The sequence below is a fragment of the Pseudomonas sp. SJZ078 genome (assembly GCF_007828255.1).
Classification (GTDB): domain Bacteria; phylum Pseudomonadota; class Gammaproteobacteria; order Pseudomonadales; family Pseudomonadaceae; genus Aquipseudomonas.
On the sequence record NZ_VIUG01000027.1, the window covers coordinates 1 to 91,121 of the forward strand.

Below are 91,121 nucleotides of genomic sequence, written 5' to 3' on the forward strand. Positions count from 1 at the left end.
GCCCAGTTTGATGTAGAGCTTGACCGCTCGGATACGGTCTTCGTATGAATACATGAACTACCTCCAGGTAGTCCAAGATTTCCGCCGCATCCCCCATCCGGAGCCACAAGCTGATCATCAATGACAGCAAGGCCAAAATCCACACGGTGAGCGGTACTGCGTTTCTGGTAACACCCGGTATCTTTCAACGATATGTCCAGGAGTTTCCTGGCATTGCCAATGGTGCTACTCAAGAGATTGAAGAATGGCGTTGGGTGCAGAAGCAATTCGAAAGTTTAAAAATACATAAAAAACGCGATAACGGACTAAATATTTGGAGCTGTAAAATCCAAGGACCTAGAAAAACCTCAAAACTTAAAGGTTATTTGATAGAAGACACAAAAATAATTTTTGATGAGCACCCTAGCGACAACTCATATCTGTCATTTGAATATGACTAGCACCCCACATCACCATCACACCACGCAGTAAAAAGATGTACTTTCCCTACACCACTGGACCGTCCCTGAGAACGACGTGGATAATCATATCTAACGGAAACGCCACGATGTTCAGCTGCAAATAAAGCGGATGCGATTGCTGCAGGCTTAGTGCCAAGCGGAGCAACTTCAAATGAAGAGCTATAATCCCTAGCCTTATAAAGCATCAACAATACCTCATAGCATGAGTATGGATTATTAGCGCCTGCATAAAGAATCTCTTCGACCTGCTGATCCAACAGGATTGACGCATTTTCCATCAAGGAATGAGTTTCCCATTCCGTTTTAAATGGCGGAATACCAAAAACAACATTAAACCGTTTCAAAACCTCAGGCTCTGAATCAGCGATTAAATTCCGCAAACGTGCACCTTCAAAACCGACAAATACAGTGACACTCCCCACACTATTAGGCATCTTCTGTGAAACAACTGACCTCCACCCGAAGCGCAGGATCGGTAGCGATTGTAGCAGCGAACGCAATCGCTCCGGCAACAGGTTGGCTGGAATGGGGAATGCCGCGAGGTAGTCGATCATCTGTACGCGTCCTTGCTATGTCGAAGCCAACTCGATCGTTTCGCCAAGGTTCAACCAAAGCCAGAAGTGGAAATTGGTGTAAGTCAATGTGCTTGAGCTCAAGTTGATCAGCCGTCAGGAGCTGCTCACTCCACCCAGCATATTAACGATATCGCCGTGTATTCAGGTAGCTGCGAATACTTCTCTACCCAATCTTGTATTGAGCGATTCCAATGCCCTTGCTACCCACCAGGCGCTGCCTGCCGTTGGTGGGCAGCCAGAGCTGGCGCAAAGCAGTGCCAAAGCTATCGCTAGCTCACAGCTACCTAGATCCAGGATATTCGTGGGAGTAAATGTGGGAGTATTCTTTCAGGCATGAAAAAGCCCAATCTTTTCGGATTGGGCTAAGTCATTGAAAAATATGGTCGGGACGGAGTGATTCGAACACTCGACCCCTAGCACCCCATGCTAGTGCGCTACCGGACTGCGCTACGCCCCGACTAGGCGTGAATCATGTTCCGCTTCTCAGCGGAACGCTCAGGAATATAACGCAAGCTTTTGAAAACTGGAAGTATTTAAAAGCAGAATTTTATTTCTTGAGCACCACCAGCACATCTTCAAGCTCGGCGATCATCTGGCGGATCATCTGTTTGTACTGGGTGGTATCGTCTTTGGCTTCGTCACCGGAGAGGCGCAGGCGTGCGCCGCCGATGGTGAAGCCCTGGTCGTACAGCAGCGCCCGGATCTGCCGGATCATCAACACGTCTTGTCGTTGATAGTACCGGCGGTTTCCGCGGCGCTTGACCGGGTTGAGTTGAGGAAACTCCTGCTCCCAATAGCGCAGCACGTGTGGTTTTACCGCACACAGCTCGCTGACTTCACCAATGGTGAAGTAGCGTTTGCCCGGGATGACGGGTAGCTCGTCGTTATGACTTGGTTCCAGCATAAGCCTCAACTCGGGCCTTCAACTTCTGCCCTGGACGAAAGGTGACCACACGGCGAGCCGTGATCGGGATTTCTTCTCCCGTTTTCGGATTGCGGCCAGGCCGCTGGCGTTTGTCCCGAAGGTCAAAATTGCCGAAACCGGACAATTTGACCTGCTCGTTGTCTTCGAGAGCGTGCCTGATTTCTTCGAAAAACAGTTCGACCAGTTCTTTGGCCTCCCGTTTATTCAGGCCCAGCTCCTCGTATAGACGTTCCGCCATCTCAGCTTTCGTCAGAGCCCCCATACGTCACTTCCTTAACGTGGCGTTCAACCTGTTTTCGAGCGAGGTGAGGATATTCTGCGTTGCGGTATTCACCTCATCGTCATTAAGAGTGCGCGATGGATGCTGCCAGGTCAAGCCGACTGCAAGGCTTTTTCTATGCGGATCAATGCCTTTACCCTGATACACGTCAAATAGCCTGAGGTCCGTCAGCCACTCGCCTGCATTTTCACGGATTACGTCCAGCACGGCGCTCGAGGCAACGTCGCGGTCAGCCAGCAACGCCAGGTCACGGCGCACTTCAGGAAAGCGCGATAACTCCTGGAATTTCGGCATTTTCCCCTGCGCCACTTCGGCCAGAACCAGCTCGAAAACGAAGACTGGACGATCGAGGCCCAAGGTTTTCGACAATTCCGGGTGGATGGCACCGACATAGCCGACTTCACGCCCGTCTCGCTCGATGCGCGCAGTTTGCCCAGGGTGCAGGGCTGGATGTTTGCCCGGCACGAAGGTGAATGCATCCAGCGCACCGGCGAAGCCGAGTACCGCCTCCACGTCAGCCTTGACGTCGAAGAAGTCGACGACGTCGCGACCCTGCGCCCAGCCTTCCGGCAGGCGGCTGCCGCAGACGACACCGGCGAGCATCGGCTCTTGCTTCAAGCCGTCCAACTGGCCGACGAAGCGCAGGCCGCTTTCGAACAGGCGCACGCGGTCCTGCTGACGGTTCAGGTTGTGCTGCAGCGACTTGACCAGACCAGGCCACAAGGACGAACGCATGGCCGCCATGTCGTTGGAGATCGGATTGGCCAGCAACAGCGGCTCGACGCCTGGGTTGAACAGTTCGAACTGGCGTGGATCGATGAAGCTGTAGGTGATCGCTTCCTGATACCCACGGGCCACCAGCAGGCGGCGCAGTTCCGGCAGGTCGCTGCGGGCTTCAGCCTTGGCTTGTGGGGCCAGGCGAGCCTGCGGGTAGCGAACCGGCAGACGGTTGTAGCCGTACAGGCGGGCCAGCTCTTCGATCAGGTCGACTTCCAGGCTGATGTCGAAACGATGACTTGGCACTTCGACGCGCCACTGCCCTGCTCCATCGGCACGGATGTTCAAACCCAAGGCGCTGAGCAGACGCTCGACTTCGGCCGCGTCCATGTCCATGCCCAGCATCTGGGAAATACGCTGGGCACGCAGGGTGACCGGTGCGATCTTGGGCAGGTGCTGTTCGTTGACGGTTTCGATGATCGGCCCGGCTTCGCCGCCAGTGATTTCCAGCAGCAGGCCGGTGGCGCGCTCCATGGCTTCACGGGCCAGTTGCCAGTCCACGCCACGCTCGTAGCGGTGCGAGGCATCGGTGTGCAGGCCGTAGGAACGGGCCTTGCCAGCGACGGCGATCTGATCAAAGAACGCGCTTTCGAGGAATACGTCGCGAGTCGACACGGAAACGCCGCTGTGCTCGCCGCCCATCACACCGGCAATGGCCAGGGCGCGGGAGTGGTCGGCGATCACCAGGGTATCGCTGCGCAGGGTGACTTCCTGGCCGTCGAGCAGAACCAGCTTCTCGCCTTCCTCGGCCATGCGCACGCGGATGCCGCCATTGATTTCGGCGAGATCGAACGCGTGCAGGGGCTGACCCAGTTCCAGCATCACGTAGTTGGTAATGTCGACGGCAGCGTCGATGCTGCGCACGTCGGCACGACGCAGGCGCTCGACCATCCACAACGGCGTCGGCTTCGACAGGTCGACATTACGGATCACACGGCCCAGATAACGCGGGCACGCTGTCGGGGCCAGGACCTCGACCGAACGCACTTCGTCATGCATTGCCGGAACCGGCGCGACCGTCGGGCGAGCCACCGGAGTGTCGTACAAGGCGCCCACTTCACGGGCCAGACCGGCCAGGGACAGGCAGTCACCACGGTTCGGCGTCAGGTCGACCTCGATGCTGGCATCGTCCAGGTCCAGGTATTCACGAATGTCCTGTCCCACTGGCGCATCGGCCGGGAGTTCCATCAGACCATCGTTGCCTTCGCCGATCTGCAATTCGGCCTGGGAGCACAACATGCCGTTGGATTCGACGCCACGCAGCTTGGCCTTCTTGATCTTGAAGTCGCCCGGCAGCTCGGCGCCGATCATCGCGAACGGGATCTTCAGGCCCGGGCGCACGTTTGGCGCGCCACAGACCACCTGAAAGGTTTCCCCGCCATTGCTGACCTGGCAAACCCGCAATTTGTCCGCGTCCGGGTGTTGTTCGGTGCTCAGCACCTCGCCCACCACCACACCGCTGAATTCACCGGCGGCCGGCGTCACGCTATCGACCTCAAGACCAGCCATAGACAGACGAGCAACCAGCTCGTCCCGGCTTACCTGCGGACTGACCCAGCCGCGCAGCCATTGTTCACTGAATTTCATCCTGTTCTCCTAATAAGTTCGTGACGGCTAGCGAAATTGCGCAAGGAACCGCAAGTCGTTGTCGAAGAACAGGCGCAAGTCATTCACACCGTAACGCAGCATGGCCAGGCGCTCGACGCCCATGCCGAAAGCAAATCCCGAAAACTCTTCCGGATCGATCCCGGACATGCGCAGCACGTTCGGGTGAACCATGCCGCAGCCCATGACTTCCAGCCAGCCAGTCTGCTTGCAGACCCGGCAGCCCTTGCCGCTGCACATCACGCATTCCATGTCGACTTCAGCCGATGGCTCGGTGAATGGAAAGTACGAGGGGCGGAAACGCACCGCCAGTTCTTTCTCGAAGAACACCCGCAGGAACTCTTCGATGGTGCCTTTGAGGTCGGCGAAATTGATGTCGCGATCGACCAGCAGGCCTTCGACCTGGTGGAACATCGGTGAGTGGGTGATATCCGAGTCGCTACGGTACACACGGCCTGGGCAGACGATGCGGATCGGCGGCTTTTTCGATTCCATGGTGCGGACCTGTACCGGCGAGGTATGGGTGCGCAGCAGCATGTTAGCGTTGAAATAGAAGGTATCGTGCATCGACCGGGCCGGGTGGTGGCCTGGGATGTTGAGCGCTTCGAAGTTGTGGTAGTCGTCTTCGACCTCAGGGCCCTCGGCGATGCCGTAGCCGATGCGGGTAAAGAACTGTTCGACGCGTTCCAGGGTCCGGGTCACCGGGTGCAGGCCACCGGAGGTCTGGCCACGGCCAGGCAGGGTCACGTCGATGGACTCGGCGGCGAGCTTGGCGGCCAGGTCCGCCTCCTCGAACAACGCCTTGCGCGCATTGAGGACTTCTGTGACACGTTCCTTGGCGACGTTGATCAGCGCACCGACTTGCGGACGCTCTTCGGCCGGCAGGTTCCCCAGGGTCTTCATCACCTGGGTCAACTCGCCCTTCTTGCCAAGGTAGTGAACCCGGATTTGCTCCAGGGCATTGATATCTTCAGCGCTTTGCACAGCCTCTAGTGCTTGAGAGACCAGCGCATCCAGGTTTTCCATGTACAGACTCCAGATACGAAATAGGGGAAGAGCTTTTAAGGCTCTTCCCCTATTCATGACGTTTAACACCCGGGCCCACAGAGGTGGACCCCGGTGACTGCCGGGGGTACTTAGGCCAAAGTGGCTTTAGCTTTCTCGACAATCGCAGCAAACGCTGCTTTTTCGTTCACTGCCAGATCAGCCAGAACCTTACGGTCGATCTCGATGGACGCCTTTTTCAGGCCAGCGATCAAACGGCTGTAGGACAGACCGTTGGTACGAGCACCAGCATTGATACGAGCGATCCACAGAGCGCGGAACTGACGTTTTTTCTGACGACGGTCACGGTAGGCGTATTGGCCTGCCTTGATTACGGCTTGCTTGGCAACACGGAATACGCGGGAACGCGCACCGTAGTAGCCTTTAGCAAGTTTCATAATTTTCTTGTGACGCTTACGGGCAATGACGCCACGCTTTACACGAGCCATGAGTTACTTCCTCTATTCTTGATCCAAAAATTAACGAAGGCGCAGCATGCGCTCGACTTTTGCCACGTCAGACGGATGCAGCAAGCTGCTACCGCGCAGTTGACGCTTACGCTTGGTCGACATTTTGGTCAGGATGTGGCTCTTGAAAGCGTGCTTGTGCTTGATGCCGTTAGCAGTTTTCAGAAACCGCTTGGCAGCACCACTTTTGGTTTTCATCTTTGGCATGTTCGGATACTCCGCATTCAGTTGATAAACATAATCGCAAGGCCTGCCGTGCCCTGGTGATTACTTCTTCTTTTTCGGGGCGATGACCATGATCAGCTGGCGTCCTTCCATCTTAGGATGCTGTTCGACCGAACCGTACTCGAGCAGGTCTTGTTCAACCCGCTTGAGGAGTTCCATCCCCAGCTCCTGGTGGGCCATCTCACGGCCGCGGAATCGCAAGGATACCTTGGCCCTGTCCCCGTCACTCAGGAAACGTACCAGGTTGCGCAGTTTTACCTGGTAATCCCCTTCCTCCGTCCCTGGACGAAACTTGATTTCTTTTACCTGAATCTGCTTCTGGTTTTTCTTCGCCGCGGCAATCTGCTTCTTCTTCTCGAAGATCGACTTGCCGTAGTCCATCACCCGGCAAACGGGTGGGACTGCGTCCGCGGAAATTTCCACCAGATCAAGCTTGGCTTCTTCAGCAATACGAAGCGCTTCATCAATCGAGACGATGCCAATCTGCTCGCCGTCAGCGCCAATTAACCGAACCTCGCGTGCCGAGATATTCTCGTTGATCGGGGCCTTCGGTGCAGCTCGTTTATCTTGTCTCATTTCACGCTTAATAATAATTACTCCGAATCTGGGCGACCACGCCGGGAAACCGCTTGCGCGAGGAACTCGGCGAATTCGGCGACGGGCATCGAGCCCAGGTCAGCACCTTCACGAGTACGCACAGCGACAGTCTGCATCTCGACTTCCCGATCTCCAATAACCAGAAGATAGGGAACCTTGAGCAAGGTATGCTCGCGGATTTTAAAGCCGATCTTTTCATTTCTCAAGTCAGACTTGGCACGAAATCCGCTTTGGTTGAGAGTTTTTTCGACCTCGGCGGCAAAATCTGCCTGTTTATCAGTGATATTCATGATCACTGCCTGGGTCGGCGCCAGCCACGCAGGGAACGCGCCCTCGTAGTGTTCGATCAGGATGCCGACGAACCGCTCGAAGGAACCGAGGATCGCGCGGTGAAGCATGACCGGGTGCTTGCGGCTGTTGTCTTCGGACACGTATTCGGCGCCCAGACGGATCGGCAGGTTGAAATCGAGCTGCAGGGTACCACACTGCCAGACACGACCCAGGCAATCTTTCAGCGAGAACTCGATCTTCGGACCGTAGAAGGCACCCTCGCCCGGCTGCAGGTCATACGCAAGGCCCGCGCTATCGAGGGCGGCCGCCAGTGCGGCTTCGGCGCGATCCCACAGCTCGTCGGAGCCAACGCGCTTTTCCGGACGAGTGGACAGCTTCATCTCGACTTCGGTGAAGCCGAAGTCCCGGTAGACGTCCATGGTCAGCTTGATGAACGCAGCCGATTCGGCCTGCATCTGCTCTTCGGTGCAGAAGATGTGAGCATCGTCCTGGGTAAACGCGCGCACGCGCATGATGCCGTGCAGCGCCCCCGACGGCTCGTTACGGTGGCATGCACCAAACTCGGCCAGACGCATCGGCAGCTCGCGGTAGCTTTTCAGGCCCTGGTTGAACACCTGCACGTGGCATGGGCAGTTCATCGGCTTGATGGCGTAGTCGCGGTTTTCCGACTGGGTGGTGAACATGTTGTCGGCGTAGTTGGCCCAGTGCCCGGATTTCTCCCACAGACTGCGGTCCACCACTTGCGGCGTCTTGATTTCCAGATAGCCGTTTTCACGCTGGACCTGACGCATGTACTGCTCGAGCACCTGGTACATCGTCCAGCCGTTCGGGTGCCAGAACACCATGCCCGGCGATTCTTCCTGGGTATGGAACAGGCCCAGGCGCTTGCCGATCTTGCGGTGATCGCGCTTCTCGGCTTCCTCGATGCGCTGGATGTAGGCCGCCAGCTGCTTCTTGTCCGCCCAGGCAGTGCCGTAGACGCGCTGCAACTGCTCGTTCTTCGCATCGCCGCGCCAGTAGGCACCGGACAGTTTGGTCAGCTTGAAAGACTTCAGGAAATGGGTGTTCGGCACGTGCGGACCGCGGCACATGTCGACGTATTCTTCGTGGTAGTACAGGCCCATGGCCTGCTCGTCCGGCATATCTTCCACCAGACGCAGCTTGTAATCCTCGCCACGGGCCTTGAAGACTTCGATGACTTCGGCGCGCGGGGTGACTTTCTTGATGACGTCGTAGTCCTTCTCGATCAGCTGTTGCATACGCTGTTCGATGGCAGCCATGTCGTCCGGGGTAAAAGGACGCTCGAAGGCGATGTCGTAATAGAAGCCTTCGTCGATGACCGGCCCGATGACCATCTTCGCGCTCGGGTACAACTGCTTGACCGCATGGCCGACCAGGTGCGCGCAGGAGTGGCGAATGATCTCCAGTCCCTCTTCATCCTTGGGGGTGATGATTTGCAGCGTGGCGTCGCTGTCGATGACATCGCTGGCATCTACCAGTTTGCCGTTGACCTTGCCGGCCAGGGTGGCCTTGGCCAGGCCTGCACCGATGGATGCGGCGACCTCGGCTACGGATACCGGATGATCGAATGAACGTTGACTGCCGTCGGGAAGAGTAATAGTTGGCATGGCGCCTCCTCTCCTAGTGGTGACCCCTACCAAAGGTCACGTGGGTTGGGATGAGCCAGTACAAGATCCAGTCCAGGCCATTCAATCATGAACGCCTGCCTTACAGCGGCAGGAGCCTCGCGGCCAACCGGGAAACCGAACCAGAGTGACTGGGATTCAAATCAGGGTTATTCGAACATTTGCCGCTGCCGGGACCTGTCGTCATCCGGTGCCTGAAAATACCCGAGCCCGGCATGCTAGCACAGATGAACGGTCATCGCCGTGCTCTAATTGCAACCTGAACAAGCGTAAACCCCTGGTTTTTATGCCAGAGTGCTGAACTGAAACGCCCCGCAATACCTCTGATAACAAGACATCGACCCAAAGGAGCATCCCAGCATGCGTCTGAACACGTTACTGGCAGCAGTCGCCCCCTTCGCCCTGCTGCTCCCTCTGACCGCCCACGCCGACTGGCCAAAAGGCGAGCGTGAGAAATACATGGCCCAGTGCACTCAGGCGGCCACACCGCAGATCGGCGCGGCGGCGGCCAAATCCCACTGCGCCTGTGGCGCCGATGCGATCAAATCCTACCCGGCCGCCGACATCCAGGCCCTGATGGACAACAAAGCGCCCGTGGAACTGCAGCAAAAGGCGCTCGGACAGATCGCCAAATGCAAGGCCGCCCCTTCGAAGAAAAAATGAGCGGACAGGCTTTTCAAGACTGGCTTGAGCCCATGAAAAACCCCGAATTTGCCTTTTTTCAGACGAATTTTGCAGGTTTTACAGCTTTTTTTATCGCCTTTACTTTCCGCCAAAACCCTTTAAAACCGGGGCTTACAGCAGGATGAGGCGGTAAAGAAAAGACGACTGTTCGGCAAACAGCACGTCCGGGGGGCTCCCAAATCGAACATTTCGACTATGATACCCAGGTGTGCCCAGTTGGCCTGAGCAGCACAGCACTACTGAAAATATATGTTTCTTGGAGATACACCATGTCTAATCGCCAAACCGGCACCGTTAAATGGTTCAACGATGAAAAAGGCTTCGGCTTCATCACTCCTCAAGGTGGCGGTGACGACCTGTTCGTACACTTCAAAGCTATCGAAAGCGACGGTTTCAAAAGCCTGAAAGAAGGCCAAACCGTTTCCTTCGTGGCTGAGAAAGGCCAAAAGGGTATGCAAGCTGCACAAGTTCGCCCAGAGTAATTTCTTGGCGCGCTAAAAAACCCCGTCCATGTGACGGGGTTTTTTATGGGCGGTTGAAAACTGCGACTCAGCCGCAGTTCACCCGATTGACCACCAGATTGGCGTCGGTATTGAGATTCAGGCGATCGGAGCGATACTCAAGCGTCACCATGTCGTTGGGCTTGAGGATCCGGGCAATCTGCGCGCCGGAACGGGTGCGGGCCTGTTCCAGCAGTTGCGGCGAGGCCTGTTTGCCGATGGCAAACTCGGCGGCCTTCGCTTCGCAGCGGTCGTAATGGGTCTGGGCGGCAACCGGATCAGGGGACGATTCAGCGCTGCTGCAACCGTGCAAGAACCCGGCGGCCAGCAAAATACTCAATGACGCGAGCTTCCAAGGCATGAAGCCTCCTTTCGTTGATCAATAAACAGAGAGCGTGCGACAACCCAAACGAAGCTTGGTTTCCGTAGAAGGGCCACCGCCCCGCTCTTCCACCTTGAAAACCGCCAGTTTGCCTGAGCCCAGCACCGCCAGTCAGACATGAATCGTGACTGAATATGTTCAGCGTTCAATAAACATCAATGTAGTCGAAGGGCGGATTCGGCCAATTGTCTTTCAGGGCGTTGTAGATCTGCATCACCCAGACCTCATCACTGGCAGCGACTCGTCCGACATAACCCGAGCCCTTTGCCCACGTCTCAAGTCGAAACAGCAAGCCATTGATGTCGGCTCCCCCCACCACGCCCGAAGACAGATAGGCGATACCACCCTTGGTCACGCGTAATTGGGTGTGCTCGTCATCGCTGGCCGATGCCAGCAACTGGCGAACGGCGTCGAGGGTCAGCCCGTCAGGCGCATTCAAATCGATCTGCACGGCAGGGGTTCCTTGAACAATCAAAGAAGCAAGTGTCGCACAGCCCTCCCCCGATGCCTAAGTCGCAGTGCCAAACCCTGGGCAAAAGTGGTTAACTCAGCCTAGGCTCTGTACGAAAAGCCTTGATACTCGTTCATGCTGTGTTGAAAACAGCCTCGCAATGCTCATGTACTCCAGTCCACTGCGCTTGCTCGGCTGTTTCGCCTTGCCTGACCTTCGTCTCAAGGCTTCTCGTACAGAGCCTACAGACCTCTCAACCCGCGAGCCCTGCCATGAGCATCATCAGCATCGAAGCCACCATCAATGCCAAATGGTCGGAGGGCCACAGCTCCTACAGCCCTGGCAGCCCCGAGGAACTGGCGATCATCGGTATAGAGCTGTTGGTGAAGGAATTGGGCACGGAGGTGGCCCGAAACTTCATCCAGCAGGCATTCGAACGCTACCCGAGTGTCATCGAAGCTGCCGATTGAGGCTACAGCAGGAGCCTGGCTTGCTCGCGATGGCGGTGGGTCAGCTTGATTGATGTCGCCAAGCAGTCCGCTATCGCGAGCAGGCTCGCTTCCACAGGTCTTGCGTTGCGAAGGCAGCTTACTTGAGACGTGCCAGACGCTCGGTCAGCAGGTCGAAGAAACCCTGGGCATCGCCGTTTTCCACCCAGAATGCATTCTTGGGTGCCTTCAGGCCGTCGTACCAGTCCACGATGGTCTGCCCGAAGGTCGGCCCCTCGCGGCTGTCCACCACGACGTTGACCGAACGACCGGTGAACAGCTGCGGCTTGAGCAGGTAGGCAATCACTGTCGCGTCATGCACCGGCCCGCCCGACATGCCGTAGTGCTCCATATCGCCCTTGACGTACTCGTTGAGGATATCGCCGACCAGCTTGCTGGCATTGTTGTTCACGGCCGCGATCTGCTTGAGGCGAGCTTCGCTGGTGAGGATCTTGTGGGTCACGTCCAGCGGCAGGTAGGTCAGCTTCACACCGCTCTTGGCGACTACCTCCGCCGCCTGTGGGTCGGCGAACAGATTGAATTCAGCCACCGGCGTGATATTCCCGCCATTGAAGTGCGCACCGCCCATGATCACCACTTCCTTGATGCCCTGGACGATGTCCGGCTCCTGGATCAGCGCCAGGGCCAGGTTGGTCTGCGGACCAAGCATGGCAATGGTGATGCTGTGGGGCTTGGCCGCCTTGAGGGTCTCGATCAGGTAGTTGACGGCGTTGCCCTTGGCCAGGCCCTTTTTCGGCTCATGGACGGTGACACCCGACAGGCCTTCCTTGCCATGGATGTTTTCCGCATAGATCGGCGTACGCATCATCGGCTTCGGCGCGCCGGCGTACACCGGCACATCCTCGCGCCCTGCCCATTCCCGGGCCAGGCGAGCGTTGCGGGAGGTCTTGTCCAGGCGCACGTTGCCGGCGACGGTGGTCAGCGCGCGGATCTGCAGTTCTTCAGGAGATGCCAGGGCGAACAACAAGGCGACCACATCGTCGGCCCCGGGATCGGTGTCGATGATCAGATCGATTTTTTCCGCCGCCTGGGCGCTCGTAGCGGTGATCAGTGACAACAGCAACAGACTCCGGAACAGTTGATGCATTTTCTGAGCATAGCGGTGCATGGTGCACTCCTTGTGCGGGGGTTTAGAAGGTTACTCCAGCAATCAGCACAACGTTGCAGTACGGAGAGCATTCTCCTGTGCGAATAATCGCTCGAGCTTGTCGGCTGAGGACCTTGAATTGCTCATGACTGACCAACTCACGCGCCCCCATTGCACCTTCGGCCTGCAACGACTCAAGCGTCGACAGGGCCGCTGGCTGTTTATCGAATATTTCAGTGGCCAGCACATGGCGTTCCACCTGCATTTCAGTGAGCACCACTTTCAGGGTACTGACGAAATCGGGAATGCCGTGGGTCAGGGCCAGGTCGATCAACTCGACGCCAGGAGGGACCGGTAGCCCGGCGTCACCAATGACCACCTTATCGCCATGACCGAGGGAGGCGATCAGCCGTGAAAGGGCCACATTCAACAAGGGTGTCTTTTTCATGGTTTGAAAGCCTGTACTTCCAGCAATGTGGGGATGGAGGGCTGGGCCCCGACGCGGGTGACCGACAGCGCCGCGGCGACCTGACCGAAACGAATCGCGTCGACTTCGCTTTTTCCATTGGCGAGGGCAGCCGCGAAACCACCGACAAAGGTATCCCCCGCCGCCGTGGTGTCCACAGCCTTGACCCGCGGCGCCGGGAAGTGTTCGAAACTCGAGCCGTTGGCGAACATCAGCCCCTGGGCGCCCAGCGTCACGACCACCTTGCCGGCACCGGCGGCGATCAATTGCGCCGCGGCCGCTTCGGCGGTTTCCAGGGAATCCACCGCCAAGCCGCTCAGCATGGCGGCCTCGCTCTCGTTGGGAATCAGGTAGTCGACACACGCGTACCAGTCGGCCGGCAGCGCACGGGAAGCCGGTGCCGGATTGAGAATGACGATCTTGCCCAGCTCGCGGCCGCGCTTGAGCGCATGGCCGACCGTGGCGTCGGGCACTTCAAGCTGGCAGATGATGACATCGGCGTCTTGCAGCGCCTTGTCGAAACCGTCCAGTACCTCGGGCGTGAGCGCACCATTGGCACCGGCGACGATGACAATCGCATTCTGGCTGTTGTCATCGACCACGATCAGCGCCACGCCGCTGGCCCCCTCCACGACACTGACGGCTTGGCAATCGATGCCTTCGGCCAGCAGCGCGCCTCGCAATGCCTGGCCATAGGCATCGCTGCCCACACAACCGACCATGGAGACCCGAGCCCCCAGGCGCGCCGCAGCCACCGCCTGGTTGGCACCCTTGCCCCCGGCAATCGTGGAGAACGACTCGCCGATCAGCGTTTCACCGCCCCGGGGCAAACGCGGCGCGCGGGTCACCAGGTCCATGTTCAGGCTGCCTATTACCACTACTTTTGCAGACATACGTCACTACTCATCCATTCGGTTCAGCGGTACTGGGCGAATGCGCCGGACAGTGGCGCGGTCGACTCCCGCAAGACAATGCTGGGCGTCACGATCCGTTGATCGGTGACCAGCCCGGGCGTGGCGATCCGCCGCAACAAAACTTCCGCCGCCATCTCGCCAAGTTGCAGAATCGATTGCCCCACCGTGGTCAGCGCCGGGTAGACATAACGACTCATCTGGATGTCGTCGAAACCGATGACCGACAGCTCGCTGGGCACCCGCACGTTGCGCTCGGCGGCGGCTCGCAGCACACCGATGCCGATCATGTCGTTGGCCGCAAAGATCGCACTGGGTGGCTGCTGTTCAAGCAATTCGGCTGCGGCGCGGTAGCCGCCGGTGCTGGTGAAATCGCTTTCGAGCTTACGCTCGACGGGCAACTCGATCCCCGCCTCTTTCAACGCGCGGCAGTAACCGGCCAGGCGCATCTGCGCCACACTGGTGTCCGCCGGCCCACCGATAAAGGCAATATCGCGGTGCCCCAGCTCCAGCAGGTGTCGGGTGGCCAGGTACGCGCCGTATTCGTGATCGATGCGCACCAGGTCCGCGTCGACGCCGTCCAGCCCGCGGTCGACGATGACCATGGGCGTGCGAACACCCTTCAGGCCTTGCGCCAGGCCGACGTCGCCACCGGCGGAAGCGACGATCAGGCCGTCAATGCGTTTTTCCAGCAGCACCCGCAGGTAACTGCGCTGCTTGTCCGGGTTGTCGTCGGAGTTGCACAGGATCACGCAATAACCGTTGCGCTCGCAGTAATCCTCGATTCCCCGGGCCAGCTCGGCAAAGTAAGGGTTGAGGCTGTTGGGCACCAGCAGGCCGATGGTCGCCGTGGTCTTGGCCTTGAGCGAACGGGCCACCGCGCTGGGCACATAGTCGAGACGCTGGATCGCCGCCTCGACCTTGAGTCGCACCTCTTCGCTGACCGGCCGGGTCTTGTTTACGACATGGGACACTGTCGTGTAGGAAATCCCCGCAAGCGCCGCTACATCCTTGATCGTCGCCATGGCTCAGGACCGCCGGCTGGCGCGCTGGCTGCGGTAGGTATCCAGCACCACCGCCACCACGATCACCGCACCGGTAATGATGCGCTTGGTCGGCTCTGTCGCGCCGATCTGCGCCAGGCCTGCCGCCAGCACGGAGATGATCAACACGCCAAAGAAGGTACTGATGACCGAACCGCGCCCGCCCATCAGGCTGGTACCACCGATCACCACGGCGGCAATGACCTGCAGTTCGAGCCCTGCCCCCGCATTCGGGTCCGCCGCCTCCAGGCGGGAAATCTGGAACAACGCCGCCACGCCGGCCAGCAAGCCCATCAGGCTGAATACCAGGATCTTGTAGGGCTTCGGATTGATACCGGCCAGGCGCACCGCTTCTTCGTTGGTGCCGATGCCGATCAGGTAGCGACCGAACACCGTACGGGTCAGCACGGCCTGGGCAATGAAGATCACCAGCAAGGCAATGATGAAGGACGGTGAAATACCGAACGCAATCGGATTGGACAGCCAGGCGAAGGAGTCACCGATATAAGCCGTCCGGGACCCGGTCATCTGGTACGCGAGGCCGCGAGCCATCTCCAGCACGCCCAGGGAGACGATGAACGATGGAATCCGCCACGCCACCGTGATCGAACCAGTGACGGTCCCCGCCAGCGCCGCCACGGCCATGCCCAGCAAGGCCGAGGGCCAGACGCTCCAGCCCCAGCCGAGCACCGCGACACTGACCGTCGAGGCCGCCAGCGCCAGCACCGAGCCCACCGACAGGTCGATGCCACCGATGATCAGGATGAACGTCATGCCGACCGCCAGCACCATGAGGTCGGGAATCTGGTTCGCCAGGGTGCTGAACGTGTCATAGGAAAGGAAGTGGCTGCTCAGGACCGAGAACAGCGCGACCATGGCCAGCAGCGCGCCGGCCAGCCCCAGATAAGTGCCGAGGCCGTAGAAGTTGCCACTCGGCTTGCTGACGGCAGATGCGGTTTTCATGAAAATTCCCTAGGCGCCGCTTCGTTGAGCAACGCGTCACGTTTCTGGTAGCCGGCGAATGCGGCGGCAAGCAAGTCATCCTGGGTCCAGCTGGCACGCTCGAAGGTGTCGATCAGGCGACCGGCGGACAGCACGCCGATCCGGTCACAGATCAACATCAGTTCCCGCAGGTCGCTGGACACCACGACCAGCGCCTTGCCCTGGCGGGTCAATTCGCCGAGCAGCGCGTAGATGTCGAACTTCGCGCCGACGTCGATACCACGGGTCGGCTCGTCGAACAACAGCACCGAGCAATCGCGTTCGAGCCAGCGGCCGATCACCACTTTCTGCTGGTTGCCACCCGACAACTCGGACACCAGCTGTGCCGGGCTGGAGCTGCGGATGCGCATGGCATCGATCTGCCGCCGAGCCAGGGATAGTTCGTCATTGCCGTTGACGATACCGGCACTGGAAATCTCCGGCATGTTACCCAAGGCAATGTTGGCGGCAATGGATTGGGTCAACAACAGGCCTTCACCCTTGCGGTCCTCAGTGATCAAGGCGATGCCATGGGCCACCGCATCGGCCGGCGAACGGATGTTGGCGACGGTGGCCGGGGAACCCAACGCCACGGTGCCGCTATCGGCCGCATCGGCGCCGAAGATCAGCCGCAGCAATTCGGTACGCCCTGCCCCGATCAGGCCGGAGATGCCGAATATTTCGCCACTGCGGACTTCGAAGGACACATCACGAACCTTGTCGGAACGGCTCAGGCCCTTGACGGTCAGGGCCGGCGCGCCGATCTGCCGCGGTCCCAGGTCGATGTGCTCGCCCAGTTCCCGACCGACCATCAGCGTCACCAACTGCTCGCTGTTGTAATTGGCCATCGGCTCGACGCAGACCAGGTTACCGTCGCGCAGCACCGCAATGCGTTGGGCAACCCGTGCCAGTTCTTCGAGGCGATGGGAAATGTAGATGATCGAAACGCCCCGGGCCTGCAGGCGGGTGATCTGTTCGAACAGCATCTCGACCTCGCGCGCCGTCAGCATGGCGGTCGGTTCGTCGAGAATCAGCACATGGCAATCGCCAATCAGGTTACGGGCGATCTCGACCATCTGCTGGTGACCGATGCCCAGCTCGCCGACCAGGGTGTCGGGATCGATTGCGTCGAGCCCCACCTGGGCCATGGCTTCCATGGCGGCCTTGCGCAACTGCTTGCGGCTGATCCAGCCGCCGCGGCTGGGCAGGTTGTCGAGGAACAGGTTTTCGGCCACGGACAGGGTCGGCAGCAGGTTGAGTTCCTGCATCACCATCCGCACGCCCAGCTCTTCGGCCTGGGTACGGCTGCCGGGGCGATAATCCTGCCCCTGGAATTGCATCTGCCCTGTCGTCGGTGTCACCAGCCCACCGATGATCTTGGACAGGGTACTTTTACCGGCGCCATTTTCACCGGTCAGTGCCAGCACTTCACCGCGCCTCAACGTCAGGTCGATGTCGGTCAGTACCGGCTGGGCATAGGTTTTACCGATGCCACTGACAGTCAGGACAGCGTTCGGGTCGAAAACGGACATAAAGACTCTCCACGTGCTCGCCCGGATGGGCGAGCACCACTACATCGTCAGGACGATTACTTCGTAACCAGCTCGACCGGCGTTTCGATCACGCCGTTGGCACCGCTGTCGACTTTCTCGCCCTTGAGGATCTTCAGGGCCGTCTCGATACCGAAGACCGCCTGTTTGGCAGCAAACTGGTCGGCGGTCGCCAGGACACGGCCGTCCTTGAGCATCGGTTTGATGGCATTGATGTTGTCGTAGCCGACCACTTGCACCTTGCCGGCCTTGCCGGCAGCGCGCACGGCGGATACCGCGCCGACTGCCATGCTGTCGTTACCGGCCAGCAACGCCTTGATGTTCGGGTATTCGCTGAGCATCGACGCAGCGACCTGATTGCCCTTGTTGATCTCCCAATCGCCCGATTGCAGGGACACGACCTTGACCTGCGCCGCTTCCATTGCATCCTTGAAGCCCGCGGTGCGCGCCTGGGCATTGGTGGTGGTGGACACGCCTTCGATGATGCCGACCTCATCACCGGCCTTGAGTTGCTTGGCCAGGTATTCACCGACCAGGCGCGCACCCTTGCGGTTGTCCGGGCCTACGAACGGCACATTGATGTTCTTGCTCTTGACCACGGCAGGATCGAGCTGGTTGTCTATGTTGATCACCGTGATACCGGCATCGACGGCTTTCTTGATCACCGGCACCATGGCCTTGGAATCGGCGGGCGCAATGATGAGAGCATCAACCTTGGACACGATCATCTGCTCGACGATGCGGATCTGGTTGGCGGTGTCGGTTTCATCCTTGATCCCGTTGGAGATCAGGTCGAAATCGGCGGAGTGTTCCTTCTGATAGGCCTTGGCGCCATCTTCCATGGTCAGGAAGAATTCGTTGGCCAGGGATTTCATGACCAGGGCGACCTTGGGTTTTTCAGCGGCCTGGGCGGATACCGAGGAGAACGGCAATGCAGTGGATGCAGCCGCGAGCACGGCGACAGCGAGAAGGCGTCCAGCGAATGGCAACTTCATGGGTTCACTCCGATCTTATGATTATTGTGGGCAAATCAGTGCACGGAACGCCGCGCAAACGTTTGCGTGAAGTGAACTATGGTAAGGCTTCGGGGATTTGTCAACGTTGCGGTTGTGTTCGCAGGGTCTCGGATCATGCCGCCGCTTCGATGCCATCGGGTTGAACAGATAAACTCGAAGCCACAGCGGTCAGCTTCTCGGTCCCAGCGATAAATAATCATTTTTTTCCCACACCAAAACGTCAAACGTGCTGTCAGACGATTTTCTTGAATTTTAAGCAGTTGCGTAAATGCCTACGGTTAAATACTGTATGCACGTACAGCTTAATAAGGATAATCCTGTGGCCACGCCCTCCGCTGCAACTACCCCCTTAGACTCCTATACAAAACTCGGCCTGCGGGTCTCGAAAATCATCAATGCCCCTACTGCGCAAAAAGCCAAGGCAGCCCTGATCTTTCGCCTTCCCGACGAACCCGTGGAGGAATGGGAGCGCCTGCTGGAAGAAATCGACGAGAACGACAACGTGACCCTCGCCTATCGCGACGATGGTGGCGTGCAGGTTTTCTGGGTTGTGCCGAAGGAAGATTGAGTCCGATGAAAGTCCGCTGTGTTGCTTTACTGCTTGTGCTTATCGCCACAGGCGCCCAGGCCGGGGCTCCTCGTACCTTCAACGAAGCCAAGAAAGTCGCCTGGAAACTCTACGCCCCGCAGTCCACCGAGTTCTATTGCGGCTGCAAGTACACCGGCAATCGCGTCAACCTGGCGGCCTGCGGTTATGTGCCCCGCAAGAATGCCAGTCGCGCCGCCCGTATCGAGTGGGAGCATATCGTTCCGGCGTGGCAGATCGGTCATCAGCGCCAGTGCTGGCAACAAGGTGGGCGCAAGAACTGCACCCGCTACGATCCGGTCTATCAACGGGCCGAAGCCGACCTTCACAACCTGGTGCCCAGCATCGGCGAAGTGAATGGTGACCGGAACAACTTCAGCTTCGGCTGGCTACCGGTGCAGAAGGGCCAGTACGGCTCGTGCCTGACCCAGGTGGATTTCAAGGCGAAGAAAGTCATGCCTCGCCCTTCCATCCGGGGAATGATCGCCCGAACGTATTTCTACATGAGCAAGCAATATGGCCTGCAGCTTTCGAAACAGGACCGACGTCTGTACGAAGCCTGGGATAAAACCTATCCAGTGGAAAGCTGGGAGCGCCAGCGCAACCAGAGCGTGGCCTGCGTCATGGGACGGGGTAACGAGTTCGTGGGGCCGGTGGATCTGAAAGCCTGCGGCTGACCTCGCATTGTGAACAGCACAAAGCAACTGTGGGAGCGAGCCTGCTCCCACAGGCGTTGTTTTGCTCGATCATTGAGCCGTCGGAAAATCCACCACCTGCGTCTCGATGTTGCGTTTCTTGGCCCGAACCAGGGCGGCAGTGACTTGCTCTTGCTTGGCCTCGGCCTCCGCCCTGGAGCTTAACGGTCCGACCAGGACCCGCTCCTTGCCATTTTCCCGAACCACGCTCGACATGAAGCTGTGCTCGATCAGCCATCCGGTCAGGTCGCTGACAGCCTGCGGCGTCTCGCCCCGAACCTCGACCCCCCATTGCGGCGCAGCAGCGACTGCCGGTGCGGAGGTCACCGATGGCTTCGGCTTCGGCGCTTCGACTTCACGCCCTTCGCCACATCCGGCCAGCATCAACACCGCGATAACCCAAGCCAATTTACGCACAACGTTTCCTCAGGAAGACATGAAGGAAGGATTTTAGCACTCACATCCACCAAGAACCCCGCAAACAGTACGCAAAACACGAGAATCCTGCCCGGTCTCTCTGTATAGTCGCACCCTGGGAATTAATGCTGCATCTGCACGTCAGAAAGAGGCACCCACATTGTGACACTTAGCACTAATCTATAAGCAGTACCGACATCTGCACTGTCTGAATCAGGTGCCCTAATAAAGTAATCAAGGAGAACACCATGCTGATACTCACCCGCAAAGTCGGTGAAAGCATAAACATTGGTGACGACATCACGATCACCATTCTGGGCGTCAGCGGCCAACAGGTCCGTATCGGCATCAATGCCCCGAAAAACGTCGCCGTGCATCGCGAAGAGATCTATCAGCGCATTCAGGCGGGCCTGACTGCCCCCGACAAGCCGCAAACTCCCTGAGCCTTGCAACGGTCCGTAGCCAGCCCGTTTGCATCATCGCAATGGCTGGCTAAAGATTCAGGCCGCCCGCGCCTTCCCCGCATCACCCCGCCCCTGCTTTTCCGTCCAACCCTTGAAACCGATATTAATGCCATGACTCGTAGCATGGCTGTCGGACGTTTCGTTTTAATGGCGGTGAAGCGAGCGTTCGTGCTGGTCAGCGGAAGCTCACGCCTCGGGCCATGCCAGTGGCGGCGATCACCATCAACATCAGCAGCAAGGCTTCGATGTGGCTGATCCGGGCCAGGCGGCCGGCCCTTGAAGCATCGATTGTCGTCTCTTTGCCCAGCGCCACCCGCCATTTGATCAAGGCGATCATCGGCATGAGCTCAAGCAGCAGGATCAGCAGGAGCAAAGTCATCTTCAGGTGGAACAGGGGCTGATGCAGGTAATAGTCCGTGCCCTTTTCATAGCCGCCGAAAGCGCGCATCCCTCCGGTCACCAGCAGGACCAGGGCCGACAGGCCCCACACGTTATCCGCCATCAATACGTTTCGAACCGCATCCGCACCACCGGCCAGGCGTCGCAACGCCGTGCCGCGCGTGAGCACTGCCCACAAGCCGAGGGCGAACGCCAAAAGATGAATTGCCGCGAGAGACCAATGAGCCAACATGGAAGGTACCCGTCAGAGAGAACGTCGAATCGACCTGACAGTACTAGCTCATAAAAGAAAGATCGGTGGGCTGGACACGAAAAATTGTGGGAGCGGGCTTGCTCGCGAAAGCGTCACGACAGTCAACATCACTTTGACTGATACACCGCCTTCGCGAGCAAACCCGCTCCCACATTGTTCCGGGGTGACTCCTGCACCGAAGTACATCCCCTTCCCACAGGATGTTGCAAAATGCCGTCGGCCTTAATCAGCCAAGCGCCAGGTCGTGCCGCCCTTCCCGTCTTCCAGCACCACGCCCATGGCGGTGAGCTGGTCGCGGATGCGGTCGGATTCGGCCCAGTCCTTATTGGCGCGCGCGTTCAGGCGCGCCTGGATCAATGCCTCGACCTCGGCAGCGTCCACACGGCCTTCGGCACCGGCCTGGAGGAAGTCGTCCGCCTCGAGCTGCAACACGCCCAGGACGCTGGCCAGTTCCTTCAAACGCGCTGCCAGGCCGGCCGCCGCATTGAGATCGCTCTCACGCAGGCGGTTGATCTCGCGCACCATCTCGAACAGCACCGCGCATGCTTCCGGCGTACCGAAGTCGTCGTTCATCACCTCGGTAAACCGCGCCACGAACGCCTCACCACCGGCGGCCGGTACGGTCGGCAGGCCTTTCAATGCGTGGTAGAAACGCTCCAGGGCGCCCTTGGCGTCCTTGAGGTTGTCTTCGGAGTAGTTGATGGCGCTGCGGTAGTGACTCGACACCAGCAAATAACGCACGACCTCGGGGTGGTACTTGTCGAGCACGTCGCGGATGGTGAAGAAGTTGTTCAAGGACTTGGACATCTTCTCGCCGTTGATCCGGATCATGCCGCAATGCATCCACGCGTTGGCGTAAGTCTTGCCGGTGGCCGCTTCGCTTTGGGCAATCTCGTTTTCGTGGTGCGGGAACTCCAGGTCGCTGCCGCCACCATGGATGTCGAAGGTCTCGCCCAGGCAGCAGGTGGACATCACCGAGCACTCGATGTGCCAGCCCGGACGGCCCTTGCCCCACGGCGAATCCCAGCTCGGCTCACCCGGCTTGGCGGCTTTCCACAGCACGAAATCCAGCGGGTCCTGTTTCGACTCACCGACTTCGATCCGTGCGCCGATGCGCAGGTCTTCGATCTTCTTGCGCGACAGCTTGCCGTAACCCATGAACTTGCCGACGCGGTAGTACACGTCGCCATTGCCCGGTGCGTAGGCATAGCCCTTGTCGATCAGGGTCTGGATCATCGCGTGCATGCCGGGGATATGATCGGTGGCCCGCGGTTCCATATCCGGCTTGAGGATATTGAGGCGCGCCTCGTCTTCGTGCATCGCCGCGATCATGCGCTCGGTCAACGCCTCGAACGACTCGCCGTTCTCGTTGGCGCGGTTGATGATCTTGTCGTCGATGTCGGTGATGTTGCGCACATACGTCAGGTCATAACCGCTGAAACGCAGCCAGCGGGTCACGAGGTCGAAGGCGACCATGCTGCGGCCGTGGCCCAGGTGGCAATAGTCATACACGGTCATGCCGCACACGTACATGCGCACCTTGTTGCCATCCAGCGGCTTGAAAACTTCTTTGCTCTTGGTGAGCGTGTTGTAGATCGTAAGCACAGGGTTTCCCTTAAGACTTGATCACTGACCCCAGGAATCGCGCAAGGTCACGGTACGGTTGAATACCGGGCTACCTGGTTTCGAGTCCTTGATATCCGCGCAGAAGTAACCTTCGCGCTCGAACTGGAAACGGTCTTCCGGCTGTGCGTTGCCCAGCGAGGGTTCGGCACGACAACCGGTGAGTACTTGCAGGGAGTCAGGGTTGATGTTGTCCAGGAAGCTGGCGCTGTCCTCGGCCTTTTCCGGGTTCGGCGAACGGAACAGGCGATCGTACAGGCGCACTTCGCACTCGACGCTGGCCGCGGCCGGCACCCAGTGGATCACACCCTTGACCTTGCGACCCTCCGGGTTCTTGCCCAGGGTGTCGGGATCGTACGAGCAACGCAGCTCGACGATATTGCCGTCAGCGTCCTTGATGGCTTCGTCGGCACGGATCACGTAGCTGCCGCGCAAGCGAACTTCACCGGCCGGCTCCAGGCGCTTGTAGCCTTTTGGCGGCTCTTCCATGAAGTCTTCACGGTCGATGTAGATTTCCCGGGCGAACGGCAGGACGCGCACGCCCATGTCTTCTTTCGGGTGGCAAGGCAGCTCGAGGTTCTCGACCTGGCCTTCCGGGTAATTGGTGATGACGACTTTCAGCGGACGCAGCACGCACATGGCACGCGGGGCATTCTGATCCAGGTCTTCGCGGATGCTGAACTCCAGCATGCCGAAGTCCACCACGCCGTCGGAACGGTTGGTGCCGACCATCTCGCAGAAATTACGGATCGATTTCGGCGTGTAGCCACGACGGCGGAAGCCCGACAGCGTCGACATGCGCGGATCGTCCCAGCCGTTGACATGCTTTTCATCCACCAGTTGCTTGAGCTTGCGCTTGCTGGTGATGGTGTAGTTCAGGTTCAGGCGGCTGAATTCGTACTGGCGCGGGGTGGCCGGCACCGGCAGGTGCTCGAGGAACCACTCGTACAACGGACGATGGCTTTCGAACTCCAGGGTGCAGATCGAGTGGGTGATGCCTTCGATGGCGTCCGACTGACCATGGGTGAAGTCATAGTTCGGGTAGATGCACCACTTGTCACCGGTCTGGTGGTGATGGGCGTGACGGATGCGGTACATGATCGGGTCACGCAGATTCATGTTCGGCGAGGCCATGTCGATCTTGGCCCGCAGCACCCGTGCGCCGTCCGGGAACTCGCCGGCGCGCATGCGGGCGAACAGGTCCAGGTTCTCCTCCACGCTGCGCTCACGGAACGGGCTGTTGCGGCCCGGCTCGGTCAGGCTGCCACGGTATTCCCGGGCCTGCTCGGGCGTCAGGTCGCAGACATAGGCCTTGCCGGCCTTGATCAGCTCGACCGCCCAGTCGTGCAATTGGTCGAAATACTGCGAGGCATAGCGCACTTCACCGGACCATTGGAAACCCAGCCACTTGACGTCGCTTTCGATCGCGTCGATGTATTCCTGGTCTTCCTTGGCCGGGTTGGTGTCATCGAAACGCAGGTGCGTGACGCCACCGAACTCCTCGGCCAGACCGAAGTTCACGCAGATCGACTTGGCGTGGCCGATATGCAGGTAGCCGTTGGGCTCCGGCGGGAAACGGGTGACGATCTGTGTGTGCTTACCCGAATCCAGGTCCGCCTGGATGATCGGGCGCAGGAAATTGACCGGTACGGCCGGGCCGGTCTTGGAATTCGAGGTAGGGTCGACAGTGGGCTTGCTCATAGGATCCTTGAACTTACAAGTGCGCGGCCGGGTGCGGCCTGATAAATCAAAGCCCGTATCATAGCCGATGCTGTCAAGCCGCTGACAGGCCAGGCCGGCAAACGATTGAATTTAATCGGCCGCCGGATGAAAAACCGCCTCGAATTTCGTGCCTGGCACGCTAAACTGCCCAGCCTGGCCGATTGCAGCCGGACCGGTTGCGGGCTTTCGAGCCCCGAAACCCACGAATTCATAAAAGAGTAGTCATCATGAGCAAAGTCAAACTGACCACCAACCACGGCGACATCGTCCTGGCACTGAACGCCGAGAAAGCACCGAAGACCGTTGAGAACTTCCTTGAGTACGTCAAGAAAGGTCACTACGAGAACGTCGTGTTCCACCGGGTGATCAAGGGCTTCATGATCCAGGGCGGTGGTTTCGAGCCTGGCATGCAGGAAAAGAAAGACAAGCGCCCGAGCATTCAGAACGAAGCCGACAACGGCCTGCCGAACAAGAAATACTCCATCGCCATGGCACGCACCATGGATCCGCATTCGGCATCGGCCCAGTTCTTCATCAATGCCAGCGACAACAGCTTCCTCAACCACACCGCCAAGACCGCCCAGGGCTGGGGTTATGCAGTGTTCGGTGAAGTGATCGAAGGCCAGGACGTGGTCGACAAGATCGAAGGCGTTGCCACCACCTCCAAGGCGGGCCACCAGGACGTTCCGAAGGACGACGTGATCATCGAGAAAGCCGAGATCATTGAGTGATCCTACTGATTTCAGATCTGCATCTGGAAGAGGAGCGCCCGGACATCACCCGGGCGTTTCTGGATCTACTCGCCGCCCGCGCCCGCTCGGCGCAGGCTTTGTACATTCTCGGCGACTTTTTCGAAGCGTGGATCGGCGACGATGCCATGACGCCGTTCCAGCGCTCCATCTGCCAGGCCCTGCGCGAACTCAGCGACAGCGGCACGGCCATTTTCCTGATGCATGGCAATCGCGACTTCATGCTGGGGCAAGCCTTCTGCAAAGCGGCCGGCTGCACCCTGATCAAGGACCCGAGTGTCGTGCAGTTCAATGGCGAACCGGTGTTGCTGATGCATGGCGACAGCCTCTGCACCCGTGACGAAGGCTACATGAAGCTGCGGCGTTGGCTGCGCAACCCGGTCACGCTGTTCATCCTGCGACACCTGCCGCTGGGCAGTCGCCAGAAGCTGGCGCGCAAGCTGCGCAGTGAAAGCACGACCCAGGTGCGGATGAAAGCCAACGACATCGTCGACGTCACCCCCGAAGAAATTCCGCGGATCATGCAGCACTATGGCGTGAAGACCTTGATCCACGGCCACACCCACCGCCCCGCCATCCATAAACTGCAACTCGGCGAACACGCAGCCCGGCGCATCGTGCTGGGGGATTGGGACAAGCAGGGTTGGGCGTTGCAGGTGGATGAACAGGGGTTTGCGCTGGCGCCGTTTGGGTTTGGCAATTCGCAACTGGCATTGCCTAGTACTTAAAGCATACGCCGCCCCTGTGGGAGCGGGCTTGCTCGCGAAGGCGGTGTATCAGTCGCCACAAAAGTGACTGTCACGACGCCTTCGCGAGCAAGCCCGCTCCCACAGGGATCTCATTTTCAATGCTCGGTCAGTGCCCGCTGGCCGCTGGTCCTGCCTTCGCCGCAAACGGCGGCTTCGCCAGCCACACCAGCACGATCAGGCCCATGAACGCCCAGCCCAGCAACGTGAAGTAGTCCACGGTGGAGAGCATGTAGGCCTGGTTGGTGAGGATGTGGTCGAGTTGGGCATAAGCCGGCGGGGTCGCGCCGCCGAGCTGGTTGAGCACCTCGCGGGTGGCCGGGTCGAAGGTGCTGATGCTCTCGCTCAGGTAGGCATGATGCTGGTCCGCCCGGCGAATCCAGATCCAGGTGGTCAGGGACGCGGCAAAGCTGCCCCCCAGGGTCCGCAGGAATGTCGCCAATCCCGCGCCATCGGCAATCTGCTGCGGTGGCAGGTCGGACATCAGGATGCTCAGGGTCGGCATGAAGAACAGCGCCACCCCGATGCCCATGAACAGCTGTACCAGGGCAATGTGCTGGAAGTCCACTTCGTTGGTGAACCCGGCGCGCATGAAACAGCTCAGGCCGATGGCCAGGAACGCCAAGCCGGCCAGCAGCCGCAGGTCGAATTTATGCGCGTACTTGCCGACGAAGGGCGACATCAACACCGGCAAGATGCCGATCGGTGCTACGGCCAGCCCGGCCCAGGTGGCGGTGTAGCCCATCTGGGTCTGCAACCATTGCGGCAGGATCAGGTTGATGCCGAAAAAACCAGCATAGCCGCCCACCAGCACGATAGTACCGATGCGGAAGTTGCGATAAGCGAACAAGCGCAGATTGACCACCGGATGACGGTCGGTCATTTCCCAGATCACGAACACCGCCAGGGCAATCAGCGAAATCAACGCACCAATAATGATGAAATTCGACTCGAACCAATCCAGGTCGTTGCCCTTGTCGAGAATCACCTGGAGCGCGCCGACGCCGATGATCAGCGTGATCAATCCGACGTAGTCCATCGGCTGATAGCTGGTCACCACCGGCCGCGCCTTGAGCTGTTGGCGCACCACCATCACCGCGAAGACGCCGATGGGCACGTTGATGAAGAAGATCCACGGCCAGCTGTAGCTGTCGGTGATCCAGCCCCCCAGGATCGGCCCGGCAATCGGCGCCACCACCGTGACCATCGCCAGCAACGCCAGGGCCATCCCCCGCCTGGCGGGCGGATACACGGCAATCAGCAAGGTCTGGGTCATCGGATACAGAGGCCCGGCCACCAGGCCCTGGAGCACGCGGAAACCGATCAACTCCGGCATCGACGTGGAAATGCCGCACAGGAACGACGCCAGCACGAACAACATGGTTGCCCACAGAAACAACTTCACCTCGCCAAACCGGCGGCTCAACCAGCCGGTCAGCGGGAGCGCGATGGCGTTACTCACCGCGAACGACGTGATCACCCAGGTGCCCTGCTCCGAACTGACGCCCAGGTTGCCGGAAATGGTCGGCAAGGCGACGTTGGCAATGGTGGTGTCGAGCACTTGCATGAACGTCGCCAGCGACAGCCCGATGGTACTGAGCAACAGGCTGGGCGGCGAGAAGGATGCGTTATTGCTCATTGCGAAATCCTAGGAAGCGAAGGTGATGAGATCGTCCAGGCCAACATATTGACCTGTGGGAGCGGGCTTGCTCGCGAAAGCGGTGTAACTGTCACGTTGATATTGAATGTGCCGCCGTCTTCGCGAGCAAGCCCGCTCCCACACTGGACTTTGGTGTTCACGGATCCGGTGTCCACCACAGCTCCCACAGGCTCAAGCCATTAATGACTAGCGCTGTGCAGTCTTGCTCGCGGCAGCGCTGTTTTCGTGGATCAGGCGTGTGATCATCGCGTCGGCATCGGCCAATTGGCGGTCGTAGACCTGGGTGCTGAACGAGGCTTTCTGCGGAGGTTGCTGGGCCAGGACCGGACCGCTCTGATCCCGCAGGTTGACGCTGACCTCGGTGGACAGCCCGACCCGCAACGGATGCTTGGCCAGTTCCTGGGCATTGACATGAATGCGCACCGGCACCCGCTGGACGATCTTGATCCAGTTACCGGTGGCGTTCTGTGCCGGCAGCAAGGCAAACGCGCTACCCGTCCCCGCGCCGAGGCTGTCGACGGTGCCGCTGTACTTCACATCGCTGCCGTAGAGGTCGGTTTCGATCTCCACCGGCTGGCCGATGCGCATCTCACGCAGCTGGGTTTCCTTGAAGTTGGCGTCGATCCACAACTGATCCAGTGGAATCACCGCCATCAGCGCCGTGCCCGGTTGCACCCGTTGTCCCAACTGCACGGTGCGCTTGGCGACGTAACCGGTGACCGGCGCGATCAGGGTGCTGCGGGCATTGTTCAGGTAGGCCTGGCGCAATTGCGCGGCGGCCGATTGCACGTCGGGATGGGACGAAACCACGGTGTCGTCCACCAGCGCGCTGGAGGTCTTGAGTTGTTGCCGGGCATTGGCGAGGGCGTTCTGCGCCGAGGTCAGGTCATCCCGGGCGTGGGACAGTTCTTCCTTGGAAATCGCCCCGCCGGCTGCCAGGTTCTTGCGCCGGTTGTAATTCTCCTGGGCCTTCTGCACTTCGGCCTCCTGCGCATTGACTTGCGCACGCATGCCATCGACGTTGCTGTACAAACCACGCACCTGGCGGACCGTGCGGGCCAGGTTGGCCTGGGCACTTTGCAGGCCGACCTCGGCGTCGTTCGGGTCGAACTGCACCAGCACCTGACCTTCGCGCACCAGGTCGCCATCGTCGGCGCCGATGCTCACCACGGTGCCGGTGACCTGCGGCGTGATTTCCACTACGTTGCCGTTCACATAGGCATCGTCGGTGCTCTCGCTCCAGCGGCCGTACAGTTCATGCCAGGCCCAGACACCCAGGCCGGCGAGAATGACGATCACCGCCAGCGCCAGCAGCATCACCTTGCGCTTGCGTGGGTTGTTGTCCTGTTGGTTTTCGGGCGCTTGAGTATTTTCTGCGGTGGCCATGACAAATACCTCGAATCAGTTATGCGGCGCGGCGGAAACCGCCGCGGCCGAAGCCAGGGTGTCGGTCTCGAAACCGCCGCCCAGGGCCTGCATCAATTGGATCGACAAATCGATCTGCTCGGCGTTCAGGGTCGCCAGTTGGCGCTGGGCCTGGAGCAGTTGCTGCTCGATGCTCAGCACGTCCAGGTAATTGCCGATGCCCGAGCCGTAGCGCTGGACCACGGTGTCGTAGGAACTCTGGGCAATATCGGTGGCGTGCTGCTGGGCACCGATCTGCCGGGAGATATCGCGCAATTGGTTGATGGTGTCGCTGACATCCCCAAGGGCCGTGACCAGGCTCTTGTTGTATTGCGCCACCGCCAGGTCATAGTCGGCATCCCGGGCATCCAGGTCCGCCCGCAGGCGTCCGCCGTCGAAAATCGGCAATGACACCGTCGGCGCCACGTTGAAGAAGCGGCTGGCCGACCCGAACATCGCGTCACCCAACAAGGACTGCACGCCCGCCGCCGCGCTCAGGTTGAGGTTGGGGTAGAAGTTGGTCTTGCCGGCTTCGATGCTCTTGCTCGCCGCCTCGACTCGCCAGCGTGCCGCCACCAGGTCCGGGCGGCGCCCCAGCAATTCGGCCGGCAGGTTCGACGGCAACGCGACGGCACTGGCTTGCAGTACGTTGGGCCGGGCGATTTCATTGCCGCGATCCGGGCCCTTGCCCAACAGCACCGCCAAGGCGATCTTGGCGCTTTGCAGGCGTTTTTCCGTGTCGATCAGCGTCGCGCTCGCGCTGGCTTCCAGGCTTTCGGTCTGTTGGAACTGGTATTCGCTGTCAATCCCGGCAGTCAGACGACGCTTGCTCAGGTCGAGCATCTGCCGGGTGCGCTTGAGGTCTTCAACCGCCAGGTCATGAATGATGTGCGCTTGCCCCAGGTCGCTGTAGGCCCGGGCCACATCGGCAGCCAAGGTCAATTGCGCGGCCTGGCGGTCGATTTCCGCCGCACGGGCCTGGCCCAGTGCAGACTCCCAGGCCGCCCGCTGGCCGCCCCAGAGGTCGAAGTTGTAATTGAAATCCACGCTCAGCGAACGCAGGGTGCTGTACGCCCCGCCCTGCCCCGCCGGGTCCTGGTCACGGGCCAGTCGCGAACGGCTGACGCTGCCGCTGGCATCCAGGGTCGGCATGCGCGCGGCGTTGGCGGCATAGGCGGCGGCACTGGCCTGATGCACCCGGGCACTGGCGATCTGCATGTCCGGGCTGTCGCGCAGGGCTTCACGGATCAGGCCGTCGAGTTGCGGATCGCCCAGGCTGGACCACCAGTCGCTTTTCGGCCATGACGCCGGCGACAGCTTGACGCCATTGAGGGATTGTCCAGCCTTGAGGTTCTGGGCCTCAAGGCTGACGCCTTCGGTTTTCAGGCCGCTGTAGCTGGCACAGCCCGCGAGGCTCATGGCCAGCAGCACCAGGCTCAACCGGGTACGCAAGGTTTTACGCTTCATTTGTCCCCCAGTCGCAACACGGTGATGGGATCACCGGCAGCGAGCAGTATTTTCTTGAGGATCTGTTCGAGGGTTTGCAACTCCTCGCGGCTGATGGCGCCAGCCAGTTGATTCATGGCGTCGGCGCCGATGTAAGGCAGGCGATCGGCGAGCCCCTGGCCGGCCTCGGTCAGTACCAACTGCACCTGCCTGCGGTCCTCGGCCGAGCGCTGGCGAACCAGGAAGCCCTTCTGTTCCAGGCGGTCGAGCATGCGTGTCATCGAGCCGCTGTCCAGGGACAGGTAGCGACACAGTTCGGCCGGTGTATCGATGCCGTGCTGGGCCATGATGATCAGCACCTTGAACTGCGCAGCGGTGATGCCGACCGGTTCCATGTGCGTGTCGATGATCCGGTCTTTGAGCAGCGCGGCCCGTCCGAGCAGCATGCCGAGGTGACAGTTATGGAATTCGTCTGGGGTGAAATGCTTCATCAGGACACCGTTTGCTGCCTAGGCAGTGAATGTATGTCGAGATATTACTGCTTAGGCAGCAAATGTCAAACGAATCGTTAGCAGGCTACATACAATCGGATAAGCGCATCCCGCCTGTGGGAGCGGGCTTGCTCGCGAAGGCGGCGTTTCAGGCAACATTGAGTCGTCTGACACACCGCTTTCGCGAGCAAGCCCGCTCCCACCGGGGATTTGGAGGGGGGTCAGAAATCGCGCTTGTAGAAGATGTCCAGCGAGCTGGCGACGCCGCTGGCGGCTTCGAGGTAGACCTTTTTGCTGAGTTTGTAGCGCAGGGCGATGGTGTTGGCCGGCTCGAACACCCCTACGCCATAGCGCAGGCTGAGTTTTTCCGACAGGTTGCCGCTGGCGACCACGCTGGTGGTGTTGCCACTGCCTTGGGTGTCGAGCTGGAAATCATCGATCCCCAGGTTGCTGGCAAGGCTGGTGGTCACCCCTGAACTGCCCATCAACCCCAAGCCCAGCGCTGCCTGGGCGAGCATATTGTTATCCTCGCCGGTGGTGCTGAGCGGTCGCCCCAGCACCAGATAGGACAGCGCCTGCTCCTGGCTCATGGCTGGTTCCGAGAAGATTTGCGTGACCGGCTGTTCGGCGCTCCCGCTCAAGCGGATGCCGGCGATCACGTCATCGGTCTGGCGAATCGCCTCGACGTCCAGGTAGGGCTGGTCGATGGGCCCGGCGAACAGCAGCCGCGCCCGACGTACCGTCAGCCGTTGCCCGTAGGCCCGGTAACGACCGTCGTTGAGCCAGAGTTCGCCACGGGTATCCATGTTGTCGCCGATGTGTACCTGGCCCTGGACGTTGGCCGTCAGGCCGAAACCGGAAAACGCGAGCTTCTCCTGGCCCACGATCACATCGACGTCCATTGCCATGGCCAGCGGCGCCTTGCCCTCTTCGGTCTGGTGGCCGACGATCACCGTGTCGTCCGAGACCTTGACGGTGGAGGGCGGCAATTCGCGGACGGTGATCTCGCCCTTGGGCACCAGCACCTTGCCGGCAATCGACAATCGCTCGCCATGCAGCGTGATGTTGAGGTCCGGCGCCACCTCCAGCAGCGCATAGGGCTCCACGGTGACCGGCAATTGCGCGCCCTTGAGCGCCAGGTTCATGCTCAAGGCCTCGCCCCATCCCAGGTTGCCGCTCAGGCTGCCGAGTCCGCCCTTGCCACTTTTCCAACTACCGTCGAGGCGTACCGTTTCTCCCGCGATCATCGCCCGCACCTGCAAGGCTTCGAGGCTGACCGGCAACTCCGGGCCGGACACCTCGCCCTCGTTGAGCACAAGATTGCCGTTCACCTGGGGCGCCAGCAAGCCACCGGACAACGTGCCACTGCCGTTCAGATGCCCGGTGAGGGTTTCCACCATCGGCACGAACGGCCGGGCCACGGACAGGTCCAGGCCGGTCAGGCGGAACGAACCGCTGAGGGGTTTGCTGGCGGGCAACGGGTTGATCTGTGCCTGAAGCATCAGTTCGCCGAGCCGGGCGCCGACAAAATTCAGGTTGGTGTCGATGCGCTTGGGAGTCAGGCGGCTGTCCAGCTTCAGGGTCTGGTAGGGAAAGTCCAGCCACTGTTCCTTGTCTCGAATACGTAGCGTGCCGCCACTGGCATCTACCAGAACCCGCCCGTTCGGACCGCTGGCCGGCAGATCCAACTGCAGATCGGCATTGAGCCGGCCCTGCCAGGCAAAATCCTTGGGCATCCATTGGGCGAGGCTTTCAATGGGGAACTGCTTGAGGTGATAGCTCAGCTTCGGTTCCGGCATCAGGCGCTGGTCCTCGCCACACAGGCTGGCCTGGCCGGAACGCCAGCAATGGGCGCCGAAATTGAGCGTGCCGTTGGCCAGGCGCTCCAGCTTCGCCGGACCTTGCAGGCGCCAGTCCTGGCCACCGACCTGCAGGTCGCCACTGTTCAGGCGCCCACGCCAGTTACCTTGATCCAGCGCGCCATCGAAGCCCAGGGCGGTCTTCAGTTGCGGCCCTTGCAGATCCAGGTTGAGTTTTTGCTGCTTGATATCCCCCTGGCCGCTGACCGTCAGCACGCCCAACGCGGTGTCGCCGGCGCGGATGTCGCTGGCCTTCAGATCGACCTTGCCCCGCTGCGCGCTGTCGAGGGTGGCGCCCAGGTTCAGGTTTTGCAGGCGATTGTCCTGAAAGGCAAGCCGGGTGCCTTGCAGGCCGAGCTTGCCTTGGGGGGCTTGGAGGGTCCCAGCCACATCGATACGACCGTTGAGCTGGCCGCGCAGTTGCGGCCAGAGCTGCGCCAGCCGCGCGAGCTTGATGTCGATCTGGCCAGTCAATTTCTGTTGCAGGCTGCCGCTGCCGTTGATGCGGTTATCCCCCAGGCGGATGTCCAGCGCACCAAGATTCCATTGCTCACCGCTGCCGCTGGCCTTGACCTGGAACAGCGCCGGCTGGCCGCGCAACTTGCCCTTGAGGTCCAGGTCCGCGTCGAGGTCGAGGGTGTCGTTTTTCAGCGACCCTTTACTGCGCAGCGGTCCAGCCAGGGTGCCGGGCAGTTCGCCAAGCCAATAGGCCGGATTGATGGCCGACAGGTCCAGCGCCGTATCCCAGGCAATGCCCTCGGCAAATTGCAGGTCCAGGTGCCCTTCGGCCTTGCCTTGCCCCGCCGTGAACTGGAGCTGCGGCAAATGGATCTGCGTCAGGTCGCCGCTGAGCGGGCTGCCCAGGCTGAAAGCGCCTGCGGGACCGTCTAATGCGGCCTGGAAATAACCCAGGTACTGACCGTCGGTATAGGAGACTTCGCCGTTGAAGCTGCGCAACGTCACCTGTGGCTCGTCGATCAGCGGATAGAGACGATGCCAGGGGAAATCCAACCAGGCGATTTTCACGTCGGCGCTCAGGCCTTCGCGCCAGTCCACCTGCCCGCTCACGTTCAAGCTCTGCCGGTCACCGGCGTTCAGGTCCACGCCAGCGATCTGTGCGCCGCCGGCGTCTACCTTGCCTTGCAGCGACAACGCCACCGGTCCCTGCTCGGCGGGCAGCGTGGCCTTGCCAAGCAGTTGATAGCCGTTTTTCAGGTCGCCTTCACCGGTCAGTTCCAGTTGATTGAGCAACAGCGTGTCCGGCAGATCGGCGCTGGCCTTGAAGCCGTCGGCGGTGATACGCACCTTGGCCGGCAGGTTGTCCGCCAACGGTTGCAGCTCGCCGACCAGCCGGCCTTGCAGGTAGCCGCTGCTGTCGGCATTGAGGTTGAGCGTGTCGAGCAGGTTGCCGTCGACGGTCAGGTCCAGCGCCCACGGCGTGTCGCCCGGGGCCGGCAAGGTCAACTGACCCTGGGCCTTCAGCGGCCAGTTGCCTGCGGGCTTCAATAACCCGGAAAGCTTCAGGCTCAGCTCGTCACGCTGCAATTGTACCGAGTCGATCTGCAGGCCCGCAGCGGCCCAATGGGCAACCAGTTGCAACCCCTTGAGCTGCTCGCTGCCGTTGAACAGCAGGTTGCCGATCTGCACATCGCCCAGTTCGATGGCAACCGGCAAGTCCAGGTCCGGCAACGCGATCGGACCACTGCTCGGCGCGTCGACAGAAGGAGGCAATTGCACGCTGGCCTTATCGACCTTGAGCTGCTCGATGCACAGGGTCATGCGCGCCAGGCACAACGGCGACCACGCGAAGATCAGCCCATCGAGCTCCACGCGGCGGCTGTCCTGTTGCCACAAGAGATGATCGGCGCTCCACTGTCCGCCCAACCGCCCCTGGAAGTTTTCCACGCTCAAACCCGGCGCCAGGCCAAGCGTCCAGCGGCTACCCGGCTGCGTACCCAACATGACGCCCAATGTCAGCACGACCAACGCCAGCCCTCCAGCGAGCGCCAGCAGTATTCTCTTCAAACCACGCCTCACAACTCAGGCCCCATGGAAAAGTGCAATCGGATGCCGCCCTCTTCGTCCAGCGCATGGGCCAGGTCGAGGCGGATCGGGCCGACCGGCGACACCCAGCGCACGCCAACCCCCACGCCGGTCTTGAGGCTCGGCAATTCAAGGCTGTTGAAGGCGTTCCCCTGATCGACGAAGGTCGCGACCCGCCATTTTTCCGCAATCGAATACTGGTATTCGAGGCTGCCGGCGATCATGTAACGGCCACCGATGCGATCGCCTTCGTTGTTTTCCGGCGACAGACTCTGATAATCGTAGCCGCGCACGCTCTGGTCGCCGCCGGCGAAAAAGCGCAGGGACGGCGGAATGGATTTGTAGCCATTGGTGGCACTGCCGCCCACCTGGGCCCGGGCCAACAGGCGATGCTTGTTGAACACCGTGGTCAGGCCCTTGACCATGGCCGTGCCGTAGAGCACGTTGTTGTCCGAGCCCAGCCCTTCCTTGGCGACCTTGGTGTCGAACTGCAAGCGATAGCCGTTGTGCGGATCGATGCGGTTGTCGCTGCGCAGGTACGAGTAGCTGACGCCCGGCATCAACAGCGTGCTCAGGCCCGAATCGTCACCCAGGCGATACTCCTCGCGCTGCCACTTGAGCGATATCACCCGCTGCCAGCCACTGGGCAACTTGCTGTGCCACTCGGGCCCCACGGTCAACAGCTTGCTGAGGCTGTCGGTGTCGGCCAGCTCTTCATACTGGTAACCGCCGGCGTAGCGCAGCTTGTCAGTCAGCGGCGGGTCCAGCGGCACGTCATACCACAGGCCGACGTTCTGTCGGGGGGCCGACACTTCCGTCTCCCAGCCGTAGCTGTGGCCTTGGGAGTTGACCCAATGGCGCGTCCAATTGGCCTTGGCCCGCGGGCCGACGTCGGTGGAGAACCCCAGGCCCAGGCCCATGGTGCGCGGCTTGCGGGTGTCGAGCTTGACGGCGACCGGTATCACGTTGTCGGTCGCAGCGGTGGGCGCCGCCTCCACGCGCACGCCTTCGAAGTACCCGCTCGATTGGAGGGCCTGGTTCAGTTCGGCGATCAGCTCTGAGTCGTAGGCCGTACCGGCCTTGAAGGGCACCATGCGTCGCAGCAGGTCTTCGTCGAAGGGCGTATCGCCCTCGAAACTCACCGCCCCCAGGGTGTAGCGTGGCCCACTGTCGTAGATCAGCTCGATATCGGCGATGCCGGCCTGGGGGTCCACCTGCAGTTTCTGGCTGACGAATCGACCGCTGAAAAAGCCATAGCGCGAAGCCTGGTTCTGGATAGTCCGCTTGACGTCTTCATAGCGACCATGGTTGAGCACCGCGCCCGGCTTGAGGGCCGTGTTGTCGGGTACCCGAAAGGCCTTGAGCGAGGCAGCCGGGCCATCGACGCGCACGGTGACGTTGCGCAAATGCACGGGCTCGCCAGGGTCGATGCTCAGGATCAGGCGCGGCTGCTTGCCGCCCTTGACCTCGCTGTCGATCCGCGGCTGATAGTAGCCCAGTGCCTGGGCGGCTTTGCGCGCCTGCTCCTCGGCACCACGACTGAAGCGCAGCAAGGCCTCCTCGTCACGATCGCCCAGGCCACCGATGTAGCCTTCGACGTTGGCCTTGAGTGCGTCATTGGAGGGTTTGACCCGTACATCCAATTCACTTTGTGCCAGTGCCGCGCAGCTGAGGGACAGCAGGAGCGCGCCACGGGTTATTCGTCCTGGGAGTTTCATGGCGCGGATGCTAACACGGGCTTGGGAGCCTGATAGGACCGGACATGTCGCAAAAGTTCGCAGACCGGGAGTAGGTTCAGGCCGTTGCGCTTTGCAAAACCTGGGGATTGGGGTGAAAGAACACGTGTTCGCGGATCGGTCCTACCGCAATCTCGCCGATTTCCTCATACCCCTGGCGCTTATAGAACTCCAGGTAGCGTGGGTTACCGGTGTCCAGGACCACCCCCTGAGAATGTTCATCCACCGCACACCAGTTGTGCACTGCCTGGAGCAACTGTTCGCCGAAATGCTTGCCTTGAAACTGTGGATGCACCCCCAGCAGCGGCAGCACATGGACCGCATCCGACGGCAGGCAGGCCGTCACCGCCGCGTGGTATTCCAGGTAGCGCCGGGTGCAACGAAAACCGGTACTCAACACCATGCGCAGGCGCCAGGCCCAGCTTTCGGTGATGCCCAGCCGGCGTTGGGGTGGAGCGATCAGGGCGATGCCGATCAGCCGGTCGTTGACCAGCAGGCCGATGGCCGGCAACTCCTGGAGAAAATGCTGCTTGACCAACTCCCGTACCGTCGCCCTCACCCGCTGCTCATAACCCGGGCGCTCGGACTCGAACAAGTAGCTGAACGTCGGCTCATGGCGATAGGCCTGGTACAGCAATGAACGGGCTTCGCGGGAGTAGCCGCTGTCGAGCATGTGGATATCGGCGATGGCGGTAGCGGTTTCAGGCATGGTGGGAGATCTCCTGGGCGGGCTCGGGAGGCCCTGCTCTTATTGAGTACGAACCCGATAGGGCTGCGATCGTTCCTACATGCACAGGACATTAGCAGTGCATTTGTCCTACTGCCACGCTAGTGGCCTGTGTGGCTAATTCGCTTACTCAACTTCGGCGCCAGGACTTGCCAGCCTGCGTTGCCATTCCTCGCCGTAGCGGGGCTACGACTCGTCATGGCGCCTTGCCTGGCAAGCCCTGGCACTCGAATTTGAGTACTCGAATTAACCGTACAGGCCACTAGCTCCTCTCCGACATGTCAGCTAGCATCGCAGTTTTGCCAGGACAGCCGACCATGAAGATCGTCTCCTTCAACATCAACGGGCTGCGCGCCCGCCCCCATCAGCTGGCGGCGCTGATCGAGAAGCATCAGCCGGACGTGATCGGCCTGCAGGAAACCAAAGTCCACGACGAACAGTTCCCCCTGGCCGAAGTGCAAGCCCTGGGTTACCACGTGCATTACCACGGACAGAAAGGCCATTACGGCGTCGCCCTGCTCTCCCGCCAGGCGCCGCTGAGTTTGTACAAAGGCTTCGAGAGCGACGATGAAGACGCCCAGCGGCGCTTTATCTGGGGCACCTTCGCCGACGCCAATGGTGTGCCGGTGACCATCATGAACGGGTATTTCCCACAAGGCGAAAGCCGCGATCATCCAACCAAGTTCCCGGCCAAGGAACGTTTCTACAGCGATTTGCAGCACCTGCTGGAAAGCCGCTTCAGCAACGACCAGCCCGTGGTGGTAATGGGCGATGTGAACATTTCCCCGGAAGACTGCGACATCGGCATCGGCCCGGACAACATGAAGCGCTGGCTGAAAACCGGAAAATGCAGCTTCCTGCCGGAAGAACGCGAATGGATGGCCCGCCTGAAGAACTGGGGCCTGGTGGACAGCTTCCGCCACCTGAACCCGGACGTCACCGATCGCTTCAGCTGGTTCGACTACCGTAGCCGCGGCTTCGAGGACGAACCCAAGCGCGGCCTGCGCATCGACCTGATCCTGACCTCCCACGGCCTGCTGCCACAGGTCAAGGATGCCGGTGTGGATTATGAACTGCGGGGCATGGAGAAACCTTCGGACCATGCGCCGATCTGGCTGCAATTGAGCTGATCCCAAGACCTGCACCCCCCTGTGGGAGCGAGCCTGCTCGCGATGACGGTGGCACATTCAACATCAATGCAAGCTGACCCACCGCTATCGCGAGCAGGCTCGCTCCCACAGGGGTCGAGGGTGATTGTCATCTCACAGTCACCTGCCTGACTTAATCTTCCGGCATTTCTCTGGGTTCAGAAGGTGCCGAGATGCGGCTTCGGGTGGGTTGTTTCGTGGTGCTGTGGCTGCCGCTCACGGCCTGGGCCACCGATCTGCCGGTTCCCGAGCAGGGTCTTGCCTTGCGCATACAGGGTTCGAACACCATTGGCGCGACACTCGGTCCGGCCCTGGCCAAGGGGCTGATGGAAGATCAGGGCCTGCTCAAGGTCAGCACTGAAATCACCGGTCATGACAACGAGCAGCGCATCGTTGGCCAGACCGCCGGTGGCCGGCGGGTGGAGATCGACATCGCCGCCCATGGCTCCAGCACCGGATTCGCCGCCCTCAAGCAGGGCGGCGCCGACCTGGCCGCCTCTTCCCGGCCGATCAAGAACAACGAGCTGGAGGAACTGCTGCCCCTGGGTGATCTGAAAAGTCCTACGGCCGAGCAGGTCATCGCCATCGATGGCCTGGCGATTATCCTTCACCCAAGCAACCCGCTGCGTCAGTTGAACACTGTGCAACTGGCGAAGATCTTCAGCGGTGAAGCGAAGACCTGGGAGTCGGTGGGCAGCGTCGGCGGACCGATACGGCTCTACGCCCGGGATGACCAGTCCGGCACGTACGACACCTTCAAGGAACTGGTGCTCAACCGTCAGGGCAAACGGCTGGATCCTGCCGCCCTGCGCTTCGAATCCAGCGAACAGTTGTCCGACGCCGTCAGCCAGGATCCCCAAGGCATCGGTTTCATCGGTTTGCCCTACGTGCGCCAGGCCAAGGCGCTGGCGATTGCCGACGGCGACTCCCAACCGATGTTGCCGTTGAACAACCTGATTGCCACGGAGGACTATCCGTTGTCCCGGCGGTTGTTCTTCTACCTGCCGCCCCAGGCGGGCACTCCATGGGCCGAGGCGTTGGTGGCGTTCACCCAAAGCGACAAGGGCCAGGCCATCGTCGCGGCAAACGGGTTCATCGCCCAGACCGTGCGGGCCATGGCTGTCACGCCGAATGCGTTGATGCCGGAGGGCTACCAGTCCTTGAGCCGCCACGCCCAACGCCTGACCGTCAACTTCCGCTTCGCCGAAGGCAGCGCCAGCCTCGACAACAAGGCCCGCCAGGACCTGAGCCGCGTGCTCGACTACCTCCGGCAACACGGCAAAACCGAACGGCACGTCACGCTGGTGGGGTTCGGCGACGCCAAGGACGACCCGGCGCGAGCGGATTTGTTGTCCAAACTACGGGCCATGGCGGTGCGACGTGAGCTGGTCAGGAACGGCGTGACGCTGCGGGAAGTACGCGGGTTCGGCGCACTGATGCCGGTGGCGGCCAATAGCGAGGATGAAGGCCGGATCAGGAATCGGCGGGTGGAGGTTTGGGTGTACTGAAATCTCCTGGCTGGCACCAAACTCTTGTGGCGAGGGGATTTATCCCCGCTCGGCTGCGAAGCAGTCGTAAACCGGCTGACACGGTGCATCTGTTGCACCCCGGTGACTGGTTTTGGGGCTGCTGCGCAGCCCAGCGGGGATAAATCCCCTCGCCACAAAAGCCATGTGTTTACTTTGCTCATCGTGGTGTAGGTCGCAACTACATCGCCTTGCGCCATTGCCTACAACTACGCCAGAATCCGCCGGCTTGTGCGCTTTGGGCCCCTGGCTTTATCGTTTTCCGGTCGCTGACGAATCAGCGACCGGGTTTGGTAGCCCGGGTAAACTAAGGCGCACAGCTTCGGCAAATATCCGTTGACGATTTTCGTTGGCTGATTGTTATGGCGGCTGTGCGCGGGGCACCCTTGTGGTGCGCTGGGTTGCCTTGGTACCCGGTCTACCAACCTGCGTATAGCCGCCACCTAATGTTTGGTAGCAATAGGTTGCGGCTCCATTTACCAAGGAGTTTCAAGCATGTTCAAAGTACCCCCCAACCCACCAGACACCGATCCCAACGCATCGGAACTCGACAAAGCCGCCAAGCGCGCCCTCGATTTCTACCTCAAGCCCCACCCGACCGAAGCCAAGATCGATCCGGGTCCACTCTTCACCGTGGTCAACGGCGTCGACACCGAATGCCTGCTCGCCAACCTCAGCGAAACCCTCTCCTCGGCCAATGCCATGGTCAGCGATCTGGCGTTCGAGCTGGATGGCTCGCGGCGGCATGTGGCTCTGGGCATCCTGCAATTGATCGAGCTGGGTGGATTGCTGGCAAACCGGGCGCTGGATAACGTCGACCCACGCTAGCCGCTTCACCCAATGAAACTGGCCTCTGGAAAACACTTCCAGAGGCCACAGGGGGTATGCCTTAACCCACTGGGAGCGCCCCTACACAGGACTCAGTGCTGGGCCTGATGACTACCGTCCCGCCAACTCCATGATCATCCGCGACAGCAGATAGACCCGTGGCACGACGCTTTCCACTTCCGCGTATTCCTCGGGTGTATGGATGTTGCCGCCGACGATCCCGAAACCGTCCAGCGTCGGCGTGCCGACCTCGGCCGACAGGCTGGCATCCGCCGCTCCGCCGCTGCCCTCCTCGGTAAGCTTGCGCCCCAGCTCGCCATAGATCCCCTGGGCCATGGCCATCAGACGATCCGATTCCGCCGTCTGCGGCATTGGCGGCAGGCCGCGTTTCAGGCTGGTGGTGACTTCGGTGTCGGAGATCAGTTTGTCCTGGGACACACGGGCCAGGTCTTTTTCGATACGGTCGAATTCTTCCGGCACCGCGGCCCGCACGTCAGCCTTGGCGGTGGCCTTGTCGGGAATCACATTGGTCCGGTCGCCCGCGTTGAGCACCGTGAAGTTGATGGTGGTTTTCTTGTCCGCGTCGCCGAGCTTGCCGAGCTGAAGGATCTGGTGCGCCGCTTCCATCGCCGCATTGCGCCCCAGTTCTGGCGCCACACCGGCGTGGGACGCCTTGCCCTTGACCTCCACCAGCGCCGTGGCACTGCCCTTGCGCCACACCACCAGGCCATCGGCCGGGCGCCCCGGTTCCAGGTTGAGGGTCACGTCATGGGCCTTGGCGGTTTTCTTGATCAGGTCGGTGGCGACGTCCGAGCCGGTTTCTTCGCTGGCATCGAGCAGGAAGGTGATCTGTGCATAGTTCTTGAAGTCCAGGTTCTTGAGCACCTTCAACGCATAGATGCCGGCGACGATGCCGCCCTTGTCGTCCATCACGCCAGGCCCATAGGCGCGGCCGTCCTTGATGTGGAACGGACGCTCGGCAGCCGAGCCTTCCTTGAACACCGTGTCCATGTGGGCCATCAACAGAATCTTCGCTTTCCCAGTGCCCTTGAGGGTCGCCAGGATGTGCTGACTGCCATCGGAGTTCGGCACCTTTTCAATGCTGGCGCCCAGCTTCTTCAACTCATCGATGGCAATGTCGCCGACCTGGGTCAGCCCCGGCACATAGCCGGAGCCGGAGTCAATGTTCACCAGTTTTTCGAGCAGCTTCAGGGCCTCGCCCTTGTACTGTTCGGCGCCGGCGAGGACCTGTTGATCGGGTTGTGCAAAAGCGGCGGGAGCCAAGGCACCGAGGGCCAGGCTCAAGCCGAGACTCACGGCCAGACGGGAGCGCAGAGCGGTAATCATCATGATTTCATCCTTGTTCCGCGGAGAATGCCTTGGCACCCTACCCGACAATGAGGTAGCGCTCCAGTCTCTCCGTAGAGCGCTGTCCATGACCTGATTGGCGGCCCCCGCAACAGCCATGTTGCTAATAACGCAGCTAGGCAACAGAGCATCAGTAGTGTGGAAAAATACCTGACCTCACACACTATCAAGAATTTTCCGACGAGTTTTTCAGGTTGCCGATCAGAAGCCATATAAATAGCCTGCTTATCATGCAAGACAACACCCTTAGCCCCAATCATGCAAGACATGTTAGTTAACGGCGATCAACTGAATCTCATCTTGAATCGTTATCGCCAGAAAATCGAACATCCATAATTCTCACAACGACTATCCTTCGTCCCCAACGAATAATTCGACGTTTTACGTACCAGACTCATTGCCAAGGAGGCATCATGAAAAACACGCCCCCCCTCAAACAATCAATCTCCCCCCCATCATCATAAAATCTGACCCTCCATTGCCACGTCTGCCGTACGCGCCATTCCCACCCAGACAATATATTGCAAAGCCGCTCCCATGGAATGGAAAAATCGTTGAGTCCACAGAGTTAAAAACTCTCTTCAGCAAAAAAAACATCAAACATCCGGATCAGTCAATAACCATCATCATAGCTATCGCTACTCAACAGGACAGGATAGACAAAGCCTACAAGGCACATATCCCGTTCTTTAAGCCTGAGCTTGACGAAGAAATTTCAAAGAAATCAGAGCCGGGCAAACCAGGCATGCTGGAGCGATACAAGCACGAAAAATCTGTCGTCGACGAAGTTCTTCGATTTAAAAAAAACGAACTACAAAAAATTACTGCAACAGCAAGCCAATTTTATGGAAGAGACCCTCTCAACAACACCATTAAAAAAAATGCAGTTGAGTTTCTAAATATTTTTCATAAAAGCAGAGCCCCTTCACTGACCACCTACAACAAATGGCTCACATCCATCACCGCCGCCTATACAGCCAAAATGCTTGCGGTAAAAACAAAAATGCTGACGGAAAAATCCAGGCAACTTACTTCAACTATTGCAACCACAGAAGCCGATGAAAAAAAAAGACACATCGCTACCTGGACCAATCGATACAATCTGAAAAAAAACGCCATCGTCAGCCAATATCAGTTGGACAAGACCAGTTTGGAAAAAAGAATCCAGGCCGAACTGGATTCTGCCAGCAACGCCGAAGACTCGACAGCGGAGCTGTCACCAGAGCAAGGAATGAACAAAGCCATTCTCTTGATCAAACAACTGAGAGATACAAAACAAAAAGAGCTGCAGCAACATCTTTCACTTCTGGCGACCTATGCGGGCACAGATTTCATAGCCCGGGACAGCAAAGCCTTTCTTGAGCGCATACAAACTAATCATCTTGACACTGAAATATCTTTTGAAGAAGAATTCTCAGCCATTCATGCAACCTATCGCAGCGATATATTAAATGCCGAAATCAATAACCTTGAAGATCGACTTATTAAATTGATCCCTGCATATGAACAGCTCATTGAGGAACGGGCCAACTCAGGAATACTCCCCCTTGCGCCACCAGATGTCCTTCTGACTGAAAACATGAAGGAGGCAAAAAAACTGAGGGATGCCTCAAAACTTATCGTAGGAGGGGATGCTGTTCTTCTGGGAATTTTTTATACAAAAGTCAGAAACAAGGGCGAATGGGACTACAAGCAACGCGGAAGGGAATTTGAGGAATTCGGTAATTTCAATTACGGCGCCACCGGTACGGCAGCAGGGCTTCCAGAGCACGTTCTACTTAGGGCGGCAGGCGCGGCTCAATCCATTGCAGGAACATCAAAAGAGGAGTTTGGAAAGTGGTGGGCGGACTCGCCCTACGGCGATGACAGCATAGACCAGATATGGATAAGAGCAGGTATACGACATGCTAAAACCAAAGATTTCTAAGTGGATCAGCGTCACCCTATTAACAATATGCCTTATACAAACAATATACATCTACACGCTGTCGCGGCCTTCACCAGAACCGTCAGAGATAGTATCCATAATACCCATCGACTCTACAGGTGCAGTTTACGAAGTTCTATACAACTCAGGCGGGGCCACCGTCCCATTTAGCTATAGATATTTTGTCCTGGAAAAAATCACCGACCCCAATGAAGCGCTTAATCGAATAAAATCGTCCCATCCATTTCTTGTCACCAGAAGCTCTGGTGCAGTTCGAGGCACCTCACCTGGCAGGGTAAAACTTAGAACATTGGACACAATCTACGATTACAGAAACACCGCGTACTATAGAACCAATGGGGAACTGAAACGAGTCAAGTTGGACCTGACTTCAGATATGCCTTGATCATTGCTGCGACGGTGCCCGGTCACACAGATAAAGAAACACTATGTTTGATGCTGCTCACGTCCAGCTCAGCAAGCATCAGGCACCGTATCGCTGAATGGAAATAACACACATAAAAAGAACGCGCCGTCAATAACCTCACGCTTTCACAGCACCCTTCAACGCACAAGCTACGCTGTCGTCGCGATGTCCCCACGTTTGAGCTTCACTTATCACTACGCCCTGTCGCCCAAGGCTGACCGATCAAATTTTGTCGTGACTCATGGAGGTAAAAAATGCTGGTGCTGTGGGTAATACTCGCCGTGTTTGTCGTCTGGAGCTGGCTGACCTATCCGGCCATCGGCCAGGTGCTGTTCGACCTGAGCATGGCGGTGGAAACCCGTCTTTCCCGGTTGCACAAGATCACTGTGCCCATCAGCGAAATGACGGTGTCGACCCTGCAAGGCGGACCTTATGAAGCCTCTGGCTGCATCCTGATGCTGCATGGCTACAGTGCCGATAAAAACCTCTGGCTGCGGTTCGCCCGGCCCTTCGTCCGTGACTACCGGGTGCTGATTCCCGACCTGCCCGGCCATGGTGAAACCGGCTTCAAGGCCGGTGGCGGCTATGACATTCCGACCCAGGCCCGGCGGATAATCGAGTTGCTCGACGCCTGCGGCCTGGACAAGGTCCATGTGATCGGCAACTCCATGGGCGGTTACCTGGCCGCCTGGCTGGCAGCCACTTCGCCGGAGCGGGTGCTGACCCTGACACTGCTCAATCCGGCCGGCGTGACGTCGCCCCAGCCCAGCGACATGGACCGCCAGGTGGCCGCCGGGCGGAACCCCTCCCTCATGCGTTCGCGTAACGATTTCCCACCCTTCTATGCAATGACCATGGACTCACCGCCCTGGGTGCCCAAGGTGGTGTTGGCGGCGGTGGCCGATAAGTACGTCAAGTGCCGGGAAGAACTGGCGGAGATCTACACGGATTTCAACGCCAGCCCGCCGATGGAGCCGCGCCTGTCCGACATCCGCGCGCCGTCGCTGCTGCTCTGGGGCCGCCAGGACCGGATGATCGACGTCAGCTGCGTGCCGGTGTGGAGCAAGGGCATCGCCGATCTGCGGGTGGAGATCTGGGATGGGCTGGGTCACTTGCCGCCGCTTGAAAAACCGGAACGGACGGCGGCGCTGTATCGAGGGTTCCTCAAGGGGTTGGGACAGTGAACGAGCGGTGGGATCAGTCCCTGGCAGAATGAAGTCCTGAAGATTCTTCGTTTGCGAGGGCTGGAGAAGGCTGCGATCTTTCGTTCCACTTTCATTCCCAATTCCCACAGTCCGAACCAGGAATTCTCACCATGAGCTTCGTCAGTCCCGACCTGATCCGCCAATGCTTCTCCAGGGCGATGTCCGACATGTACCGCGACGAAGTGCCCCTGTACGGCACGCTGATGAAGCTGGTGGAACAGACCAATGCCCAGGTGCTGGGCAACGATCGGCAACTGGCCGAACACCTGGACAGCACCGGCGAGCGTGAGCGCCTGGACCTCGAACGCCACGGCGCGATCCGCGTCGGCACCGCCGCGGAGCTGGCGACCCTGAGCCGGCTGTTCGCGGTCATGGGCATGCAGCCGGTGGGCTATTACGACCTCACGCCCGCCGGGGTACCGGTGCACTCCACAGCCTTTCGCGCCGTGCACGAAAGCGCCTTGCAGGTCAGTCCGTTCCGGGTGTTTACCTCCTTACTACGCCTGGAACTGATCGACAACGCCGAGCTCCGGGCATTTGCCGAATCGGTGCTGGCTAAACGGCAGATCTTCACGCCGAAGGCGCTTGAGCTCATCGACCTCGCTGAACGCCAGGGGGGCCTGACACAAGCCCAGGCCGACGACTTCGTCCTACAGGCCCTGGAAACGTTTCGCTGGCACCACAGCGCCACCGTCACCGCCGAACAGTACCGACAACTCAGTGCCCAGCACCGTCTGATTGCTGACGTGGTCGCCTTCAAGGGCCCGCACATCAATCACCTGACACCGCGCACCCTGGACATCGACATTGTCCAGGCGCAGATGCCCGTGCATGGCATCACCCCCAAGGCGGTGATCGAAGGCCCGCCCCGCCGCCAGTGCCCGATCCTGTTGCGCCAGACCAGTTTCAAGGCACTCGACGAGCCTGTCGCGTTCATCGACCAGCCCCACACCCAAGGCAGTCACAGCGCGCGCTTCGGTGAAATCGAACAACGGGGCGCCGCCCTCACGCCCAAGGGCCGTGCGCTCTACGATCAGTTGCTCAACGCGGCGCGGGATGCCTTGGGGGAATTTCCCAACGAGGCCAATGCCGCGCGTTACAACACCTTGATGACCGAACACTTTGCGCCGTTCCCGGACAGCCACGATGAGTTGCGCCGGCAGGCACTGGCGTACTTCCGTTATTTCGTGACGCAAAAGGGCCTGGCCGCCAAAGGCACTCTCGAGCCATCGACGGCGCTGGAGCAGCTGGTTGAACAGCAATACCTGCGCGCCGAACCGCTGGTGTATGAAGATTTCCTGCCAGTCAGCGCCGCCGGTATCTTCCAGTCGAACCTCGGTGATGACGCCCAGAGCCGTTACGCCGGGCAGTCCAATCGCCAGGCCTTCGAAGCGGCGTTGGGACGAACGACGATCGATGAGCTGGGGTTGTACGCCGAGACGCAGCAGCGCTCCATTGAGGAGTGCAGGGTGGCGTTGGGTTTGTAAGGACAAGCTGAGAAACACCGTTCACTTAAGGTCTGGAATGATTTTGTGGCGAGGGGATTTATCCCCTCGCCACAGGGTGGTGCTGGATGGGATTTAGGGGTTCACGCTGAAATAACCGTAGCGAGGGTCAGGCAAAAAGCTGCGCACCTGCTTTCGTCATGAGGCTCATCAATCTGATCGTTCTGCCTGTACTCAGGGGTTCAAAACCGTTGCGCAAGAAACTGCGCGACACTGTGCAGGCCGTTGCGCAGTTCGCGTCAAAATGGTCGGAAACACACTCGACAGTTGCTCAAAAAAATAAATAACCACTTGAAATAAAACAACTTTTAAGAAAATGGCATAGCTCTTGATAACCCTTCCGGCACCTCGGGACGATTCCTTCCCAGGTCCTTTAGTTATCCAGCAAGGAGAGCATCCATTGGCTACCCCCGCGTACATGTCCATCGAAGGCACCAAACAAGGTCTGATCACGGCCGGCGCGTTTACCGCCGACTCGGTGGGCAACACCTATCAGGAAGGTCATGAAGACCAGGTCATGGTCCAGGGCTTCCAGCATCAGGTCATCATTCCGCGCGATCCGCAGTCCGGCCAGCCAACCGGCCAGCGCGTGCATAAACCCTTGGTCATCACCAAGGTCTTCGACAAGGCTTCGCCGCTGCTGCTGGCGGCCCTGACCTGCGGTGAACGCCTGACCAAGGTTGAAATCCAGTGGTACCGCACTTCTGCCGCCGGCACTCAGGAGCATTACTACACCACCACCTTGGAAGACGCGATCATCGTCGATATCAAGGACTACATGCTCAACTGCCAAGACCCGGCGAACTCGCACTTCACCCATCTGGAAGATGTGCATTTCACCTATCGCAAGATTACCTGGACTCACGAAGTGAGCGGAACGTCGGGCTCCGATGATTGGCGCTCGCCGGTTGCCGGTTAATACAGGGACAACCGTTCAAGCATCGGCCGGCGCTGCTGGTCGATGCAGATGAATAAGGGGAAATGTTTCAGACGGTGTTCGCCCAGTGCGACGGCCTCGGCATTCCATGCACTGGTAAAGAGCCAGACACTGGGCGAACGGGCTCAATAATAGTGGAACTTTCGAGCCATGTCCGCCTCACCGCTATAAATAATTATTCACTTCCAGCTTATTTAACTTTGGTCGGCGGCGTTCACCCATTCGCTCAATTAATCGTTTGATTGAGTACAAAACCTGGATCCGATAATAGTTGGCCAACGTGTTACACAAACGCAACACCTCAGTACAGCAATTCCATTTAACAAAAGCATGTAATGCGTCACAAAACCTGACAGTCGTTATACATCGTCCTTTCCATGGGATCGATATGACGAAGTTGCGTCATGGCGTCCGGTTTTTTTGTGCATCGGTCTCTCCCGCTCCGGGGTTACCCTCCTGCTGCTTGCGCTTGGCCGGATCATTCGGGCGCAGGGCATCGTTGTCGCGCTCCACTTCACCGGGCAACGCCGGTTCGTCGGGGTTTTGGGTGGCGTGTTCGGGGTTGTCCTTCATGGCTACTCCTGGCGTGTTCAGGCTTGCGCATCAAGCATCGGGGTCGGCGACTTCCTCGGCGACGTTGGCATCCGGGGAACGCTGGTGGAGCTGTTCGGCCCGGGCCTTGAGCTCCTGCCACTGCGCCAGGTCGATAGCCCCTTGGCCGAACAGGTCATTGGCCAGCTGCATCAACTCGGTGAAATGAGCATCGGGCGACTGCTGCCAGTAGGCCTTGTCGTCGAACAGTCGCTGCCAATCGGCCAGCGACGGGGGTTTGAGGTCATCGCTCATGACGGGGCTCCTATCAGGCCTTGTCCGGGCATTCATAACGTATGAGGGAGCCGCTCCCCGGGAGTTCCGATGAGTCTCAATAACCGGTCATTTCCAGATAGCCACTGCCGCCATGACTGCCGCTCACTTGTACCGGGCCTTCCCAATAGGGGATGCGCAGGGCCATCCAGGCGTTGGGGTTCAAGGCGCGGGTGCTGATCTCGACTTGCTTGCCGGGGATCTTGATGGACCAGCGCACCGGCATCGAGCGTCCGGCAACCTGGGCCATTTGCGCAGGCACCAGCTCGATGTCCGCGGCATGCAGGGGCTGCGCCTGGCCACGGGCATCGATCCAGGTGCCGGTGAGATACGGCGCTCCGTCCTTGTGGCGCATGCGGTAGAGCATCACCTGCTCGCCACTGTCCAGGTGCAGGGAGAACCAGTCCCATCCGGTCTGGTTGGCGGTCAGCGGCTGGCTGCTCCATTCGCGATCGAGCCAGGCCGGGCCACTGACCGTATAACGCTGACCGTCGATTTCCAGCTGACCACTGGCCTGGAAGAACGGCTGGCTGTAGTAGTAAGACGCCTGTCCCTGTTCGGATTTCTGACTGAAGCCCTTGTCGCCCTGCAACACCAGCGGACGAGTCGACGTGAGTCGCAGCTCATAGCGAAAGTGTGGGTCGCGGGCCTTCAATAGCATATCGGTCAAGGGGTCGGTGCCGCTCGCTTGGGTCGTGAATTGCCAATCGTCGATCCAGGCCTCGAAGGGCACCGTCTGCACCCCGGCCTGCCCCACCCCGCCCCGTGCGTAGCGCTCGGCGGCATGATGGACCGTCGCAGAAGTGACGGCGGCGTGGCCGAGCCAGATCGTTTGGTTGCGCCAGCCATCCGCTTGGGGGCCGGCGCTCAAGGCGCTGCGAAACAGTGTCCATTGCACACCGAATTCACGTCCCTCGGCATCCTTGAGATTGGCGGTGACGTACCACCACTCGATGCGATAGCCCTGGTGAACGCCGTGATCCGCCGGAAAGTCGAACACCCGCCCTGACACTACCGGGGTGAAGGCGACGGCTTCGCCACCCAGGCCGGCAAAGCCTTTCTGGGTTTCAGGCGGGCGGTCACAACCGCAAAGCAGCGCCAACAGCAGCAGGCCGATCCTGACTTTCATGAACGGTCCTCCTGGGAAAAGCGCCTGAGCAGGTCCGCAGGCTGGGTACGGTACAAGGCGTACAACGGCCAAGCGGACGCAAGCAATGTAGCGAACATCGCCAACGCCAGCAGTTGCGCCAATTGCAGCGGGAACACCCGCAACGGCAAGCGCCAACCGAACGCCTGCACATTGATCACCGCATCCAGGCACCAGGCCAGGGCGATGCCCAGCGGCACGGCGAGCACCAGGGTCAGCAACGACAGCAGCCAGGTCTGGCCGAGGTTGAGCAGCATCAGTTGCCGGCGCGTCACGCCCAGCGCCCATAGCGGCGCCAGCTGGCCGAGACGACTCTGGCTCTGGGTCAGCAGGCTGATGAACAGCGCCACTCCGGCCACGGCCAGCGTCAGACCGTTCAGCGCGGCGGTGGCAGCAAAGGTGCGTTCGAACACCTGGGTCGACCAGCCCTTGAGCCGGGCTTGATCGACGATCCGGCTGTCATCCAGGTCGAATCGACTTTGCAATGCCGCCAGCAGTGTCGGCATGGCGGAAGGCTCGATCCGCAGATTGAAGCGATACGGTGTCAGTTCCGGCCATTGGGCAAGCAGATGGTCGGCGTTGACCAGCACATGGCCCTTGGGATTGCCGTAATCGGCGTAGATGCCGACGATACGCGGCGTCCATGGCCCCTGCGGGGTTGGCAACGTCAGTTGATCGCCAACCCGGACCTTGAGGCGCCGGGCCAGCTGTTCGCTGAGCATCAGCGTGTCGGCGGCCGCCAGTTGCTCCCAGGGTGTATCGGCAGATTCCAACAGCGGCCAATGCTGGCGATAGAGGGGGTGATCGATGACGCCGAAGACGTCCGTCGGCCAGCCTTGTAACGGCACCGAAACCTGCCAGTTGGGCAGTATGGCGGTCACGGTTGGTTGCTGCTTGAGCCAGGCGTGCAGCTCGCCGGCCTGGGCCGGGGTCTGCGGGCTGACGTAGAGTTCTGCGGTCAGACGCTGTTCGAGCCAGTGGGTGAAGGTCTGGCGGAAACCGGCGGTCATGCTGCCGGCGCCGATATTCGCCGCCAACGCCAGCAGCAAGGCCATCAACGCCAGGCTCAACGTCGGCAGTTGCTGTCGACAGTCGGCGAGGAACCATTGTCCGAGCACTGAACGGCTGCGACGCAGCAACAGGTTCAACACACGGTTGAGCAACACCGGCAAGGCCAGGGCCGCGCCCAGCAGCAAGGCGGTCATCAAGACAAAACCACTGGCCAGGCTGTCGCCTCGGAGCAACGCAAACACGGCAATCAGCGCCGCCAATGTCGCCACCCAACCCTGACGACGCAGCCAACGTGCATGGGCCTGATGCCAGGCCTGGGGATTGGCCAGCGCCAGCAACGGCAAGCGCGCCGCCCGCAGCAAACTGTCGGCGCCGGCCAGCAGCGCACCGAGCAGGCTCAGGCCAACACCGCTCAGCCACCACCACGGGCTGAGATTCAACTGCCCAGGTACCTCGGCGCCGTATAACCCTCGCAGGCTCGCCGCGACATCCGGCAACAGCAGGCCCGCCAGCCAGTAGCCGCTCAGCACCCCGGCAACGCCGCCCGACACAGCCAGTACCCCCAGCTCGACCGACAGGCTGGTGACCAGCATCCGCGCACTGACGCCGCAGGCCCGCAGGGTTCGCAGCAGGTGGCGGCGCTGCTCCAGGGCCAGGCCGATTGCCGCGTGAACGATGAACAACCCCACCACAAACGACAGGAAGCCCAGGGCATCGAGGTTCAGGTGAAAGCTTTCGGTCAGGCGCGATAGATTATTTTCTTCATCGGCGCGCTTGAACTGCAACCGACCGTTGAACGCCTCCGGCAACCCCGCGGTGAACGTGGCGGGCAGCAGCAATCGCGACAACCGCTCCGGCTGCCCGAGCACTTGCTGGGCGAAGCCGATGTCCATCAGCAGCATGCCCGGTGCCATGTCCGCCTGGGTGTGCAGGGGCGGCAAGATATGTCCATCGACGGTCAGGGGCCGGTCGCCCTCGCCCAGCCCCAAGGCTTGCAGGGTTTGCGGGGCCACCCAGGTGCGGCCGGGCTCGCTGAAAAACGCCACCACCTCGCTCATCTCCCGCGCCTGCCCCGCCAGCGCCGCACCGGCGGGCAGCGACACCGGTTCGATGCCCATCAGTTGCAGGCGCTGATCCTCATGCCCCTTGAGCGTCACCCTGGCCTGCAACACCGGCGACACCGGCCAACCCTGGCGACGCAAATCGACAAACCATTGCTGAGGGAAGGTACCGCCGCCGGGGGCATTGAGGCTGGCCTGGGGTTCGCCGCCAATGAGCCGGCTGGCCCGGGCGTAGCTGTCCCGGGCCTGACTGTTCAAGGCCTGCACACCGCTCAGCAGGCTAGTGGCGAGCCAGAGCCCGGTCAACACACTGAAAAACTGCACCGGGTGCAGACGCCAATGGCTGAGCAAGGCCTTGAGGGTCTGGCGAAAGATCATCAGCCCTGACCCACCTGCGCCAGCCGCCCACCGTGCAACACCACGCGTTCAGCCAGACGGGCCGCCACCCGTGGGCTATGGGTAACCATCAGCAGGCTGGTGGAGCTGCCGTCCAACAGCTCCAGCAACAGGTGCAGCACTTCATCGCTGGTGGCTTCATCGAGGCTGCCGGTGGGTTCGTCGGCCAGTAGCAGAGGCGGACGCGAAGCCAGCGCCCGGCCCAGGGCGACCCGTTGCTGTTGGCCGCCGGAAAGCTGTTCGGGATAACGTCGCAGCAGCTCCCCAAGACCGAGTCGCTGTATCAGATGGGTCTGCCAGGCAGGGTCATGGCGACCACACAATCGCGCCTGGAACGCCAGGTTGTCCGCCACCGACAAGCTGCTGATGAGATTGAACTGCTGGAACACCAGGCCGATTTCCGTTCGCCGCCAACTCGCCAACTGGCTTTCGCTCATGCCGTCGAGCCGGTACTCGCCACTGCGGATGCTGCCACGATCGACCTTGTCCAACCCGGCGACCAAGTGCAGCAAGGTACTTTTGCCACTGCCGGACTCTCCCATCAGCGCCAGGCTGCTGCCCGGCGCCAATGTCAGGTCGACGCCTTGCAGCACCGGCAACGGACCTTGAGGGGTGACGTAGCTTTTGAACACATCGCGGACTTCAAGCATTGAAAGGCTCAATGGATAAACGTCGGGTCAGGATAGCGGAGTCAGATGAAGGAGCGCTCCCGGGACTTTACGTGGGATCGGATCGTACCGTTGGTCATCTGCTGTTTTTTTGAGATCCTATACTCTTGCGTGTTGTCAGTTTCCGGCTATGAATCAATGAATAGCAAATGCCGTTTGTATGCTGTCGGCGCAATCGTCATCGATATGACGCCCGGGATTGCCCCCTCTCAAGGATCCTCGCCGACATGTCCCACAGCCAATATCGCCCCGATATCGATGGGCTTCGCTCAATTGCCGTCCTGGCCGTTTTCGTCCATCACCTTAACGCCAGCCTGCTGCCCGGCGGGTTTGTTGGCGTCGACCTGTTTTTCGTCATTTCGGGATTCTTGATTACTTCACAGGTGTACGCCGAGATACGCAGCCATACCTTTTCGTTCAAACATTTTTACCAACGTCGCATCAACCGCATCCTGCCGGCGTTGGTAACGGTATTGCTGGTGACTGTGATCGCAGGAGGCTTCATCCTTTCCCCGGCCGACCTGACGCAATTGAACCTCAGTGCACTGTTCTCCCTGTTGGGTGTCTCGAACATCTACATCGCGATGAAGCATGGCAACTATTTCGCCACGGACGCCCACGAAGCCCCCTTGGTACACTCTTGGTCGCTGGGTATCGAAGAGCAGTTCTATCTGATCTGGCCATTGTTCATCCTTGGGCTTTATCGTCTCGCGCCCCGTTATGTCCTGCCTCTACTGGGCGTCGGCTTGGTGGTAGCACTGAGCGCTTCCGAATACGCCACGTCTCTCTTCCCCACAGCCTCTTACTACTTGTTACCCACGCGTTTTTTCGAGCTGATGTTGGGTGGAGCATTGGGTGTCTATCTGTCTCAACCACGCCAGCTCTACAAACAAGTGGTCGTGGTTTACGCAGCGACTGGATACGGGCTGATCATTTTTTCCCTGTTTGCCCTGAATCCCGACACTCCCTTCCCCGGGCTCATCGCCTTCATACCTTGCCTGGGCGCTGCGCTGTTGATCCTCGCTGGCCATAGTGACCGCTCCCGCTTGCTGACCAACCGCCCCATGGTGTTAATCGGCCTGATTTCCTATTCGCTTTATCTTTGGCATTGGCCGCTGATTGCTTACCTGAATTACCTGGACGTCGACATCACGCTCCCGGTGGGGATATCGCTGATGGGGGTGGCAATCTCGTTGTCCTGGTGCTCGTGGCGTTACATCGAGGTTCCTTTTCGACGGAGCGGACTGCGGCTGCCCTTTAGCCGTGTGGTGGCGCGTCGATTCCTGGCGCCAGCGCTTGGGCTGGCCGTGCTGACAGGGCTGAGCGTGCAGTTCCAGGGGTTTCCGCAACGCTTTGTGCCGCAAGTTGCCACACTTGAGGCCATGACGAAGGTCGAACCGCACAAGCTACGCAGCGGCTGCCACATGCCCAATGAGCGATCCAGCGCCGAGCCCGATCCGGATTGCCGCCTCGGTGCACACAAGGCACAACTCGACGGGATCATGGTCGGTGACTCGTTCGCCAACCATTTCACCGGCATGGTGGATATTCTGGCCGAATCCGATGACATCAGGTTGATGGACTACACCCTGGATTCCTGTCCGCCGATCTTTGGTCACACCGTAGAGGTGTCGGCGATGTATGGTGATCGTTGCATGAGGCGCAACCAGCGGGTGTTTGAGTTGATCGAGCAGAATCACTATGCCTATGTGGTATTGGCCGGGGTCTGGCCAAGGGGCGCCACAGACGGCGCTCTTGTCGAAGCGAGTATCAAACAAGTAACGGACCATGCCGGCAAGGTCATTGTGATTTTAAGCAACCAGAACATCACCCACGCCGCGACCTGCCCTGTGCGCCGCCTGATGTTCGGCGCCCATGGCTCCTGCTCGGCCCCGCTGGACATCACGGCGCCCTACTGGAGCGCGGTACGAGCCAAATTACCTCAAGTGCACTTCATCGACCCCAATCGGGTGATCTGCCCGGTGGGTCTGTGCAGCCCTATCATCGATGGACAGTTGTTGTATCGCGATGATGCACACCTGAACGATGTAGGCTCCCGCTTCATCGGCCGCACATTGCGCAACCAGGGTTTCTCGCTTCTGCAAGACCCGGTAGAACCGGGGCCGATCGCCACAATGAGATAGGAATTGGACTGGCCTCAATGGTGGTATATCCAGCACCGATGCAAGCTGGCCCACCGCAATCGCGAGCAGGCTCGCTCCCACAGGGGATTGGCGGTGGGCATGGGTGGTGTGTTTATCCCGGACCAGGGTGGGAGCGAGCCTGCTCGCGATGGAGGCAGCACAGGCAACATCAATGCAAGCTGACCCACCGTCATCGCGCCGTTCAGTGCCCTACTGCCATCTCTACCTGGGCCGGTAGCGGGGTCACGATGCTGTTCAGGTCAATGTGTTTCCACGCCGGTTTGGCGCCCAGGCGTGCATTGAATCGATAGTTGAAGGTGAAGTCGTCTTCGGTCGGTTGGTCCAGGGATTTCCCATACAGGGATTCGACTCCGGCACGGTCATAACCCATCAGCCGCAACAGCGTCGGGAAGATGTTGTAGTGGCTGGAACGGTCCTTGTTGCCGGCCCAGGCCTGCCGCCAATCGAGGGTCTGCAGGTGACTCCCTTGGATCACCACCAACGGCACCAACCCCTCCTCCTCCACCGGATCTCCGCCGCAGTGAGTGTTGAGCCCCGGGTTACCGCGTTCATGCAGGTCCTGGCCATGATCGGAGGTGTAGATCAGCACGGCATTGGCCAAGGCCGCCTGGTTGAAGATCCGTCGGAAAAACTCGCCGACATTCCACAGCAGCGTGTTCTGGTAGGCGTTGCGGTAGAGCACCCAATCATCCTTCTGGCCATTGAAACCGTCACGCCGGCCGGTGTCGGCCACGTCCTGATACTGCCCGCGCGGCAAGGCGGGGCGGTAGCTCATGAAATCGTCGGGGTATTTGTCGTGCACCGGGAAATGCGCGCCGACCTTGTTGATGACCACCAGCTCCGGTTGCCCGTCGCCCAACAGCTCGATCAATTTGTCCGCCGCCGCCATGTCGCGGTCGCGCACGCTGGTCTGATCGAATTGGACAAACACATCGATGTCCTTTTTCTCCAGATCGGTCATCAGGTTCTGCAGGTTGCCCCCCGTGCGCTGGGCGTCGATGTAGACGGTGCGCAAGCCCGCCCCCTTGGCGTATTGCCAGATCGACGGCTGGGTGCTGTTGATGCGCATGTAGTCGGCGCGGGTACCGCCATAGCGCAGGGTGACGTTGGTGTCGGCGCTGCAATTGGCAATGGACGCGGCGTAGCCGAAATTGAAAATTGCCACCCCCGACGGCGGTGTCTTGAGCCCGGTGTGCACACCCGACGACGTGTTGATATCCAAGTAGTTGCCGGAGATGCTTTCATCGATGATCAGCACTATGTCATGCCCGATCGGCGGCGTTTGCCGCACCAGCCGTACCGGTTCCCGAGGGCCGACCGTGTTGTGCAAGGCCTCGTAGGCGAACAGGTTCAAATAGGCCAGCGGGGTATACATCACCGGTAGACCACGGGCGCCCTCACCTGCCCGCACGAAGAGCACGCCGCTGAGCAACAGCACCCCCAGCAGCGGTGCGGCGATGGGGAGATAACCTGGCATCGCTAGCCGTCGGCGAGGCTGGAGGCCGATCCCCAACAGTAGCAACAGCCCGGCAAGCATCGCGTGGACGATCACCTCGCGGTACTGCCAGGCCGCCTCCTGGATAAAACCACCGGAGTACACCAGCGACACGAACTGACTGTAGGTCAGGTAACTGTCGGTCACCCGGGTGTACACCTCGAAGAACACCGCCGACGCAAACATCGCCAACGCAAACAGGTGCCGCACAAGGGTCTGGCGGATATACGCGGTCATCCACAACGCCACCACCAGTGCCACGAACATCGCGCCGAACAACACCGTCGCCAAGCCAAAACCCAGCGCCGTCAGACGGTCAAGGTAGTAGTCATACCCCCTGATCAGGTACAGCGCCAACAGCAATTCCTTGAGGTATCGGGCCATGTTTTTCTCGACGCAATCTTGACGTTGCAAAGGGCTCTGTTCCTGGACACTAGCAGCGGCTTTCCAAAGCGCAAGAAAGCCAATGAATCAAATGTGCGTCAAAAAAAAGTTAGCCCAAAAATGACACGAATACCCCCTGAAAAAACGAAAAATCTATGAATAAATACCGTTCATCGATTTTTTTGACGCGCCTTTCAGCCTTTAAAACAGGCACTTTTCCAAGACTGTCAATAACTTGATATCAAAAAGCCGGACTCTTTCTAGTTTTGCCAACAGTGACAACTGTCATTTTGCTGACACGCTTTTCTGAGGCTGCGCTATACCCCCCTAAACAGTTTCATCCGAGTTACATAAAAACGATCTTCGAGGCACGCCAGAATGGACGTGAGCGTATTTGGGACGGGGTATGTGGGGCTGATCCAGGCGGCAGCATTGGCCGACGTCGGGCATCGTGTGTTGTGCATCGACATCGACCCGAACAAGATCCGGCAACTGCAGCAAGCGGTCCCCCCGATCAGCGAACCGGGGCTCTCCGGATTGCTCGAAGACAACATCAAGGCCGGGCGCTTGTCGTTCAGCTCCCAGGCCAGCGATGCGGTCAATCATGGCGAACTCATTTTCATTGCCGTCGGCACCCCCGCCGATGAAGACGGCTCGGCAGACCTGAGCCACGTACTGGCGGTGACCCGGCAGATCGCCGACTTCATGGACAGCGATCGCACCCTGATCATCAAGTCCACCGTGCCCGTGGGTACGGCCGACAAGGTCACCGAATGCGCCCGCCAGGTGCTGGCCCGGCGCGGCCTGAAACGGTTGAACGTGCGGGTGGTGTCCAACCCCGAATTTCTCAAGGAAGGCAGCGCCCTGGCCGATTGCATGCGTCCGGACCGGATCATCGTCGGCACCGCCGATACCCTGGCCCGCGACCAGATGAGCGAGCTCTACGCGCCCTTCTGCCGCAACCACGAAAAGCTGATGTTCATGGATAACCGCAGCGCCGAGCTGACCAAGTACGCCGCCAACGCCATGCTCGCCACCCGCATCAGTTTCATAAACGAACTGGCCAACCTCACCGAACGACTGGGGGCCGACATCGAAGCGGTGCGCAAGGGTATCGGGTCTGACCCACGCATCGGTTACCACTTCATTTATCCCGGTTGCGGCTTCGGCGGATCGTGCTTCCCCAAGGACCTGCGAGCCCTGCTGCACACCGCTGAACAGAGCGGCATGCCGCTGCACCTGTTGCGCAGCGTCACCGACGTCAACGACCGCCAGCGGCACATCCTGTTCGAGAAACTCGCCAAGCAGTTTCCCGATGGCCTGGCCGGTAAATCGATTGCCGTCTGGGGCCTGGCCTTCAAGCCCAATACCGACGACATGCGCGAAGCGCCCAGCCGCTACCTGATGGAAGCGCTGTGGCGCGAAGGCGCCCGGGTCCAGGCCTACGACCCGGAAGCCATGTCTGAATGCCGGCGGCTCTACGGCTACCGTAAGGACCTGAACCTGTGTGCCACCCGTGACGATACCCTGGAAGACGCCGACGCGCTGGTGATCTGCACCGAGTGGAAGAACTTCCGCGTGGTGGATTTCGACCTGCTGGCCAGCAAACTGCGCGCCCGGGTCATCATTGACGGCCGCAACCTGTACAACCCGGAACACCTCGCTGCCGCCGGGCTGCTGTATCGCGGCATCGGGCTGCGGCACACCGTGCCGGCCGGCTCGGCACCAGGGCCGCAAGCGTGAATATCCTGGTAACCGGCGCGGCCGGTTTCATCGGCGCCCACTGCGTGCGGCGACTGCTGTGCGATGGCCATCGGGTGTGCGGGCTGGACAATTTCAACGACTACTACGACCCCCGGCTCAAGCATGACCGCATCGCCTGGGTGAAGGCTCAGGCTGGCGATTTTCCCCTGGCACGGCTGGACCTGACCGACGCCGGCGCCATCGACGAGCTGTTCCAATCGTACCGCCCGGAGGTGGTGATCCACCTCGCCGCACAGGCGGGGGTGCGCTACTCCCTGGAGAATCCAAGGGCCTACGTCGACAGCAACCTCACCGGGTTCCTGAACATCCTCGAAAGCTGCCGCCGTCATCCGGTCAGGCACCTGATCTACGCCTCCTCAAGCTCCGTGTATGGCGCTAACCCGCGCACGCCTTATTCAGAGCAGGACAATGTCGATCATCCGCTGTCGCTGTACGCGGCCAGCAAAAAAGCCAACGAACTGATGGCCCACAGCTACAGCCACCTGTTCGGCATCCCTTGCACCGGCTTGCGCTTTTTTACCGTGTATGGCCCCTGGGGGCGGCCGGACATGTCGCCGATCCAGTTCGCCCGTGCCATCGCCGAAGGTCGGGTGCTGCAGTTGTTCAACCATGGCGAGCACCAGCGTGATTTCACCTACATCGACGACATCGTCGAAAGCATCGCCCGGCTGATCGAGCGTCCGCCCCGCGTCACTGCCGCACGGGATCTGGACCCCTTGGACCCGTCCACCAGCCGCGCGCCCTGGCGCATCTACAACATCGGCGGACAGCACCCGGTGGCCCTGCGGACCTACGTCGCGCTGCTGGAAAAACACCTGGGGCTGAGCGCCCGTATCGAGCTGTTGCCCCTGCAACCGGGTGATGTGCTCAACACCTGCGCCGACGCCAGCGACCTGGCGCGGGCCACTGGTTTCCAGCCACGCATCGAACTGGACGAAGGCCTGGGCCGCTTCATCGATTGGTTCCTCGATTACTACGGGCTGCCTGCTGCCCGCCCGCCGCTCACGGCTGAACTTGCAGATGAAACTCAGAGGAGGAGTCTATGACCCGTCATGAGCAATCCCTTCCGCTCAATACCCCCGGCGACAAGCGTGTCGACCCCGAGCACCGCAGGCGTCTGGATGCAGCCATCCATCGACAAGGCCGTGGCTGGCTGACCGGCCGCGACGGCGGTCGGCCGTGGACCGTCTCGCGGACCAACCGGGTGGTCGCCTGTCTCGGCGCCTTGGTCCTGCTGGTCTTGCTCTGTCCGCTGTTGCTGGGCCTGGCCGTGCTGGTCAAGCTCTCCAGCCCCGGTCCGGTGCTGTTCGTGCAGAAGCGCACCGGCTACCGCGGCCGTGTCTTTGGCATGTACAAGTTCCGCACCATGGTCGCCAACGCCGAGGCTCTCAAGGAGTCGTTGCGCCACCTCAACAAGCACGGTGCCGACGCCATCGACTTCAAGATCGACAACGACCCGCGCATTACCCCCATCGGCCGGCTCCTGCGACGCAGCAGCCTCGACGAACTGCCGAACCTGATCAATGTGGTGACCGGCGACATGCGCCTGGTGGGCCCGCGCCCAACCTCGTTCAACGCCTATCGCTACAAGGACAACCATCTTGTGCGCCTGAGCATCTACCCCGGCCTGACCGGCCTGTGGCAGATCTCCGGGCGTAGCAATATCGACTTCGACCAGCGCGTGGAACTGGACCTCAGCTACATCGCCGAGCAGAGCCTGTTGTTGGATTTGAAGATCCTGATGATCACCCCCTTCAAAGTTTTCAGCGGCCACGGAGCGAGTTAAATGGACGGTTCAACAAATATCCTGAGCATCGCAAGCCCGAGCGAGACCAACCTGACCTCGACCGTGCTCGACCCCTCCCTGCGGATTCTGCTTCTGACGTCCGCCAACACCGGCACCGGCACCAGCACCAGTGCCATGGCACTGGCCGCTCAACTGGCGCAGATGAGCAGCGGCCGCGTACTGCTGGTGGACGCCAGCCAGTCACCGCACAACCTCAGCCAGCAACTGGGGCTGCAAAAAGAGCGCGGCTTCAGCGACCTGCTGTTCAACCACCTCACCCCGCCCCTGTTGCAGGACTGCGTGGTGCAAACCTCCAGCCTGCCCTTCGACGTGCTGCCTATCGGTCGCCTGGGGCGCAATGCCGAACGCTTCAATCCCGAACAGTTGCGCCACCTGTTCAGGCATCTGGCGGCGCAGTACCGCTTCGTGGTGATCGATGCCGACGCTGTGTATGCGGCCTCCGACACCCTGGTCATGAGCGCCCAGGTGGACGGCGTGGTGTTGGTGGTACGCGGAGAAGACACCCGCTGGGAAGTGGCCCAGGCCGCCCGCCAGCGCCTGGCCCAGGCCGGCGCGAAAGTGGTCGGCAGCGTGTTCAACCGGCGCAAGTACTACATGCCCAAGTGGCTCTACAACAACCTGTAAGCGTGCAGAAGGATGACGAGATGAACGCCAAGATGCTTGTCCTGCTGTTGCTGCCGCTTGCCGGCTGCTCCAGCACCAGCGATACCCGCTCGATGCCAGTGCAGATCATTACGGCCGCGCCGGCCAATGCCCAGGCCACCGACATGCCCAAGGTCGAACAGACCCTGCGGCCCCAGGATGTGCTCGATGTGATCTTTCACATCGGCATCACCAGTCCCCAGGCTTATCGCGTGCAGCCGGGCGACCAGGTGGCCCTGAGCTTCACGGCCGCCAGCCAGCTCAACGGCTCACAACTGGTGATGCCCGACGGCAGTATCGAACTGCCGGGGGCCAATACGTCGGTGAAAATCGCCGGCATGACCACCGACGAAGCGCGCCTGGCGGTGCAACGGGCCTACGATCAGAAAATGCTGTTCCAGCCCAATCGCAACCAGTTGACGGTGCTGGTGACCAGCCCGCTGTCTAACGAGACGAACCTGCGCAACACCTTGATCCACCCGGCCACCGGCATGAGCCGGGAAATCATCGTGGGCCGGGATGGCTACGCCAGCTTCCCGGAAATCGGCTCGGTACCGTTGCAAGGGATGACCGTCACCCAGTTGGAAACTTTCCTCAACGAGCGCTACGCCCAACTGCCCGGCCACATGACCGTGGACGTGCTGCTCAAGTCCACCGCCGGCAATGAGATCTATGTCCTCGGTGAAGTGGCCCAACCCGGTTCCTACCCGATTCGCCGGCCAATCTCCGTGCTCGAAGCACTGACCCTGGCCCGAGGTACAAACGTCAAGGCGCGGCTCGACTCGGTGGTGATCATGCGTCGCAACGGCAATCAGGTCGAAGCCCGTCACTACGACGTGGAAAAAGCCCTGAGCGGCGACGCCTCGCAGATTGCCTACCTGCAGCCGGAAGACATGCTCTTCGTGCCCAAGACCAAGCTTGCCAGCGCCGGCGAACTCGCCAGGCAACTGGCCGACGTGGTGCTGTTCCAGGGCATGGGGGTCAGCTTCGGCTACCGCCTCGACAACAAAAGCAGCAACAGCAACTGAGCCAGGTGATCGATCATGAGTCCCAAGGAAAACTACCTGCATGAGTTCTTCAGGATCTTCTTCGCCAACAAACAGTGGGTGAAGCGCATCTTCCTGGTCTTCGCCGTGATTGCCCTGGCGCTGCCATTGATGCTCAAACAGAGTTTCGATATCACCGCCCAAGTGATCGTACAGTCGAAAAAACTCTCCCAAGGCGACGCTACCACGTCGTTGAACCAGGAAAACGCCACCTTCGTTCCACCGTCCCTGGCGGACATGGAAACCGAGAGCAATATCCTGCGTTCGCCGGCGCTGATCCGGCAGACCATCAGCACCCTGCGCGACCAGGGCGAGTACAACCCCAGCCCCGGCATCTTCAACAAATGGGTGAGCGAACCGTTCAAACGCTACGTCACCACGCCGTTGCGCGAGTACGTGATCAATCCATTGCGCGATGGCCTGGGGCTGGAGGTCGATCCGGTGCGCGACACCGTGCTCGATTCGCTGACTGACGAAGCCGTCGACAACCTCAAGATCGAGACCCTGCCCGGCTCCAATGTCATTTCCATCGTCTACAGCTTCGGCGACCCACAGCAAGGCACCCGGTTCGTGGCGCAACTGCTGCAGAACTACCTCAGCGGCCGCCAGGAACTGCAATCGATCGAGTTGCCGCAAACCTTCTATGAACAGAAGAAAAGCCAATACCAGAATCGCCTCGACGGTCTGGAAGGCAATCGGCTGGCATTGCTCGAAGGCGTCGGTTCGGCTGATCCCAAGGAGGAAATCACCTTCCGCCTGAACGCCATCAACACTGAAGAGCAGGCCCTGAACCTGTACCAGGATCGCCTGCTGCAAAGCCAGCGCTGGCTCGATTACCTCAAGACCAGCCTGGCGGCGGCGAACAGCTCGAAGTTCAACGACTACACCTTTCCCTTCACCTTCACCACTACCGTGGACAACATCGCCTTCGAAGACCGGGAAATCAAACAGTTGGGTGAACAACTGACCAGCCAGGTCAGCCGCTACATGAATGACCTGGCGATCTTCCAGCCCGGCAGCGAACCGATGCTGCTGGCTCGGGAACAGATCGTGCGCACCCGCCAGCAATTTCTGAAGGTGGTGAACAACCGGATCCAGGAGCGCACTACCGACCTGGCGGTGGTCAGTTCGGTGATCAATCAGAAGGTCGAGCGCATCGCTGCGTTCAAGGGGCGCATCCACCAGTTGCAGGAAGCCCAGAGCAAGTTGCAGCAGATGGACACCGAAATCAACGCCCTGCATGCGGCGTTCTCCACCTACGCTCAACGGTTCGCCGAAGCCAGCACCGCCCGCTCGCTGGACAACGACCTGTCCAACGCCCGCGTGCTCAGCCCGCCCTTCGAACCGACCGCCGCGGCCTTCCCCAAGCCGATGCTGATCATCCCGTTCGGCCTGTTCAGCGGCCTGTTGCTGGCAATTGCCCTGGTCTACGTGCGTGAGTTCTTCGACCATCGCTTCAAGCATCCAGCGCAGATCAGCCAGCAACTGGATGTACCGGTGCTGTTGGTGATCAACGAGCAGTCTCCCGACCAGATCAACCCGCATCGCAACTGGACGCTGCCCAGCCTGGTCCATTGGGTGCGCAATTGAACGCGCCGTTCGGCCCGTCCCACCGCAGCAGCCCCCTGCCGATCATTCATTTGCTCGACAGCGGCGGCTTCTACGGGGCCGAGCGGATGCTGCTCGATCATTGCCTGGCGACCCCGGGACAGCACCAGGTGCTGTTCCTCGCGGCGCCGCCGACCTTGATCGCGCGCTTTCGCCAGGCCGGGGTCGATTGCCATCACTGTGGGAGTTGGGGCGAGCTGTTGCAGCACTTGCGCCAACGGCGCGGCGAACAACCGCTGCTCAACACCCATAACTTCAAGGGGCTGCTGTTCGGCTGGACCGCGGCCACGTTGCTGCGCCTGCCGCTGGTGATCACCCAGCACGGGTTCACGCCGCGCAGCCCGAAGCAGCGTTTCTACACCTGGTTGAGCCTGCAACTGTGCCGCACGGCGTCGGTCAAGCGCGTGGTCTGCGTCGCCGAAAGCATCGCCGTGCTGCACCGCCAGGCCAGCGTGCGGGCGGAGAAAGTCGCGGTGATCCCCAATGGCTTGCCGACACCCACGGCGCCTGTGGCTCATCGCGACGACGGCCAGCGCTGGCGGGTCGGCTACGTCGGCCGCTTGAGCAGCGAGAAAGGCCCGGACCTGTTCCTCGACGCCATGATCCCCCTGTGCCAGCGGCACCCGTCGCTGCACGCGGTGATGCTCGGCGACGGCCCGGAACGCCAGGCCCTGCTCAGACGCATCACCGATGCCGGGCTGCCCACCCGCATCGAACTGCCCGGGTACCAGACCGACATGAACGCCTGGTGGAGTCGCCTCGACGCGTTGGTGATCAGTTCGCGCACCGAAGGCACGCCGATGATTCTGCTCGAGGCCATGCAGGCCGGGGTCCCGGTGGTGGCGTTCGGCGTCGGCGGCATTCCCGATGTCGTACAGGACCGGCACAACGGTTTGCTCGCCGCACCGGCCGACAGCGCCGACCTGGCTCGGCAGATCGAGACGCTGTTCAGCGAACCGCCCCTGGCGCAGATCCTGGCCGATAACGCACGCCGCACCCAACAGGACCGCTACGACTTGCGCACGCTGGCCGAACGCTGGTCGCAGCTCTACATCCGTACGGCACGGGAGGCTCGCCCATGATTGTCCCACTCTCGATCGTCAGCCTGCTGGGGCTGGTTTGCCTGGCCTTGCTGGCCAGCCCGTATCCGTTTCTGGCGCCGGGGGCGGTGCTGGGCCTGGTGGGTGTCGCCGCGCTCTATCGCAAACCCGGCTGGGGCCTGCTGGGCATCGCTGCGCTGGTCCCGTTCGAAGGGTTGTTCAAGGACAACCCGCTCTCGGGCAGCAAATTCTTCGGCCTGGCACTGGTACTGATCCTGATGCTGCAACTGGCCCTGCAGCAGATCCCAGGCACACGCCTGCGCAGCAATATCTGGCGGCCGCTGATCGGCTTCATGATGCTGTATGGCCTGAGCCTGTACCTGTCGGACAGCCCGGAGCTGTCGATGACCCATTTGCGCGAATTGAGCGTGGGGTTGACCCTGTTCGTCATCACCCTGTTGATCGGCCGCGAACTGAACCTCGACTTGTTCTGCCGCGTGATGACGCTGAGTGTCGGCGCCACCTGCCTGCTGGCGATGTTTTCCGCCAAATATCAGGATCAGGGTCGCGCCTCGGGCCTGCTGGAAGACCCGAACGCCTTCGCCCTGCTGATCGCCTTTACCATGCCCCTGGCGTTGCTGCTGGTGGTGCGCGGACCGAACCTGCTGCAACGGTTGTTCTGGATGGGTTGTCTGGCGTTGCTGCTGGGTGGCATGACCAAGACTGAATCGCGTTCGGGGCTGGTGGTGCTCCTGCTCAGCCTGGCGATCGGGCTGTATCACTATCGCGCGCAACTGCCGCGTGTCCGTCCACGGCACCTGGGATTCGCCATGCTCGGGCTGGCGCTGCTGGTGCCGCTGGCAGTCGCCGTAATGCCGGCCGGCTACATCGCACGTATCCAGTCGTTGAGTATCCTCAGCGCCGGCGTCAATGCCTATAAGGACGAATCCCTCGGCCGGCGTGCTTCGTACATCGTGGTGGGCAGCCAGATGATCCGCGAGAACCCGGTGCTCGGCACCGGCCCCGGCACCTTCCCGCTGCACTATGCGCCCACCGGCTACGCCAAGGCGTTCTCGGCCAATCGCAAGCTGGGGGACCTGTATCGTCGGGCCCATAACACCTACCTGGAGATCTTCAGTGAAATCGGCATTCCGGGCGGGCTGATGTTCGTCGGCATGCTGGGCCTGGGCCTGTACAACCTGCTGCAGGCCCGCCGGCTCTGGCTCGCACGCCGCGACTGGGCGCAGGCGGATCTGCTGACGCACCTGGGCACGAGTTTTCTCTCGCTGATGCTGTTCCTGACGTTCCTCAGCGCGCCGAACCACAAGTTGCTATGGATCATGCTCGCCTTGACCTCCGTGTTGCGCCAGGAGGCCGAACAGGCAACGCCGAAGGAGGCGCGCCCATGAACCGGGTCAGCATCGTGATCCCGATGTACAACGAGGCCCGGCACATCGGCCGTACCTTGCGGGCGGCCCAGGAAGCCGCTCGCCAGGCACAGCTGGAGTGCGAGCTGATCGTGGTGGACAACGGCTCCGATGATCATGGGCCGCACATCGCCAACGAACTGGGCGCGCGGGTGTTGATTGTGCCGGGCGTGCACATCGGTGCCCTGCGCAACCGCGGCGCGGCGGCGGCCCATGGCGACTGGCTGGCGTTCATCGACGCCGACATCGAGATGCCGGCCAACTGGCTCAAGCTGCTGCTGGAACTGGAGGGGCACCAGGGCGATGTACTGGGCCTGGACCTCAACACGCCCCGCCAGGCCCCTTGGTTCGCCGAAGCCTGGCAGCGTCGCAGCCAGCGTCCCGGTGCCCACCGCCTGCACCGGGTACAGTGGCTGCCCAGCGCCAACCTGCTGATGCGTCGGTCGTGGTTCGAACGGGTCGGCGGCTTCGACGAAACCCTGCGCACCGGCGAGGACAAGGACTTTTCCCTGCGCCTGCGCCAGATCGACGCGCAACTGTTGCTGGTCAACGAATGCGTGGCCTTGCATTGGGGCTACGAAGGCAGTTGGCGCGAGTGGATGAGCAAGGAATTGTGGCGCCAGGGCAGTCATTTGCAATTGCTGCGCAGCCACGGTCCGAGCTTGCGCCTGCTGCGTTTCCCGGTGCTGTCCATCGCGGCCTGGGGGCTGGATGTGCTGGCGCTGGTCGCCTCGCTCCAGGGTCAGTTGCGCCTGGCGCTGATGCTGTTGCTGATCACCTCGCTGCCGCCGTTGTTCCTCAGCCTGCGCCAAAGCCGGCGCGACCCGCGCCTGACCTTGCAGCTATGGGCCTTGCACGGGGTGCGCCTGCACCTGACCGGTGCCGCGTTGTTGCTCAACCTTTGTCATTGGAACGTCAGGAGACCTGCCCGTGGCTGAATTCATTTATTGGGGCTGCCTGTTGCTGCCGGTGTATGCCTACCTCGGCTACCCGCTGATGCTGAGCCTGCTGACACCACTGTTTCCGGTCCGGCACTACGGCAAGGCGCTGCCGATGGACATCAGCATCGTCATCGCCGCCCACAACGAAGCACGGCACATCGAAGACAAATTGCGCACCTTGCTCGCCCAGGATTATCCGGCGCGCTCGCTGCAGATCATTCTCGCCAGCGACGGTTCCAGCGACGACACGGTGGCCTGCGCGCGCAAGGTAATCGACCCGCGCATCACCGTGCTCGACCTGCCCCGCCAGGGCAAGGTCGCGGCGCTCAATACCGGCGTGGCCCACAGCAGCGGCGAGATCCTGGTCTTTACCGACGCCGATAACCAATGGAGCCACGACACCCTCGGCCATTTGCTCGCCCCCTTGGGCGATCCGGAGGTCGGCGCCTGTGCCGGACACATGGAAATCCCCGTGCCGGGCCAGGGCCTGAGCCTGGGCGACAGCCTGTACCGGCACTACGAAGGCTGGCTGCGACGGCTGGAAAGCCGTACCGACTGCATGGTTTCAGCCGATGGTGCGCTGCTGGCACTGCGCCGGGAGCTGTTCGAGCCGATCCCGGCCCAGGTCAACGATGATTTCTTCCTCAGCACCTGCGCACCGGCCGCTGGCAAATCCATCGTCTATGTGCCGAAGGCCCGAGTGATCGACCAGGGCGTGGACGAGGCCGACAAGCAGTTTCGCCGGCGCCAGCGGGTCACCGTCGGAGGCCTGCAGAGCCTGGCCCAGCGCCGGGCGCTGCTCAATCCGCTGCGGCATGGTCTGTACGCCATCGGGCTGATCAGCCATAAGCTGATCCGCCGCCTGGCGCCGGTCTTGCTGCTGCCGCTGCTGCTCAGCAACCTCTGGTTGTGGAGCGACCAGGGGTTCTATCGCCTGAGCCTGGCCGCCCAAATACTCGGCTACGCCATGGCGCTGCTTGGCCTGCTGGATATGCACCACCGCTTGCCCCGGCCCTTCCGCCTGGCGGCGTTCGTGCTGGTGACGCTGGCGGGCATGAGCATCGGCCTGTGGCAGTTCCTGCGAGGCCGGCGCTACAGCCAATGGAATCCCGAGCAGAACCGCTGAGGAGGTGACCGATGTCGATCAAACAAGTCTTCAAACTCACCGGCGGCTGGCTGTACCTGAACACGGCCCTGGGCCGCGGCCCGTTGCGGGGTGCCGGCGTGATCCTGATGCTGCATCGCGTACTGAGCAACGACCGCGCCGCCGAACTGCCCCATCGCAACGAATTGTGCGTGGGGCCGGAAGCCTTCGAGCACTTGCTGATCTGGCTGCAACGGTACTTCGAATGCGTGCCCCTGATGACCTTGCTACTGGCCGACCCAGCCACCGTTCCGGACCGTCCCCGGGTCGCCCTGACCTTCGACGACGGTTGGCGCGACAACGCCATGAATGCCTTTCCCCTGCTGCGCCAATATCAGGTACCCGCCAGTATTTTCCTCTCAACCGATTTCATTGGCAGTCGCCAGCACTTCTGGTGGGAAAGCATCGGCGAAACCCTGTGGGGCAGTCACGGCCAAGTGGCGCGGCTGGCGCTGATCGAACACTTGCAACAAGCCGGACGGCCGCTGCCGGTGATGCTCGATGACCTGGACGACGAACGCCGCAGCCTGTCATTGCTGCATTATCTGCAAAGCCTCAAGACCCTCGATCCGCAAACCCTGAGCGACCTCACCGACACCTGTCCCCATGGCGCCCAGCCCCAGGCGTTGGACTGGACCCAGGTGCGCATGCTCGAAGATTCGGGCCTGGTGCGCTTCGGCCCACACGGCGCCAGCCACGCGATTCTCACCAAGCTTGACGATCAACGCCTGCATGAAGAACTGAGTCGCAGCCGGATAGCCCTGGAAAACGCCTGCGCCCAACCGTTGCCGGTGTATTGCTATCCCAATGGCGATCACGACGAGCGCGTCCGCCACCAAGTGGCGGCCCACGGTTTTTCGTTCGCCCTGGGCACCGAGGCCGGGCTCTATCGCAACGACGGCGACCCCTTGAACGTGCCGCGCTTCGGCGTCAGCCAGCGCAATGCCCTTCATCCCGAACTGCTGGCCTGGCGCATACGTCGAGGGACACGTTCATGAGCCGAGCGCATTACATCAAGCACCTGGTGCTGAGCACGGGCACGAGCCTGGCGATGATCGGCCTGCGCCTGCTGCGCAACGTGTTGCTGGCACGCATTCTGGGGCCCAGCGAACGCGGGTTGTTCGCCCTGCTCAGCACCCTGCCGGACCTGATCAGCGCCGCCACCAGCGGTGGCCTGAACTCCGCCGTGGGTTATCAGGCGGCGCAGCAGCGTTCGATGGGGCTGCTGCTCAGCCAGGTGCTGGTGTTCGGTTGCCTGTTGGCCGGGTTGTTGACCCTGTTGGTCGTGGCGCTGGCGCGGGAGTTCGGTACCGACCTGGATATCACCACCCAGTTGGGTCTGCTGGCCTGGCTGCTGTTGCTCGCCGTGCCGTTGAGCGTACTCAAGAGCGGCCTGCTGACGCTGCACAATGCCTCAGGCGGCGTGGGCGGCTTCAACGCCTTGCGCCTGATGGAATCCCTGACACCGCTGCTGTTGTTCCTGGCGTTGTTCTGGATGTGGAAGGACGCAGCCCTGGAAGCGGCGTTGATCAGCTGGCTGACGGGCTTGAGCCTGGTGGTGCTGGCCGGCTGGGTCTGGTTGCGGCGCGATCACGATGTGTCGCTGCAATGGAACCGTGCCAGCCAGGGCGAGCTGCTGCGCTACGGTGCCCGCAGCCATCCGGACCTGCTGTTCCAGCAAGTAATGCTGCGCTCGGACTACCTGTTCATCGGCGCCCTGCTGGGCAGCACCGCCCTGGGTCATTACGCCATGGCCAGCGCCGCCGCCGAGCTGCTGCTGATCGTACCGGAGGCCGTGACCACCCCGCTGATGAAACGCCTGTTGCAACAGGACCGCGACATGCAGCGCCTGACGCCCCTGGCGCTGCGCCTGACCGCCACGGTGATGCTCGGCGCCTGCCTGGCTATGGCGCTGATCGGCGAATGGTTGATCGTGATCTTGTTCGGCGTGGCCTACCAACCGGCTTACCCGGCCTTGCTGGCCTTGCTGCCAGGGCTGTTCGGACTGTGCTACGCGAGCATCCTGCGCCTGGACCTGCTGGGCAAAAACCGGCCCGGCACGGTATCGCTGCTGATGGGCGTGGGGGCGTTGTTGAACCTGGCGCTGAACGTACTGCTGATTCCCCGCTACGGCATCGTCGGCGCCGCTGCCTCGTCCTCCATCGCGTACCTGGGAGTGACCCTGGCGTTGCTGGCGATATATTGCCGTCTCAGCGGCGTGGCGCTGTGGCAGACGTTGATCATCCTGCCCAGCGACCTGTTGCCGATGCGGCAGATGCTGATGGGGAAATCGGCATGAGCTTCGTCGCCCCTCAGTCCGCCATCGCGAGCAGGCTCGCTCCCACAGGGATCTCACCGAACCGTGTGGGAGCGGGCTTGCTCGCGAAAGCGGCGGCGCGGCCTGTACAGATGCTGGATGTGACAACCCTTTCGCGAGCAAGCCCGCTCCCACAGGGGCCTGGTGTCGATCACAGTATCCGCGGCCGGTACAGATCCAGGGTGGGAGCGAGCCTGCTCGCGATGGGGTCGGCGCGGTGCTGGATAATGGCTGCATGCCTTTGGGCCCTGACACTTTCAGCCCAGGGCGCCTCCATGTCCTGGACCGGCATCCGTGATGGCAGCCTGTATCTGCAGACCGACCGGCCGGACAGCGTGACCGTGCGCTGGGTGCCGGCCTGGCAGGCCAATGCCAATTCGGAACACCTCTACCTGCTCGACGGCCAGGGGCGCCTGGTGGGGAAGCGCTTGATCAAGAAAGTCCAGGAGCGTGGCGAACAACAGTGGCCCTTGCTGCCGGGCGCCGCCAGCTATCGCCTGGAAATTCCCGGCTACAGCTTCCGTCGCTACAGCGTCGAACATGATGCGCGTACCCAGGCGCTGTTCGCACCGGCAAAGGTGCATTTCAGCGTCGAAACCCACGACGGCGATGAGTTGTATTTCAAAGTCGCCCCCGGCGAACAGGCCGTGCTGGCAGGCAAGTTCCACGGCGGCGTGCGCAGCCTGCGAGCCCGGCGCGTCGCCGACGGCAAACAGCTTCAGTTGAACCTCAAGCCGTACCCGGCCTATTGGCAGTTCGATCAAATCGCCCTGCCCGTCGCCAATGTCGAGCAAACCTGGCGTCTGCAATTGCAGGGTAACGGCAAGGCGGCATTCTGGCTGGATGGCACGGCGAACCTGTTCGCCCAGGATCCGGCGCATCTGCAACCGCTGCGCCAGGACCCGGGGCAGGCGCGCCTGAAACTCTATGGCGATGTCCTGGGAACAACCCCGAAACTGGGGGCCTACCTGCCCTACGTCGTGCCCCCGCCATCGACCTACCCGGCGATCGAAGCCCTCAAGCCCCAGGCCGCCAGTTATTACAGCCTGGTCGACATCATCGCGGACAGGCCGGACTATGAAAATAAGTTTCGGCGCCTGTACCAGGACCGCTTCGGCATTACCCAGGACGTCACCCTCCTGGCCGGTAGCGCGCGCAAGGCCGACCTGCAGGCCGACCGAGTCAGCAACAACGGTTTGCAAAACTGGCTCAAGGCGACCCAAGCCTTGGGCGGCAAAGGCATCCACTACCTCAGTTTCGCCGATGAGCCGAACCTCAACTACCCGGATTTCGCCAGCTACCAGCAGGTGTTCGAGAGCATGGTCGATCAGGTGCGCGCCACCCCCGCCAATGCCCGTACCGGTGTGCGCATTACCATACCGCCCAGTTCCCGGTTCACCAATGGTCCTTTGGCGGAAAACGCCGTTGATCGGCGTGGGATCGATTGGGCGCGACGCCTGCTGGCCAAGCACGATGACCAGATCGACGCCCTGGCCTGGCATGAATGGATGATCCGCGACCTGCTCGCTACCCGAGTGTACCGCCACAGTGTGCGTCAGGCCGCCCGTCTGGTGGGCCTGGATAATAACGGACGACCGCGCAAGGTCCTGCTGCTGGATCAGACCAACATGTCCAGCGGCTCGAGCCTGAGCCCCTACGACCAGGAAACCCACTACGCCGCCCTGTGGTGGACGTCCGTGGTCATCAACGCCTCGGCCGACGGCTGGCTGGACATGCTCAACTGGTTCATGCTCGCCGACGAACCTGAGTACCCCAAAGGCATGATGCGGCTGCTGGACAACCAGCGCTTCGAACTCAAGCCGGTGGGCCTGGCCCAGCAATTCATCCAACAACATTGGCTCAACCAGGTGCTACGCCTGGATAACGACGCCTTCGAAGTCGACGCGCTGGCCATGGCCACCGACGCGAAGCGCAGCCTGCTGGGCGTGAACAAGAGCACGCGCCCGCAACAGGTCAGCCTGGACGGCGTGCCCTGTCCCCAGGCGCAAGCGGAGCTGGTGTATTTCGGCCCCGACGACCAAAGCCGCAGCGCCCCGTTCAACTGCGAGGCCGGGCAGATCCGTTTTCTCCTGCCAGGAGAAACCGTGTTTGCCCTGGGCTGGACCGCTCCCTCTTTCCCCCCACCCGCCACCCGTCAGGAGGCACCATGAGCGTTCTGCAAGCGTTACGTGATGGCATTCAAAGAAAAGGCCTGCGCGCTGTTCTCAGACAGCTGTTCAGGCGTTACGTGTTTTTCCACACCCGACTGGTGTGGCTGGAGCACGATGTACGGACCCCACTCCCCCCGCATAACCTCAAGCCCTACCCACCGATGCGCCTGGAGTTCATCACGGTCAGCAATGCCGATGCTTTTGCCCGGCACTTCGGCAACCGCGTCGAAACCATGCGCGAGCTGGCGGCCGAAGGCTACACAGGCTTGATGTACCTGGATGCGCAGGGCGACACCGTGGGTTTCGCCTGGGCCAGTACGCGAGACTATTTCGACCGCCATTTCTATCGTTGCAATTTTCCGATCAAACCTGGTGAGTACTTTCAGTTCGGTGGCGAGGCGATCCGTGCATATTGGGGTACCCGTATATCGGCGGACATGCAGCTGGAAATGTGGAAAATCATGGCGGACAGCGGCTGCGACACCATGGTCGACGTCTGCGATCTGCAAAACACTCCGGCCATCAAGATGCACCTGCGCATGGGCTTCCAGGAGCGCGGCAAAATCACCCACGTGTACCGCCTGTTCGGTCGCTGGCGGTTTTTCCGTGACACGTTCTACCGCGGCTCGGCACTGGACGCCTTTCGTAAACCGGCCGCGCCGCTTGCATCGGCTGCGCCGGCCTGAAGTCCATGGCGATCCATCCCCATCGCGAGCACTCGCGATGGGTTCTTTCCCAATCCGCCCCCCCCGCCAGGAGGCACCATGAACGTTCTGCGAAAATTGCTTGATCGAATTCGGACAAGAGGTCTGCGCGCCGTTCTGAATCAGCTGTGCAGACACTATGTGTGTCTACACGAACAACTGGTGTGGATGGAACGCGATCTGGTCAGTCCGATACCGCCCAACCACCTCAGGCCCTATCCGCCGCTGCGCCGGGAAGTCATTACCACCGGTAATGCCGATGCCTTCGCCGCGTACTTTGGCGACCGGGTCGAGACCATGCGCGAACTGGCTGCCGAGGGCCATACCGGGTTCATGTACCTGGACGACAAAGGCGACAACGTCGCTTTCATCTGGGGCACTATACGGGACTATTTCGACCGCCATTTCTTTCGCTGCCGGTTTCCGGTCAAACCGGGTGAGTTCTTCCAGTTCGGCGCCGAGCTGTACCAGGCTTACTGGGGGACCCGGCTATCGGTGGATCTCCAGCTGGATCTGTGGAAAGCCATGGCCGAGCAGGGGTGCGACAAAGTGGTCGACGTCTTCGAGCTGCGCAACATTCCAGCCGTCAAGATGCATCTGCGCATGGACTATCAGGAGCGCGGCCAGATCACCCATATGTATTGTCTGTTCGGCCGTTGGCGGTTCTTCCGTGACACGTTTTACACCGGCTCGATCCTGGACTCCTTTCGTAAACCGGCCAAGCCGGTTCCATCCACTGCGGCGGCCTGACGTCCATGACCATTCGGTTCCAATGGTGTCGCTCCCTGGGCGCGGAGGACTTTCCTGTATCAGCTTATGAACAGCTGCGAACCCAGGTGGCCGACGCAACACCGTTCAACACCCTGGCCTGGCTGCAGGCGGCAGAGTTCGCCCTGTTGCCTGATCAGCAATTGCATGTGTTACTGGGCTGGCAAGACCAGGACTTGTCTCTGTGCCTGCCCCTGGTTTCCGAACGCGAGCGTATCGGCGGATTGCGGTTCCGGGTGTTGCATCACTTGGGTTACCCCTTGGCCGACCGCATCGCCCTGCTGGCGCGCCTGGACGCCGATGGCATGGGCCAGGCGCTGATGCAGATCCGTCAGCAAGTGCCCCATGCGATGTTGCAACTCAATGAAGTGGTTGAGCCGGTCGGCGAGCAAAGCGCCCTTAGCGCCTGGATGGCACTGAGCTCCACCGGGGAGCGGCGGCTCAGTTGCCGGGTTCCGGTGCACTTGATCAGCGACAGCGATCATCAGGAAGTCTCTGGCGACCCACGCTACAAGCTGCGCCGGGCGCGCAAGCGGATCGCCGCGTGCGGTGCCGAAATCCGCCGGGTGACGCCGGACGCCATCAGCATGGGGCAACTGTTGCGGGCGCTTGCCGATGTCGAGGCCGCCAGTTGGAAAGGCGAGGAAGGTGTCGGCATCTTCTCCGACCCCAGGCGTCGGCAATGGATGAACCACGCCTTCACCGCCCTCGCCGCCCAGGGCCTGGTGCGGGTGGTGCTGCTGGAACTGAATGGCGAATGCATCAGCTATCGCCTCGGCCTGCTGGACCAAGGCCGCTTGTACGATTACAACCTGGCGTTCCTGCCGCAGCACGCCGACCTGGGCAGTGGCCGGGTATTGCTCGAAGAGTGGATTCGCTGGGGGCTGGACGAAAACTGGCGATGGATCGATGCGTCACGGGTCAGCCTCAATAATTCCAGCCATCAATTGCACGAACGCATGACCGGACAACTGGAGCACTGGCGTTGGAGTTTTTATTCCTGGCAACCCGATGGCCTGATCCTCGGGTTCGCCTTACGACTCTGGAAAAGTCTTAAACCCTGGCTTCCCAAACCCTCGTCCAAAAAAACCACCGCGACAGAGCCCCCCTCTATCCCCAAGGAACAGGAGGTCGCACATGCCCCGCCACGTGATCATTAACGCTGACGACTTCGGGTTGTGCCTCAGCGAAAACGCGACAATCGTTCGAGCCTTCGAAGCAGGGCTGATCAGTTCTGCCACCATCATGGCCAATATGCCGGGTTTCAAACAGGCGTGTGTAATGGCCCGGCAGCCCCGCCTCGAAGGGCGCATCGGCCTGCATTTCAATCTCAGCCATGGTCAGCCGTTGAGCCAGGCCATAAAGTCGCGCCCCGCGTTATGCGATGAGAATGGCCGGTTCAACTTCAGCCTGTCACGCTATTGCCTGCATCTGGGCGCAAAGGACCGCGCCGCAATACAGGACGAACTACAGGCCCAATGGCAATGCTGCCTGGATCACGGATTGCGCCCAAGCCACCTCGACTCCCATCAGCACGTACATAACATCTGGCCCATCGGAGAGTTGGTGGCGCGCTTCGCTGCGCAGCAACAGGTGCCCATTCGCTTGGCGCGCAACCTCGGAGCAAACCTGAATGTACCCAAGCGCATCTTCAAGACCCTGCTCAACCGCCGTCTGCGTCGTTTATGCGGCGCGACGGCCGACTACGTCTGCGTGCCAGCCGACTTGCTGCATGCCGCAGCACCGGACGATGGTTTGCTGGAAGTGATTGTTCACCCAATGCAACTGAACGGTGACTTCGGCGACGCCTACCTGCCCCCTGGCTGCTCGTTGACCCAGGTGCTGGGTCAGTGCCTGGCGGGGGTGCCGAAGGTGGGGTATGGCAAGACTGAGCGGACGCTTGAGCTGTTGCAGGTCGAGGATGCGTAGTGCGCCCTGTGCCATAGAGGCTTGATCGTTCGTATGCCAGGACAGCGGTCCGAAAAACCCTCCGTTGCTCCAGCGAATCTGTTAAAAGGCAGTTTTGTCTTGCGCGGTGAATAACTCGATGCCTTCCTCTTTACTTCCACGCCGTCGGCGGCGCTGGCTCGCCTATCTGTGCATGGCTGCGATGCTGGTCGGCTTGCCGGTGGGCTGTGCGGTGTTACAGCACAAGGAGCGGGAGCTGGTCTTTCGCATCGAGCCGGGGACGGCGAGCTGGTTCAGCGGCCTTCCGAGCAGCGTGCAGGAGTTCGACCTCAAGCCCAAAAGCTTCAAGGCCGGGGAAAATATCCACGGCTGGTGGTGGCCGGCCGAACGCAAGAACGCGCCGGCGATCCTGTATTTGCATGGGGTGCGCTGGAACCTGACTGGCCAGTTGTTTCGCATCCAGCAGTTGCACGCCCTGGGCTTTTCGGTGCTGGCGATCGATTACCGTGGCTTCGGCAAGAGCCATGGCGACCTGCCGTCCGAGGCCAGCGTCTACGAGGATGCGCGGATCGCCTGGGAGCGGTTTGAAGTGCTGCAACCGGACCCGGCTCTGCGGCTGATCTACGGTCACTCCCTGGGCGGCGCCGTCGCGGTGGACCTCGCCGCCGAACTGGGCCAGAAGGCCGAGAAAGAGGGTAGCGTCGTGCCGGCCCGAGGCCTGGTCATCGAATCCACGTTCACCTCACTGGGCGATGTGGCGACCGCCATGGCGGATACCTCCCTGCCCGTGCGCTGGTTGCTGTCGCAGAAGTTCGACTCCATCGACAAGATTCCCGAAATCAACATGCCGCTGCTGGTGGTGCATGGCGCGGCGGACAACTACGTTGCGCCGCGTTTCAGCGAGCAACTGTTCAAGGCGGCCCATGAGCCGAAGCACCTGCTGCTGGTGCCTGGGGGAACCCACAACAACAGCATGAGCCTGGCCGGCAAGAGCTATCGGCAGGCGCTGGATACCCTGGTGAAAGCCCGGCCAACCCCCATGGCCGGAGGCCCCCAGGCAAGCAAGGTCAAGGCAGGCTGATGACATTGCTGTAACCCTGGCTGTGGAGTTAGCCTGCTGGTTCGATGTTGGATGGGCTGACGTCATCGCGAGCAGGCTCGCTCCCACAGGGTCCGGCGTGTGCCTGGAGGTTTGTGGTCGCTTCAGTGCTTTCCATGGCGCACAAAAAAAAACGGCACCTTTCGGTGCCGTTCATTTACTGCTGAGCGCTTACTTGCGGGCTGCCTCCCACGATTTCAGCAGTTCGGCGTAGCTCACGGTTTCGCCTTTAGGCTTCTCGTTCGCCAGTTTCGGCTTTGGTGCGCCCGGTTGGTCGAACCAGTACTGCGCGTCGCGTTCCGGGTTCATTTTCGGCGCGCACGTGGCCTGGGCCTTGGAGCGTTCCAGACGGGTCATGATCGCGTCCTGATCCTTGGCCAGGCCGTCGAGTGCCTGTTGCGGAGTCTTCTCGCCGCTGGCCGCCTCGGCGATGTGGCTCCACCACAGCTGCGCCAGACGCGGATAGTCCGGCACGTTGGTCCCGGTCGGGGTCCATTGCACGCGGGCCGGGCTGCGGTAGAACTCCACCAGGCCACCGAGCTTCGGCGCCAGGTCGGTCATCGCCTGGGAGTTGATGTCCGATTCGCGAATCGGCGTCAGGCCAACGATGGTTTTCTTCAGCGACACGGTTTTCGACGTCACGAACTGTGCATAAAGCCAAGCCGCAAGTTTCTGCTTCTCAGGCGTGGACTTCATGAAGGTCCAGGAACCCACGTCCTGATACCCCAGCTTCATGCCCTCTTCCCAGTACGGGCCGCGCGGCGACGGTGCCATGCGCCATTTCGGTGTGCCATCGGCGTTGACCACCGGCAGGCCCGGCTTGGTCATGTCCGCGGTGAACGCTGTGTACCAGAAAATCTGCTGGGCGATGTTGCCCTGGGACGGTACCGGACCAGACTCGGAGAAAGTCATGCCCGCCGCTTCCGGTGGCGCGTACTTTTTCAGCCAATCCACGTATTTGGTGGTGGCGAACACGGCCGCAGGGCCGTTGGTATCGCCGCCACGGGTCACGCTGGAACCGACCGGATGGCAGTCCTCGACACGGATGCCCCACTCGTCCACCGGCAAGCCGTTGGGCAGGCCTTTGTCGCCGCCACCGGCCATGGAGAACCAGGCATCGGTGAAGCGCCAGCCCAGGGACGGGTCTTTCTTGCCGTAGTCCATGTGGCCGTAGACGCGCTTGCCGTCGATCTCCTTGACGTCTTCGGAGAAGAACTTGGCGATGTCTTCATAGGCCGACCAGTTCACCGGTACACCCAGCTCGTAGCCGTACTTCTCCTTGAACTTGGCCTTCAGGTCCGGACGTTCGAACCAGTCGGCGCGGAACCAGTAGAGGTTGGCGAATTGCTGGTCGGGCAGTTGATAGAGCTTGCCATCCGGCGCGGTGGTGAACGACGTACCGATGAAGTCCTTGATGTCCAGGGTCGGCGAAGTGAAGTTCTTGCCTTCATTGGCCATCAGGTCAGTGATCGATTCGGTCTTGCCGTAGCGAAAGTGCGTACCGATGAGGTCCGAGTCGTTGACCCAGCCATCATAGATATTCTTGTCCGACTGCATCACCGTCTGCATCTTTTCCACCACGTCGCCTTCTTGCAGCAGGTCGTGGGTCAACTGGATCCCGGTGATTTCGGTGAAGGCCTTGGCCAGTACCTTGGACTCGTATTCGTGGGTGGTGAGGGTTTCCGACACCACGTTGATCTTCATGCCACGAAACGGCTCGGCGGCCTTGATGAACCACTTGAGTTCTTCAAGCTGCTGCTCGGCTGTCAGGGTTGACGGCTTGAATTCACTGCCGATCCATTTTTTAGCGGCGTCCTCATAGGCGTCAGCCCAGGCCACAGCGCTCAACCCGCTGAGTGCCAGTGCGGCTGCCAATGAAACGCTATGTCGCAGCTTATTGTTTTTATTGAACATAGAGACCTCCTGTTTGGGTTTAAGAGCTTGATCGTCGAACCTTCGACGTGGCCTGTACGGCCACTAGCCCCACCGCATCACTGCCAACAGCCACACCAAAGACAACGCGAACGCTATCCAGATGCTCCAGTCGGTGGCGCCGATTACCAGCAGATGCAGGTAGGCGCTACCGAGAAGACCGATAAACAACCGATCGCCACGGGTCGTGGCAATCGGCAGGAAACCACGCCGAGGAATGCTCGGCGAACGCAACTCCCAAGTGGTCATGCCTACCAGGAACAAGGCGATAACCCCAAAAAATACCGCTGTGGGGACGGTCCAGTTCATCCATTCCATCATCGACTCCTCAGACTCGACCCAGGGCAAAGCCCTTGGCCACGTGGTTACGAACGAACCAGATCACCAGCATGCCCGGCAGGATGGTCAACACCCCCGCCGCCGCCAGCACGCCCCAGTCGATACCCGAGGCCGAGACGGTGCGGGTCATGACCGCAGCGATCGGCTTGGCATTCACCGAGGTGAGCGTGCGGGCCAGCAACAGTTCGACCCAGGAAAACATGAAGCAGAAGAACGCCGTCACGCCGATGCCGGAACCGATCAACGGGATGAAGATCTTGGCGAAGAACTTGGGGAAACTGTAGCCGTCAATGTAGGCGGTCTCGTCAATTTCTTTCGGCACCCCGGACATGAAGCCTTCGAGGATCCACACCGCCAACGGCACGTTGAACAGGCAGTGGGCCAGGGCCACGGCGATATGGGTGTCGAACAGCCCGATGGACGAATACAGCTGGAAGAACGGCAACAGGAACACCGCCGGTGGCGCCATGCGGTTGGTCAGCAGCCAGAAGAACAGGTGCTTGTCCCCCAGGAACCGGTAGCGCGAGAAGGCATAAGCCGCCGGCAGCGCCACGCACAGGGAAATCACCGTGTTCAGGCTCACATAGTAGAGCGAATTCAGGTAACCGGTGTACCAGCTCGGGTCGGTGAAGATCACCTTGTAGTTGTGGAAAGTGAAATCCTGCGGCCACAGGGTCAGGCTGCCGAGAATTTCAGTGTTGCTCTTGAACGACATGTTCAGCAGCCAGTAGATGGGCACCAGCAGGAACAGGATGTAGAGCAGCAACGGAATCAGCTTTTTATTGCTCATCGTGCGGGCCTCAACGGTTGGCGTCGGAGTGAGTCATGGCGGTGTAGAACAGCCACGACACCAACAGAATGATCAGGAAGTACACCAGGGAAAACGCTGCCGCCGGGCCCAGGTCGAATTGACCGATGGCCATCTGCGTCAGGGTTTGGCTCAGGAACGTGGTGGCGTTACCCGGGCCGCCGCCGGTAAGCACGAACGGTTCGGTGTAGATCATGAAGCTGTCCATGAAACGCAGCATCACCGCGATCAGCAACACACTCTTCATCTTCGGCAACTGGATGTGCCGGAACACCGCCCAGTTGGACGCCCGATCGATCCGCGCCGCCTGGTAATACACATCCGGGATCGCCCGCAGCCCGGAGTAGCACAGCAGCGCCACCAGCGAAGTCCAGTGCCAGACGTCCATCACCAGCACCGTCACCCAGGCGTCCATGGTGTTGGCCGCATAGTTGTAGTTGATGCCCAGGGCGTTGAGGGTCGAACCGAGCAGGCCGATATCGGCGCGGCCGAAAATCTGCCAGATGGTGCCGACCACGTTCCATGGAATCAGCAGCGGGATCGCCAGGATGATCAACACCAGGGACGACCATTTGCCCTTGGTCGGCATGGTCAGGGCGATGGCAATGCCCAGGGGGATTTCGATCAGCAGCACGCACGCCGAATAGATGAACTGGCGCAGCAGCGAGTCGTGCAGCCGTGGGTCCATCAGCACCTGCTTGTACCAGTCGGCACCGACGAAGTAGCGGCTGGACTGGTCGAAGATGTCCTGCACCGAATAGTTGACCACGGTCATCATCGGGATCACGGCACTGAAAGCCACCAGCAGGAACACCGGCAACACCAGCCACCAGGCCTTGTTGTTCTGCACCTTGTTCATGGCTGCACCTCACTCGACGAATCCAACAAATATTCATCGGCGTACACCATCAGCCATTGGGCCGGGAAGCTGATATACGCCGTGCCTTCCGGCACCGGTTTGTCCTCGGCCAGACGCACCTTCAGCGACGCGCCATCGAGGTTGAGGGTCAGGATCTTGTAGGTGCCCAGGTCTTCGACATGCGTCACTTCTGCGCGCATCGCGTCGTCGTAGGGGCCTTCCCAGACGTGAACGAACTCAGGGCGGATACCGACTTTCAAGGTTTTGCCTTCAGCTTCCGCCACCCGCTTTTGCAGGGTTTCGGACAATGGCAGATGGGTCGAGCCGAAACCGACGCCGCCCGGTTGCGCGGTGACCTCGATCAGGTTCATCCCGGGGCTGCCGATGAAGTAGCCGACAAAGGTGTGGCTCGGGCGCTCGAACAAGTCCCGGGGCGTGCCGAACTGCACGATCTGGCCGCCGTACATCACCGCGATCTTGTCGGCGAAGGTGGAGGCTTCCAACTGGTCGTGGGTGACGTAGACCATGGTGATGTTGAACTGCTCGTGGATCTGCTTGAGCTTGCGCCGCAGCTTCCATTTCAGGTGCGGGTCGATCACCGTCAGCGGTTCGTCGAACAGGATCGCCGACACGTCGTCGCGCACCAGCCCGCGGCCCATGGAGACTTTCTGCTTTTCATCGGCGGTGAGATTGCGGGCCTTCTTGTCCAGCAGGTTCTGCAGGTCGAGGACTTCGGCGATTTCCTGCACCTTGGTGTGGATTCGCGCTTCGGCCATGCCTTGGTTGCGCAGCGGGAACGCCAGGTTATCGAACACCGTCATGGTGTCGTAGACCACCGGGAACTGGAACACCTGGGCGATGTTACGCCGCTCCGGACTCAGGTCGTTGACGACTTTGTCGTCGAACTTCACTTGGCCTTCGGAGGGGCTGAGCAGACCGGAAATGATGTTGAGCAAGGTGGACTTACCGCACCCCGAAGGCCCGAGCAACGCATAGGCGCCGCCCTGCTCCCAGACATGGTTCATCTCGCGGATCGCATAATCTTCGGGGCCCGCCGGAGTGCTGGTGTAGCTGTGGGCGAGGTTCTGCAAATGAATTTCGGCCATCAGGCAACCCTCGCAATACGCTGGCCCGGGGCCTGAACCAACTTGCCCTGAGCATCGAAGACAAACAGTTTGTGGGTGGGGATGTAGATGCGGATCGGCGCATCGACGTCGTACTCATGCACGCCAGGCAAGTGAAGCACCAACAGAAAGTGCTCGTTGCGCACGTGCAGGAAGGTCTCCGAGCCACTGATCTCGGCCACCTCGACGGTCACCGCCAGTTCCAGGTCGTCGTCGTTGCTCGGCACTAGCGAGATGTGGCTGGGGCGCACACCGAAACGGAATTCGCCCTCGCCCACCGGGCGCAGGTCGACGTTCAGCGGGAAGTGCACGAAATTGGCGAAGCTCACTTCATTACCGGCAATACGTCCCGGCATGAGGTTGATGGGCGGCTCGGAGAACAGCTCGGCGGCCAGCACAGTTTGCGGCTGGTGATAGACCGAGGCCGCCTTGCCGCTCTGGATCACCCGGCCTTCATGCAGAATCGTGGTGGTGCCGCCCAGGGCCAACGCTTCGTTGGGCTCGGTGGTGGCATAGACGGCGATGGTGTGGCGAGCCTGGAACAGTTCGCGCATTTCCTGGCGAAGCTCTTCACGCAGCTTGTAGTCCAGGTTCACCAGCGGCTCGTCGAACAGGATCAGCTCGGCATCCTTGACCAGCGCGCGGGCCATGGCAGTACGCTGCTGCTGGCCGCCGGACAGCTCCAGTGGATGGCGCTTCAGGAATTTTTCGATCCGCAGCATCTTCGCGGTTTCCAGCACCTTGCTCTGGATCACCTCGTTGGACACACCGGCCTGGCGCAAGGGCGAGGCGATGTTTTCGAAAACGGTCATGGTCGGGTAATTGATGAACTGCTGATAGACCATCGACACGTTGCGCAACCGCACCGGACGATTGGTCACATCAACGCCATTCATCAGGATGCGACCACTGTCGGGCTTGTCCAGGCCGGCCATCAGGCGCATGAGGCTGGTCTTGCCGGACAATGTGCGGCCCAACAGAACGTTGAAGGATCCGGGTTCGAAATTCAGGTTGGCATCGTCGATCCAGGTCTGGCCCTCGACGGTGCGACAAATGTGCTCAAGCGTTAATGACATGGCTCGGCCTTTTTATTTTTTGGAGTCAAGCGACCGAAGATTAAAAGCGAAAGGCGTGCCAGAAATCTCAACCAGCTGAATTCATTGGATTTTGGCGATCTCCGTAGGAAAAACACGTTCACGGATGAACACAAGTGAACAAACATGACTGAACAACTGAACAATTCGCCGGTTGACAATGAACAATTATGAACAACAATGAATGAACGCTATAGCCGGGCCGGACGCAATCCCTGTGGGAGCGGGCTTGCTCGCGAAAGCGGTGTATCAGTCGACATTTATGTATCTGACCCACCGCTTTCGCGAGCAAGCCCGCTCCCACAGGGGGACGTGACTAAGTCACACCTAGACCTGCCCCAGCACAAGGAGTCTGTGCGAAACTCACCACAACAATAAGAACAGCTTCTGCGAGAGTGCCCAATGGCCGCACCAGCTCCTGCCTTGTCCCACGATGCCATCATCCAGGCCTCCTGGTCCCGCTGCCGTGCCTTTGGCCTGAATCACCAGAGCGCGCCGACCTTCGACCCGTTACCCGCCGAGAGCATTGCCCAGTTGCTCGAAAGCCAGCACTCCCTGGTGCAGACCACCCACCAGGAAGTCCTGCCTTACTATGAGAACATCCTCAGCAATTCCAATTGCCTGATCATGCTGGCCGACAACCAGGGGCAGGTGCTGACCTCCTGGGGCACCCAGCGCTTCATCGAGCCAAAACTGGCCCACGGCTTCAGCGCAGGGGCAAACTGGATGGAGCGTTGCACCGGCACCAACGCCATCGGCACCGCACTGGCCTGCGAGCAGGCGGTGCACATTGAACACGATGAACACTTCCTCAAGGCCAACCGCTTCATGACCGGCTCCGCCGCGCCGATCTTCGATGCCGAGCGCAAGGTGATCGCCGTGCTGGATGTGTCCAGCGACAGCTACTTGCCACCCTCCCACACCCTGGGCATGGTCAAGATGATGAGCCAGACCGTGGAGAACCGGCTGATCCTCAACCTGTTCCGGGGTGAACACTTCCAACTGATCTTCAACACCGGTTTGAACAACCTCGACAGCCAATGGGCCGGCCTGCTGATTTTCGACGAGAGCGGCCAGGTACTCTCCGCCAACCGCCGGGCCGACAACCTGCTGGGTCTGAGCCTGACGCGGGTCAGTATCGAAAGCCTGTTCAAGGTCTCGCTGCTGGAGCTGCTGAACCAGCCCGACGGCCTGCCGTTTTCCCTGCAAGCAGCCGGTCGCAATCGTTTCCAGTGCATGCTCAAGCGCCCCAACCAGATGTCGATCAAGCCACGCCTTTTCACCGAACCGGCGCCCTCGCCCGCCCCCGCTCCCGCCGCCCACGTCATCAGCCTCAATACCCTGCATTTTGGTGACAGCCGCGTGGAAAAAGCCGTGCGCCAGGCCGAACGCTTGCTGGAAAAAGACATTCCGCTGTTGATCCACGGCGAGACCGGCGTCGGCAAGGAAGTGTTCGTCAAGGCCTTGCACCAAGCCAGCTCCCGTTGCAAGCAGCCGTTCATTGCGGTCAACTGCGCGGCCATCCCGGCCGAGCTGGTAGAGTCGGAATTGTTCGGTTATGAAAAAGGCGCCTTCACCGGCGCCAACCAGAAAGGCAGCATCGGCCTGATCCGCAAGGCCGACCGCGGCACATTGTTCCTCGACGAGATCGGCGACATGCCCCTGCCGACCCAGGCCCGTTTGCTGCGGGTGTTGCAGGAGCGTTGCGTGCAACCGGTGGGCAGCGCCGAGCTGTTCCCGGTGGACATCCGCATCATCTCCGCCACCAACCGCTCGCTGCGCGAACAAGTGCAACTGGGCCGTTTCCGCGAAGACCTGTACTACCGCATCGGCGGCCTGACCCTGGAACTGCCGCCGTTGCGCGAACGCAGCGACAAGCAGGCATTGTTCAAACGCCTGTGGGAACATCATCGCGAGCCGACCCAATGGGCCGGCCTGAGCCGCGAGGTGCAGGAGCTGTTCGAGCGTCATCCGTGGCCGGGCAACCTGCGACAAGTCAGCAGCGTGCTGCAAGTGGCTTTGGCGATGGCCGAGGAACAGCCGATCCGCCCGGAACACCTGCCGGACGATTTCTTCGTGGACCTGGAGATGGACCCGGTGGACGCACCGGAGCCGCTGTCAGTGGACTTGAACGATGCCGAAGACCTGAACCGCCAATTGCAGGCGGTCGGCGGCAACATCTCGCACCTGGCCCGTCGGCTCGGAGTCAGCCGCAATACCTTGTACAAACGTCTGCGGCAGCTTGAAAACTAAGGGCGTAGCAGCCTGCCAACAGGCTGCTACGCCGGGTTCAACCGAGTCTCAATCGAACGCACCGTTCAATACTTCGTAGATGATGCCAGTGGCTATCGCTACCAGGATCAGGTCCGTGCCCACCTGCCGCCACTCGTAGCCATCGTAGTGCGGCAAGCGTCCCAACAGGCGCCCGTCCAGCTTCTTGGCAATGCCCGGCGGCATCGGTTTGCCCCGTGCGAGGTTTTTCTGAATGCCCGGCGGCAGCGCCGGGCCGGGGCTCCAATAATCGCGATAACCGCCGATCACACCGAGGATACCGCCCCGGTCGATGCTCGGACCGTTGTGCCAGTCGCCGCCACCGCCGTGAGTGTTGCCCTTGCCACCCTGGCTACCGTAGTTGCCTTGACCACCCTTGTTGCCTTGCCCTCCTTTGCCCTGCCCGTGACCCGGACCCTGGTCGAACTGAGCGTTTCCCTTGCCGTTGCCCGGATCCGCGACGACAATTTCAGGCCCCGCCACCAAGGCGAAGCATGTAACCACTGCAATCAACGAGCGAGATTTGAGCATGATGGTTCTCACTAAAAAAGGGAATGTCCCTGCACATGTGGACGCATAAGATGATATTAGTTCCACATCACGTGCCCCGCCGCTGAGGCAACGCACGTTATTAAGGAGCTCCATGCGCAAGGATTACCTGGCCTGCTTTTCATCTCATTGTTCCTCTCCTGATTGGCCGACCTCGCGTTATCGGCCCACCGCGCAGCACGCCAACTGACTTATTGTTGAGACATGGCTGAAGCATCATGGGTGTGCGAATCCATTCGTCGCCTGCCAGATCTGGCCGACCTTGCTCGGCCACGTCTGGCTCAGGGTTTGCAGCAATCGCCGTAGTAGCCAGGACGACGACATTCTGGCACTGCGGCAACTCAATCACGCTTGGTCAGCTATCGGAGATGTACCGTGTCAACTCTCAATGAAATCGCAGCGAACCACGCGAGAATGGCAAAGGCAAAGGAAGAGGAATCGATACGGCTGAGTGAGTTTCATGCGCAGGTGCTGGGTGGTTTTGAACTGCCGTCTGTTGATGTGACGCAGGAGTCGTCCTTGTTCTTCATGCCTCCTGCTCTGGAGCACACGTTCGTGGAGGGCACTGGCTGCACGATCTGATTCTTCACGCCAACGTTGAAGGGGACCGGAGAAGCACATTCTGGAAACGTGTCGAGGATTTATGCACTGCATAAATCCGTTCATTTCCACTCATCCGATCGACTGCGCGACCTGTCAGCTCTGACAGTAGCCATGAATCAGATCGAGGAATCAAATGGCGCCAGTACCCCCTATGGAGATACAGGCGTGGATACCGACAACAGTCAAACAAAAAACGTAGCCCCCCCCCGAGCGGGTGAGCTTGATCCTGAGTTCAATAACGGTGAGATTTATATTCTTTCCGGAACAGACGCCACCGATGTCGCGATCGGTCCAGGGAACAAGCTGTATATCGTCGGAGGCACCGCCCTCAACGACAGTAGTCAATACATGATTACTGCACTCAATCCTGACGGGACTCTTGATGAGTCCTTCAATAACGGCAGCCCTGTCATAAACTCATTCATACCGGGTTTAACAAGCCTGGCAGAACAGGTTCACGTCTTACCGGATGGAAAAATCCTTGTACTTGGAAAAGTAATAGTACCGCCTAACTATCTTATTAGCCGTTTCGCACTCGCCCGTTACTTGCCAAACGGCACGCTGGATCTTTCATTCGGCGTCAACGGTCACTCGGTTCCGTTTCATGAGGACTTCGACGAAATAAGCCTGAACAGCTACGACTCTGCAGCCGACTCCCCTGAGCCAAAGTATCTTAGGCCTGGGCAAACTTCGTTAGTTGTGCATGGCGGGCGCACCTATATTTCGGGATTTGCTACAAGAGAGGGCAAAGGCTTGACGTTGCTCATGTGTCTGGATGATTCCGGCAATCTCGTACAGGACTTCGGCAACAAGGGAGGGAGCATCATTGAGCATCCCGAGCAGCCTCCCAATCTCCACCATGTGAATGCACGAAGCATGCTGGTCACTGATCGCCATATCTATCTGGGAGGTTATATACAGCTCACCCAAAGGAATTATATGGCGTGGGTCAGAGTGCACTTGAACGGACAGCTCGATTTGAGCTTTGGCGCAGGTGGCTTTGTCTTTGACCTCGGCGCAAATGGCAGTGGAGCTTTCCACTCCATCGCATCAAGAAACAACTTCACACTTGTCGGCGTCGGTATCGGCAGGAACGCCGCCACTCGGTATACAACTCATGGAATGCTGGCAAGTATCGACAAGGAAGGCAAGGCAGATCCGACCTTCAATTATGGTGAGCCCATCTTGAGCGTCATGAACCTTAGCTCTCGATGGCAGGACTGTGCGGTTCAATCAGACGGGCGCATCGTCACCTGTGGCAGTTCCGGGAAAAATACCGAACTCCTGATCGTTGGACGTTATCAACCCGATGGGACGTTCGATACCAGCTTCGGCAAAAACCAGGGCTGGACCGAGTTTCCCATGAAGGACGAACTGTTGCTGTCAGCACTGACTGTACAGCACGACCATGCCATCGTCGTAGTCGGTCGGTTTATTGAGAACCGCCGCATAATTCCTTTCGTGTTGCGATTGAAGGGATAACAGGAAGAAGAAAGTAGCGACTCCATAAGGAATCATAGGTGCCTCACCACTGCAGCTGCCAGTATGCCCGCCGCAATTGCCGGCAACGGTTTTTTCAGAACCAGCATGACAACTGCCGTGGTGAGCAACGCCAGGCGTGCGCCGTCATCCCCCTTGACCGCCATCGGTGCCAGGACCGCCACCAATACCGAACCCGACATGGCGGTGATGAACTGCTGCACCCGATAGTTGATCGGTACGAACGACATCACGAAAACCCCGCCCCAGCGAGTCGCCAATGTCACGATTGCCATGATCAGGATGATGACCAGCGTGCCATACCCCGCCGTTGCGATATTCATTGTTTTTCCTCCATCCACAACGCGCCCAACAGCCCTCCCGCCAAAGCCCCCACGACGACATGACTGTTAGCCGGTAAGTACCAGTAAGCCATCAGCGAAGAGCAGGCCGCGATGGTCCAGATGATGAACATGCGCAGGTTTTTCTTGCCGCCGACCACCATCGCCAACAGGAAACACCCCATCACCATGTCGAGTCCGAAACTGACGGGATTCTGGATGGCGCTGCCAAAATGCAAGCCCAGCCAACTGCCCAGGATCCAGGCGGCCCACAGCGCAATACCGCCCCCGAACAGCAACCCGAACCCCGGTTTGCCAGCGTTGAACGCTTGCATCGCCATCGCCCAGTTGGCGTCCGAGACCACCAGCATCACACCGTAGCGCTTGGCCACCGGCAGCTCCCGCAGCCATGGGTAGAGCGTCGCGCCCATCAACAGATGGCGGGCGTTGATGGCGAACACGGTGATGATCAGTGGCACCACGGGCACCTGTTCGCCCCACAGATCCAGCGCGGCAAATTGTGAAGCGCCGGCAAAAACCAGTGTGCTCATGAGTACGGCCGACGTATCACCCAAGCCCGTTTGCGCTGCAGCCAAACCGAAAGCGACCCCGAATACGATGACGAACAGAGAGATCGGCATCAACTGCCTGAAGCCGTCGTAGATGTATTCGCGCTTCAACTCATGCAGAGGGGGTTCAACGTTTGACACGACAGCGCCTCGTTCAGAATCGGCTTGAAAGAAACAAGTATGCGAGCCGAAGACAACTTCCGAAAAGCACATAATTCGAAGAGGCCCTATTCGATAACCTCATGCCTCAGCGAAGGCTGAACAGTATCGGAAGGCCGCTGAGTACCTCAGGGCATTGACCGGAGATGCGAAGTAGCGAGGAACAAATGAAACGCGGCTCTGGACGAGAAAGGCCCGGCTTGTGCGCCAGGGCCTTCTGCCTGTATAGGGCTACATCACGCCTGCGTGAAGGTACCGACGCCACTACCGGAGAACTCTCCGTCAATAACAGGTGGGGACTGCTCAGGATGGACCAGCACTGCCTGCAAACGGGTCCCTTCGGAGATGTACACCTTGATTGAGCCAGCGCTTATCGATAGCTGCAGTGTCAATTGGACCCCGATGAGGTTCTCGGCATCAGGCACCGTACCCAGCAGATACAGATTGGAGATATTCAGATGGGTACCCGTGCCAGTCGCATGGCCTGCGAATCGGACCCGGATGCCTTGCTGGGGAGCATCTGGGCCAATCATGGCAGACGAAGCCGAGATCTGAATCACTTCGGTGTGGGACCCATTACTGCTGTCGCCACTCTGAAAGTTGAAGTAGCCACAAATGCCTTGCCGGGATCCAAGCCCAGCCAGGGTCTGAGGATGAGCGTTCTGATGAAGCGCTTGCAGCTTTTCGACTTCCACGTCATAAGCTGCTTGGGACTGTTTTTTTAGGGCGTCGGCTTGCTCAGAGGTGATGTCTTGCAGAGACAGATTCATAGCTAAAATCCCTTTTGAGATACCTGGAGACAATCCGCCTCTCTCGGGTCGGCGCCTTCCAGGCGCAATTTCTATGGTGCTACAGAACACTCGACTTGCAGCCGCTCCTTTAAATCATAAACAGGAACCGTACACAACTTTTAGACCCCTCCCCCAGCGCGAGCTGGAACGTAGCGGAGGAGGCCCTGTGTTCTGGTCAAGTTTTTCCGGACACCGATTACGGTGATCAAGCTGCCTGCTGCTCCATGGCTATTGGCGGCAGGTAGTTGTTATGGCTGTGGAG

Annotated in this window: 84 protein-coding genes, 1 tRNA gene and 1 pseudogene; 39 read left to right on the top strand and 47 right to left on the bottom strand. The window is 60.4% G+C overall.

The window, feature by feature from the left end; translation table 11 throughout:
* Positions 1-95: 95 nt before the first annotated feature.
* Positions 96-440 (top strand): annotated as a pseudogene (locus FBY02_RS20845) (conjugal transfer nickase/helicase domain-containing protein); the annotation flags it as partial.
* On the opposite strand, the gene FBY02_RS20850 reads toward FBY02_RS20845, so the two are convergent.
* The 10 genes from FBY02_RS20850 to thrS all read right to left on the bottom strand — a co-directional run bounded on the left by FBY02_RS20850 (position 437) and on the right by thrS (position 8,875).
* Positions 437-1,015 (bottom strand): hypothetical protein, encoded by a 579-nt coding sequence (locus tag FBY02_RS20850; protein ID WP_144930067.1) that lies wholly within the window; start codon positions 1,013-1,015, stop codon positions 437-439. The pseudogene FBY02_RS20845 and the gene FBY02_RS20850 sit on opposite strands and share 4 nt — an antisense overlap.
* A gap of 401 nt (positions 1,016-1,416) precedes the next feature.
* Positions 1,417-1,493 (bottom strand) — tRNA-Pro (locus FBY02_RS20855).
* Positions 1,494-1,583: 90 nt separating this feature from the next.
* Complete coding sequence (locus FBY02_RS20860) at positions 1,584-1,940, bottom strand: MerR family transcriptional regulator (protein ID WP_003179985.1); 357 nt, start codon at positions 1,938-1,940, stop codon at positions 1,584-1,586.
* Positions 1,921-2,223: an integration host factor subunit alpha gene (gene ihfA, locus FBY02_RS20865; RefSeq protein ID WP_002553164.1), complete on the bottom strand. Its 303-nt coding sequence runs from the start codon at positions 2,221-2,223 to the stop codon at positions 1,921-1,923. The genes FBY02_RS20860 and ihfA overlap by 20 nt, the downstream gene beginning before the upstream one ends.
* A gap of 3 nt (positions 2,224-2,226) precedes the next feature.
* Positions 2,227-4,605, bottom strand: a complete 2,379-nt coding sequence (gene pheT / locus FBY02_RS20870) for a phenylalanine--tRNA ligase subunit beta (protein WP_144930068.1) — start codon at positions 4,603-4,605, stop codon at positions 2,227-2,229.
* Positions 4,606-4,632: 27 nt separating this feature from the next.
* Positions 4,633-5,649 carry a phenylalanine--tRNA ligase subunit alpha gene (pheS, locus tag FBY02_RS20875; RefSeq protein ID WP_139644397.1) on the bottom strand — a complete coding sequence of 339 codons (1,017 nt, stop codon included), beginning with the start codon at positions 5,647-5,649 and terminating at the stop codon, positions 4,633-4,635.
* 110 nt (positions 5,650-5,759) lie between these two features.
* Positions 5,760-6,116 (bottom strand): 50S ribosomal protein L20, encoded by a 357-nt coding sequence (gene rplT, locus FBY02_RS20880; protein ID WP_024779372.1) that lies wholly within the window; start codon positions 6,114-6,116, stop codon positions 5,760-5,762.
* Positions 6,117-6,146: 30 nt separating this feature from the next.
* Positions 6,147-6,341: a 50S ribosomal protein L35 gene (gene rpmI, locus FBY02_RS20885; protein ID WP_002553160.1), complete on the bottom strand. Its 195-nt coding sequence runs from the start codon at positions 6,339-6,341 to the stop codon at positions 6,147-6,149.
* A gap of 60 nt (positions 6,342-6,401) precedes the next feature.
* Positions 6,402-6,953, bottom strand: coding sequence for a translation initiation factor IF-3 (infC, locus tag FBY02_RS20890; RefSeq protein WP_169432615.1), 552 nt, complete (start codon positions 6,951-6,953; stop codon positions 6,402-6,404).
* Positions 6,953-8,875, bottom strand: a complete 1,923-nt coding sequence (gene thrS, locus FBY02_RS20895; RefSeq protein ID WP_144930069.1) for a threonine--tRNA ligase — start codon at positions 8,873-8,875, stop codon at positions 6,953-6,955. Before thrS ends, infC begins: the two co-directional genes overlap by 1 nt.
* A 378-nt stretch (positions 8,876-9,253) precedes the next feature.
* Between thrS and FBY02_RS20900 the strand changes: the two genes are divergently transcribed.
* The 3 genes from FBY02_RS20900 (at position 9,254) to FBY02_RS20905 (ending at position 10,059) form a co-directional block, all read left to right on the top strand.
* Positions 9,254-9,556 (top strand): hypothetical protein, encoded by a 303-nt coding sequence (locus tag FBY02_RS20900; protein ID WP_144930070.1) that lies wholly within the window; start codon positions 9,254-9,256, stop codon positions 9,554-9,556.
* Positions 9,526-9,702 (top strand): hypothetical protein, encoded by a 177-nt coding sequence (locus tag FBY02_RS28160; RefSeq protein ID WP_178111993.1) that lies wholly within the window; start codon positions 9,526-9,528, stop codon positions 9,700-9,702. The genes FBY02_RS20900 and FBY02_RS28160 overlap by 31 nt, the downstream gene beginning before the upstream one ends.
* A gap of 144 nt (positions 9,703-9,846) precedes the next feature.
* The gene (locus FBY02_RS20905; RefSeq protein WP_003179963.1) at positions 9,847-10,059 is read left to right on the top strand and encodes a cold-shock protein; all 213 of its coding nucleotides are present in this window, start codon (positions 9,847-9,849) and stop codon (positions 10,057-10,059) included.
* Between the two features lie 67 nt (positions 10,060-10,126).
* On the opposite strand, the gene FBY02_RS20910 is transcribed toward FBY02_RS20905, so the two are convergent.
* Both FBY02_RS20910 and FBY02_RS20915 read right to left on the bottom strand, forming a co-directional pair.
* The gene (locus FBY02_RS20910; RefSeq protein ID WP_144930071.1) at positions 10,127-10,438 is read right to left on the bottom strand and encodes an I78 family peptidase inhibitor; all 312 of its coding nucleotides are present in this window, start codon (positions 10,436-10,438) and stop codon (positions 10,127-10,129) included.
* Between the two features lie 166 nt (positions 10,439-10,604).
* Entirely contained in the window at positions 10,605-10,910 is a 306-nt protein-coding gene (locus FBY02_RS20915; RefSeq protein ID WP_144930072.1) for a hypothetical protein, read from the bottom strand.
* A gap of 272 nt (positions 10,911-11,182) precedes the next feature.
* On the opposite strand from FBY02_RS20915, the gene FBY02_RS20920 reads away from it, so the two are divergent.
* The gene (locus FBY02_RS20920; RefSeq protein WP_144930073.1) at positions 11,183-11,380 is read left to right on the top strand and encodes a hypothetical protein; all 198 of its coding nucleotides are present in this window, start codon (positions 11,183-11,185) and stop codon (positions 11,378-11,380) included.
* A 118-nt stretch (positions 11,381-11,498) separates the two neighbouring features.
* Here the strand turns inward: FBY02_RS20920 and FBY02_RS20925 are convergent, their stop codons facing one another.
* Genes FBY02_RS20925 through FBY02_RS20955 form a run of 7 tightly spaced genes read right to left on the bottom strand, consistent with a single transcriptional unit; the run spans position 11,499 to position 18,452 of the window.
* Positions 11,499-12,527 carry a nucleoside hydrolase gene (locus tag FBY02_RS20925; RefSeq protein WP_144930074.1) on the bottom strand — a complete coding sequence of 343 codons (1,029 nt, stop codon included), beginning with the start codon at positions 12,525-12,527 and terminating at the stop codon, positions 11,499-11,501.
* Positions 12,528-12,549: 22 nt separating this feature from the next.
* On the bottom strand, positions 12,550-12,954 hold the full coding sequence (gene rbsD / locus FBY02_RS20930) for a D-ribose pyranase (RefSeq protein WP_144930075.1): 405 nt from the start codon (positions 12,952-12,954) through the stop codon (positions 12,550-12,552).
* A complete protein-coding gene (gene rbsK, locus FBY02_RS20935; protein ID WP_144930076.1) occupies positions 12,951-13,865 on the bottom strand; it encodes a ribokinase in 915 nt (304 codons plus the stop codon). Before rbsK ends, rbsD begins: the two co-directional genes overlap by 4 nt.
* A gap of 23 nt (positions 13,866-13,888) precedes the next feature.
* The gene (locus FBY02_RS20940; RefSeq protein WP_144930077.1) at positions 13,889-14,908 is read right to left on the bottom strand and encodes a LacI family DNA-binding transcriptional regulator; all 1,020 of its coding nucleotides are present in this window, start codon (positions 14,906-14,908) and stop codon (positions 13,889-13,891) included.
* Between the two features lie 3 nt (positions 14,909-14,911).
* Positions 14,912-15,889 carry an ABC transporter permease gene (locus tag FBY02_RS20945; RefSeq protein WP_144930078.1) on the bottom strand — a complete coding sequence of 326 codons (978 nt, stop codon included), beginning with the start codon at positions 15,887-15,889 and terminating at the stop codon, positions 14,912-14,914.
* On the bottom strand, positions 15,886-17,439 hold the full coding sequence (locus FBY02_RS20950; RefSeq protein ID WP_144930079.1) for a sugar ABC transporter ATP-binding protein: 1,554 nt from the start codon (positions 17,437-17,439) through the stop codon (positions 15,886-15,888). The genes FBY02_RS20945 and FBY02_RS20950 overlap by 4 nt, the downstream gene beginning before the upstream one ends.
* Positions 17,440-17,495: 56 nt before the next feature.
* Complete coding sequence (locus FBY02_RS20955) at positions 17,496-18,452, bottom strand: sugar ABC transporter substrate-binding protein (protein WP_144930080.1); 957 nt, start codon at positions 18,450-18,452, stop codon at positions 17,496-17,498.
* Between the two features lie 289 nt (positions 18,453-18,741).
* Here FBY02_RS20955 and FBY02_RS20960 point away from each other — a divergent pair, with 289 nt between their 5' ends.
* Together FBY02_RS20960 and FBY02_RS20965 are read left to right on the top strand one after the other, a co-directional pair.
* Positions 18,742-19,041 (top strand): DUF1654 domain-containing protein, encoded by a 300-nt coding sequence (locus FBY02_RS20960; protein ID WP_144930081.1) that lies wholly within the window; start codon positions 18,742-18,744, stop codon positions 19,039-19,041.
* A 5-nt stretch (positions 19,042-19,046) separates the two neighbouring features.
* Positions 19,047-19,736, top strand: a complete 690-nt coding sequence (locus FBY02_RS20965; RefSeq protein ID WP_047700657.1) for an endonuclease — start codon at positions 19,047-19,049, stop codon at positions 19,734-19,736.
* 69 nt (positions 19,737-19,805) lie between these two features.
* Here FBY02_RS20965 and FBY02_RS20970 read toward each other — a convergent pair whose 3' ends face one another.
* Positions 19,806-20,171: an SPOR domain-containing protein gene (locus tag FBY02_RS20970; RefSeq protein WP_144930082.1), complete on the bottom strand. Its 366-nt coding sequence runs from the start codon at positions 20,169-20,171 to the stop codon at positions 19,806-19,808.
* A 248-nt stretch (positions 20,172-20,419) separates the two neighbouring features.
* Between FBY02_RS20970 and csrA the strand changes: the two genes are divergently transcribed.
* A complete protein-coding gene (gene csrA, locus FBY02_RS20975; protein ID WP_003179932.1) occupies positions 20,420-20,614 on the top strand; it encodes a carbon storage regulator CsrA in 195 nt (64 codons plus the stop codon).
* A gap of 196 nt (positions 20,615-20,810) precedes the next feature.
* Here csrA and FBY02_RS20980 read toward each other — a convergent pair whose 3' ends face one another.
* The 3 genes from FBY02_RS20980 to FBY02_RS20990 all read right to left on the bottom strand — a co-directional run bounded on the left by FBY02_RS20980 (position 20,811) and on the right by FBY02_RS20990 (position 24,611).
* Entirely contained in the window at positions 20,811-21,266 is a 456-nt protein-coding gene (locus FBY02_RS20980; RefSeq protein WP_144930083.1) for a DUF2214 family protein, read from the bottom strand.
* Between the two features lie 243 nt (positions 21,267-21,509).
* Positions 21,510-22,892, bottom strand: a complete 1,383-nt coding sequence (gene cysS, locus FBY02_RS20985) for a cysteine--tRNA ligase (RefSeq protein WP_144930084.1) — start codon at positions 22,890-22,892, stop codon at positions 21,510-21,512.
* Positions 22,893-22,913: 21 nt separating this feature from the next.
* On the bottom strand, positions 22,914-24,611 hold the full coding sequence (locus tag FBY02_RS20990; RefSeq protein WP_144930085.1) for a glutamine--tRNA ligase/YqeY domain fusion protein: 1,698 nt from the start codon (positions 24,609-24,611) through the stop codon (positions 22,914-22,916).
* Between the two features lie 248 nt (positions 24,612-24,859).
* On the opposite strand from FBY02_RS20990, the gene FBY02_RS20995 reads away from it, so the two are divergent.
* Both FBY02_RS20995 and FBY02_RS21000 read left to right on the top strand, forming a co-directional pair.
* Complete coding sequence (locus FBY02_RS20995; RefSeq protein ID WP_144930086.1) at positions 24,860-25,363, top strand: peptidylprolyl isomerase; 504 nt, start codon at positions 24,860-24,862, stop codon at positions 25,361-25,363.
* Positions 25,360-26,109 carry a UDP-2,3-diacylglucosamine diphosphatase gene (locus tag FBY02_RS21000; RefSeq protein ID WP_144930087.1) on the top strand — a complete coding sequence of 250 codons (750 nt, stop codon included), beginning with the start codon at positions 25,360-25,362 and terminating at the stop codon, positions 26,107-26,109. Before FBY02_RS20995 ends, FBY02_RS21000 begins: the two co-directional genes overlap by 4 nt.
* Positions 26,110-26,236: 127 nt before the next feature.
* Here the strand turns inward: FBY02_RS21000 and FBY02_RS21005 are convergent, their stop codons facing one another.
* The 7 genes from FBY02_RS21005 to FBY02_RS21035 form a co-directional block, all read right to left on the bottom strand.
* Positions 26,237-27,766, bottom strand: a complete 1,530-nt coding sequence (locus FBY02_RS21005; RefSeq protein WP_144930088.1) for a DHA2 family efflux MFS transporter permease subunit — start codon at positions 27,764-27,766, stop codon at positions 26,237-26,239.
* Positions 27,767-27,973: 207 nt separating this feature from the next.
* Positions 27,974-29,173: an efflux RND transporter periplasmic adaptor subunit gene (locus tag FBY02_RS21010; RefSeq protein WP_144930089.1), complete on the bottom strand. Its 1,200-nt coding sequence runs from the start codon at positions 29,171-29,173 to the stop codon at positions 27,974-27,976.
* A 15-nt stretch (positions 29,174-29,188) separates the two neighbouring features.
* Complete coding sequence (locus FBY02_RS21015; RefSeq protein ID WP_144930090.1) at positions 29,189-30,658, bottom strand: efflux transporter outer membrane subunit; 1,470 nt, start codon at positions 30,656-30,658, stop codon at positions 29,189-29,191.
* Positions 30,655-31,128 (bottom strand): MarR family winged helix-turn-helix transcriptional regulator, encoded by a 474-nt coding sequence (locus FBY02_RS21020; protein WP_144930091.1) that lies wholly within the window; start codon positions 31,126-31,128, stop codon positions 30,655-30,657. Before FBY02_RS21020 ends, FBY02_RS21015 begins: the two co-directional genes overlap by 4 nt.
* A 221-nt stretch (positions 31,129-31,349) precedes the next feature.
* Complete coding sequence (locus tag FBY02_RS21025; protein WP_144930092.1) at positions 31,350-35,024, bottom strand: translocation/assembly module TamB domain-containing protein; 3,675 nt, start codon at positions 35,022-35,024, stop codon at positions 31,350-31,352.
* Positions 35,021-36,748, bottom strand: a complete 1,728-nt coding sequence (locus tag FBY02_RS21030) for an autotransporter assembly complex family protein (RefSeq protein WP_144930093.1) — start codon at positions 36,746-36,748, stop codon at positions 35,021-35,023. The genes FBY02_RS21025 and FBY02_RS21030 overlap by 4 nt, the downstream gene beginning before the upstream one ends.
* Positions 36,749-36,824: 76 nt before the next feature.
* Entirely contained in the window at positions 36,825-37,475 is a 651-nt protein-coding gene (locus FBY02_RS21035) for an N-acetyltransferase (RefSeq protein WP_047700645.1), read from the bottom strand.
* A gap of 335 nt (positions 37,476-37,810) precedes the next feature.
* Between FBY02_RS21035 and xthA the strand changes: the two genes are divergently transcribed.
* From xthA to FBY02_RS21055, 3 genes are all read left to right on the top strand, one after another.
* Positions 37,811-38,623, top strand: coding sequence for an exodeoxyribonuclease III (xthA, locus tag FBY02_RS21040; protein WP_144930094.1), 813 nt, complete (start codon positions 37,811-37,813; stop codon positions 38,621-38,623).
* Positions 38,624-38,814: 191 nt separating this feature from the next.
* Positions 38,815-40,149: a substrate-binding domain-containing protein gene (locus tag FBY02_RS21050; protein WP_144930096.1), complete on the top strand. Its 1,335-nt coding sequence runs from the start codon at positions 38,815-38,817 to the stop codon at positions 40,147-40,149.
* A gap of 513 nt (positions 40,150-40,662) precedes the next feature.
* Positions 40,663-40,995 (top strand): DUF6124 family protein, encoded by a 333-nt coding sequence (locus FBY02_RS21055; RefSeq protein ID WP_144930097.1) that lies wholly within the window; start codon positions 40,663-40,665, stop codon positions 40,993-40,995.
* A gap of 111 nt (positions 40,996-41,106) precedes the next feature.
* On the opposite strand, the gene FBY02_RS21060 is transcribed toward FBY02_RS21055, so the two are convergent.
* Positions 41,107-42,345 carry a M20/M25/M40 family metallo-hydrolase gene (locus FBY02_RS21060; RefSeq protein WP_144930098.1) on the bottom strand — a complete coding sequence of 413 codons (1,239 nt, stop codon included), beginning with the start codon at positions 42,343-42,345 and terminating at the stop codon, positions 41,107-41,109.
* A gap of 496 nt (positions 42,346-42,841) precedes the next feature.
* Between FBY02_RS21060 and FBY02_RS28470 the strand changes: the two genes are divergently transcribed.
* From FBY02_RS28470 to FBY02_RS21080, 4 genes are all read left to right on the top strand, one after another.
* Positions 42,842-44,290, top strand: coding sequence for a polymorphic toxin type 44 domain-containing protein (locus FBY02_RS28470; RefSeq protein WP_256662547.1), 1,449 nt, complete (start codon positions 42,842-42,844; stop codon positions 44,288-44,290).
* 681 nt (positions 44,291-44,971) lie between these two features.
* Positions 44,972-45,901 carry an alpha/beta fold hydrolase gene (locus tag FBY02_RS21070; RefSeq protein WP_144930099.1) on the top strand — a complete coding sequence of 310 codons (930 nt, stop codon included), beginning with the start codon at positions 44,972-44,974 and terminating at the stop codon, positions 45,899-45,901.
* A 131-nt stretch (positions 45,902-46,032) separates the two neighbouring features.
* Positions 46,033-47,409 (top strand): VOC family protein, encoded by a 1,377-nt coding sequence (locus FBY02_RS21075; protein ID WP_144930100.1) that lies wholly within the window; start codon positions 46,033-46,035, stop codon positions 47,407-47,409.
* Between the two features lie 418 nt (positions 47,410-47,827).
* Positions 47,828-48,346 carry an Hcp family type VI secretion system effector gene (locus FBY02_RS21080; RefSeq protein ID WP_144930101.1) on the top strand — a complete coding sequence of 173 codons (519 nt, stop codon included), beginning with the start codon at positions 47,828-47,830 and terminating at the stop codon, positions 48,344-48,346.
* Between the two features lie 420 nt (positions 48,347-48,766).
* Here FBY02_RS21080 and FBY02_RS28165 read toward each other — a convergent pair whose 3' ends face one another.
* From FBY02_RS28165 to FBY02_RS21100, 5 genes are all read right to left on the bottom strand, one after another.
* On the bottom strand, positions 48,767-48,937 hold the full coding sequence (locus FBY02_RS28165) for a hypothetical protein (RefSeq protein WP_178111995.1): 171 nt from the start codon (positions 48,935-48,937) through the stop codon (positions 48,767-48,769).
* A gap of 30 nt (positions 48,938-48,967) precedes the next feature.
* A complete protein-coding gene (locus tag FBY02_RS21085) occupies positions 48,968-49,210 on the bottom strand; it encodes a hypothetical protein (protein WP_047700636.1) in 243 nt (80 codons plus the stop codon).
* Positions 49,211-49,286: 76 nt separating this feature from the next.
* The gene (locus FBY02_RS21090; RefSeq protein ID WP_144930102.1) at positions 49,287-50,357 is read right to left on the bottom strand and encodes a lipocalin-like domain-containing protein; all 1,071 of its coding nucleotides are present in this window, start codon (positions 50,355-50,357) and stop codon (positions 49,287-49,289) included.
* Entirely contained in the window at positions 50,354-52,828 is a 2,475-nt protein-coding gene (locus FBY02_RS21095; protein WP_144930103.1) for an FtsX-like permease family protein, read from the bottom strand. Before FBY02_RS21095 ends, FBY02_RS21090 begins: the two co-directional genes overlap by 4 nt.
* Positions 52,825-53,493 (bottom strand): ABC transporter ATP-binding protein, encoded by a 669-nt coding sequence (locus FBY02_RS21100; RefSeq protein ID WP_144930104.1) that lies wholly within the window; start codon positions 53,491-53,493, stop codon positions 52,825-52,827. Before FBY02_RS21100 ends, FBY02_RS21095 begins: the two co-directional genes overlap by 4 nt.
* A gap of 245 nt (positions 53,494-53,738) precedes the next feature.
* Between FBY02_RS21100 and FBY02_RS21105 the strand changes: the two genes are divergently transcribed.
* On the top strand, positions 53,739-55,655 hold the full coding sequence (locus FBY02_RS21105; RefSeq protein WP_144930105.1) for an acyltransferase family protein: 1,917 nt from the start codon (positions 53,739-53,741) through the stop codon (positions 55,653-55,655).
* A 202-nt stretch (positions 55,656-55,857) separates the two neighbouring features.
* On the opposite strand, the gene FBY02_RS21110 is transcribed toward FBY02_RS21105, so the two are convergent.
* Positions 55,858-57,555 carry a sulfatase-like hydrolase/transferase gene (locus FBY02_RS21110; RefSeq protein ID WP_144930134.1) on the bottom strand — a complete coding sequence of 566 codons (1,698 nt, stop codon included), beginning with the start codon at positions 57,553-57,555 and terminating at the stop codon, positions 55,858-55,860.
* A 378-nt stretch (positions 57,556-57,933) separates the two neighbouring features.
* On the opposite strand from FBY02_RS21110, the gene FBY02_RS21115 reads away from it, so the two are divergent.
* The 18 genes from FBY02_RS21115 (at position 57,934) to FBY02_RS21200 (ending at position 77,923) form a co-directional block, all read left to right on the top strand.
* Complete coding sequence (locus tag FBY02_RS21115; RefSeq protein WP_144930106.1) at positions 57,934-59,298, top strand: UDP-glucose/GDP-mannose dehydrogenase family protein; 1,365 nt, start codon at positions 57,934-57,936, stop codon at positions 59,296-59,298.
* A complete protein-coding gene (locus FBY02_RS21120; protein WP_144930107.1) occupies positions 59,295-60,365 on the top strand; it encodes an NAD-dependent epimerase in 1,071 nt (356 codons plus the stop codon). The genes FBY02_RS21115 and FBY02_RS21120 overlap by 4 nt, the downstream gene beginning before the upstream one ends.
* Positions 60,362-61,105, top strand: a complete 744-nt coding sequence (locus FBY02_RS21125) for a sugar transferase (protein ID WP_144930108.1) — start codon at positions 60,362-60,364, stop codon at positions 61,103-61,105. The genes FBY02_RS21120 and FBY02_RS21125 overlap by 4 nt, the downstream gene beginning before the upstream one ends.
* Positions 61,106-61,750, top strand: a complete 645-nt coding sequence (locus FBY02_RS21130; RefSeq protein ID WP_144930109.1) for a CpsD/CapB family tyrosine-protein kinase — start codon at positions 61,106-61,108, stop codon at positions 61,748-61,750. It abuts the gene before it with no gap.
* 20 nt (positions 61,751-61,770) lie between these two features.
* On the top strand, positions 61,771-62,796 hold the full coding sequence (locus tag FBY02_RS21135) for a polysaccharide biosynthesis/export family protein (protein ID WP_144930110.1): 1,026 nt from the start codon (positions 61,771-61,773) through the stop codon (positions 62,794-62,796).
* 15 nt (positions 62,797-62,811) lie between these two features.
* The gene (locus tag FBY02_RS21140) at positions 62,812-64,404 is read left to right on the top strand and encodes a Wzz/FepE/Etk N-terminal domain-containing protein (RefSeq protein WP_144930111.1); all 1,593 of its coding nucleotides are present in this window, start codon (positions 62,812-62,814) and stop codon (positions 64,402-64,404) included.
* Complete coding sequence (locus FBY02_RS21145) at positions 64,401-65,504, top strand: glycosyltransferase family 4 protein (RefSeq protein WP_144930112.1); 1,104 nt, start codon at positions 64,401-64,403, stop codon at positions 65,502-65,504. The genes FBY02_RS21140 and FBY02_RS21145 overlap by 4 nt, the downstream gene beginning before the upstream one ends.
* Positions 65,501-66,871 carry an O-antigen ligase gene (locus FBY02_RS21150; protein WP_144930113.1) on the top strand — a complete coding sequence of 457 codons (1,371 nt, stop codon included), beginning with the start codon at positions 65,501-65,503 and terminating at the stop codon, positions 66,869-66,871. Before FBY02_RS21145 ends, FBY02_RS21150 begins: the two co-directional genes overlap by 4 nt.
* Entirely contained in the window at positions 66,868-67,827 is a 960-nt protein-coding gene (locus FBY02_RS21155) for a glycosyltransferase (RefSeq protein ID WP_144930114.1), read from the top strand. The genes FBY02_RS21150 and FBY02_RS21155 overlap by 4 nt, the downstream gene beginning before the upstream one ends.
* Positions 67,820-68,956: a glycosyltransferase family 2 protein gene (locus tag FBY02_RS21160; protein WP_144930115.1), complete on the top strand. Its 1,137-nt coding sequence runs from the start codon at positions 67,820-67,822 to the stop codon at positions 68,954-68,956. Before FBY02_RS21155 ends, FBY02_RS21160 begins: the two co-directional genes overlap by 8 nt.
* 11 nt (positions 68,957-68,967) lie before the next feature.
* A complete protein-coding gene (locus FBY02_RS21165) occupies positions 68,968-69,972 on the top strand; it encodes a polysaccharide deacetylase family protein (RefSeq protein WP_144930116.1) in 1,005 nt (334 codons plus the stop codon).
* Positions 69,969-71,273, top strand: coding sequence for a lipopolysaccharide biosynthesis protein (locus FBY02_RS21170; protein WP_144930117.1), 1,305 nt, complete (start codon positions 69,969-69,971; stop codon positions 71,271-71,273). Before FBY02_RS21165 ends, FBY02_RS21170 begins: the two co-directional genes overlap by 4 nt.
* A 245-nt stretch (positions 71,274-71,518) precedes the next feature.
* The gene (locus tag FBY02_RS21175) at positions 71,519-73,462 is read left to right on the top strand and encodes a hypothetical protein (RefSeq protein WP_144930118.1); all 1,944 of its coding nucleotides are present in this window, start codon (positions 71,519-71,521) and stop codon (positions 73,460-73,462) included.
* The gene (locus FBY02_RS21180; protein WP_144930119.1) at positions 73,459-74,148 is read left to right on the top strand and encodes a GNAT family N-acetyltransferase; all 690 of its coding nucleotides are present in this window, start codon (positions 73,459-73,461) and stop codon (positions 74,146-74,148) included. The genes FBY02_RS21175 and FBY02_RS21180 overlap by 4 nt, the downstream gene beginning before the upstream one ends.
* 78 nt (positions 74,149-74,226) lie before the next feature.
* Positions 74,227-74,916, top strand: coding sequence for an N-acetyltransferase (locus tag FBY02_RS21185; protein ID WP_144930120.1), 690 nt, complete (start codon positions 74,227-74,229; stop codon positions 74,914-74,916).
* A 5-nt stretch (positions 74,917-74,921) separates the two neighbouring features.
* A complete protein-coding gene (locus FBY02_RS21190) occupies positions 74,922-76,094 on the top strand; it encodes a GNAT family N-acetyltransferase (protein WP_144930121.1) in 1,173 nt (390 codons plus the stop codon).
* Positions 76,072-76,863: a ChbG/HpnK family deacetylase gene (locus FBY02_RS21195; protein ID WP_144930122.1), complete on the top strand. Its 792-nt coding sequence runs from the start codon at positions 76,072-76,074 to the stop codon at positions 76,861-76,863. The genes FBY02_RS21190 and FBY02_RS21195 overlap by 23 nt, the downstream gene beginning before the upstream one ends.
* 118 nt (positions 76,864-76,981) lie before the next feature.
* A complete protein-coding gene (locus tag FBY02_RS21200; RefSeq protein ID WP_144930123.1) occupies positions 76,982-77,923 on the top strand; it encodes an alpha/beta hydrolase in 942 nt (313 codons plus the stop codon).
* A gap of 189 nt (positions 77,924-78,112) precedes the next feature.
* Here the strand turns inward: FBY02_RS21200 and FBY02_RS21205 are convergent, their stop codons facing one another.
* The 6 genes from FBY02_RS21205 to FBY02_RS21230 form a co-directional block, all read right to left on the bottom strand.
* Complete coding sequence (locus tag FBY02_RS21205; RefSeq protein WP_041023707.1) at positions 78,113-79,855, bottom strand: ABC transporter substrate-binding protein; 1,743 nt, start codon at positions 79,853-79,855, stop codon at positions 78,113-78,115.
* A gap of 63 nt (positions 79,856-79,918) precedes the next feature.
* On the bottom strand, positions 79,919-80,191 hold the full coding sequence (locus FBY02_RS21210) for a DUF2160 domain-containing protein (protein ID WP_047700613.1): 273 nt from the start codon (positions 80,189-80,191) through the stop codon (positions 79,919-79,921).
* Between the two features lie 10 nt (positions 80,192-80,201).
* The gene (locus tag FBY02_RS21215) at positions 80,202-81,002 is read right to left on the bottom strand and encodes a carbohydrate ABC transporter permease (protein WP_047700612.1); all 801 of its coding nucleotides are present in this window, start codon (positions 81,000-81,002) and stop codon (positions 80,202-80,204) included.
* 10 nt (positions 81,003-81,012) lie between these two features.
* Positions 81,013-81,879, bottom strand: coding sequence for a carbohydrate ABC transporter permease (locus FBY02_RS21220; protein ID WP_041023710.1), 867 nt, complete (start codon positions 81,877-81,879; stop codon positions 81,013-81,015).
* Entirely contained in the window at positions 81,876-82,985 is a 1,110-nt protein-coding gene (locus FBY02_RS21225; RefSeq protein ID WP_144930124.1) for an ABC transporter ATP-binding protein, read from the bottom strand. The genes FBY02_RS21220 and FBY02_RS21225 overlap by 4 nt, the downstream gene beginning before the upstream one ends.
* A complete protein-coding gene (locus tag FBY02_RS21230; RefSeq protein WP_041023712.1) occupies positions 82,985-84,079 on the bottom strand; it encodes an ABC transporter ATP-binding protein in 1,095 nt (364 codons plus the stop codon). The genes FBY02_RS21225 and FBY02_RS21230 overlap by 1 nt, the downstream gene beginning before the upstream one ends.
* Before the next feature lie 420 nt (positions 84,080-84,499).
* Here FBY02_RS21230 and FBY02_RS21240 point away from each other — a divergent pair, with 420 nt between their 5' ends.
* The gene (locus FBY02_RS21240; RefSeq protein ID WP_144930126.1) at positions 84,500-86,350 is read left to right on the top strand and encodes a sigma-54-dependent Fis family transcriptional regulator; all 1,851 of its coding nucleotides are present in this window, start codon (positions 84,500-84,502) and stop codon (positions 86,348-86,350) included.
* Between the two features lie 48 nt (positions 86,351-86,398).
* On the opposite strand, the gene FBY02_RS21245 is transcribed toward FBY02_RS21240, so the two are convergent.
* Complete coding sequence (locus FBY02_RS21245) at positions 86,399-86,899, bottom strand: anti-virulence regulator CigR family protein (protein WP_144930127.1); 501 nt, start codon at positions 86,897-86,899, stop codon at positions 86,399-86,401.
* 393 nt (positions 86,900-87,292) lie between these two features.
* Here FBY02_RS21245 and FBY02_RS21250 point away from each other — a divergent pair, with 393 nt between their 5' ends.
* Together FBY02_RS21250 and FBY02_RS21255 are read left to right on the top strand one after the other, a co-directional pair.
* Complete coding sequence (locus FBY02_RS21250) at positions 87,293-87,499, top strand: hypothetical protein (protein ID WP_144930128.1); 207 nt, start codon at positions 87,293-87,295, stop codon at positions 87,497-87,499.
* A 132-nt stretch (positions 87,500-87,631) separates the two neighbouring features.
* Positions 87,632-89,002, top strand: coding sequence for a hypothetical protein (locus FBY02_RS21255; RefSeq protein ID WP_144930129.1), 1,371 nt, complete (start codon positions 87,632-87,634; stop codon positions 89,000-89,002).
* Between the two features lie 32 nt (positions 89,003-89,034).
* Here the strand turns inward: FBY02_RS21255 and FBY02_RS21260 are convergent, their stop codons facing one another.
* The 3 genes from FBY02_RS21260 to FBY02_RS21270 form a co-directional block, all read right to left on the bottom strand.
* On the bottom strand, positions 89,035-89,343 hold the full coding sequence (locus tag FBY02_RS21260) for an AzlD family protein (RefSeq protein ID WP_144930130.1): 309 nt from the start codon (positions 89,341-89,343) through the stop codon (positions 89,035-89,037).
* Positions 89,340-90,050 carry an AzlC family ABC transporter permease gene (locus FBY02_RS21265; RefSeq protein WP_144930131.1) on the bottom strand — a complete coding sequence of 237 codons (711 nt, stop codon included), beginning with the start codon at positions 90,048-90,050 and terminating at the stop codon, positions 89,340-89,342. Before FBY02_RS21265 ends, FBY02_RS21260 begins: the two co-directional genes overlap by 4 nt.
* Positions 90,051-90,304: 254 nt before the next feature.
* Entirely contained in the window at positions 90,305-90,838 is a 534-nt protein-coding gene (locus FBY02_RS21270) for a hypothetical protein (protein WP_144930132.1), read from the bottom strand.
* Positions 90,839-91,121 lie beyond the last annotated feature (283 nt).

What these genes read in the sequence shown, in the direction of transcription:
- FBY02_RS20850 (WP_144930067.1), bottom strand. Translation starts at nt 1,015, where the DNA reads ATGATCGACTACCTCGCGGCATTCCCCATTCCAGCCAACCTGTTGCCG.
- FBY02_RS20860 (WP_003179985.1), bottom strand. Translation starts at nt 1,940, where the DNA reads ATGCTGGAACCAAGTCATAACGACGAGCTACCCGTCATCCCGGGCAAA.
- ihfA (WP_002553164.1), bottom strand. Translation starts at nt 2,223, where the DNA reads ATGGGGGCTCTGACGAAAGCTGAGATGGCGGAACGTCTATACGAGGAG.
- pheT (WP_144930068.1), bottom strand. Translation starts at nt 4,605, where the DNA reads ATGAAATTCAGTGAACAATGGCTGCGCGGCTGGGTCAGTCCGCAGGTA.
- pheS (WP_139644397.1), bottom strand. Translation starts at nt 5,649, where the DNA reads ATGGAAAACCTGGATGCGCTGGTCTCTCAAGCACTAGAGGCTGTGCAA.
- rplT (WP_024779372.1), bottom strand. Translation starts at nt 6,116, where the DNA reads ATGGCTCGTGTAAAGCGTGGCGTCATTGCCCGTAAGCGTCACAAGAAA.
- rpmI (WP_002553160.1), bottom strand. Translation starts at nt 6,341, where the DNA reads ATGCCAAAGATGAAAACCAAAAGTGGTGCTGCCAAGCGGTTTCTGAAA.
- thrS (WP_144930069.1), bottom strand. Translation starts at nt 8,875, where the DNA reads ATGCCAACTATTACTCTTCCCGACGGCAGTCAACGTTCATTCGATCAT.
- FBY02_RS20900 (WP_144930070.1), top strand. Translation starts at nt 9,254, where the DNA reads ATGCGTCTGAACACGTTACTGGCAGCAGTCGCCCCCTTCGCCCTGCTG.
- FBY02_RS28160 (WP_178111993.1), top strand. Translation starts at nt 9,526, where the DNA reads ATGCAAGGCCGCCCCTTCGAAGAAAAAATGAGCGGACAGGCTTTTCAA.
- FBY02_RS20905 (WP_003179963.1), top strand. Translation starts at nt 9,847, where the DNA reads ATGTCTAATCGCCAAACCGGCACCGTTAAATGGTTCAACGATGAAAAA.
- FBY02_RS20910 (WP_144930071.1), bottom strand. Translation starts at nt 10,438, where the DNA reads ATGCCTTGGAAGCTCGCGTCATTGAGTATTTTGCTGGCCGCCGGGTTC.
- FBY02_RS20920 (WP_144930073.1), top strand. Translation starts at nt 11,183, where the DNA reads ATGAGCATCATCAGCATCGAAGCCACCATCAATGCCAAATGGTCGGAG.
- FBY02_RS20925 (WP_144930074.1), bottom strand. Translation starts at nt 12,527, where the DNA reads ATGCACCGCTATGCTCAGAAAATGCATCAACTGTTCCGGAGTCTGTTG.
- rbsD (WP_144930075.1), bottom strand. Translation starts at nt 12,954, where the DNA reads ATGAAAAAGACACCCTTGTTGAATGTGGCCCTTTCACGGCTGATCGCC.
- rbsK (WP_144930076.1), bottom strand. Translation starts at nt 13,865, where the DNA reads ATGTCTGCAAAAGTAGTGGTAATAGGCAGCCTGAACATGGACCTGGTG.
- FBY02_RS20940 (WP_144930077.1), bottom strand. Translation starts at nt 14,908, where the DNA reads ATGGCGACGATCAAGGATGTAGCGGCGCTTGCGGGGATTTCCTACACG.
- FBY02_RS20945 (WP_144930078.1), bottom strand. Translation starts at nt 15,889, where the DNA reads ATGAAAACCGCATCTGCCGTCAGCAAGCCGAGTGGCAACTTCTACGGC.
- FBY02_RS20950 (WP_144930079.1), bottom strand. Translation starts at nt 17,439, where the DNA reads ATGTCCGTTTTCGACCCGAACGCTGTCCTGACTGTCAGTGGCATCGGT.
- FBY02_RS20955 (WP_144930080.1), bottom strand. Translation starts at nt 18,452, where the DNA reads ATGAAGTTGCCATTCGCTGGACGCCTTCTCGCTGTCGCCGTGCTCGCG.
- FBY02_RS20960 (WP_144930081.1), top strand. Translation starts at nt 18,742, where the DNA reads ATGCCTACGGTTAAATACTGTATGCACGTACAGCTTAATAAGGATAAT.
- FBY02_RS20965 (WP_047700657.1), top strand. Translation starts at nt 19,047, where the DNA reads ATGAAAGTCCGCTGTGTTGCTTTACTGCTTGTGCTTATCGCCACAGGC.
- csrA (WP_003179932.1), top strand. Translation starts at nt 20,420, where the DNA reads ATGCTGATACTCACCCGCAAAGTCGGTGAAAGCATAAACATTGGTGAC.
- FBY02_RS20980 (WP_144930083.1), bottom strand. Translation starts at nt 21,266, where the DNA reads ATGTTGGCTCATTGGTCTCTCGCGGCAATTCATCTTTTGGCGTTCGCC.
- FBY02_RS20990 (WP_144930085.1), bottom strand. Translation starts at nt 24,611, where the DNA reads ATGAGCAAGCCCACTGTCGACCCTACCTCGAATTCCAAGACCGGCCCG.
- FBY02_RS20995 (WP_144930086.1), top strand. Translation starts at nt 24,860, where the DNA reads ATGAGCAAAGTCAAACTGACCACCAACCACGGCGACATCGTCCTGGCA.
- FBY02_RS21005 (WP_144930088.1), bottom strand. Translation starts at nt 27,766, where the DNA reads ATGAGCAATAACGCATCCTTCTCGCCGCCCAGCCTGTTGCTCAGTACC.
- FBY02_RS21010 (WP_144930089.1), bottom strand. Translation starts at nt 29,173, where the DNA reads ATGGCCACCGCAGAAAATACTCAAGCGCCCGAAAACCAACAGGACAAC.
- FBY02_RS21015 (WP_144930090.1), bottom strand. Translation starts at nt 30,658, where the DNA reads ATGAAGCGTAAAACCTTGCGTACCCGGTTGAGCCTGGTGCTGCTGGCC.
- FBY02_RS21020 (WP_144930091.1), bottom strand. Translation starts at nt 31,128, where the DNA reads ATGAAGCATTTCACCCCAGACGAATTCCATAACTGTCACCTCGGCATG.
- FBY02_RS21030 (WP_144930093.1), bottom strand. Translation starts at nt 36,748, where the DNA reads ATGAAACTCCCAGGACGAATAACCCGTGGCGCGCTCCTGCTGTCCCTC.
- FBY02_RS21035 (WP_047700645.1), bottom strand. Translation starts at nt 37,475, where the DNA reads ATGCCTGAAACCGCTACCGCCATCGCCGATATCCACATGCTCGACAGC.
- xthA (WP_144930094.1), top strand. Translation starts at nt 37,811, where the DNA reads ATGAAGATCGTCTCCTTCAACATCAACGGGCTGCGCGCCCGCCCCCAT.
- FBY02_RS21050 (WP_144930096.1), top strand. Translation starts at nt 38,815, where the DNA reads ATGCGGCTTCGGGTGGGTTGTTTCGTGGTGCTGTGGCTGCCGCTCACG.
- FBY02_RS21055 (WP_144930097.1), top strand. Translation starts at nt 40,663, where the DNA reads ATGTTCAAAGTACCCCCCAACCCACCAGACACCGATCCCAACGCATCG.
- FBY02_RS21060 (WP_144930098.1), bottom strand. Translation starts at nt 42,345, where the DNA reads ATGATGATTACCGCTCTGCGCTCCCGTCTGGCCGTGAGTCTCGGCTTG.
- FBY02_RS21070 (WP_144930099.1), top strand. Translation starts at nt 44,972, where the DNA reads ATGCTGGTGCTGTGGGTAATACTCGCCGTGTTTGTCGTCTGGAGCTGG.
- FBY02_RS21075 (WP_144930100.1), top strand. Translation starts at nt 46,033, where the DNA reads ATGAGCTTCGTCAGTCCCGACCTGATCCGCCAATGCTTCTCCAGGGCG.
- FBY02_RS28165 (WP_178111995.1), bottom strand. Translation starts at nt 48,937, where the DNA reads ATGAAGGACAACCCCGAACACGCCACCCAAAACCCCGACGAACCGGCG.
- FBY02_RS21085 (WP_047700636.1), bottom strand. Translation starts at nt 49,210, where the DNA reads ATGAGCGATGACCTCAAACCCCCGTCGCTGGCCGATTGGCAGCGACTG.
- FBY02_RS21090 (WP_144930102.1), bottom strand. Translation starts at nt 50,357, where the DNA reads ATGAAAGTCAGGATCGGCCTGCTGCTGTTGGCGCTGCTTTGCGGTTGT.
- FBY02_RS21100 (WP_144930104.1), bottom strand. Translation starts at nt 53,493, where the DNA reads ATGCTTGAAGTCCGCGATGTGTTCAAAAGCTACGTCACCCCTCAAGGT.
- FBY02_RS21105 (WP_144930105.1), top strand. Translation starts at nt 53,739, where the DNA reads ATGTCCCACAGCCAATATCGCCCCGATATCGATGGGCTTCGCTCAATT.
- FBY02_RS21110 (WP_144930134.1), bottom strand. Translation starts at nt 57,555, where the DNA reads ATGGCCCGATACCTCAAGGAATTGCTGTTGGCGCTGTACCTGATCAGG.
- FBY02_RS21115 (WP_144930106.1), top strand. Translation starts at nt 57,934, where the DNA reads ATGGACGTGAGCGTATTTGGGACGGGGTATGTGGGGCTGATCCAGGCG.
- FBY02_RS21125 (WP_144930108.1), top strand. Translation starts at nt 60,362, where the DNA reads ATGACCCGTCATGAGCAATCCCTTCCGCTCAATACCCCCGGCGACAAG.
- FBY02_RS21130 (WP_144930109.1), top strand. Translation starts at nt 61,106, where the DNA reads ATGGACGGTTCAACAAATATCCTGAGCATCGCAAGCCCGAGCGAGACC.
- FBY02_RS21135 (WP_144930110.1), top strand. Translation starts at nt 61,771, where the DNA reads ATGAACGCCAAGATGCTTGTCCTGCTGTTGCTGCCGCTTGCCGGCTGC.
- FBY02_RS21140 (WP_144930111.1), top strand. Translation starts at nt 62,812, where the DNA reads ATGAGTCCCAAGGAAAACTACCTGCATGAGTTCTTCAGGATCTTCTTC.
- FBY02_RS21150 (WP_144930113.1), top strand. Translation starts at nt 65,501, where the DNA reads ATGATTGTCCCACTCTCGATCGTCAGCCTGCTGGGGCTGGTTTGCCTG.
- FBY02_RS21155 (WP_144930114.1), top strand. Translation starts at nt 66,868, where the DNA reads ATGAACCGGGTCAGCATCGTGATCCCGATGTACAACGAGGCCCGGCAC.
- FBY02_RS21165 (WP_144930116.1), top strand. Translation starts at nt 68,968, where the DNA reads ATGTCGATCAAACAAGTCTTCAAACTCACCGGCGGCTGGCTGTACCTG.
- FBY02_RS21170 (WP_144930117.1), top strand. Translation starts at nt 69,969, where the DNA reads ATGAGCCGAGCGCATTACATCAAGCACCTGGTGCTGAGCACGGGCACG.
- FBY02_RS21175 (WP_144930118.1), top strand. Translation starts at nt 71,519, where the DNA reads ATGGCTGCATGCCTTTGGGCCCTGACACTTTCAGCCCAGGGCGCCTCC.
- FBY02_RS21180 (WP_144930119.1), top strand. Translation starts at nt 73,459, where the DNA reads ATGAGCGTTCTGCAAGCGTTACGTGATGGCATTCAAAGAAAAGGCCTG.
- FBY02_RS21185 (WP_144930120.1), top strand. Translation starts at nt 74,227, where the DNA reads ATGAACGTTCTGCGAAAATTGCTTGATCGAATTCGGACAAGAGGTCTG.
- FBY02_RS21190 (WP_144930121.1), top strand. Translation starts at nt 74,922, where the DNA reads ATGACCATTCGGTTCCAATGGTGTCGCTCCCTGGGCGCGGAGGACTTT.
- FBY02_RS21195 (WP_144930122.1), top strand. Translation starts at nt 76,072, where the DNA reads ATGCCCCGCCACGTGATCATTAACGCTGACGACTTCGGGTTGTGCCTC.
- FBY02_RS21200 (WP_144930123.1), top strand. Translation starts at nt 76,982, where the DNA reads ATGCCTTCCTCTTTACTTCCACGCCGTCGGCGGCGCTGGCTCGCCTAT.
- FBY02_RS21205 (WP_041023707.1), bottom strand. Translation starts at nt 79,855, where the DNA reads ATGTTCAATAAAAACAATAAGCTGCGACATAGCGTTTCATTGGCAGCC.
- FBY02_RS21210 (WP_047700613.1), bottom strand. Translation starts at nt 80,191, where the DNA reads ATGGAATGGATGAACTGGACCGTCCCCACAGCGGTATTTTTTGGGGTT.
- FBY02_RS21215 (WP_047700612.1), bottom strand. Translation starts at nt 81,002, where the DNA reads ATGAGCAATAAAAAGCTGATTCCGTTGCTGCTCTACATCCTGTTCCTG.
- FBY02_RS21220 (WP_041023710.1), bottom strand. Translation starts at nt 81,879, where the DNA reads ATGAACAAGGTGCAGAACAACAAGGCCTGGTGGCTGGTGTTGCCGGTG.
- FBY02_RS21225 (WP_144930124.1), bottom strand. Translation starts at nt 82,985, where the DNA reads ATGGCCGAAATTCATTTGCAGAACCTCGCCCACAGCTACACCAGCACT.
- FBY02_RS21230 (WP_041023712.1), bottom strand. Translation starts at nt 84,079, where the DNA reads ATGTCATTAACGCTTGAGCACATTTGTCGCACCGTCGAGGGCCAGACC.
- FBY02_RS21240 (WP_144930126.1), top strand. Translation starts at nt 84,500, where the DNA reads ATGGCCGCACCAGCTCCTGCCTTGTCCCACGATGCCATCATCCAGGCC.
- FBY02_RS21245 (WP_144930127.1), bottom strand. Translation starts at nt 86,899, where the DNA reads ATGCTCAAATCTCGCTCGTTGATTGCAGTGGTTACATGCTTCGCCTTG.
- FBY02_RS21255 (WP_144930129.1), top strand. Translation starts at nt 87,632, where the DNA reads ATGAATCAGATCGAGGAATCAAATGGCGCCAGTACCCCCTATGGAGAT.
- FBY02_RS21260 (WP_144930130.1), bottom strand. Translation starts at nt 89,343, where the DNA reads ATGAATATCGCAACGGCGGGGTATGGCACGCTGGTCATCATCCTGATC.
- FBY02_RS21270 (WP_144930132.1), bottom strand. Translation starts at nt 90,838, where the DNA reads ATGAATCTGTCTCTGCAAGACATCACCTCTGAGCAAGCCGACGCCCTA.